General features: G+C 55.0%; 112 protein-coding genes (2 of these 112 cut by a window edge). 74 read left to right on the forward strand and 38 right to left on the reverse strand.

What is annotated here, in order from left to right; genetic code table 11:
* Positions 1-138: the final stretch of a TcfC E-set like domain-containing protein gene (locus M2403_RS14435; RefSeq protein ID WP_259229704.1), read on the forward strand. 2601 nt of this gene lie to the left of the window's left edge; 138 of the gene's 2739 nt are visible here — the last part of the coding sequence; its start codon lies off the left edge, out of view; its stop codon occupies positions 136-138.
* Between the two features lie 9 nt (positions 139-147).
* Positions 148-1311: a CfaE/CblD family pilus tip adhesin gene (locus M2403_RS14440; RefSeq protein ID WP_259229705.1), complete on the forward strand. Its 1164-nt coding sequence runs from the start codon at positions 148-150 to the stop codon at positions 1309-1311.
* A 44-nt stretch (positions 1312-1355) separates the two neighbouring features.
* On the opposite strand, the gene M2403_RS14445 is transcribed toward M2403_RS14440, so the two are convergent.
* From M2403_RS14445 to M2403_RS14460, 4 genes are all read right to left on the reverse strand, one after another.
* Positions 1356-1946 carry a LuxR family transcriptional regulator gene (locus tag M2403_RS14445; protein WP_259229707.1) on the reverse strand — a complete coding sequence of 197 codons (591 nt, stop codon included), beginning with the start codon at positions 1944-1946 and terminating at the stop codon, positions 1356-1358.
* A gap of 226 nt (positions 1947-2172) precedes the next feature.
* Complete coding sequence (locus M2403_RS14450) at positions 2173-2439, reverse strand: pentapeptide MXKDX repeat protein (protein ID WP_165060128.1); 267 nt, start codon at positions 2437-2439, stop codon at positions 2173-2175.
* A 50-nt stretch (positions 2440-2489) separates the two neighbouring features.
* Entirely contained in the window at positions 2490-3293 is an 804-nt protein-coding gene (locus tag M2403_RS14455) for a molybdopterin-dependent oxidoreductase (protein WP_259229713.1), read from the reverse strand.
* Between the two features lie 9 nt (positions 3294-3302).
* Entirely contained in the window at positions 3303-3929 is a 627-nt protein-coding gene (locus M2403_RS14460; protein ID WP_165060132.1) for a cytochrome b/b6 domain-containing protein, read from the reverse strand.
* 154 nt (positions 3930-4083) lie between these two features.
* On the opposite strand from M2403_RS14460, the gene M2403_RS14465 reads away from it, so the two are divergent.
* The 7 genes from M2403_RS14465 to M2403_RS14495 all read left to right on the forward strand — a co-directional run bounded on the left by M2403_RS14465 (position 4084) and on the right by M2403_RS14495 (position 10749).
* Complete coding sequence (locus M2403_RS14465) at positions 4084-4806, forward strand: response regulator transcription factor (protein ID WP_259229715.1); 723 nt, start codon at positions 4084-4086, stop codon at positions 4804-4806.
* Positions 4807-4809: 3 nt separating this feature from the next.
* A complete protein-coding gene (locus tag M2403_RS14470; protein ID WP_152326591.1) occupies positions 4810-6276 on the forward strand; it encodes a HAMP domain-containing sensor histidine kinase in 1467 nt (488 codons plus the stop codon).
* 232 nt (positions 6277-6508) lie between these two features.
* Positions 6509-8005: a UbiD family decarboxylase gene (locus M2403_RS14475; RefSeq protein ID WP_218521538.1), complete on the forward strand. Its 1497-nt coding sequence runs from the start codon at positions 6509-6511 to the stop codon at positions 8003-8005.
* Positions 8006-8036: 31 nt separating this feature from the next.
* Positions 8037-8603, forward strand: coding sequence for a UbiX family flavin prenyltransferase (locus M2403_RS14480; protein WP_259229724.1), 567 nt, complete (start codon positions 8037-8039; stop codon positions 8601-8603).
* A 56-nt stretch (positions 8604-8659) separates the two neighbouring features.
* Positions 8660-9373 carry a DUF554 domain-containing protein gene (locus tag M2403_RS14485; protein WP_152326588.1) on the forward strand — a complete coding sequence of 238 codons (714 nt, stop codon included), beginning with the start codon at positions 8660-8662 and terminating at the stop codon, positions 9371-9373.
* A gap of 80 nt (positions 9374-9453) precedes the next feature.
* Positions 9454-10311 (forward strand): LysR family transcriptional regulator, encoded by an 858-nt coding sequence (locus M2403_RS14490; protein ID WP_235937403.1) that lies wholly within the window; start codon positions 9454-9456, stop codon positions 10309-10311.
* A 117-nt stretch (positions 10312-10428) separates the two neighbouring features.
* On the forward strand, positions 10429-10749 hold the full coding sequence (locus M2403_RS14495; protein WP_165060142.1) for a multidrug efflux SMR transporter: 321 nt from the start codon (positions 10429-10431) through the stop codon (positions 10747-10749).
* 78 nt (positions 10750-10827) lie between these two features.
* On the opposite strand, the gene M2403_RS14500 is transcribed toward M2403_RS14495, so the two are convergent.
* From M2403_RS14500 to hutW, 4 genes are all read right to left on the reverse strand, one after another.
* Complete coding sequence (locus tag M2403_RS14500; RefSeq protein ID WP_165060144.1) at positions 10828-11049, reverse strand: YdgH/BhsA/McbA-like domain containing protein; 222 nt, start codon at positions 11047-11049, stop codon at positions 10828-10830.
* Between the two features lie 533 nt (positions 11050-11582).
* On the reverse strand, positions 11583-12206 hold the full coding sequence (locus M2403_RS14505) for an NAD(P)-binding oxidoreductase (protein WP_165060147.1): 624 nt from the start codon (positions 12204-12206) through the stop codon (positions 11583-11585).
* Positions 12203-12724: a heme utilization cystosolic carrier protein HutX gene (gene hutX, locus M2403_RS14510; protein WP_371819704.1), complete on the reverse strand. Its 522-nt coding sequence runs from the start codon at positions 12722-12724 to the stop codon at positions 12203-12205. The genes M2403_RS14505 and hutX overlap by 4 nt, the downstream gene beginning before the upstream one ends.
* Positions 12702-14027 (reverse strand): heme anaerobic degradation radical SAM methyltransferase ChuW/HutW, encoded by a 1326-nt coding sequence (gene hutW / locus M2403_RS14515; RefSeq protein WP_259229731.1) that lies wholly within the window; start codon positions 14025-14027, stop codon positions 12702-12704. Before hutW ends, hutX begins: the two co-directional genes overlap by 23 nt.
* A 630-nt stretch (positions 14028-14657) precedes the next feature.
* On the opposite strand from hutW, the gene M2403_RS14520 reads away from it, so the two are divergent.
* Both M2403_RS14520 and M2403_RS14525 read left to right on the forward strand, forming a co-directional pair.
* Positions 14658-17324, forward strand: a complete 2667-nt coding sequence (locus M2403_RS14520; protein ID WP_259229733.1) for an autotransporter outer membrane beta-barrel domain-containing protein — start codon at positions 14658-14660, stop codon at positions 17322-17324.
* Between the two features lie 122 nt (positions 17325-17446).
* Complete coding sequence (locus M2403_RS14525; protein ID WP_165060156.1) at positions 17447-18067, forward strand: helix-turn-helix domain-containing protein; 621 nt, start codon at positions 17447-17449, stop codon at positions 18065-18067.
* Positions 18068-18198: 131 nt separating this feature from the next.
* Here the strand turns inward: M2403_RS14525 and M2403_RS14530 are convergent, their stop codons facing one another.
* Positions 18199-18903, reverse strand: coding sequence for an SDR family oxidoreductase (locus M2403_RS14530; protein WP_165060159.1), 705 nt, complete (start codon positions 18901-18903; stop codon positions 18199-18201).
* 173 nt (positions 18904-19076) lie between these two features.
* Between M2403_RS14530 and fecI the strand changes: the two genes are divergently transcribed.
* The 9 genes from fecI (at position 19077) to M2403_RS14575 (ending at position 29086) form a co-directional block, all read left to right on the forward strand.
* Positions 19077-19595 (forward strand): ferric citrate uptake sigma factor FecI, encoded by a 519-nt coding sequence (gene fecI, locus M2403_RS14535; RefSeq protein ID WP_259229735.1) that lies wholly within the window; start codon positions 19077-19079, stop codon positions 19593-19595.
* A 5-nt stretch (positions 19596-19600) separates the two neighbouring features.
* Positions 19601-20572 carry a ferric citrate uptake sigma factor regulator FecR gene (fecR, locus tag M2403_RS14540; RefSeq protein WP_259229736.1) on the forward strand — a complete coding sequence of 324 codons (972 nt, stop codon included), beginning with the start codon at positions 19601-19603 and terminating at the stop codon, positions 20570-20572.
* A gap of 146 nt (positions 20573-20718) precedes the next feature.
* A complete protein-coding gene (fecA, locus tag M2403_RS14545) occupies positions 20719-23079 on the forward strand; it encodes a TonB-dependent Fe(3+) dicitrate receptor FecA (RefSeq protein WP_259229737.1) in 2361 nt (786 codons plus the stop codon).
* A 67-nt stretch (positions 23080-23146) separates the two neighbouring features.
* A complete protein-coding gene (locus M2403_RS14550; RefSeq protein ID WP_259229738.1) occupies positions 23147-24052 on the forward strand; it encodes a Fe(3+) dicitrate ABC transporter substrate-binding protein FecB in 906 nt (301 codons plus the stop codon).
* The gene (gene fecC / locus M2403_RS14555) at positions 24049-25053 is read left to right on the forward strand and encodes an iron-dicitrate ABC transporter permease FecC (protein WP_259229739.1); all 1005 of its coding nucleotides are present in this window, start codon (positions 24049-24051) and stop codon (positions 25051-25053) included. The genes M2403_RS14550 and fecC overlap by 4 nt, the downstream gene beginning before the upstream one ends.
* Positions 25050-26012 (forward strand): Fe(3+) dicitrate ABC transporter permease subunit FecD, encoded by a 963-nt coding sequence (gene fecD, locus M2403_RS14560; protein ID WP_259229740.1) that lies wholly within the window; start codon positions 25050-25052, stop codon positions 26010-26012. The genes fecC and fecD overlap by 4 nt, the downstream gene beginning before the upstream one ends.
* 2 nt (positions 26013-26014) lie before the next feature.
* Complete coding sequence (fecE, locus tag M2403_RS14565) at positions 26015-26782, forward strand: Fe(3+) dicitrate ABC transporter ATP-binding protein FecE (protein WP_152326573.1); 768 nt, start codon at positions 26015-26017, stop codon at positions 26780-26782.
* Positions 26783-26892: 110 nt separating this feature from the next.
* The gene (lldD, locus tag M2403_RS14570; protein WP_152326572.1) at positions 26893-28041 is read left to right on the forward strand and encodes an FMN-dependent L-lactate dehydrogenase LldD; all 1149 of its coding nucleotides are present in this window, start codon (positions 26893-26895) and stop codon (positions 28039-28041) included.
* Between the two features lie 205 nt (positions 28042-28246).
* Entirely contained in the window at positions 28247-29086 is an 840-nt protein-coding gene (locus tag M2403_RS14575) for a MetQ/NlpA family ABC transporter substrate-binding protein (RefSeq protein ID WP_165060178.1), read from the forward strand.
* A gap of 158 nt (positions 29087-29244) precedes the next feature.
* On the opposite strand, the gene fhuE is transcribed toward M2403_RS14575, so the two are convergent.
* Positions 29245-31461, reverse strand: coding sequence for a ferric-rhodotorulic acid/ferric-coprogen receptor FhuE (gene fhuE, locus M2403_RS14580; RefSeq protein ID WP_259229744.1), 2217 nt, complete (start codon positions 31459-31461; stop codon positions 29245-29247).
* 330 nt (positions 31462-31791) lie between these two features.
* Here fhuE and M2403_RS14585 point away from each other — a divergent pair, with 330 nt between their 5' ends.
* The 6 genes from M2403_RS14585 to M2403_RS14610 all read left to right on the forward strand — a co-directional run bounded on the left by M2403_RS14585 (position 31792) and on the right by M2403_RS14610 (position 39752).
* Positions 31792-32694: a homocysteine S-methyltransferase family protein gene (locus tag M2403_RS14585; protein ID WP_259229745.1), complete on the forward strand. Its 903-nt coding sequence runs from the start codon at positions 31792-31794 to the stop codon at positions 32692-32694.
* Positions 32695-32768: 74 nt separating this feature from the next.
* The gene (locus tag M2403_RS14590; protein ID WP_259230165.1) at positions 32769-34310 is read left to right on the forward strand and encodes an ABC transporter substrate-binding protein; all 1542 of its coding nucleotides are present in this window, start codon (positions 32769-32771) and stop codon (positions 34308-34310) included.
* A gap of 106 nt (positions 34311-34416) precedes the next feature.
* Entirely contained in the window at positions 34417-35355 is a 939-nt protein-coding gene (locus M2403_RS14595) for an ABC transporter permease (protein ID WP_152323953.1), read from the forward strand.
* Positions 35356-35373: 18 nt separating this feature from the next.
* A complete protein-coding gene (locus M2403_RS14600; RefSeq protein ID WP_259229746.1) occupies positions 35374-36189 on the forward strand; it encodes an ABC transporter permease in 816 nt (271 codons plus the stop codon).
* Positions 36186-37778 (forward strand): ABC transporter ATP-binding protein, encoded by a 1593-nt coding sequence (locus M2403_RS14605; RefSeq protein WP_259229747.1) that lies wholly within the window; start codon positions 36186-36188, stop codon positions 37776-37778. Before M2403_RS14600 ends, M2403_RS14605 begins: the two co-directional genes overlap by 4 nt.
* A 309-nt stretch (positions 37779-38087) precedes the next feature.
* A complete protein-coding gene (locus tag M2403_RS14610) occupies positions 38088-39752 on the forward strand; it encodes a methyl-accepting chemotaxis protein (protein ID WP_259229748.1) in 1665 nt (554 codons plus the stop codon).
* Positions 39753-39912: 160 nt separating this feature from the next.
* Here M2403_RS14610 and M2403_RS14615 read toward each other — a convergent pair whose 3' ends face one another.
* The 3 genes from M2403_RS14615 to M2403_RS14625 all read right to left on the reverse strand — a co-directional run bounded on the left by M2403_RS14615 (position 39913) and on the right by M2403_RS14625 (position 42666).
* Positions 39913-41190 carry a type II toxin-antitoxin system HipA family toxin gene (locus tag M2403_RS14615; protein ID WP_259229750.1) on the reverse strand — a complete coding sequence of 426 codons (1278 nt, stop codon included), beginning with the start codon at positions 41188-41190 and terminating at the stop codon, positions 39913-39915.
* The gene (locus M2403_RS14620; RefSeq protein ID WP_259229752.1) at positions 41187-41483 is read right to left on the reverse strand and encodes a helix-turn-helix transcriptional regulator; all 297 of its coding nucleotides are present in this window, start codon (positions 41481-41483) and stop codon (positions 41187-41189) included. Before M2403_RS14620 ends, M2403_RS14615 begins: the two co-directional genes overlap by 4 nt.
* 193 nt (positions 41484-41676) lie before the next feature.
* On the reverse strand, positions 41677-42666 hold the full coding sequence (locus M2403_RS14625) for an aldo/keto reductase (protein ID WP_195824160.1): 990 nt from the start codon (positions 42664-42666) through the stop codon (positions 41677-41679).
* Between the two features lie 246 nt (positions 42667-42912).
* Between M2403_RS14625 and M2403_RS14630 the strand changes: the two genes are divergently transcribed.
* The 5 genes from M2403_RS14630 (at position 42913) to M2403_RS14650 (ending at position 47974) form a co-directional block, all read left to right on the forward strand.
* Positions 42913-43164 (forward strand): sensor histidine kinase, encoded by a 252-nt coding sequence (locus M2403_RS14630; RefSeq protein WP_405047835.1) that lies wholly within the window; start codon positions 42913-42915, stop codon positions 43162-43164.
* Positions 43165-43269: 105 nt separating this feature from the next.
* On the forward strand, positions 43270-43683 hold the full coding sequence (locus tag M2403_RS14635) for a hypothetical protein (protein ID WP_254303085.1): 414 nt from the start codon (positions 43270-43272) through the stop codon (positions 43681-43683).
* A gap of 566 nt (positions 43684-44249) precedes the next feature.
* Positions 44250-45635: a diaminobutyrate--2-oxoglutarate transaminase gene (locus tag M2403_RS14640; protein WP_152323797.1), complete on the forward strand. Its 1386-nt coding sequence runs from the start codon at positions 44250-44252 to the stop codon at positions 45633-45635.
* An 18-nt stretch (positions 45636-45653) separates the two neighbouring features.
* A complete protein-coding gene (locus M2403_RS14645) occupies positions 45654-47126 on the forward strand; it encodes an aspartate aminotransferase family protein (protein WP_165060193.1) in 1473 nt (490 codons plus the stop codon).
* Between the two features lie 167 nt (positions 47127-47293).
* A complete protein-coding gene (locus M2403_RS14650; RefSeq protein WP_259229758.1) occupies positions 47294-47974 on the forward strand; it encodes an epimerase in 681 nt (226 codons plus the stop codon).
* Here the strand turns inward: M2403_RS14650 and M2403_RS14655 are convergent.
* A complete protein-coding gene (locus M2403_RS14655; protein ID WP_259229759.1) occupies positions 47957-48232 on the reverse strand; it encodes a hypothetical protein in 276 nt (91 codons plus the stop codon). The genes M2403_RS14650 and M2403_RS14655 overlap by 18 nt on opposite strands.
* On the opposite strand from M2403_RS14655, the gene M2403_RS14660 reads away from it, so the two are divergent.
* The 5 genes from M2403_RS14660 (at position 48225) to pagP (ending at position 52923) form a co-directional block, all read left to right on the forward strand.
* The gene (locus M2403_RS14660; protein WP_259229760.1) at positions 48225-49478 is read left to right on the forward strand and encodes a PTS transporter subunit EIIC; all 1254 of its coding nucleotides are present in this window, start codon (positions 48225-48227) and stop codon (positions 49476-49478) included. The genes M2403_RS14655 and M2403_RS14660 overlap by 8 nt on opposite strands.
* Before the next feature lie 73 nt (positions 49479-49551).
* The gene (gene rpiB, locus M2403_RS14665; protein ID WP_152323802.1) at positions 49552-49998 is read left to right on the forward strand and encodes a ribose 5-phosphate isomerase B; all 447 of its coding nucleotides are present in this window, start codon (positions 49552-49554) and stop codon (positions 49996-49998) included.
* Positions 49995-50681 carry a ribulose-phosphate 3-epimerase gene (gene rpe / locus M2403_RS14670; RefSeq protein WP_152323803.1) on the forward strand — a complete coding sequence of 229 codons (687 nt, stop codon included), beginning with the start codon at positions 49995-49997 and terminating at the stop codon, positions 50679-50681. The genes rpiB and rpe overlap by 4 nt, the downstream gene beginning before the upstream one ends.
* Positions 50682-51113: 432 nt before the next feature.
* The gene (locus M2403_RS14675; RefSeq protein ID WP_152323804.1) at positions 51114-52226 is read left to right on the forward strand and encodes a mechanosensitive ion channel family protein; all 1113 of its coding nucleotides are present in this window, start codon (positions 51114-51116) and stop codon (positions 52224-52226) included.
* Between the two features lie 109 nt (positions 52227-52335).
* Positions 52336-52923, forward strand: a complete 588-nt coding sequence (gene pagP / locus M2403_RS14680) for a lipid IV(A) palmitoyltransferase PagP (RefSeq protein ID WP_217153449.1) — start codon at positions 52336-52338, stop codon at positions 52921-52923.
* A gap of 61 nt (positions 52924-52984) precedes the next feature.
* On the opposite strand, the gene M2403_RS14685 is transcribed toward pagP, so the two are convergent.
* A complete protein-coding gene (locus M2403_RS14685; protein WP_259229762.1) occupies positions 52985-53839 on the reverse strand; it encodes an aldo/keto reductase family oxidoreductase in 855 nt (284 codons plus the stop codon).
* A 95-nt stretch (positions 53840-53934) separates the two neighbouring features.
* On the opposite strand from M2403_RS14685, the gene M2403_RS14690 reads away from it, so the two are divergent.
* Positions 53935-54855: a LysR family transcriptional regulator gene (locus M2403_RS14690; protein ID WP_165060206.1), complete on the forward strand. Its 921-nt coding sequence runs from the start codon at positions 53935-53937 to the stop codon at positions 54853-54855.
* On the opposite strand, the gene M2403_RS14695 is transcribed toward M2403_RS14690, so the two are convergent.
* The 3 genes from M2403_RS14695 to M2403_RS14705 all read right to left on the reverse strand — a co-directional run bounded on the left by M2403_RS14695 (position 54852) and on the right by M2403_RS14705 (position 57769).
* The gene (locus M2403_RS14695; RefSeq protein ID WP_259230166.1) at positions 54852-55334 is read right to left on the reverse strand and encodes a nuclear transport factor 2 family protein; all 483 of its coding nucleotides are present in this window, start codon (positions 55332-55334) and stop codon (positions 54852-54854) included. The two genes, M2403_RS14690 and M2403_RS14695, sit on opposite strands and share 4 nt — an antisense overlap.
* A 225-nt stretch (positions 55335-55559) precedes the next feature.
* Positions 55560-56831, reverse strand: coding sequence for a DUF1479 domain-containing protein (locus M2403_RS14700; protein WP_165060212.1), 1272 nt, complete (start codon positions 56829-56831; stop codon positions 55560-55562).
* Between the two features lie 152 nt (positions 56832-56983).
* Positions 56984-57769, reverse strand: a complete 786-nt coding sequence (locus tag M2403_RS14705) for a MipA/OmpV family protein (protein ID WP_152323809.1) — start codon at positions 57767-57769, stop codon at positions 56984-56986.
* 125 nt (positions 57770-57894) lie between these two features.
* On the opposite strand from M2403_RS14705, the gene M2403_RS14710 reads away from it, so the two are divergent.
* The 10 genes from M2403_RS14710 (at position 57895) to M2403_RS14755 (ending at position 69599) form a co-directional block, all read left to right on the forward strand.
* The gene (locus M2403_RS14710) at positions 57895-58593 is read left to right on the forward strand and encodes a response regulator (RefSeq protein ID WP_259229766.1); all 699 of its coding nucleotides are present in this window, start codon (positions 57895-57897) and stop codon (positions 58591-58593) included.
* On the forward strand, positions 58590-59771 hold the full coding sequence (locus tag M2403_RS14715; protein ID WP_259229767.1) for a cell wall metabolism sensor histidine kinase WalK: 1182 nt from the start codon (positions 58590-58592) through the stop codon (positions 59769-59771). Before M2403_RS14710 ends, M2403_RS14715 begins: the two co-directional genes overlap by 4 nt.
* Before the next feature lie 93 nt (positions 59772-59864).
* Entirely contained in the window at positions 59865-61007 is a 1143-nt protein-coding gene (locus tag M2403_RS14720) for an efflux RND transporter periplasmic adaptor subunit (protein ID WP_259229768.1), read from the forward strand.
* Positions 61004-64084 (forward strand): efflux RND transporter permease subunit, encoded by a 3081-nt coding sequence (locus M2403_RS14725; protein ID WP_259229769.1) that lies wholly within the window; start codon positions 61004-61006, stop codon positions 64082-64084. The genes M2403_RS14720 and M2403_RS14725 overlap by 4 nt, the downstream gene beginning before the upstream one ends.
* A 155-nt stretch (positions 64085-64239) precedes the next feature.
* Complete coding sequence (gene umuD / locus M2403_RS14730; RefSeq protein WP_152323814.1) at positions 64240-64677, forward strand: translesion error-prone DNA polymerase V autoproteolytic subunit; 438 nt, start codon at positions 64240-64242, stop codon at positions 64675-64677.
* Positions 64661-65926, forward strand: coding sequence for a translesion error-prone DNA polymerase V subunit UmuC (gene umuC / locus M2403_RS14735; protein WP_259229776.1), 1266 nt, complete (start codon positions 64661-64663; stop codon positions 65924-65926). The genes umuD and umuC overlap by 17 nt, the downstream gene beginning before the upstream one ends.
* A 117-nt stretch (positions 65927-66043) precedes the next feature.
* Complete coding sequence (locus M2403_RS14740; RefSeq protein WP_259229778.1) at positions 66044-66409, forward strand: copper resistance protein; 366 nt, start codon at positions 66044-66046, stop codon at positions 66407-66409.
* Between the two features lie 67 nt (positions 66410-66476).
* Positions 66477-68522 carry a protein-disulfide reductase DsbD gene (locus tag M2403_RS14745; protein WP_259229779.1) on the forward strand — a complete coding sequence of 682 codons (2046 nt, stop codon included), beginning with the start codon at positions 66477-66479 and terminating at the stop codon, positions 68520-68522.
* Complete coding sequence (locus M2403_RS14750) at positions 68522-69106, forward strand: DsbA family protein (protein WP_208950762.1); 585 nt, start codon at positions 68522-68524, stop codon at positions 69104-69106. The genes M2403_RS14745 and M2403_RS14750 overlap by 1 nt, the downstream gene beginning before the upstream one ends.
* Positions 69093-69599: a protein disulfide oxidoreductase gene (locus M2403_RS14755; protein WP_152323819.1), complete on the forward strand. Its 507-nt coding sequence runs from the start codon at positions 69093-69095 to the stop codon at positions 69597-69599. Before M2403_RS14750 ends, M2403_RS14755 begins: the two co-directional genes overlap by 14 nt.
* Before the next feature lie 146 nt (positions 69600-69745).
* Here the strand turns inward: M2403_RS14755 and M2403_RS14760 are convergent, their stop codons facing one another.
* Positions 69746-70633: a MurR/RpiR family transcriptional regulator gene (locus M2403_RS14760; protein ID WP_152323820.1), complete on the reverse strand. Its 888-nt coding sequence runs from the start codon at positions 70631-70633 to the stop codon at positions 69746-69748.
* A 453-nt stretch (positions 70634-71086) separates the two neighbouring features.
* Here M2403_RS14760 and M2403_RS14765 point away from each other — a divergent pair, with 453 nt between their 5' ends.
* The 3 genes from M2403_RS14765 (at position 71087) to M2403_RS14775 (ending at position 75492) form a co-directional block, all read left to right on the forward strand.
* Complete coding sequence (locus M2403_RS14765) at positions 71087-73216, forward strand: TonB-dependent siderophore receptor (protein WP_165060248.1); 2130 nt, start codon at positions 71087-71089, stop codon at positions 73214-73216.
* Between the two features lie 82 nt (positions 73217-73298).
* Positions 73299-74363 carry an ABC transporter substrate-binding protein gene (locus tag M2403_RS14770; protein ID WP_217153448.1) on the forward strand — a complete coding sequence of 355 codons (1065 nt, stop codon included), beginning with the start codon at positions 73299-73301 and terminating at the stop codon, positions 74361-74363.
* Positions 74364-74577: 214 nt separating this feature from the next.
* Complete coding sequence (locus M2403_RS14775; protein ID WP_310503639.1) at positions 74578-75492, forward strand: LysR family transcriptional regulator; 915 nt, start codon at positions 74578-74580, stop codon at positions 75490-75492.
* Positions 75493-75498: 6 nt separating this feature from the next.
* On the opposite strand, the gene M2403_RS14780 is transcribed toward M2403_RS14775, so the two are convergent.
* Positions 75499-75984, reverse strand: coding sequence for a universal stress protein (locus M2403_RS14780; protein WP_259229786.1), 486 nt, complete (start codon positions 75982-75984; stop codon positions 75499-75501).
* 179 nt (positions 75985-76163) lie between these two features.
* On the opposite strand from M2403_RS14780, the gene M2403_RS14785 reads away from it, so the two are divergent.
* From M2403_RS14785 to M2403_RS14805, 5 genes are all read left to right on the forward strand, one after another.
* On the forward strand, positions 76164-77714 hold the full coding sequence (locus tag M2403_RS14785) for an MFS transporter (protein WP_259229788.1): 1551 nt from the start codon (positions 76164-76166) through the stop codon (positions 77712-77714).
* A 21-nt stretch (positions 77715-77735) separates the two neighbouring features.
* Entirely contained in the window at positions 77736-78776 is a 1041-nt protein-coding gene (locus M2403_RS14790; RefSeq protein WP_259229789.1) for an HlyD family secretion protein, read from the forward strand.
* Positions 78773-80200 carry an efflux transporter outer membrane subunit gene (locus tag M2403_RS14795; RefSeq protein WP_259229790.1) on the forward strand — a complete coding sequence of 476 codons (1428 nt, stop codon included), beginning with the start codon at positions 78773-78775 and terminating at the stop codon, positions 80198-80200. The genes M2403_RS14790 and M2403_RS14795 overlap by 4 nt, the downstream gene beginning before the upstream one ends.
* A 421-nt stretch (positions 80201-80621) precedes the next feature.
* Positions 80622-81008: a helix-turn-helix domain-containing protein gene (locus tag M2403_RS14800; protein ID WP_152323826.1), complete on the forward strand. Its 387-nt coding sequence runs from the start codon at positions 80622-80624 to the stop codon at positions 81006-81008.
* Complete coding sequence (locus tag M2403_RS14805; RefSeq protein ID WP_165060261.1) at positions 81008-81919, forward strand: LysR family transcriptional regulator; 912 nt, start codon at positions 81008-81010, stop codon at positions 81917-81919. Before M2403_RS14800 ends, M2403_RS14805 begins: the two co-directional genes overlap by 1 nt.
* Before the next feature lie 54 nt (positions 81920-81973).
* On the opposite strand, the gene M2403_RS14810 is transcribed toward M2403_RS14805, so the two are convergent.
* On the reverse strand, positions 81974-83179 hold the full coding sequence (locus M2403_RS14810; protein WP_165060263.1) for an MFS transporter: 1206 nt from the start codon (positions 83177-83179) through the stop codon (positions 81974-81976).
* Between the two features lie 327 nt (positions 83180-83506).
* On the opposite strand from M2403_RS14810, the gene M2403_RS14815 reads away from it, so the two are divergent.
* Positions 83507-84523, forward strand: coding sequence for a sensor domain-containing diguanylate cyclase (locus M2403_RS14815; protein ID WP_152323829.1), 1017 nt, complete (start codon positions 83507-83509; stop codon positions 84521-84523).
* A gap of 50 nt (positions 84524-84573) precedes the next feature.
* Here the strand turns inward: M2403_RS14815 and M2403_RS14820 are convergent, their stop codons facing one another.
* The 7 genes from M2403_RS14820 to nac all read right to left on the reverse strand — a co-directional run bounded on the left by M2403_RS14820 (position 84574) and on the right by nac (position 90007).
* Entirely contained in the window at positions 84574-85311 is a 738-nt protein-coding gene (locus tag M2403_RS14820) for an amino acid ABC transporter ATP-binding protein (RefSeq protein ID WP_152323830.1), read from the reverse strand.
* Positions 85312-85320: 9 nt separating this feature from the next.
* Positions 85321-86076: an amino acid ABC transporter permease gene (locus M2403_RS14825; protein WP_152323831.1), complete on the reverse strand. Its 756-nt coding sequence runs from the start codon at positions 86074-86076 to the stop codon at positions 85321-85323.
* Between the two features lie 4 nt (positions 86077-86080).
* On the reverse strand, positions 86081-86776 hold the full coding sequence (locus M2403_RS14830; protein WP_101077553.1) for an amino acid ABC transporter permease: 696 nt from the start codon (positions 86774-86776) through the stop codon (positions 86081-86083).
* Between the two features lie 65 nt (positions 86777-86841).
* Positions 86842-87591: an SDR family oxidoreductase gene (locus M2403_RS14835; protein WP_152323832.1), complete on the reverse strand. Its 750-nt coding sequence runs from the start codon at positions 87589-87591 to the stop codon at positions 86842-86844.
* A gap of 117 nt (positions 87592-87708) precedes the next feature.
* On the reverse strand, positions 87709-88506 hold the full coding sequence (locus tag M2403_RS14840; protein WP_152323833.1) for a LamB/YcsF family protein: 798 nt from the start codon (positions 88504-88506) through the stop codon (positions 87709-87711).
* The gene (locus M2403_RS14845) at positions 88503-88943 is read right to left on the reverse strand and encodes a biotin/lipoyl-containing protein (RefSeq protein ID WP_165060267.1); all 441 of its coding nucleotides are present in this window, start codon (positions 88941-88943) and stop codon (positions 88503-88505) included. Before M2403_RS14845 ends, M2403_RS14840 begins: the two co-directional genes overlap by 4 nt.
* Positions 88944-89083: 140 nt before the next feature.
* Positions 89084-90007: a nitrogen assimilation transcriptional regulator NAC gene (gene nac, locus M2403_RS14850; RefSeq protein WP_152323835.1), complete on the reverse strand. Its 924-nt coding sequence runs from the start codon at positions 90005-90007 to the stop codon at positions 89084-89086.
* A gap of 60 nt (positions 90008-90067) precedes the next feature.
* On the opposite strand from nac, the gene M2403_RS14855 reads away from it, so the two are divergent.
* Positions 90068-90190: a hypothetical protein gene (locus M2403_RS14855; protein WP_259229799.1), complete on the forward strand. Its 123-nt coding sequence runs from the start codon at positions 90068-90070 to the stop codon at positions 90188-90190.
* Between the two features lie 186 nt (positions 90191-90376).
* Positions 90377-91579 carry a pyridoxal phosphate-dependent aminotransferase gene (locus M2403_RS14860; protein ID WP_152323836.1) on the forward strand — a complete coding sequence of 401 codons (1203 nt, stop codon included), beginning with the start codon at positions 90377-90379 and terminating at the stop codon, positions 91577-91579.
* Positions 91580-91650: 71 nt separating this feature from the next.
* Here the strand turns inward: M2403_RS14860 and M2403_RS14865 are convergent, their stop codons facing one another.
* The 3 genes from M2403_RS14865 to M2403_RS14875 are packed head-to-tail and all read right to left on the reverse strand — an operon-like array spanning position 91651 to position 94202.
* The gene (locus M2403_RS14865; protein WP_259230168.1) at positions 91651-92637 is read right to left on the reverse strand and encodes a biotin-dependent carboxyltransferase family protein; all 987 of its coding nucleotides are present in this window, start codon (positions 92635-92637) and stop codon (positions 91651-91653) included.
* 11 nt (positions 92638-92648) lie between these two features.
* The gene (gene pxpB, locus M2403_RS14870; protein ID WP_259229801.1) at positions 92649-93359 is read right to left on the reverse strand and encodes a 5-oxoprolinase subunit PxpB; all 711 of its coding nucleotides are present in this window, start codon (positions 93357-93359) and stop codon (positions 92649-92651) included.
* A gap of 3 nt (positions 93360-93362) precedes the next feature.
* Positions 93363-94202: a transporter substrate-binding domain-containing protein gene (locus M2403_RS14875; protein WP_259230169.1), complete on the reverse strand. Its 840-nt coding sequence runs from the start codon at positions 94200-94202 to the stop codon at positions 93363-93365.
* A 240-nt stretch (positions 94203-94442) separates the two neighbouring features.
* Between M2403_RS14875 and M2403_RS14880 the strand changes: the two genes are divergently transcribed.
* From M2403_RS14880 to M2403_RS14900, 5 genes are all read left to right on the forward strand, one after another.
* Positions 94443-95369 (forward strand): DMT family transporter, encoded by a 927-nt coding sequence (locus M2403_RS14880; RefSeq protein WP_259229802.1) that lies wholly within the window; start codon positions 94443-94445, stop codon positions 95367-95369.
* Positions 95370-95607: 238 nt separating this feature from the next.
* Positions 95608-96615 carry a tryptophan--tRNA ligase gene (trpS, locus tag M2403_RS14885; RefSeq protein WP_259229803.1) on the forward strand — a complete coding sequence of 336 codons (1008 nt, stop codon included), beginning with the start codon at positions 95608-95610 and terminating at the stop codon, positions 96613-96615.
* A gap of 129 nt (positions 96616-96744) precedes the next feature.
* Positions 96745-96945 carry a hypothetical protein gene (locus M2403_RS14890; RefSeq protein WP_104925015.1) on the forward strand — a complete coding sequence of 67 codons (201 nt, stop codon included), beginning with the start codon at positions 96745-96747 and terminating at the stop codon, positions 96943-96945.
* Between the two features lie 53 nt (positions 96946-96998).
* Complete coding sequence (locus M2403_RS14895; protein ID WP_165060290.1) at positions 96999-97856, forward strand: MBL fold metallo-hydrolase; 858 nt, start codon at positions 96999-97001, stop codon at positions 97854-97856.
* A 387-nt stretch (positions 97857-98243) separates the two neighbouring features.
* Positions 98244-99152 (forward strand): SDR family oxidoreductase, encoded by a 909-nt coding sequence (locus tag M2403_RS14900; RefSeq protein WP_259229806.1) that lies wholly within the window; start codon positions 98244-98246, stop codon positions 99150-99152.
* A 90-nt stretch (positions 99153-99242) separates the two neighbouring features.
* On the opposite strand, the gene pptA is transcribed toward M2403_RS14900, so the two are convergent.
* From pptA to M2403_RS14915, 3 genes are all read right to left on the reverse strand, one after another.
* Positions 99243-99473 carry a tautomerase PptA gene (gene pptA / locus M2403_RS14905; RefSeq protein ID WP_152323843.1) on the reverse strand — a complete coding sequence of 77 codons (231 nt, stop codon included), beginning with the start codon at positions 99471-99473 and terminating at the stop codon, positions 99243-99245.
* 57 nt (positions 99474-99530) lie between these two features.
* A complete protein-coding gene (gene mntP, locus M2403_RS14910; protein WP_152323844.1) occupies positions 99531-100103 on the reverse strand; it encodes a manganese efflux pump MntP in 573 nt (190 codons plus the stop codon).
* Between the two features lie 345 nt (positions 100104-100448).
* Entirely contained in the window at positions 100449-101453 is a 1005-nt protein-coding gene (locus M2403_RS14915; RefSeq protein WP_152323845.1) for a nitrilase family protein, read from the reverse strand.
* Between the two features lie 115 nt (positions 101454-101568).
* On the opposite strand from M2403_RS14915, the gene M2403_RS14920 reads away from it, so the two are divergent.
* Both M2403_RS14920 and kup read left to right on the forward strand, forming a co-directional pair.
* On the forward strand, positions 101569-102429 hold the full coding sequence (locus M2403_RS14920; protein WP_165060296.1) for a LysR family transcriptional regulator: 861 nt from the start codon (positions 101569-101571) through the stop codon (positions 102427-102429).
* Between the two features lie 113 nt (positions 102430-102542).
* On the forward strand, positions 102543-104417 hold the full coding sequence (kup, locus tag M2403_RS14925; protein WP_152323847.1) for a low affinity potassium transporter Kup: 1875 nt from the start codon (positions 102543-102545) through the stop codon (positions 104415-104417).
* 62 nt (positions 104418-104479) lie between these two features.
* Here kup and M2403_RS14930 read toward each other — a convergent pair whose 3' ends face one another.
* Positions 104480-105259, reverse strand: a complete 780-nt coding sequence (locus M2403_RS14930) for a hypothetical protein (RefSeq protein ID WP_235937407.1) — start codon at positions 105257-105259, stop codon at positions 104480-104482.
* Positions 105260-105466: 207 nt separating this feature from the next.
* On the opposite strand from M2403_RS14930, the gene M2403_RS14935 reads away from it, so the two are divergent.
* The 6 genes from M2403_RS14935 to M2403_RS14960 all read left to right on the forward strand — a co-directional run bounded on the left by M2403_RS14935 (position 105467) and on the right by M2403_RS14960 (position 111101).
* On the forward strand, positions 105467-106234 hold the full coding sequence (locus M2403_RS14935) for a basic amino acid ABC transporter substrate-binding protein (protein WP_165060300.1): 768 nt from the start codon (positions 105467-105469) through the stop codon (positions 106232-106234).
* 60 nt (positions 106235-106294) lie between these two features.
* A complete protein-coding gene (locus M2403_RS14940) occupies positions 106295-107059 on the forward strand; it encodes an amino acid ABC transporter permease (protein WP_152323849.1) in 765 nt (254 codons plus the stop codon).
* Positions 107046-107768: an amino acid ABC transporter ATP-binding protein gene (locus tag M2403_RS14945; RefSeq protein ID WP_165060580.1), complete on the forward strand. Its 723-nt coding sequence runs from the start codon at positions 107046-107048 to the stop codon at positions 107766-107768. The genes M2403_RS14940 and M2403_RS14945 overlap by 14 nt, the downstream gene beginning before the upstream one ends.
* Before the next feature lie 135 nt (positions 107769-107903).
* The gene (locus M2403_RS14950) at positions 107904-108902 is read left to right on the forward strand and encodes an ROK family protein (RefSeq protein WP_259229808.1); all 999 of its coding nucleotides are present in this window, start codon (positions 107904-107906) and stop codon (positions 108900-108902) included.
* Between the two features lie 98 nt (positions 108903-109000).
* A complete protein-coding gene (locus M2403_RS14955) occupies positions 109001-110182 on the forward strand; it encodes an MFS transporter (RefSeq protein WP_371819786.1) in 1182 nt (393 codons plus the stop codon).
* 106 nt (positions 110183-110288) lie between these two features.
* Positions 110289-111101, forward strand: coding sequence for a Cof-type HAD-IIB family hydrolase (locus tag M2403_RS14960; protein ID WP_217153401.1), 813 nt, complete (start codon positions 110289-110291; stop codon positions 111099-111101).
* Between the two features lie 90 nt (positions 111102-111191).
* Here M2403_RS14960 and M2403_RS14965 read toward each other — a convergent pair whose 3' ends face one another.
* The 3 genes from M2403_RS14965 to mntR form a co-directional block, all read right to left on the reverse strand.
* Positions 111192-111731 (reverse strand): glycine zipper family protein, encoded by a 540-nt coding sequence (locus M2403_RS14965; RefSeq protein ID WP_259229809.1) that lies wholly within the window; start codon positions 111729-111731, stop codon positions 111192-111194.
* Between the two features lie 14 nt (positions 111732-111745).
* Entirely contained in the window at positions 111746-112096 is a 351-nt protein-coding gene (locus M2403_RS14970) for a hypothetical protein (protein WP_152323853.1), read from the reverse strand.
* Between the two features lie 206 nt (positions 112097-112302).
* The gene (mntR, locus tag M2403_RS14975; protein ID WP_152323961.1) at positions 112303-112758 is read right to left on the reverse strand and encodes a manganese-binding transcriptional regulator MntR; all 456 of its coding nucleotides are present in this window, start codon (positions 112756-112758) and stop codon (positions 112303-112305) included.
* A 188-nt stretch (positions 112759-112946) separates the two neighbouring features.
* On the opposite strand from mntR, the gene M2403_RS14980 reads away from it, so the two are divergent.
* The 3 genes in view from M2403_RS14980 to M2403_RS14990 are tightly spaced (each overlapping or abutting the next) and all read left to right on the forward strand, a layout consistent with a single transcriptional unit that may run on beyond the window.
* Positions 112947-113888, forward strand: coding sequence for a metal ABC transporter substrate-binding protein (locus M2403_RS14980; RefSeq protein WP_152323854.1), 942 nt, complete (start codon positions 112947-112949; stop codon positions 113886-113888).
* Positions 113885-114679, forward strand: a complete 795-nt coding sequence (locus M2403_RS14985; protein ID WP_152323855.1) for a metal ABC transporter ATP-binding protein — start codon at positions 113885-113887, stop codon at positions 114677-114679. Before M2403_RS14980 ends, M2403_RS14985 begins: the two co-directional genes overlap by 4 nt.
* A protein-coding gene (locus M2403_RS14990; RefSeq protein WP_152323856.1) for a metal ABC transporter permease crosses the window boundary here: on the forward strand, positions 114676-114926 show its beginning. 601 nt of this gene lie beyond the right edge of the window; 251 of the gene's 852 nt are visible here — the first part of the coding sequence; its start codon is at positions 114676-114678; its stop codon lies beyond the right edge, outside the window. The genes M2403_RS14985 and M2403_RS14990 overlap by 4 nt, the downstream gene beginning before the upstream one ends.

The following is a 114926-nucleotide window of genomic DNA, read 5'->3' on the forward strand; positions in this document are numbered from 1 at the left end:
GATACCGGTTGCGAAACGATCAGCCTTGCATCAGTGCCGCAGAACGTTCAGCAGCAGGCAAAAATGCTGATCGCCACGCGGCGTGCTGACGATGTCCCTCTGGCACGTGAGCAGTCTTTCCGGCAGGAACAACAATAAGGATTTTGTATGCAACTCAGATTTATCGCGGGGCTGGCGCTGGTCGGGTGGATGACAGGCGTTCAGGTGCAGGCGGCAACGCTTACGCCATCGGGACGTAACACCAGCGTGGCGGTCACGTTCGACCGGATGTCTGTGCCAGCGCAGTTGCCGATCTGGACGAACGAAAACGGGGGATATGACACGAATGACGCGCCGAAATGGGGACGAAATACGCTGGTTTGTCAGTCACGCACCAGCAATCAGTATGGTGCCTGCCCGACATTCCCCGTCTGGCTCGAAGCTACGCCTGCTCCCTATCCTGTGCCGGTCACTTTCACCGAAAGCACCACAAAACAGACGCTTGTGCTGAATATCTATCTCACCAAACGCAGATCGTTGAATAACGTGGTGGTGGCCTCCAACCTGGTGCCGCTGAATGCGTTCGGTGGGGCGGTGACGCCGCGTGGTGACGGGACGGACTATTCTGCTTATCTGCCGTCGGCTGAATTAAGTAAATTTCCGTCGGCCGGAACCTGGAGTGCGACCCTGAAAATGTCGCTGATGCAGTGGCCAGCAACCTGCACGGGTAACTCCCAGAATGTCAGCGTCGGTTGTACCAATGCGACAAAGTTAGCCGACTGGATTGCTACTCTGGCGTTTAACGTCACGGATTACGGCAACCAGCAGATCTACCTGCCTGAGTTTGGTAATGCGGCCGCCAATGTGGATTTGGGACTGAAAATATTTCCCGGCGGGCGCGGCACAACGAATGTAACGGGCAGCCGCTCACTGGATATGTGCCTGTATGATGGCAATAATTCGGACAGCAACCGGGTGAGTTTAATCTTTCAGGATGAAGGCTCCGCCGCGCCCTCCCGCGCCACCGGGTTGTTCTCGGTATATCGCAAGGGCGGGGATAAAAATCTGGCACAAGATCGTCTGGATTATTCCGTTGAAGTGGTTAACCCGCTGACCAAAGGGCGGCAGGTGGTACAAAACGGCAGTGAGATCGTCTGGAGCGGGACGAATAAAGGGATATTGCGACGCGTCGTCTTACCGGGCCAGAGAAATTCTGTGTTATGTGTTCCCGCTCCCATGGAATTAGTCACCCCGTCTTTCACCTTATCGTCGAAAACAGCGGGGCGCTATAGCGGAACGCTCAGAATTATTTATACCCCGACGACGCAATAATACATTTCAGACAAAATGAGCCACTCAGTAAAATGGGCGGCTTATCAGTTGAGAATAAAAGATTGATACAAATGAAGTGTGTTTTTTAAATTGAGCTTCTTCACCAAATTAGCCTGGTAGCTGTAGAGCGCTTTCGGTTTTTTACGGGTCACTCTTGCCACGCCGTCTATTGAACCTTTTGTAAATAAACAACGTAAGAAGATTATCTCATTTTCATTTAACTCATTTTGGGCATGAATGGCAAAAGGCCTGGGGGTCTTTGTTTCATTTTTAATGATTCTGTTTATTAAGCTCAGGATGATTGCGGGAGGCAGTTTCTTATCTACAAAAAAGTCTACATGCATACTGTTTTTGTTGAAATTAAAGGGTTTTTTGTTTTTGTCAGAAAAAAGGATTAACTTCACGCCGAACTTTCTCTTCAGCTCCGCCAGGCGTTCTGCGCAGGTGAGTGCGGTAAGAAAGTGCGCGGGAAAGTCGAAAATAACAAATAATGGAGGCTGGAAGAACATTTCGGTTTGGGAGAGAATGTTATCAATGTCCCGTATATCACTGCAACAATGAATGTTTAATTCGTTTATCAGTGATGCTAATCCCTGCTGATGAAAAGCAGACTGGTCTATATAAATAACATTCATCTTTTATAATTCCTTTTATGATTTCATGTTTCATAATATCTCCGGAACGGATGAAGTTGAATGTCCATTTTTGGTGTTATTACTGCATGCGCTTTTGTTTTTCGCGATTTATCTGAAGGTCATTGTATTTAAAATGACAATTCATATTTGAGTTGAAAGCAGAAGCCGCCCTCAGACGGCTTTTACAAAGAATGCATGACCCTTTGAATTTAAAAATGCATTCGGATTACTGGCTCATCGCATCTTTTTTCATGGCATCTTTCGACATGCTGTCTTTCTTCATTGCGTCTTTGGACATTTTGTCTTTCGACATACAGTCTTTGCCCATGCTGTCTTTCGCCATCGAGTCTTTGCTCATGCTGTCCTTTTTCATGCAGTCTTTGGACATATGGCTCATGCTGTCTTTTTTCATCATCGCGTCAGCGGCGTAGGTGGTGCTCACTGCGCCCATCATCAGACAGGCAGACATCATCATTACGGTTAACTTTTTCATGGGGTATTCCTTTTCTCTGTTGGGTTTTATTGAGATCGTCGTCGTGTGTTCTAACTTCCACCAAACCAGTTGTAGCCCTGATCTTCCCAGTAGCCACCGGTGAATTTATTTGTAATTTCAATCAATTCGATGTGTTTGGGGTTCTTGTAACCGAGCTTGGTCGGCATCCTGAGCTTCATCGGGAAACCGTATTTGCGCGGTAAAATCTGTCCGTCATAGGTCAGCGCCAGCAACGTCTGCGGATGCAGCGCTGTCGCCATATCAATGCTGGTGTAATACTCGTCGGCACATTTGAAACTGACGTATTCCGCGGTGAGGTCGGCACCAATCAGCCGTAAAAAATCACCAAACGGCACGCCGCCCCATTTGCCAATTGCGCTCCAGCCTTCCACGCAGATATGCCGCGTCACCTGGCTGACCTGCGCCATTTTGTAGAGGGTTGGCAACGACCATTCACGTTTATCCAGCGCCAGCCCGGCGATTTTCAGGCGATAGGTCAGGCCGTCAACTTCCGGGGCATCGTCTTCGGCGTAAAACGCATTAAACGGAAACGGGCGGGTGATCATGGATTCGGCATACACCGGCGCAAGGCGCGTTGAGCCAAACAGCCAGCCCTGAACGCGGTCGTTGAAGCCGGAAATTTTCCCCAGTGCGGTTTCCACGCTAGCGTTATCGCTGATGTCGCAGCCGGTCAGCATGGCAATGCCGCCGAGCGTCAGCCCACGTTGCAAAAACAGTCGGCGCGAGGGCGCGTCGAGTTCGCGGATAATCTGTTTTTTAGCTTCCTGCACAATCGCTTCACTGTCCGACGTGCTGAAAATCTGAACGATGCTTTTTTTGATGATGTTCTTCATATTCAGCCCTTAACGTCCGCGGATCATCGCGATCAGCGTTTTTGGCACCAGCGCCACCATGATTAAATGCAGCACGACAAACCCGACTAACGACGCCATCGCTAAAAAGTGGACGTAGCGCGCGGTGTCGTAACCGCCCATCAGTTCGCGCAGTAACGGAAACTGTACCGATTTCCACACCACCAGACCGGAAAGCACCAGCACGATGCCGTCGAACATCACGAACACATACGCCGCGCGCTGCACCATGTTGTAGTGGCGTAAATCGTTGTGTTGCAGCTTGCCGCGCAGGGCCGCACGCAAATCGTTGAAAATGCCGCGCGGGGTCAGCGGCCAGAATTTTCGTTTCATCCGGCCGGTCAGAATGTTCATCAGCAGATAGAACAGACCGTTAAAACCGAACAGCCACATCCCGGCGAAATGCCACTGGATTGCGCCGCCCAGCCAGCCGCCAAGGGTGACGGTGGAAGGGAAATCAAAATCAAACAGCGGCGACGCGTTGTAAATCTGCCAGCCGCTGGTCACCATAATCAGCACCGCCAGCGCATTCAGCCAGTGCGCAAGACGCAGCCATAAAGGATGAACGGTGGCCGGTTTTTGCCCCGCGACCTGAGGGATTTCTGTGTGAATTGTCATGATGCGTTTCCGCCATCTGCCCGGTTATGTAGCGAGTATTGAGCGGATTTGTTCCCCGAGACCTCACGCAAAGTTAAATAAAATGTGATAACTCAAGGGTCATTGCTTGTGTAGACTCAAACGATATGAGGACGCCACGCGGTGGGATAACAAAATGGATAAAACGAAAAAAATCCTGATCGTTGAAGACGACGGGGATATTGCGGAACTGCTGAGCCTGCATCTGCGTGACGAAGGTTATGAAATTACACATGCGGCGGACGGCAATCTCGGCGTCGCTCATCTGGAAAAAGGCGGCTGGGATGCGCTGATCCTGGATCTGATGTTGCCCGGTGTGGACGGTCTGGAAATCTGCCGCCGCGCGCGCAACATGACGCGCTACACGCCCATCATTATTATCAGCGCCCGTTCCAGCGAAGTGCATCGCGTGCTCGGGCTGGAACTGGGAGCCGATGATTATCTGGCAAAACCGTTCTCCATGCTGGAACTGGTGGCGCGGGTGAAAGCGCTGTTCCGCCGTCAGGAAGCGATGAGCCGCAACCTGAAAATGGATGCCGGAACGCTGAGTTTTGCCGGGCTGGTTATCGACCCGATTGCGCGCGAAGTGATGCTCAATCATCAGCCGGTAGAACTGACGCCGCGTGAGTTTGATTTGCTGTACTTTTTTGCCAAAAACCCCGGCAAAGTGTTCTCACGCCTGAGCCTGTTAAATCAGGTCTGGGGCTACGAGCACGAAGGGTATGAACATACGGTGAACACCCATATCAACCGGCTGCGCATCAAGATAGAAGCCAATCCGGCCGAGCCGAAACGCATTCTGACCGTCTGGGGAAAAGGCTATAAATTCGTGTCTTCGGCTGAAGATGCGCAAGGGTAAATCATGAAAAATCTCACGCTGGCGCAAAGACTGACTCTGGTGTTTACGGTGCTGCTGATCGCCTGCTGCGCGCTTTCCGGCTATATGCAGGTGCGCTCGGGCAATCAGTACAGCCAGTCGGTGATCCAGCGGCTGTCCGCGAATCTGGCGACGCAGATTGCGGCCAATAATCCGCTGCTCAGTCAGGGTGACTGGGATCCAAAAGCCGTGCATTCGCTGTTTGATCAGCTGATGGCGGTGAACCCGAGTGTGGAAGTGTATCTGCTGGATAAAGACGGCAAGATAGTGGGCAACGCGGCACCGGCAGGGCGTCTGAAAACCGATAAAGTCGATCTGACGCCGGTTAACGCGCTGCTTGAGGGCGCGAATATGCCGGTTTACGGCGACAATCCGCGTGATCCGCAAAACCGTCAGGTGTTTTCGGCGGCACCGCTCAAAGAACACGGTGTGACCAAAGGTTACGTGTATATCGTGCTGCTCGGCGATGAATACACCGCGCTGACCAGCGATGCGCAATACCAGTCTTCCATTGCACTGGCGCTGCGTTCCATGGGGCTGGTGGCGCTGTTTGGTTTACTGGCGGGTGCGCTGGCGTTTCGCTGGGTGACGCGTCCGGTGCGTAAACTGACGCAGCAGATTGCGCAGCTCGACAGCGGCGGAATGGACGCCATTCAGGCGCTGGCAAAAAGTCCGACGCCCGCCGGTGCGCCGCGCGATGAAGTCTCGCAGCTGCAACAGGCGTTTGTCGCGCTGGCAAAACGCATCGACCAGCAGTGGCAAAGCCTGATGGTGCAGGATCAGCAGCGCCGTGAATTTATCGCCAATATTTCCCACGATTTGCGCACGCCGCTGACCTCACTGCACGGTTATCTCGAAACGCTGTCGGTGAAATCCGATCATCTGAGCAACGAAGACCGGCAGCGGTATCTGAATATTGCGCTGACGCAAAGTAAAAAAGTCGGGCGGCTGGCGCAGGAATTATTTGAACTGGCGCGCCTGGAATATGGCGTGGTGAAACCGCAGAAAGAGCCGTTTTCCCTGAGCGAACTGGTGCAGGACGTCTTCCAGAAATTTGAGCTGGCGACCGAAACGCGCGGGCAGAAATTGCTGGCAGATATCACGCCGGGTATTCCGCTGGTGAATGCCGATCTGGGCATGATTGAACGCGTGCTGACGAACCTGCTGGATAATGCCATCCGCCACACGCCGGAAGGCGGCGTTATTGAGATTAAACTGTGGAAAAACGGCGAACAGGTTATGGTACAGCTCAAAGACACCGGGCCAGGCATTGCCCCGGAGCTGAAAGACAGCCTGTTTGTGAGGCCGTCAATTCTCAGCACCAATAAACACCGCGCGGGCGGGCTGGGGCTGATGATTGTGCGCCGTATTTTGCAGCTTCACGGCGGGGATATCCGGCTGGTTGAGCAACAAAAGCAGGGCGCGTGTTTTCAATTCTCCGTTCCGCTCTAAACTCCCTTCTTTTTAATTTGCGTTACGCTGTGACCGGCGTAACGCAAATATCCTGTTTTATTGTCACAAAGTTATTATTATGTATTCCTAAGTGTTAAATAATAATTTAATTTTATAACGTAAACCAAAAAGGTTTAGTCTGTATATTTAAACGGTACTTTTTGATTTATATTCAGGCCGATATATTAACCACGACGAATAAATACTTTCTCATTATTACGTGGAATATATTATGTCTAAGAAAGAAACCCACCCTCAAAATAATAAAGTGCACGATCTGCGCTCCGCTATTGAATTCCTTGAAAGCCTGCCAGGCGAAATGGTCAGCACCGATGTGGAAGTCGATCCGCATGCGGAATTGTCCGGCGTTTACCGTTATGTTGGTGCCGGTGGAACCTGCGAACGTCCGACCCGCAAAGGCCCCGCGATGATGTTTAACAACATCAAAGGTTTTCCGGGCGTCCGTGTCGTGACCGGCCTGATGTCGACCCGCGAACGCGTCGGCCATCTGCTGGACTGCGCGCCGGAAAAACTCGGTTTTCTGCTGAAAGACTCCGTGAAAAATGCCATCGCACCCGTTGTTATCGACCGCGGCACTGCGCAATGTCAGGAAGTCACGTATCTGGCCGATGACCCGAACTTTGACCTGCGTACCTTGCTGCCCGCGCCGACCAACACCGAAGAAGATGCCGGTCCGTATTTCACCATGGGCATGTGCTACGCGTCTGATCCGGAAACCAAAGAGTCCGATGTGACCATTCACCGCCTGTGCATCCAGAGCCGTGACGAACTGTCGATGTGGCTGACACCGGGCCGTCATATCGACGCATTCCGTGAAAAAGCGGAACGTGCGGGCAAACCGCTGCCAATTTCTATCAGCATCGGCGTGGATCCGGCCATTGAAATTGCGGCCTGTTTCGAGCCACCGACCACGCCGCTCGGCTTCAACGAACTGAGCATTGCCGGTGCCTTGCGCGGTAAAGCAGTTGAACTGACACACTGCGTCTCCATCGACGAAAAAGCCATTGCCCACGCTGAAATTGTGATCGAAGGTGAACTGCTGCCAAACGTGCGCGTCCGTGAAGATCAGAACACCAATACCGGCAAAGCGATGCCTGAATTCCCGGGTTATACCGGCGAAGCGAAAGCGGCGCTGCCGGTGATTAAAGTGAAAGCGGTCACTCACCGTAAAAACCCAATCCTGCAAACCACATTAGGCCCAAGCGGCGAACATGTCAGCATGGCCGGCATTCCGACCGAAGCCAGTATTCTGGACATGATTGACCGCGCCATGCCGGGCCGCGTGCTGAATGTGAATGCACACACCTCCGGCGGCGGTAAGTTGCTGGCGGTACTGCAATTTAAGAAAGCTTCTCCGGTTGACGAAGGCCGTCAGAGACAAGCCGCGCTGCTGGCGTTTGCCGCTTTCTCCGAGCTGAAACACGTCATTCTGGTCGATGAAGATGTGGATATTTTCGACACCGACGACGTTCTGTGGGCGATGCAAACCCGCTTCCAGGGCGACGTGGATATCGCCACCATTCCCGGCGTGCGCTGCCATCCGCTTGATCCGTCGCAGAACCCGGCATACAGCCCGAGCATTTTGCAGGAAGGGATGTCTTGCAAAACGATCTTCGACTGCACCGTTCCTTTCCACCTGAAAGCGCATTTCGAACGTTCTAAATTTAAAGAAGTCGATGTGAAGAAATTCTTACCCGATTTTAAATAATACGAACGTTAGCATTAATTAAGGATTTGACATGAGTAAACGGCGCATAATTGTGGGGATCAGCGGTGCTTCAGGATTTCAATATGGTATGAAAGCGCTGGAAATATTGCGTGATATGGATATTGATGTGCATCTTATTATCAGTAAAGGTGCCGAAATGACGCGGAGCATGGAAACGGATATTGAAAGAGAAGATGTCACCTGTCTGGCCGACGCAGTTCACTCCATTAATAATCTGGGGGCTTCTGTTTCCAGTGGTTCATATAAAACCATCGGAATGATTATTGCGCCGTGCTCAATGAATACTCTGGGATCTATCGCTCACGGTTTAACCAGTAATTTACTCACCCGCGCGGCGGATGTCGTGTTAAAAGAGCGGCGCAGGTTGGTGCTGATGGTGAGGGAAACACCGCTGAATCTTTCGCATCTGAAGAATATGCAATCGGTGACAGAAATGGGCGGAATTATCTTTCCGCCGGTTCCGGCTCTTTATCACAAACCTGAAAGCGTGGATGACATTATTCACCACAGCGTGGCGCGCGCCCTTGATTTATTTGATCTGGACGTCGCGAATATCAAACGCTGGGGCGAAAACTGAGTGATAAATTCTTTGTGACAACGATAAAAAACAGCCTCTAAATTTGCGGAGTAGAAATGTTAATTGGACCTATTGTTAACAGCGGCGCCATTATCCTCGGCGGCCTGTTAGGGGGCTTTCTTGGCGTAAAAATGCCAGAGCGGTTAAGAACCTCGCTGCCCCAGACCTTTGGTTTATGCTCGATGGCGCTCGGCGTCGTGCTGCTGGTGAAAATGCACAGTATGCCGGTGGTAATCCTGTCGGTGATCCTCGGCGCGGCCATCGGGGAACTGTTTTATCTGGAACGTTACATTGCGCGTCTGGGCAATATGGCGCGCGGGATCGCCTCGCGTTTTGCCCCTGATACCGGCATGGATCAGAGCGTGTTCACCGAAAAATTCGTCGCGATTATTGTCCTGTTCTGCGCCAGCGGCACCGGTATTATCGGCGCAATGACCGAAGGGATGACGCATGATCCGAATATCCTGTTCGTTAAAGCGATTATGGATCTGTTCACGGCGGCTATTTTCGCCACGGTGCTGGGTTATGCGGTGGCGCTGATTTTCATTCCGCAGTGGATTGTGCAATTTCTTATCGCGTCGGCGGCGGTGTTCATTCTTCCGCTGACCAATGCGCAAATGATGGGGGATTTCACGGCAGCAGGGGGCTTTATTATGCTCGCCGCCGGTTTCCGTATCAGCGGAATCAAATCCATCGCAGTAGGAAATTTATTACCGGCGTTAATTCTGGTGATGCCCATCTCACATTACTGGAGCCTCTTTATTCACTGATGAATATCAGCCAAAGCCACTTCATTGCGAAGTGGCTTTTTGTATACTGAGCGTGCCACCGCCGCAATGAAGAGAAGGGAATGATGGATCTGAAAAGAATGCGTTACTTCTGCACCATCGCTGAACAGGGTTCAATCAGCAAAGCTGCGAAAGTGCTGAATATCGCACAGCCTCCGCTTGGAAAACGTCTGCACGAACTCGAAGAAGAAATCGGTTCGCCCCTGTTTATCCGCACCACCAAACAGATGGTTCTCACCGAAGCCGGACGTTTTCTTTACCGCAAATCCAGTGAAATCCTCAGCCAGGTCAACAGCGTCACGCGGCAGGCGGTGGATATCGCGTCGCAAAAAAAACGCACCGTGCGTATCGGCGTTTCCTATCTTTATCTGCGCTATTTCAATACGGTATTTCTCGAGCTGTACCGCAAAAACCCGGACTGGGATCCGAACCTTCTGGTATCTGAATCCACCTATCTGGAAGAACTGGTGATGAACAAAGCGCTGGATATGGCGATGATTCAGACGCCCGCCGATATCCGTTCTTTCTATGTCCGTGAATTTGAGCCGATCAAACTGGTCGCGGTTGTCTCAACTGAACTGGCCGAAAACCTGCCCGACCGCACGCTGACTTTCGCTGATTTATCCGGCTTCCCGCTGATTATGCTGCACCGGATGGGCGGCGAGGGCACCTATGAAGTGCTGCTCAACCGTTTGTATGAAGAAGTGAAAGATGTGAACGTGATTATGAAAGTGTCCGAGCCGCGGCTGGTGATCGAAATGTTTCGCGACGGCCTTGCGGGTGCTGCGCTGATGCCGGAATCGGAAGTCGGCGAGAGCAAACATTTCCGCGCGTTTAAAATCGAACAAAAAGAGAAGCTTTTCCGCCCGGCGATCATCACGCTGCATACTGAAAAAGACTCGTTTTTGCCGGGAGAGTGATTTTTGTCATGAGCAGGCGAGGTGAACTATAATCAGCTTTCTCATGCTGACTGGACGACCAGAGACTCAGCTTAATTTTTCGGGGACGACCCTGACTGTTATTCCTGAGGATGTTTTATGGCCTGGCTTTATCTGTTTTTAGCCGGAATTTTCGAAGTTGTCTGGTCGACCGCAATGAAAGAATCCCACGGATTCACCCGCCTCATTCCCAGCCTGATCACGGCATTTTTCATGCTGCTCAGCGTAGTATTACTGGCGATCGCCATGAAAACCCTGCCGCTCGGCACGTCGTACACCGTCTGGGTCGGCATCGGGGCTATCGGCGCATTTATTCTGGGTGTCACGATGTTCGGCGAAAGCCTTAATCCGCTACGTGTGATCGCAGTTTTACTGATTTTCGCGGGGGTTATTCTGCTGAAGGTGGCAACGAAAGAGTGACGGGGTAAAACTCCAGATCCCGCAAAGCCGCTCTGTAACGGGAGCGGCTTTTGTTCTTAAAATGCAGACTTAATCAAATCATTTGTACAATACAGCGGTGCCATGAATGCGGTTCTGACCACCGGCTTCGATAATTTTATAAGAGGTTGCACCGGCGGCAGCGGCTTTAGCGGCGAAGGTGGATTCCAGACCATCCAGTGTGTTGTCGGAGGCAGTAATAGTGCCGATTTGTGAGGCGAAACTACCAAAAGAAACAGTGGCGAGTGTTGCTGCGATAACGAAAGTTTTGATGGTTTTCATGATGTCATTCCTTCTCAGTGTTTGTTGGGTGAAGGCGGCTGCCTCCGATGAGAAGAAGAATAGCGCCGCGGGATCCGGATGAATAGCGGACTTATTTGCTTGTAATGATCAAAATGTTTGAATAATTCAGCGGGTATGCAATTTTCTCTTTCCGGAGGAGTCTCTTTCAGTCCGTCCGCCATTTGCCGTTATCACATGTCGTGTTCTGGCAAACTTTTATAAAAACCACGGACGTATATAAATGAGCCGGGAAACGCAGTTCCCCAGGGGAGGTCATTCATGGCGACGGAATATTATCTGCGCAGGCGGCTCGAAGTGATGATGGCTGATCCCCGGAACTGGGATTACAGCTATTCATCAGGCGGTTGCGCCCTCAGTAAAACATCAGCGACTGTATTTCTCGCTGGCTACCCGGCTTAACCGGTGGGACAGATTGCAGTTTTTGCTGATGAATACGGATAACGCGGATGCGGCGTTACTGCGTCAGATGCTGGCGCAATAAATAACAGATGCCCCGTTTCCGGGGCATTTTTTTAAAACCTTTCGCCCTCCAGCGAGGCATCACACAGCGCGTACACCTCGCCCCAGCCTGCGCCGGTGGTCAGTAGCTGGCGGATGTGCAGGGCAACGTCGGCGCGGCGGACGCGGCCATGCGCTTCGGTTTCGATAAGGTGCGCTTTGCCGGTGGCTTCGCCGTTCATCAGGCCGCCCGGACGCAGAATACACCACGCCAGCGTGCTGGTTTGCAGCCAGCTTTCAGCCAGTGATTTCTCACGAACCGCCTGCCCGAATGCCTGTTTTGCGCGGTCGGATAAGGTCGGCCAGCTGTTGCCGCAGCCAATCGACGTCACCAGCAACATCTGGCGGATGCCGGTTTTTTCAGCGGTATCCACAATCAGCCGGTTAGCGGTGTAATCGGAGAGTTTTCCGCCCAGCGTGGACACGATCTGCGCCTCCGCCCCGGCCATCTGGCAGGCCTGCAAGACATCTTCCGGGTTCAGCGCGTCGCCGGTAATCACGGTGACGCCCGCCGCGCGCAACGTTTCTGCCTGTTGAGGGTTACGGATTAGCGCCACAACCGGGCGCTCCTGTGCGGAAAGGGCGACCAGTTCAGCCCCGACGCCGCTGCCAGCGCCAAAAATCAGCAAAGTATTCAAGGGTGTTTCTCTCTCTCGGCCAGAAGGGCAGGAAGGGCGCGAAATGCATTCAGCTGATCACTCAGAAGCTGGCGATGGCTGTCACGCCCGACGAAAACCTTGAGCATCGCATAACCGGAAGCGTTTAAAAACCAGACACTTGCTGTGCTCATTCCCATAAATGGCCGTTCGACCAGCGCGATGTGCTGGCAATTTGTTGCGCGGATATGCCCGCTCATTCCCTGTTTTCCGCGCAGGTTGAAATACCCGTGGCGATGCGTGCCGGTGGGCAACGCACCGTGGAATTCGAGGATCAGATCGTCATTGTTTACCAGCGTCGTGACGTCGCCCCATTCCGTGATGTTGTCCCACACTGTGTCGAACTGGCTGCCGGAAAACAGGTGGCTTTCGGGCAAATGTCGGATCACCGTCAGCGGCGTCACGCCATATTCACGGGCGATATCTTCAACAGTGCCGTCAGGCTGAGTGGAGAGAAAGTCGGTCAGTTTTTGCAGGTTATCCGTGTGCATGGCTGTCATTCCGTAAGGTCAGTTGAGGAACCAGAATTTGCAGGGCTTGCAGCATATTGCTGGCCCAGAAACGTCCGGCGGGAGTCAGGTTGAAACGCGGGCCGTCGCTGTGCATCAGGCCGCACTGTTGCCACTGTTGCAGCAACGGTTCAATCGGGAATGGATCTTCGACGATGCGGCTCAGATCATAACGTCCGGCTTCGATACCGCCCTGTAAATCCAACCGCCAGCGGTGCTCACCGGTGGTCGCGGCGGTCATCATCATGATCGGTTTTTGCCCGGCATCGAGCAGCTGATAATAAGCGTCCAGGCTGCGCATCGTCATATATGACTGGCCGCCAAGGTTGCCGCCCGCGCCGCTGCCGAAAGCCAGACAGTCTGCGCCTTTTTTGATCAGCAGATTATAGAGATTGCGTTCGCGGGTGGTGCGCGCCCAGTGGCTGTTGCTGATCTGATGCCAGCCGTCATGCGCCAGAAACGCTTCGCCTTCCAGATAGAAATCCCGACGCATGCTGACGTCGGGCAGGGTGACGCGATTGTTCCCGACCGCTTTGCCCAGTGGCGTGGACGGCAACAGATTCAGCGCGTAAAGATCGACACCGTCCAGCGGCAGGTCGCGGACAATCTGTAAATCTTCCAGCCACGACGCGCGGGTCTGTTCCGGCAGGCCAAACATCAGGTCACAAACCACCGCCGCGCGGTCACGTTCGCCCAGCTTGCGCAGAAAATTAATGGCTTCGTCGCGGCTGGCGCGGCGGCCCATACGCTGACGGATACGCGTGTCGAACGTCTGAATGCCGACGGAAAAACGGTTAGCGCCCGCGTCCAGACAGGCATCAATGCGTTCGTCATCGAAATTCAGGATGCGGCCTTCCACCGTGATTTCGCAATCCGGTGCCAGCGGCAAACTGCGGCGCAGGGTCACAATAATCCGGTGCAACTGCCGGGCGCTGAGCGCGGTCGGCGTGCCGCCACCAAAATAGACGGCGTGGATTGGCGCAGACTGATGCAGCGGTGAGCTGGCTTCCTGCTCGATTTCGCGGATCAGGTAATCGCAGTATTGTTCGGTGGCTTCCGCTTCCAGCTTGTTCTGGTAGAACCCGCAAAATTTGCAGTGCGTCGCGCAAAAAGGGATATGCAAATAGACCAGACGTTTATTCGCAGGCAGCGTTTTCTGACAAAGCGCCTGCCATTGTGCGGGAACCTCCTGCGGAGGAACGGGTTGCTGCGGCCGCCAGGGCATAACCGCCCAGCGATCCGGGAACGGCAGGCCCTGATCGGCTGCATAAAAGCGCGTGAGGTCTAAGCTCATAAGGGTCTTCTTCTCCTGAAGAAACAGTCATTATCGCCATTAAACGATAATGATTATCATTCGATCAAACCCAACCCGCGCCTTTGATGATCTGTATCAAGTTAAAATTTGTGAGGATTTTGCTAAGAAAATCAGGTGGCCACCTGGGATTGTCCCTGTCCTGCGGGTGACGCCAACGTTACCAGGCGAGTCTGAGCAGTATATTTTCCAGATAATTTAATAATGACCAGTTATGGGAATAGCTATTTTTACACTGTATTAATTATCCGGATGATCAGAGTTTTCAAAACGTGTTAAAAAATAATCCTAAATTAAACTCCCAGTGGTTTTTATTTCGCATGATGAAATATATGATGAGTGATTAATTTTGTGGGATTATTTTTTATGGCGAATAAAATAATCCTAAAATAGATGACTCATTATTTTTATTTTAATTTATCGTATTGTTTTTAAAGAATTTTATAATTTAAAATAAATAAAGTCCGTATCCGTATACTTTGCCAATCAAGATTGAACCTTTGTATTTTATTGTGAATAATTGATTTTGAAGTCGTGGTGGGGAATAAACCGTTAGCGCGTTTTTCATGTCGCTATGGTTTCTACTCAATTATTCAAATTAAAGGATTACAAATGAATCATCATAAAAAGGGTTTGTCTGTTTCAAAGTTAGCTGCCGCATGCTCATTGGCATTAATGGCTCAGGCATCCGCTTCGGATATTTCTAACACAAGCTATGAAACATTCTATTTTAATACGACCGATAACACGCCGTATTATCAGGGCTACGTTGGATTCAATAACGGGCAAGACCTCACGACGCAGGGCAATATCTCGCCGGGGATTAACAATGCTGTCGTTCGTGGTGTGATCTCGACCTATTATCTGAACGCCAATGCCAGCGAAAACGCACTGAACATCACCAACAGCACCGTCCGCGGCATGATCACTTCTCAGTGCATGACCACAAACTGCGCCGCAGATACCCTGACAAACGCGGGCGTACTGTCATTAACCGTTGATAATTCGACGATTGATGACACCTACGAGCATTACAATTATGTCAACAATGCCAACGTGGCGGGCAGCATTGATACTTACAATCTGGGCACTGCCATTACGCTGGACCAGCAAAGTAATATCGTTTTGCGTAATAACTCCCGTGTGGCGGGTATTACATTAACGCAGGGTTATGACTGGGCAGCAGATTCAGCAAATAACGGCACTTCGTTTAATAATAACGTGACAATCAGTGATTCCGCGCTGACGTCAGGTGCCTGGTCTGAGCTGGATAACTCAGGTTTCTACGGTCAGTCCGGCAAACCTTCTGATTACCATAATGGTACAGCGGGTTGGGATGATGTAGCGCTGGATGTCAGCGATTCTGCTGATGCCGTTCATTCGATGAAAACCAACGTGGTATTAGACCATTCCACCCTGACCGGCGATGTCGCATTTGCCAGTACCTTCAATGCGAATTTCTATCCGGCAGGGCATGACTCAAATGCGGATGGTACGCTGGATACCAATGGCGGCTACGCGCAGGATTCCCTGAATCAGGATGAATTAAACCTGACGCTGCAAAACGGCAGCAAATGGGTCGGCGCGGCCATGTCTTCGGTTGAATCGACGGCCACTTTATATGATGTGGCACCGAACAGTATTCTTCCTGAATCTGTTTACGACACCAGCGGCCACGTGGCAGGCAATCAGGTTTTCCAGAGCGGCCTGTTTAATGTCGCACTCGATACCGGTTCCCGGTGGGATACGCGCGGTAATTCCAATATCGACACGCTGACCGTGAATAACGGTTCGCTGGTGAATATTACCAACGTGTCTTCCTTGCTGGCGGATTCAGTTTCGCTCAACAATCTGTCCGGGCTGAACATCGCCAATGACGGTTTCGTGGCGACCGATACGCTGTCCCTCGACAACCAGAGCCAGGTTTCGCTGTTAAATGAAGGCGCAGAACTTTACGCAAACCAGATCACCGTTGACCGTCAGTCTCAGCTGAATTTAGGTCTGGGTCAGGTGGAAAGCCGCAATATGACGCTGGCAAACGGCGGCACATTCAACGTGGGAAGCCGTGCTTACATCCTGAATTCTGATCTGAATTCGACCGCAAGCCAGGTTCGTCAGGAGCAGGGTATCGTTGCCCTGAATTCTGATGGTCATCTGTCAGTGAATGGCGATGTGAACGGTAACTTCCGCGTCAATATCAACGACGCCACCGGCAAAGGCAGCGTTGCTGATTATAAAAACAAAGAAGTGATTCGTGTGTACGACAACAACACGGCCACTGCGGCAACGTTCACCGCCAACAATAAGGCCGATCTGGGTGCATACCGTTATGAAGCGAAACAGGCTGGCGACACCGTTGTTCTCAAACAACGTGGCCTGACCGATGCCGCCAATATCGCCCTGAGCATTCCGTCCGCGAACACCAACATCTGGAATCTTGAGCAGGATACGCTGGCAAACCGCTTGAGCGCTGGTCGTCATTCCGGTGATGCAGGCGGCGTGTGGGCGAGCTACACAGGCGGTAATTTCAATGCCGATGGCAGCACGGTTTCCTACGATCAGGACGTCAACGGCATCATGATCGGTGTCGATAAAATGATTGAGGGCGATGCTAAGTGGATGCTGGGTATGGCCGCAGGCTTCGCGAAGGGTGATGTTTCTCATAAGAGCGGCAGCCTGGATCAGGATACTCAATCTGCACGCGTGTACGCTTCTGCCCAATTCGACAACCATGTCTTCTTAGACAGCTCACTGAGCTACAGCCGCTTTAGCAACGACCTGACCAGCGGTATGAGCGACGGGCAGCATGTTACGGCTGACAACGCTACCGACGGCTGGGGCTTTGGTCTGAAACTGGGCTACGACTGGGCGTTCAACGAAAGCGGTTATGTCACGCCGTATGCCGCCATCAGCGGTCTGTTCCAGAACAACGACAGCTATAAAGTGAGCAACGGGATGAACGTGGGTAGCCAGTCTTACAACAGCCTGCGCTACGAAGCCGGTGTTGATGCGGGTTACACCTTCAATTACGGCAGCGAACAGTCTCTGACGCCGTTCGTGAAACTGGCATATGTCTACGATGACGCGGGCGATAACGATGCACGTATTAACGGTGACCGTATCGACAACAGCATGAACGGTTCTGCGGTTCGCGCAGGGGTTGGCGGTCAGTTCAACTTCAGCAAAAACTTCGCAACCTATGCCGATACTGCTCTGCTGAAAGGCGGGGATGTTGACCAGGACTGGTCTGCAAACGTCGGTGTGAAATACCGCTGGTAATATCGGGTAAACGTCAGAAACGTTTAACCTGATTGCCTGAAATACGACTCCGGGCATACTTCACAAGGCTGTGAGTATGCCTGTTCGCCAATAACCTTACTCAATCTTGTCGGTTTTATACTATGTCAGAAAAACCACTGGAAATACTTCAGCAACTTCATGACTGTTTAATGGCAGAAGGTGTCTCTTTTACTTTTAATAAAGGAGAAAAGATTCAAATTGAGCAGGAAGAAAAGGAAAATATTGTCTATTTCCTCGAGTCGGGCTGTGTGTTTATTTATAATGAAGAGAAAGAATGGCTTCTGGATGTCGTCGATTCCGCTATGTTACTGGGCGCATCGGGCATCGTTTTCAAAGAATACGAAGGTTCCTGTGCCGTTGCTGTTAACGTCTGCCAGGGGTTCTGGCTGACCGCCAGCCGGGCAAAAGCGCTGCTCAATCAGAGCAATCTCTGGTACGAACTGAGCATCTGGCTGAGCTATCTGGCCTTCTACCTGAAACACCGGGAATGTGATCTGTTAGGCTCAAACAACTATTGTATTGTCCGCGCGATGTTAATCCGTATGCAAAGGATCAGGCCTGAGGTTCGCCAAAAATTAGGCGTTCTGGAGTTTATCCAGCAGCGCTCCAAAATATCGCGCACCGTGATTGCAGAAATACTCTGTGAATTACGCAAGGGTAATTATATCGAGATGGACAAGGGGAAATTAATACAGATAAACCGTCTCCCGGCGAATTACTAATTTCTGACTGAATGTTATTGGCGTCAACACCGGTGAATTAAAATCAATCACAGAACGGGTAACCAAACCCGATAATAAAAAGCCTTTTTGCCCCGGAGTTTTTGCGCATTCCGGGGCATTTTTTTACGGGTCTACCGCTTCGCTTTATCCCGGCGCGGCCTCACCGCGATATCCGTAATCTGCGTATCGTCGCTGGCGCTGACCACCAGACGCACCGCCGCCGCGACCGATTCCGGCGTGCTGTATTCGCGCGGATCAATGGCGTCAAAATTGCCCTGACTTTCGCGGGTTTTGCGGTTCATCGGCGTATCCGTTGGCCCCGGCGCAACGGTGGAAACGCGCAAGCCGTGCTCCGTTTCTTCCTGACGCAACGCATGGGCTAGGGCGCTCAGTGCGAACTTAGAGGCACAATAGACCGTATTCCCGCCATCTGCTTTTGTCCCCGATCCCGAACCGATAAATACCACCTGACCTTCCTGTTTTCTCAGCGCCGGTAATGCCAGACGGGTGAACTCCGCTGGTGCGAAAACGTTGATAGAAAACTGCTTTTGCCACTCCTCCGGCGTCGCCTGTTCAAGGCGCAGTGGTTTGGAAATCGCCGCCGAATGTACCAGCACATCAATCACCGGTAACTCACGAACAAACTGCTCAACGGCACTGAAATCCAGCAGATCGATTTCAACCGCCTCCACGTTTTCGACCAGCCGCAGCGCAATCAGGCTGTCTTTATTACGCCCGAGCGCATAAACCTGATGATCGCGTGCCAGATTATGAACAATGGCCAGCCCGATACCGCTGGTTCCGCCGGTAACAACGGCGACAGGGAGTGAACTCATGATGTTTTCCTTGTGGTTTTTATTCAGGCTAACACCTGGCAGAGGTGCGATCGACGCACTTAATTGGCTTAGCATTTATGGCAGATGGGAAAGCGAATGATTCTCGATTGTAATGATAACTATTATCAATTATCATCCAATTGTGAATTTCTCGTCTGGTTATGTAACTTCCTATGTCCACCAACGTTGCCGTTTCCCCGGTTCGTGCTTTTGAAGCACTTTACAGCTCGCATCACCGCTGGCTGAAAAACTGGCTCCAGTTCAAACTGGGGTCCGCCAGTGACGCAGACGATCTGGCGCAGGACACCTTTATGCGCGTTCTCACCGGCAATACCGCACAGGAAATTCGCGAACCCAAATCCTTTTTATGTACCGTTGCCCGCCGCGTGATGGTGGATTTTTTCCGCCGCAACGCGCTGGAACGTGCGTATCTCGACATGCTGGCGCTGATGCCGGAAGAACAGATGCCGTCGCCCGAACAGCGGCAATGTCTGCTCGAAACCCTGCAACAAATCGATACGATGCTCGACGGGCTGGGCGAGAAAGTGCGTCAGGCATTTTTACTCTCACAGCTTGAAGGGCTGACGTATCCGGTGATCGCCGAACGTCTGAACGTGTCGGTCAGTTCGGTCAAAAAATACATGGCGAAAGCCACCGAACACTGCCTGCTGTTCAGCATAGAACACGGCTGATTCCGATGAATACGTCCCTGACCGATAACCAGCGCCTGTCGCTGAAAATAGCCGCGCAGTGGTTCGCCACCTTGTGCTCGGGCGAGGTCACGCCGCAGCAAAACCAGAAATGGCAGCAGTGGCTGGCGCAGGACGAAGATCATCGCTGGGCGTGGCAGCGCGTGGAATCGTTGCAGGGGCAACTGCACAATATGCCCGGTAAATTCAGTTATCAGACGCTTAACCATGCGCGCCAGCAGTCGGATGTCACCCGCCGCCGTGTTCTGAAAAGCCTGGTGGTGTTGCTCGGTCTGGGGGGGACATGGGAAGCCTGGCAGTCGTCCGCCGGGCAGGGTTTGCTGGCCGATGCGCGCACGTCTACCGGCGAAATCAAAACCCTGCGCCTGCCGGATAACTCACAGCTTTCGCTCAATACTGCCAGCGCCGCCGATATCCGTTTTACCGACACACTGCGTCTTATCCGCCTGCATCAGGGCGAAATCAGCATTATCACCGCGCGCGATAATCAGCCGGTTCCGCGGCCATTTCTGGTCGAAACGCAACAAGGTATGTTACGCGCGCTGGGCACGGAATTTATCGTGCGCCAGCAGGATGACGCCACGACGCTGAAGGTGCTCAAACACGCCGTGGAAATCACGTTGCGCGACCGGCCTGCGGGCGGTTTGCAAATCAGCGAAGGCCACGCGGTGCGCTTTACCGGCAGTGCTTTCGGTGATGTTACCGCGGTAACCGGCGGTGCAGGGAGCTGGACCCACGGCGTGCTGAGCGTCAGCGACTGGCGTCTGGCGGATGTGATTGCCGAGCTGGCCCGTTACCGCCACGGTCATCTGAGCTGCGACCCGTCAGTGGCTGATTTACGCATCAGCGGCACGTTCCCGCTGAAAGATACCGACAGCGTGCTGGAAATTCTTTCACGAACACTTCCCGTGAAAATTCAGACGGCTACGCGTTACTGGGTGAAAGTGGTGCCTGTGTAATGTCCCGGTAAAATTCTTCCCGCAAATAAAAATGATAAATAATCGCATTCGCGGTTGTCCCTTTTCTATTCTCATCCGACTCCTGAGTAACACCTAAAAAACTGCCTGAAAAATCACACAGTAAAAAACATAAAATCGGAGACGGTATGTCCATTTCACGCTCACGCGTTATTCGTTCTTTTCGCAAAACAACACCACTGGCGATTGCCATTCACTGTGCCATTCTTCCTGCCGCACTGCTGACGTCGCTGCCGGTAGCCGCCGCGGTGCAGTCTGCGTCTTATCAAATTGCGGCCGGGGATCTGGATACCGCGCTGAACCAGTTCGCGGCCAAAGCCGGGATTACGCTTTCTGTGGATGCCTCGCTGACGCGTGGAAAACACAGCAGCGGCTTGCAGGGGAGTTACACTGTCACTGATGGTCTGACGACGTTACTGGCAAACAGCGGGCTGGAAGCCAGACCGCTGGGCAATAATGCGTTCACTCTGGCGGTTATGCCTGCGCCGGTGCAGGTACCGGAATCCCTGACGGTGGTCGGAGACTGGCTGGCGGACGCGCGTGAAAACGATGTTTTTGAGCACGGCGGGGCGCGTGATGTGATCCGCCGTGAAGATTTTGTGAAGACCGGCGCGACAACCGTTCGTGAAGTGATGAACCGCATTCCGGGCGTCAATGCGCCGGAAAACAACGGTACCGGCAGCCATGACATGGCGATGAATTTCGGCATCCGTGGCCTGAACCCACGTCTCGCCAGCCGTTCAACCGTGCTGATGGACGGTATTCCGGTGCCGTTCGCGCCTTACGGCCAGCCGCAACTTTCCCTCGCGCCGGTTTCACTTGGCAACATGGATGCGGTGGACGTGGTGCGTGGCGGCGGTGCGGTGCGTTACGGACCGCAAAGCGTCGGCGGCGTGGTGAACTTTGTCACCCGCGCCATCCCGAAAGATTTCGGTATCGAAGCCGGCATGGAAGGGCTGCTCAGCCCGACGTCCAGCCAGAATGACCCGAAAGGCACCGGCAATCTGATGGTAGGCGGCACGGCGGATAACGGTCTCGGCGGCGCGCTGCTTTACTCCGGGACGCGCGGCAGCGACTGGCGCGAACACAGCGCCACCAAAATTGACGATGTGATGCTCAAAACCCGTTACGCGCCGAACGACGTCCACACGTTCAACAGCCTGCTGCAATATTACGAAGGCCGCGCGGAAATGCCGGGCGGTTTATCCCGTGCCGCGTATAACGCCGACCGTTTTCAGTCCACGCGCCCTTATGACGAATTCTGGGGCCGCCGCCAGCTGGCGAGTTTTGGCTATCAGTATCAGCCCGACCAGCAGCATAAATTCAATGTGCAAACGTTCTACACCTACACGCTGCGCAGCGGTTATCTCGATCAGGGTAAAAACCTGACGCTTTCCCCGCGCCAGTATTGGGTTCGCGGCGTTGAACCGCGCTACAGCCAGAGCTTCAACCTCGGCCAGACCGCGCATGAAGTGGGCGTCGGTTACCGTTATGTCAGCGAATCCACCCACGAATTGCGCTATTACAGCCCGGCCAAATCCGGCGTTCTGCCGACCGGCGACAGCCCGTATGACCGCGATACGCAATCCGGCACGCAGGCGAATGCGTTTTATGTTGATGACCGCATTGACGTCGGCGACTGGACCATCACGCCGGGCATGCGTTACGAGCACATTCACTCGTATCAGAACAACTACATCAAAGGCACCAGACAGGAAATCAGCTACAACGCGCCGCTGCCTGCTCTGAACGTCGTTTATCACATGAACGAGGCGTGGAATATTTATGCCAATACCGAAGGTTCTTTCGGCACGGTGCAGTACAGCCAGATTGGCAAAGCGGTGGACAGCGGCAGTATCGAGCCGGAAAAAGCCCGCACCTGGGAGCTGGGAACGCGCTTTGATAACAGCGTTGTGAAAGCGGAAGTCGGGCTGTTCCTGATCAACTTCAACAATCAGTACGACTCCAACCAGACCACGGACAGCGTCACCGCGCGCGGAAAAACCCGTCATACCGGTCTGGAAAGCCAGATTCGTTACGACCTCGCTGATTTGTCGCCAAAACTCGAAAACTTCTCCGCTTACGCCAGCTATGCGTATGTGAATGCCGTCATTCGTGAATCCGGCGATACGCAGGGCAACCAGGTACCGTTTTCCCCGAAAAACAAAGGCACGCTGGGGCTGGATTACACACCGGGCAACTGGTTCTTCAACGTCAACAGCGAATACCAGTCCGGCCAGTTTGCGGATAACGCCAACACCGTCGAAGAAAGTGCCGACGGCAGCACCGGTCGCATCCCCGGCTTCATGCTGTGGGGCGCCCGCGCCGGTTATCAGTTTGGCCCGGACATGGCGAACCTGAATCTGGCCTTCGGCGTGAAGAATATCTTCGACCACGAATACTTCACGCGTGCGTATGACGATAACAACAAAGGGATTTATGCCGGACAGCCACGCACGTTGTATATGCAGGGTTCCCTGAAATTCTGATGGTTTAAAACGCCGGGCTTAGCGTGACGACGCCCGGTTTTTCCCTTTTCACCCGCACAGAGGTCCTATGTCTTTCTTCTCCCGCTTTGCGCTTTTTATCGGTTTATGTTTTTCACTGGGCACCGCGCAGGCCGTGACGGTGACTGACCAGCAGGGCACTTTTACGCTCGATACGGCGCCTGAACGCGTCGTCGTTCTGGAGCTGTCTTTTGTGGATGCGCTGGCCGTGGTGGATGTCAGCCCGGTGGGCGTGGCCGATGATAACGACGCGGAACGTATTTTGCCGGAAGTGCGCCAGCGTATCAGCGCGTGGAAATCCGTCGGTACGCGATCGCAGCCGAGCCTCGAGGCGATTGCCGCGCTGAAACCGGATCTGATTATTGCCGACAGCAGCCGTCATGGCGGCATTTATGCCGCGCTGAAAGGGATTGCGCCGACGCTGATGCTGAAATCCCGCAACGAAACCTACACTGAGAACCTGGAATCGGCGGCGATCATCGGCAAAGTGCTGGGGAAAGACGCGCTGATGCAGCAGCGTCTGGCGGAACATCATCAGCGGATGCAGGCGTGTTCCAGTCAGTTACCGAAAGGCACGCAGGTGGTGTTCGGCACCTCGCGCGAACAGCAATTTAACCTGCATACGCGCGATTCCTACACCGGCAGCGTGCTGACCTCGCTCGGGCTGATTGTGCCGGAACCGGTGAATCAGCAGGCGCTGGCCAACATCAGTTTCGAGCAGTTGCTGGCGATCAACCCGGACTGGCTGATTGTCGCGCACTACCGTCAGGAAAGTATTGTGCGTGCATGGCAGGAGGATCCGCTCTGGCAAATGATGAAAGCCGTGCAAAAAAATCAGATTGCAGCGGTCGATGCTAACGTCTGGGCGAGAATGCGCGGGGTGTTTGCCGCTGAGCATATCGGCCATGACGTGGTGCAGATTCTGCATCATCAGGCGCCTGCCACCGCACCATGAAAGCGGTGAAAACGATCGTAACGGGGTGGCGCTGGACGCTGCCTCTGCTCATATTGAGCGTCATCTTCTGGCTGACGCTTTTTTGCCGTTCTGCGGTGCCGATTGGCGCGGTGGAATCTCTGCGCGCGCTGATGCCCGGCCCGCCTGCAACACTGGCGCAGGCGCTGGTGCTCAACCTGCGGTTACCGCGCAGCCTGGTGGCGATGTTGCTCGGTGCCAGCCTGGCGCTGGCGGGCAGCCTGCTGCAAACCCTGTCCCGCAATCCGCTGGCGTCTCCCTCGCTGTTTGGCATTAACGCCGGTGCATCGCTGGCGATGGTGGTGGTCAGCGCACTCAGCCCGCAGTTGTTTTCGGGGTTCAGCATTGCGCTGGTGGCAGCCGCTGGCGGCGGTATCAGCTGGAGCATGGTGATGCTGACTGGCGGCGGATGGCAACAGGCGGGTGACCGCAGCCGGTTGATCCTCGCCGGAGTGGCCGTGTCGGCGCTGTGCGCTGCGCTGGCAAAAGCGACGCTGATCCTCTCAGAAGATCACGCATACGGCATTCTCAACTGGCTGGCCGGAGGCGTCGCGCACGCCCGCTGGCCGGAGTTCTGGCATCTGTTCCCTTTCACCCTCATTATCGCGCCCTGGGTTTTGCTGCTTGCCGGCCGCCTCAACCTGTTACAGGTGAGTGATGAAAGCGCGCAGACGCTCGGCGTAAACCTGCCGCGCTTGCGGCTGATTATCAATCTTATGGTGTTATTGCTGGTCGGTGCCTGCGTCAGCGTCGCCGGGCCTCTGGCGTTTATCGGGCTGCTGGTCCCGCACATTTCCCGCTACTGGATTGGTTATGATTTACGCCGCATGTTGCCGGTGAGCATGATTTTTGGCGCAACGCTGATGCTGCTGGCGGATTTGCTGGCGCGTTTTCTGGCGTGGCCGGGTGAATTACCGGCAGGCGTAGTGCTGGCGCTGATTGGCGCGCCATTCTTTGTCTGGCTGGTGAGGACGCGCACATGACCCGGCAGTTCACGGTATTCACCGTTCTGACCAGCCTGTTGCTGCTGACCTTCGTGATTTCGCTGCGTTACGGCACGCACACGCTGACGTTTGAACAAATGCGTCTGGCGTTCGCACCCGCCGATGACAACCATTTTCCGCTGATCGAATATCGCCTGCCGCGCGCGCTGCTGGCGGTGCTGGTCGGTGCGGCGCTGGCGCTTTCCGGCGTACTGGTGCAGGGCATTATCCGCAATCCGCTGGCGTCGCCGGACATACTGGGCGTTAACCACGCCGCCGGACTGATGTCGGTCAGCGCGCTGATGCTGTTCCCCGCGCTTTCCGTGCTGTGGCTGCCGCCGCTGGCCTTTCTGGGTGGGATAGCCGCGTTTGTGTTGCTGCGCCTGATGTCCGGCCGTTCCGCGCCTTTGAAGCTGGCGTTGACCGGCATCGCGCTGACCGCATTTTACGCCAGCCTGACCGATTACCTGATGCTCTCGCGCCCGATGGAAATCAACAGCGCACTGCTGTGGCTGACCGGAAGTCTGTGGGGACGCGGCTGGAATTTCGTCGAAATCGTCGCGCCGTGGTTGCTGATATTACTGCCGCTCAGCCTTTGGTTCTGCCGCGATCTGGACGTTATGGCGCTCGGTGACGAAAGTGCCTCGACGCTGGGGATCCGCGTTTCCCGCGTACAGCGTCTGGTGTTATTGCTGGCCGTCGCACTGGCCGCCATCAGCGTTGCCGCCTGCGGCCCGGTCGGGTTTATCGGGCTGGTCGCACCGCATCTGACCCGTAAACTGGTCGGCGGAAGGCACCGCGTTTTGATCCCCGCGTCAATGCTTGTCGGGGCGCTGATTTTACTGCTGGCCGACGTGCTGGCGCGCACCCTGCATCCGCCGCTGGAGCTGCCTGCGGGCGTTTTAACGGCGGTGATAGGCGCACCGTATTTCTTCTGGCTTCTGATGAGAACCCACTGACTATGCAACTGAGTGCAGAAAATCTGTACGCCGGATACGGCAATAAATCCATTCTGAACGGACTGTCGGTGACCCTTCCGGCCGGAAAAATCACCGCGCTGATCGGCCCGAACGGCTGCGGAAAATCGACGCTGCTGAAATGTTTTTCCCGCCTGCTGACGCCGGAGTCCGGCACGTTGCGGCTGCAAGGAGACGATATTTCCCGGCTACATGGCCGCGCGCTTGCCCGTAAACTGGCGCTGTTGCCGCAACAACACGTCGCGCCGGAAGGGATCCGCGTGCGGGAACTGGTCGGCTATGGCCGGAGCCCGTGGCTGAATTTATGGGGCAGGCTGGGGGAGCAGGATCACGCGAGGGTCTCGCGCGCGATGCAAGAAACGAATATTGGTGATCTGGCCGAAAAATTAGTCAGCGAGCTCTCCGGCGGACAGCGTCAGCGCGTATTTCTGGCGATGGTACTGGCGCAGGATACGCCGCTTGTTTTGCTCGACGAGCCGACAACGTATCTCGATATCAGCCATCAGGTTGAGCTGATGAATTTACTGCGCCGCCAGAATCAGCAGGGCAAAACGGTGGTCGCTGTGCTGCATGACCTCAATCAGGCCAGCCGTTATTGCGATTATCTGGTCATGATGGCGGCCGGAAAAATAGTTGCACAAGGCTCGCCGGAAGCCGTAATGACGCCTGCGCTGCTGGCACAGGTCTTTGATATTGATGCGCAAATCCATCCCGAGCCGGTTTCCGGTATGCCGATGTGCATTGTGAAATAGTTTTTCATTTTTCGTTGTCATTGTTTTCTATCGACTTGTCTGTTTTGAACTACACTTTTTGCACCCCTACGCGCCAGAGAGCGCAAGACAAAGATAACGAGAAAAACACGATGATTATTTCTGCATCAACGGACTACCGCGCGGCGGCAAAAAGTAAATTGCCGCCATTTCTGTTTCACTACATCGACGGCGGCGCGTACAACGAACACACCCTGCGCCGCAACACTTCGGATCTGGCCGATATCGCCCTGCGCCAGCGCATCCTGAAAAACATGTCCGATCTCAGCCTTGAGACGCAACTGTTTGGCGAAAAACTGGCAATGCCAGTGGTGCTGGCACCGGTCGGCCTGACCGGCATGTACGCACGTCGTGGTGAAGTTCAGGCGGCGCGCGCGGCAGCCAAAAAAGGCATTCCGTTCACGCTTTCCACCGTTTCCGTTTGTCCGATTGAAGAAGTCGCACCGGCCATCGACCGCCCGATGTGGTTCCAGCTTTACGTCTTAAAAGATCGCGGATTTATGCGCAATGCGCTGGAACGCGCGCAGGCGGCAGGCGTGAAAACGCTGGTCTTTACCGTCGATATGCCGGTGCCCGGCGCACGTTATCGGGACGCTCATTCTGGTATGAGCGGCCCGAACGCCGCCGCGCGCCGCATGTTGCAGGCCGTTTTGCATCCGCAATGGGCGTGGGACGTCGGCGTAAACGGCAAACCGCATGACCTCGGCAACGTTTCAGCCTATCTCGGCAAACCGACCGGGCTGGAAGATTACATCGGCTGGCTGGGCACCAACTTTGACCCGTCGATATCGTGGAAAGATCTGGAGTGGATCCGGGAGTTCTGGAAAGGCCCGATGATCATCAAAGGCATTCTTGACCCGGAAGACGCCAGGGACGCCGTGCGGTTTGGCGCAGACGGCATCGTGGTATCGAACCACGGCGGCCGCCAGCTCGACGGCGTGCTTTCCACTGCGCACGCGCTGCCTGCCATCGCTGACGCCGTAAAAGGCGACATCACCATTCTCGCCGATTCCGGCATCCGCACCGGCCTGGACGTGGTCCGCATGATCGCGCTCGGCGCCGACAGCGTGCTGCTCGGGCGCGCCTTTGTCTACGCACTGGCCGCGGCAGGTGAGGCGGGCGTCATCAACCTGCTGACTCTGATTGAAAAAGAAATGCGCGTCGCCATGACGCTGACTGGCGCGAAATCTATTTCAGAAATCAGCGCCGAATCGCTGGTCTACGGGCGAAGCGTGCGGTGATTTGATGCCGGAAAGGCAGCGATAATGTTTGTGAGGTGTCGCTGTCTTTATTATTTATCTGCTTTTTGAATATCTCAATTTTCCAGATATCCATGGGAGAAATGCGTATAAGTAACGGCCTGTAAATGTGTCAGCATAGATTTGTCCGGGTTAATCCTCAGGGCGCCATCACCTCAATTAAAAAAGTTAATTTTAGGGAATGTCTATGCTGAAAAATATCGCTCTGCCGGTTTCTAAATCGCTTTCTTTTGCAGGTCGTCTCACGGCTGTTGCAGCATTGCTTTCCTCCTTGTCCGCCTGGGCGGCAGAGCCGTTGCGCGTGCAGGCCGATCCGGTCCCTCATGCGGAAATTCTGGCGTATGTGCAGAAAATCGACCCAAGTCTGAATCTCAAAGTGATCGAAATTCCGAGCGGGGTGAATCCGAATGAATTGCTGGCGCACGGCGATGTGGATGCCAACTATTTCCAGCACGTGCCGTATTTGCTGTCGCAGGAAAAGGCGCTGAAAGAGAAGTTTGAAGTCGCCGCGACGGTGCATATCGAGCCGCTCGGCGTATATTCCAGCCGTCACAAAAGCTATGCGGAAGTGCCGCAAAATGGCACCGTTGCCGTCCCGAATAACGAAACCAATCTCAGCCGCGCGTTGTATTTACTGCAAAGTCAGGGGCTGATTACGCTGAAACCGGGCTTCACCGATCCGGCGAAAAATCAGGCCACGCCGCGTGATATCGCCACCAACCCGAAAAACCTGAAGATTCTGGAAGTCGAATCCCCGCAAATCCCGCGTTCATTACCGGATGTCGATCTGGCGGTCATTAACGGCAACTTCGCGCTGGAAGCCGGGCTGAGCCCGGCAAAAGACGCGCTGGGGCTGGAGAAAGCGAAGGGAAATCCTTACGCGAATATTCTGGTGACGACCGAAAAACTTAAAAATGATCCACGGATTAAGCAACTGGCGAAAGATCTCGAATCGCCGCAGGTCGCAGAGTTTATTAAAGAGAAGTTTAAAGGATCGGTGTTACCGGTGGCGGCTGCGAAAAGTTGATTTTTGGGCTCGCCGCCCAGGCTGGCTTTTAGGTCAAAACCGTGGGCGCCGGCCCACACCGGGTTAAGGAGCGTAAACGCGCTCCTTAATTTTTTAACTGCGCGCTGCCGCTCACCGTCCCGGTTATACCCGATACGGCGAGCATCTGCGAGCCAAAATCAGAAGCTATAACTCGCTGTCACCGACACATTTCTCGGCTCGCCGTACACCACGTACTGGCTGACACTCGTGTCATATTCTTTGTCGAACAGGTTGTTCACGTTGGCCTGAACGGCGAGTTGTTTCGTGACCTGATAACGGCTGAAGAGATTAACCACGGTGTAGCTGCCTTGCTCGGCGTAACGGGTGCCGTTGCCGCTTGGGCCCGGCACATCCTGCCAGACGTGAGTCTGCCAGTTCGCGCCGCCGCCGACGGTCAGATCCTGCAACATCGGCAGACGATAGCTGGTGAACAGTTTCAGCTGCGTGCGCGGCAGTTGCGGGTTAACCGCGTCGCTGTTCTCGTCTTCGGCAATGTAACGGGTGCCGCCGAACGTCATCTGCCAGTTGTCGGTCAGCGTGCCATTCAGTTCGAATTCAATCCCGCGGCTCACCGTGCCGTTTTTGCCTTCGTACGCCGTATCGGTCGAGCCTTCGATGGTGCGGCCGGTACTTTGCGCGACGTTATCGAGTTCCGCACGGAACACCGCAACGGATGCGGTCAGGCGGCTGTTGAACCAGTCGGATTTCACGCCCGCTTCGTAGTTTTTGCCGATTACCGGCGACAGATACGCGCCGTTGATATCGCGGTAAGTCTGCGGCTGGAATACCGACGTGTAACTGGCGTAGGTTGACCAGGTATCATTGATGTCGAACACCAGACCGGCGTACGGCGTGATGTTGTTCTTCTCAATCTGAGCCGTCAGGGTGTCAGAATTCCAGTTGGTGTAACGCGCGCCGACAATCAGATGCAGCGGATCGGCCAGCGAAAGACGCGTGGCGACGTACGCGGATTTCTGGCGGATAACATCCCGCTCAGCCAGAGAACGCGGACCCCAGTCAGTTTCCGGGAACTGGCTGTTGTAGTCGTTAAAGTTACCCAGCTCTTCGGTCGAAATATTGGCGAATGCGCTGTAATAGGTATTTTGTTGTTTGGAATAACTCACGCCGGTCATCAGTTCATGCTGACGGCCAAACAGTTCGTACGGGCCGCTGGCAAAGGCGTCCACGCCATCGACTTTACGTTTACCGGTGTTGTAGCCGGTCCCCGCGACGACCGGATAACCGGCATAAGCGGATTCGCCCACGCCGGTGGTTTTATCGAATGTCCCGTCGATGTACATCATTTTGCTGTCGATAAGGGATTCAGTATGCGTGCCGTTCAGCGTGGCCTGCCAGCCGTTATCGAAGGACTGTTTCAGGGTGGTGAAAAGTTTGGTGGTCTCTTTATTGCTGTAAGCCCAGTCCGGCGCGGAGTTGAAACCACGGCGGTAATCGGTTTTGCTGCCGTCGAGATACCAGCGCGGCATGCCGCCCCAGGTCGGGCTGTCGGTATTCGTTTGCTGGAATTCGTAGCCCGCGGAAAGCAGGGTGGAATCGGTCAGGTCGGCATCAACCGTGGCGTAGACGAATTTTTTGGTCGCGCCGTAACGCTCAACGTAGCTGTTCTGATCCTGATATCCGGTGATCAGGCGGCCACGCACACTGCCGGAGGCATTCAGCGGAGTAGACAAATCAGCCACGTAACGCTGTTTGTTCCAGCTGCCGTAAGTCGCGGAAACATTGCCGGTGAATTCTTTGCTGTCGGCGTGTTTACGCACCTGGTTGACAGAAGCGGACGGGTTGCCCGGGCCGGTCATCAGGCCGGTTGCGCCGCGCACCACTTCGATGCGTTCGAACAGTGCGGTGTCGGACTGGGAATCGCCCAGATCCCAGCGCGGGTCGAAGGTGGTCGGAATGCCATCGACCATGTAGTTATCGATTAAAAAGCCACGTGCGTAATAGGTGCGACGGTCAAGATCCGAGACGCTTTCCTGAATGCCGGTGGTGTTTTTCAGTACATCACCCAGCGTTTGCAGTTGCTGATCCTGCATACGTTGTTTGCTGATGATGCTCACGGACTGCGGAATGTCGCGCGTGGTCAGCGCCATTTTGGTGCCCGCGGTGGTGACCGGTACGCTGTAATCGGTAGCGGCAGTGTCGGTAACCGCCGCGTTATTTTGGCCGGTCACGACGACCGTATCGTCGGTTTTATTCGCCGTAGTTTCGGCGGCAAAAGCAGAATGTAAAGAAGACGAAATAAAAACAGCCATAACAGAAAGTGAAAGTTTCTGTCCTAAATTATTATTCCTGCCACGGATTGATTTAACTGAATTTTTCCCTGAAACGGATACCATTTATTAATCTCCGAAAGATTATTTTATATTTTATTAGCCACAACTTTTAGATATTTATAACGCTTTAAAAGGGTGAACAAGACCCGCCGGGATCCCCCGAAAAAGAGGGCCGGAATGGTGGAGTGCAAACTTAGTTAATAAAGCGAATGAGAATAATACGCATTGGGTTTAGCGGTGTAAATAAATATTACCATTCTGTAATAGTGAGTTTTCTTTTCTCATTTTTAGCCATTAAGAAATCTAGACATCTAAACGTTCGTTTTGTAGAGTGTCATTCACCTGATGAATTACTGTTTGATTCAGTTAAGAAAATTTCGAGGCGGTGACACAATGATCAGTAACATTAAAATTCTCGATGGCGGAATGGGCCGTGAACTGGCCCGGATGGGCGCGCCGTTCCGTCAGCCGGAATGGTCGGCGCTGGCGCTGATCCAGGCACCGGAATTTGTGCGTAAAGCGCATGACGCTTTTATTGCAGCCGGTTCCGACGTGATCACCACCAACAGCTACGCCGTTGTCCCTTTCCATGTGGGTGAAACCGTCTTTGCGGAGCAGGGCGCAGCGCTGATTGCGCTGTCCGGAAAACTGGCGCGCGAAGCCGCTGATGCGGCAAAAACGCCGGTGAAAGTGGCGGGTTCCCTGCCGCCGGTTCTGGGTTCTTATCGCCCGGATCTCTTCGAGCCCGTTGCGGCGAAAGCACTGCTGACCGTGCTGGTGGAGAATCTCAAAGACACCGTGGATTACTGGCTGGCCGAAACGCAAAGTTCAGTCGCCGAAGTTGAAGCAGTGCGCGAAGTGCTGACAGATGTGCTGGGCGATGACCGGCGTCCTCTGTGGTTCTCGTTCACCTTGCAGGATCAGCTTACCGGTGACGGCCACGCGCTGCTGCGCTCCGGCGAATCCATCGAGCAGGCGGTTGACGCCGCGCAGCGTTTATCCGCCAGCGCGATTTTGTTCAACTGTAGCCGCCCGGAAGTGATGGCCGCCGCCGTTCGTGCGGCACGCGCCGCAAACACCTCTTTTGATATCGGCGTTTATGCCAACGCTTTCGAGCCCGCGGATAACAAACGCGGTGCGAATGAAGGGTTAAGCAAAATGCGTCAGGACACCGATCCTGCCGGATATCTGCAATTTGCCGAAGACTGGGTAGCGCAGGGCGCAACGATGGTTGGCGGCTGCTGCGGTATCGGGCCGGAACACATCGCGGCATTGAAAAACGCATTCAGCCAATAAAATCAAAAACATTTCAGCCGCACGCCGGACTGAATTTTGGGGCGTGATCGCCTCAGTGACAGGGGAAAAACATGATTGATCGTCGTTCGTTTATTAAAAGTGCGGGGGCACTTTCCATCGCAGCCGCCACGCATTCATTGTGGCTGGGCAACGCATTTGCCGCCGACGCTGAGAAGCCGAAAAAAGGCGGGCACCTGGTGGTGGGCGTGGATAACGCGTCCAGCACCGACCGTCTGGATCCGGCATTCTGGTTCGAAACGTACATGTATTTTGTCGGCTCACAGGTTTTCAACAACCTGGTGGAAATCGACGAAAGCGCCGGGCTTGCCCCCTCGCTGGCGGAATCCTGGTCATCTGCCGATGGCAGCAAAACCTGGGTGCTGAAAATCCGTCAGGGCGTGCAGTTCCACGATGGCCGCTCGCTGGGCGCGAAAGACGTGGTCTATTCCCTTAATCACCACCGCGGCGAGAAATCCACATCGCCGGTAAAAGGTTATCTGGACACCGTCAGTTCCATTGAAGCGACCGGCGAACACGAAGTGACGATCAAACTGACCGCCGCCGATGTGGAATTTGTCTGGCTGCTGAGCGCGGTGCATTTTGCGATCACCGCCGAAAATGAAAACTTCGACAAAGGCATCGGCACAGGCGCGTTCATTCTGGAGAAATTCCAGCCGGGGGTAACCACGCTGACCAAACGCAATCCGAATTACTGGAACAGCGAACGCGGGCATGTTGATTCCGTCGAAACGCTGGCGATGAACGATTCCACGGCGCGCGTGGCGGCGCTGGTCAGCGGCTCTGCGCACCTGATTAACCGCGTGAATCCGCGCATTGTCAGCCGTATCGAGCGCATGCCGAACCTGAAACTGGTGCGTGCGAAAGACAGCATGATTTACACCTTCCCGGGGCTGTCGAATCTGGCGCCGTTTGATAACGTCGATGGCCGTCTGGCGCTGAAATATGCCATTAACCGTCAGCAGATTATCGACACGGTATTGGGCGGATACGGCACTGTTGCCAACGATAATCCTATTTTCCCGTCGAACCGCTACTTTGCGAAAGACATCCCGCAGCGTCCGTATGATCCTGAAAAAGCCCAGTTCCACTGGAAGAAATCCGGGTTCAGCGGCCCGCTGACGCTTAACGTGGCCGACGCCGGTTTCCCGGGCGCGGTTGATGCCGGTCAGCTTTATCAGCAATCTGCGGCGAAAGCCGGGATCAACCTCAACGTGGTTCGCGTGCCGGATGACGCGTTCTGGAATGATATCTGGCAGAAAAAAGCGTTTGTGTCGTCTAACTGGGCGAACCGTCCGACCGCCGATGCGCTGCTTTCTCTGGTGTTTACCAGCCAGTCTTCGTGGAATGAATCGGCCTGGCACGTTCCGGCCTTCGATGCGATGGTGAAAGCCGCGCGCGGGGAGCCGGATGAAGCGCGCCGTAAGCAGATTTACCACGATATTCAGGTGATGCTGGTCGATCAGGGTAGCGAAGTCATTCCGCTGTACGCCGACGCGCTTGACGGCTGCTCATCCAAAATCAAAGGATTCACCTCTGTGCCGGGAATGCCGCTGAGCGGTAACCGCGCGGCAGAGAAAATCTGGATCGAAAGCTGAGCCGGGTAAAAGAATAATGTCAGAACTTCCTTCTGTAAAAATACCTCAACGGCCCGCGGGCCGTTTTTCGCTGAACCCTGTTTCACCAGACGGCTCGCTTTTGCGCATGGTGCTGGTGCGTTTGTTTTATGGCGTGCTGGTGGTGCTGGCGGTTTCCGTGCTGATTTTTGCCGGTGTGCAGTTGCTGCCGGGCAACGCGGCCACCGCCATTCTCGGCCAGAGCGCGACGCCGGATGCCATCCGCGAACTGAACTTGCAACTCGGGCTGGATAAGCCGGCGGCGAGCCGCTATCTGAGCTGGCTGTCCGGCGTACTGCACGGCGATTTCGGTACCAGTTTCTCCACACGCGAGGCCATCAGCGGCCCGCTGTTTACGCGGCTTGGTAATACGCTGTTTCTGGCGGGATGCACCGCCGCCATCGCGGTTCCGCTGGCGCTAATCATCGGGTTTATTTCCGTGCGTTATCACGGCAGCGTTATCGATACTTTCCTTAATGCCATCACCCGCGCCACCGTTGCGCTGCCGGAATTTTTCTCCGGTTATCTGCTGATCCTGATTTTCGCCATCACGCTGGCGTGGGCACCGAGCAACAGCAGTATCTCGCCGGACATGCCGCTGGCCGCCAAACTTTCTGCAATCTCACTGCCGTGCGCTACCCTGGTGCTGGCGATCCTCGGGCACATGAGCAACATGACCCGCGCCGCGCTGATTGCCGCGCAAAGCTCCGCGTATGTGGATACCGCGCTGCTGAAAGGGCTGTCGCCGTCGCGCATTTTGTGGCGTCACGTTCTGCCCAACGCCATCGGCCCGATTATCAACGTCGTGGCGATCAATCTGGCGTATCTGATGGTCGGCGTGGTGATTGTCGAGAACGTCTTTGTGTATCCGGGGCTGGGGCAATACATGGTCGACAGCATCAGCAAACGCGACATTCCGGTGATGCAGGATTGCGCGCTGTTGCTGGCCGGGATTTATATCCTGCTGAATTTGCTGGCCGACGTGATGGCGCTGGTCGCCAATCCGCGTTTACGCCATAACCGCTAAATTTTAGGAATTGCTGCAATGCCTGCCTTAAAACCTGCCTCGATCCTTGGCCTGCTGGTGCTGATTCTCTTTGTTCTTATCGCGATTTTTGCGCCGTGGCTGGCGCCGCACGCACCGGATCAGACACTGGGCATGTCGTGGGATCTGCCGGGACCCAATGCGCTGCTCGGCACCGACAATCTCGGGCGTGATCTGCTTTCACGCCTTATCTGGGGCACCCGTGTTTCGCTGGGCGTTACCGCGCTGGCGGCGCTGGTGGCCTTTTCGGTCGGCTGCACGTTGGGCTTTATCGCCGGATTGCGCGGCGGCTGGCTGGATCAGGTGATTTCCCGCTGCAACGACATCGTGATGGCGATCCCGACACTGATTCTGGCGCTGATCGTGCTGGCCGTCTTGCCGAAAACCTTGCTGACCCTGACGCTGGTTCTCGGGCTGCTGGAATCCACCCGCGTGCTGCGCGTGGCACGTTCGCTGGCGACGGATATCGGCGTGATGGAGTTTGTCGATGTGGCGCGCCTGCGCGGAGAAAGCCTCGGCTGGATCCTCCGGCGGGTGATTTTGCCTAACGCCTTACAGACGCTGATTGCCGAATTTGGCCTGCGCTTTATTTTCATTTTGCTGTTCCTCTCGGCGCTGTCGTTCCTTGGTCTTGGCGTTCAGCCGCCGACCGCCGACTGGGGCGGGCTGGCGCGGGATAATAAAGACGGCATTCTGTTTGGCGTTTGGGCGGCGCTGATCCCCGGCGGGGCGATTGCGGTGCTGGCGCTGGCGGTAAATGCCGTCGCCGACTGGCTGATGAGCGGTTCGACCCGCATCTGGGGGAAAAAAGCATGAGCGATGTTTTACTCAAAACAGAAAATTTGCGCGTGGTGTCCGCCGGTAAAAATCCGCGGACGCTGGTGGATGACGTGTCTTTTACCGTGAAACGCGGCGAAGTGCTGGGGCTGATTGGTGAATCCGGCGCGGGGAAATCCACTATCGGGCTGGCAATTCTCGGCCATTGTCGTCAGGGAATGCGTATTCATTCCGGCAGCATTGTCTTTAACGGGCAGGATCTCACGGCGTTGTCTGACCGGCGTTTACGGCAGATCCGTGGTCGCCATATTGCGTATGTGGCGCAGTCCGCCGGTGCGGCGTTTAACCCGGCGATTACCCTGGGTGAACAGGTGATTGAAGCGGCACTGAAACACAAAATCTATGACCGCCAGCAGGCACAGGCGCGCGCCATTGAACTGTTTGAACAGCTCGGTTTGCCGCAGCCGCAGGCGTTTTATCAGCGTTATCCGCATCAGGTTTCCGGCGGTCAGTTGCAGCGGGCGATGATTGCGATGGCGCTGTGCGCCAGTCCCGAACTGCTGATCTTCGATGAGCCGACGACGGCGCTGGATGTCACCACGCAGCTTGGCGTGCTGAAAGCCATTGCCGATGTGATCCGCATTTCCGGCGTGGCGGCTATTTACATCAGCCACGATCTGGCCGTTGTCGCGCAAATCAGCGACAAGATTATGGTGTTGCAGCACGGCAAAACGGTGGAACAGGCACCGGCCGCGCAACTGCTGGCGCGGCCGCAACAGGAATACACCCGGCGTCTGCTGAATGCGCAGGGCGAAACCAAAACGCCGCAAACCGGCGAGGCACCGGTGGCGCTAAGTCTGCGCAATATCAGCGCGCGTTATCAGGCGCAGCCGGTCTTACAGGATATTTCCCTGAATTTGCCGCGTGGCCGGACGCTGGCGGTGATCGGCGAATCCGGTTCGGGGAAATCAACGCTCGGCAAAGTGATTTGCGGGTTACTCAGCCCGGAAACGGGGAAAGTGACGCTGGAACAGCAAACGCTGCCTGCCGGTCTGCGTCAGCGCAGCCGCCCGCAGTTGCGCGATGTGCAGCTGATTCATCAGATCCCCGATACCGCGCTGAACCCGAAAGAGCGCATTGGCGGGCAGATTTCCCGCGTGCTGGAATGTTTTACTTCGCTGAACCGCCCGGAACGGCAGGCCAAAGTCAGCGAACTGCTGGCACAGGTCGGGCTGCATGCGGAGCTGGCGGAGCGTTATCCTGCGGCACTTTCCGGCGGCCAGAAGCAGCGCGTGTGTATCGCGCGTGCGCTGGCGGCGGAGCCGAAACTGATTGTGTGCGACGAACCGACGTCCGCGTTAGACCCGCTGGTGGCGCGCGAGGTGCTGGCACTGCTGCGTAAAATCCAGCACGACACCGGCATTGCGTACCTCTTTATCACGCATGATTTGCAGGTGGTGCGCGAGATTGCTGATGAAGTGGCGGTACTGAAGCAAGGCGTGATTGTGCGTCAGGGGCCGGTAGCATCCGCACTGAGCGAACCGCTGGACGATTACACCCGCGAGTTGCTGCATTCCGTACCGGAAATGCGCACCGGCTGGCTGGCGGAAATGTTCGTCAGCGCGTAAAGCGGCCTCCCCTGAAAAGGGGAGGCGTAAATCGCAATTCCATTTTTGTACAGTTACAAACCTTTCTGATTCATTTCTCTTTACACTTCCCTAATAATTCATTCACTAAAGATCTCTTTATTTGTACCGATAACCTTCCTGAACATTAAATATTTCTAAGAGTTTTATTCCCGCGTCAAAAAATTAATTTGAGATAAGGGTTTACGGATTATTTAAAAAAATAAACAGTGATTTCGCTATGCAATTATCAGCGGTTTGAATTGTTTCGCGTTGTATTCATTTTATTGGCCAGGAAATAAGGGAGTGAGAATGTTTAAGATGATCAACAATATGCGGGTGGGTGCCCGTTTGGGGGCCGCATTCAGCCTGGTAATTCTGTTATTAATCATCGTCAGCGTGACAGCAGTAACAAAAATAAGCGCTATCAACGCCAGCATTGACCAAATAGTCAACGATCGTTATGTGAAAGTTCGTCTGGCATTTGATGTCCGCGACGGTGTGAATAACCAGATTAAATTCTTGCGCGGAATTGTCATCGATACCAAGAATCCTGAACAAAACCAAAAACGTTATTTACAGCTGGATGACACCATTAAACAAACCAATCTGGCGATGAGCAAAATTGCGGCCATCCAGACAACGGTGACCGGTAAGCAAAAAATTAAAGCCTTGCAGGATGCCAGCGATGCGTTTGAAAGCGGCAAAGAAGCGCTGATTGCACTGGCCCGCGCTGGTGATATGGACGGCGCAACCGAATATGTCCTGCGTAAACTGACCACGTCGCAGAACGCGTATCTGGATCTGGCCATCGCTTTTGCCAATTCTCAGGATCAGCAGTTGCAGGCTGAAGGCAAAAAAGCGGTGGCAGACGGGCATACCGCCATTGAACTGACGCTGATTTTCTCCGCGCTGGCGATCCTGCTGGCCGCGGCAATGGGCTATTTCCTGACCCGTTCAATCACCCGTCCGCTGCTTAATGCCGTGAAAGTGGCGGAAAACGTGGCGGCAGGCGACCTGACCACGCAGATTCAGGTGAACTCCCACGACGAAACGGGCCAGCTGATGCAGGGCCTGAAAAACATGAACGAAAATCTGCTCAAGATCGTGACAGAAGTTCGTGCCGGAACCCATGCGATTAACAGCGCGTCCGGCGAAATTGCCGCCGGGAACCTGGATTTGTCTTCCCGTACTGAACAGCAGGCCAGCTCACTGGAAGAAACCGCCTCGGCCATGGAACAGATGACCGCGACGGTGAAACAGAATGCTGATAACGCGCGTCAGGCTAATCAGCTCGCGGCGCAGGCTTCCCGCGTGGCAGTGCAGGGCGGCGAAGTGGTGGGCGAAGTCGTTAATACGATGGAAGGCATCAATGCTTCTTCCCGCAAAATCGTCGATATTATCGCGGTGATCGACGGCATTGCGTTCCAGACCAACATTCTGGCGCTGAACGCCGCCGTGGAAGCCGCGCGTGCCGGTGAACAGGGGCGCGGATTTGCCGTGGTGGCATCAGAAGTGCGTAATCTGGCGCAGCGTTCTGCTTCGGCGGCGAAAGAGATTAAATCGCTGATCGACGATTCTGTTCTGAGAGTCGATAACGGGACGCAGCTGGTCGCCAAAGCGGGCGCGACGATGGCCGAAGTGGTGTCCAGCGTGAAGAACGTGACCGACATCGTGGGCGAAATTGCGATTGCCAGCAATGAACAAAGCACCGGCATCGAAGAGATCAACAAAGCCATCAACCAGATGGACGAAGTCACGCAGCAGAACGCCGCGCTGGTCCAGGAAGCCTCTTCGGCAGCATATTCCCTGAATGAGCAGGCGGAGCGTCTGTCGCAGGCCATCAGCATCTTTAAAGTCAGCGCGGCGACGGCAACCTCCGCCGTACGTAAAGCGACGCAGGTTAACTCTCCGGCATTATTGCCAAACCGTCGCGCGGTGCCTGCCGCCGATGAAGGCTCGTGGGAAACCTTCTGATTTTCTGATTATTTTCTGCGTTAATTATCCCAACCCGGTACTGAGTATCGGGTTTTTTACTTTTCTGCCGCGAAGATCGTGACGCAGGGGGACTGACGGGCTGACGATGAGGCGGAAGGCGACTTGCGCTTATTTGAACCTTCCGTGGTGCGGTTACCCGCTATCCTTTCAGAAAATCTGCACGCAGTTTATTCAGAACGTTGAAGACCGGTTTTCCTGCGGATTCGGCAATCTTTGTGTCAGCGAAAACTTGCTGCCAGTTAGCCAGTGCGGCCAGCGTCTGATCAATGTAATCATCCGGTTTGAGGAATTTATAGTCTTTGCACAACTGGTGCATAAGTTTTCGCGTCGGTTTTCCTTTTCCAGCAAATGACGTTGTGTGTTCCCCCATGCCTTCAGAAAATGTCAGGTCATAAGCGGGGGACAACGTCCACCGTTCTTCCGCATCAGAATGGATAAATGCAAAGTTTTTTGCATGATCATCGTAGTTATGGGAGAGCGCATTAAAGACCATCAGACGCGCCATTTTCTCGACTTCAGCAGCATTTTGGGTCAACGCGTAAGTGAGTTTAAGCATTTCACTGTAATCGAGCGACTGGGTTCTGAAATCGGCATAAATCAGCGCCGATGCGGTCATCACGTGGCGGCGGCTGTCGCCCTCACGGTCAAAACGACGTGATGCAAAGAAACGCTCGGTTTGATTCTTATCAGAGAGTTGCACGTCTAACAGCGTTGAGTCCGCCATTATGACGCCCGCATTTCTTGCCATGATGGCGTATGCCTGCTCGATAGCGCCAGTTTCCAGCGGTTCATCCAACGCCCTGAACTTTACAATCCAGTGGGTATATCCTTCACGCAGCGGCTCAAAGGCTGAAGTAGCCTGGGTTGTATCTGCTGAGAGGGCTACGATGGCCTTTGGCCGGGCACCACCCGGCGAGCCGCCCGCAATACGCAGTGTTTTAAGAACCTGGTGAGTCTCCCCGGCCTGCACTTCGACAGAGGCCTCAAAAAGGTCTGCGAGGCTAAGCGAAGAGGGAATATCCACTTTCTCAGATTTAGGGTGATATTCAAAAGCCCCCATGCCGCGATCGCCGAGGTACGCCAGACGGTCAAGTTGAGTGAGCGTCCGGGATGTCCCCGCACCAAAATGGCCATCGAAGAACCGGTCCATTAATTCCAGACCCCAGTCATCCGGCAGGGAATCTGAAAATGCGCCATGTAACCCGCGAAATAACATATCTTTCGCGAGCTGAGGTTTATCATCGAACGTCATAGTAAACGGTGAAAGGCTGAACCCTGAAGCCAGCCACGCTTTACTGTATGTGAAGTAAATGCCTTTTCCTTCAGCCTGATACAACTCACCGACCTTTTGTCCGTTGACGGAAACGGTTAGCTCTTCTATATGCGTCAGTGTGTCGTTTCTGAATGATTTATTCATCGTGCCCCCCGCTGGCGGCTGGCATTTTTTAGTTCCTCATAGGAACCGGGTTGTGAAGGTTTGAACAGCGTGGTGAATGGCGTGAGTTCATCCAGCGCGGTCGCCAGCAAGATCATCGATTCCAGCGTAGCAGAACCCGTGAGTTCAAAGCGTTTTATGGATGATTCAGAAACCCCTGAACGTTCAGCCAGTGTTTTACGTGAAAGATTTTTCGACAGACGTAATGCCCGTGCGTTTTTTCCGATATCGCGGGCAATTTCAGCAGGAGAATAAAGAAAGTGCATCAGGGACATTAAACGTCACTCCAGTGGCACTTAATGGTCCATATAAGACCTGTTATGTGCATTAATCGATGATAATAGGTCATTTTAGACCCGTTATTAAAAAAAATGCAAAACCCCGCACAAAAGGTCATATATGACCTCTTATGCGGGGTTTATAGTGTTTACAGGTCATATTTGACCCATAAAAGTATGGCCTGTTTTGTTAACGCCCGACGCGTGCCTGCAACGCGGCCGGATAGCGGTCTCCGTGAACTTCGACGGCGGCCAGCGCGCTGGCGAGATTGCGTAATTCGCTGTCGCTCAGCGTGACGTCCGTTGCGCCTAAGTTTTCTTCCAGACGGTGCAGTTTGGTGGTGCCCGGAATCGGTACAATCCACGGTTTTTGTGCCAGCAGCCAGGCCAGCGCAATCTGTGCCGGTGTCACGCGTTTTTCCTGCGCGATGTTATGAATCACCGCCAGCAGGCTCTGGTTTGCCGCCAGCGCTTCCGGTGAGAAACGCGGCACTTTGCTGCGGAAATCGTCGCTTCCAAAGGTGGCATTCGCATCAAATGCGCCGGTCAGGAAGCCTTTCCCCAGCGGGCTGAAGGGCACAAAACCAATACCCAGCTCTTCCAGCGTCGGAATGATTTCCTGCTCCGGCTCGCGCCACCACATTGAATATTCGCTTTGCAGCGCGGTAACCGGCTGCACGGCGTGCGCGCGGCGGATAGTTTGTGCGCCCGCTTCGGACAACCCGAAGTGCTTCACTTTACCCTCGGCAATCAGATCTTTTACTGCACCCGCAACGTCTTCAATCGGTACTTCCGGGTCTACACGGTGCTGATAAAGCAAGTCGATGACGTCGGTCTTCAGGCGTTTCAGCGAGCCTTCCACCGCAACGCGAATGTGTTCCGGGCGGCTGTTGAGGTTTTGCTGTTTGTTATCGTCGCCAAAGGTAAAACCAAATTTTGTGGCGATCACCACTTTATCGCGCACCGGTGCCAGCGCTTCGCCGACCACTTCTTCGTTAAGGTACGGGCCGTAAACTTCGGCGGTGTCAAAGAAGGTCACGCCGCGTTCGACCGCGGCGCGGATAAGTTCAATGGCCTGACGGGTTTCCGTTGCGGCGCCGTAACCAAAACTCAGCCCCATGCAGCCTAAACCGAGAGACGAAACTTCGAGGCCAGATTTGCCCAGTAAACGTTTTTGCATGTGATTTTTCCTCAGTATTGACGTGATACGTTCAGTGTCCGTGGGATCTGCGATCCGTTATGTGGAGATTTATCCTGTAATCCCAAAATCCTGTGATTTCAGGATGAGTGACAACGAAAGCGTAACGTGGACTGAATCATAGTCGCTGAAGGTTCATCGGATTAGAGGGGGCAATCCGCATATCTTTATGAACTGAGTTCATAAATCGGAGAGAGCCTGCGGGAACATTACAAAGTTGTCATTTTTCTGGCGGCTTTCTGTAGGGGCGCGCAGTTTGTCTGGCTGAGTATCGAAGATACGGGCGAGGGAATCTCTGCGGAACATCTGCCGCTGATTTTTGACCGTTTCTACCGGATCGATGCCTCGCGCAGCCTGACTGAAAACACCGGCCTCGGGCTGGCGATTGTGAAGACCATTGCGGAATTGCACGGTGGCCGAATTGTCGTCGAAAGCGAACCGGGAAAAGGCAGCCGTTTTACGCTGGTTCTGCCAAAATAATCATCCTGCGCTGAACTCCCGATAAATAAAATTCAGCGTTCCCGATGAGACAGGCTATCTTTCTTAAGGTTTTTAGATGATTAGCCAGAAAAATAAAGGGAGCACATGACCAAAATTTTATCGCCCCCGGCGCAGGCGCTGATGATGTCGTTGCTGACGGGGCAGGCGGTTCACTGGCAAAGTGCGTGGACGCCGCCTCCTTATACCGTGCAGGCCTGGCGGGGGATCAGTTCCGTGATGTTCTCAAAAATACTCGAACCGGTCTGGTGGTGCTGTCGTTGTCCGGATCCGGTGGTGACGGTCAGGCGTAACAGCGTCTACTGGCTGGCGCATCTGGTACAGGAACCCGGCCCGGCGGCGGAGAAACTGTGGATTGATGCGGTAAAAGCGCGCTATCAGATGCAGCCCAACAGTACGCTCGGCCATGAAGCCGACGCCTTTCTGGTACAGGTTTTTCAGGATTACGTCGCGCTGTATGACCTTTATCGCAAAGGGAAAGATAAGGCGAAAAATAGCTAGCAATAATGCGGATCCGTTTAGGAAATCGCGTTTCCGTTATTCGCCGATATAATAAAAGTCCGAATTACTTCATTAATAACCCGCCGTTATATCGTTGTAATATATTTCAAAATTTATATTCGGCTAATATTCAGCCATTTACTGCCCGCAAGGTTATTATCTGCGGCCGCCTTACATCCGGCAGGCTATAATAACAATGTTCTTTTTGGGATCTGCTATCCGGCCTCTGCGCCGGTGCGAAGTCACGGCCAGCGCGGGGCGATGCGATGTCACTTAAGGGCAATTTTGTTCCCGTGGTATCACGCGTTTACCCGTTGTTTACCTGACAGGAAGTGCTTTTTAGTGCTTTATTAATGACCGTGTAACAGAGTTAAGTCAGCACGATCGTTCACTAAATCAGCAACATATTGATTCTGTTAAAAAAGAATAAACAATTCTATACAAAATAAATTATTGAGGTACAGAGTAAAAAGCCATATATTGGCCGCGTTTTTCTCATGGTACTTACCTTTTAAATACATTTATTCAATTGCAGCGTTTCCATAACCTGCGGTTGTAGGAGAGATATGATGACGGATAAAGTCCGTATTGACAGTTTAGGTGCGAATTCATTAAACGGAAACAATGAAACCTATTTGGCGAGACAAGCTGAATTTGAATCGAATGTCAGGAGCTACCCGCGCAAGTTGCCGTTAGCAATTGCGAAGGCCAATGGCGTGTGGATCACCGATGTTGAGAATAATCAATATCTTGATTGCCTTGCCGGTGCCGGTACGCTGGCTCTTGGACATAATCATCCGGACGTGCTGCAAAGCATCCAAAATGTCATTACCAGCGGCTTGCCGTTACATACACTGGATCTGACAACCCCGTTGAAAGATCAGTTCTCAGAATATCTGCTTTCTTTACTGCCGCAACAGGGCAAAGAGTATTGCCTGCAATTCACCGGCCCGTCCGGTGCGGATGCGGTAGAAGCGGCCATGAAACTGGCTAAAAAAGTCACCGGTCGCTCTGGCATCATCAGCTTCTCCGGCGGTTATCACGGTATGACACACGCCACGCTGGCGGTGACCGGTAATCTGTCTCCGAAAGAAGCGGTAAACGGCATGATGCCGGAAGTGCAGTTCATGCCTTACCCGCACCAGTACCGCTGCCCGCTGGGCATTGGCGGTGAAGCTGGCGTTAAAGCATTAACTTATTACTTCGAAAACCTGATCAACGACGTGGAAAGCGGCGTTCGCAAACCTGCGGCCGTTATTCTGGAAGCCGTTCAGGGCGAAGGCGGCGTGAACCCGGCTCCGGCTGAGTGGTTGCAGCGCATCCGTAAAGTGACTCAGGAACACGGCATTCTGCTGATCCTCGACGAAGTTCAGGCTGGTTTCTGCCGTACCGGCAAACAGTTCGCCTTCGAACACGCGGGTATCGAGCCGGACATCATTGTGATGTCTAAAGCGGTCGGCGGCGGTCTGCCACTGGCGGTTCTGGGTATCAAGAAACAGTTCGACGCCTGGGCTCCGGGTCACCACACCGGTACATTCCGTGGTAACCAGCTGGCAATGGCTACCGGTCTGACGACGCTGAAAATCTTGAAAGAAGAAAAGATTGCAGAAAAAGTCGCCGCGCAGGGTGAATGGCTGAAAGGCAAACTGGCTGACCTGCAAAAACGTTATCCGGTGATCGGTAATGTGCGTGGTCTGGGCCTGATGATTGGTATCGAGATCGTTAAACCGAACGAAGCGCAGGATCACATGGGTTGCTACCCGGCTGATGGCGATTTGTCTGCGCTGTTGCAGAAAAAATGCTTCGGTGCTGGCCTGATCCTGGAACGTGGTGGCCGTAATGGCTGCGTGCTGCGCCTGTTGCCTTCCCTGCTGATCACGAACGATGAGCTGGGTATTTTCCTCGATAAGTTTGAGCAGGCGCTGCTGGCGGCTGGCATCAAACCTGTCTGAGCGGAGTAAGAGATTCTGATGTCCGAGTTAAACCCGATTCTGGCAGGCTCAGCGCAAAGCACTGAAGCCTACCAGCAGGCCATTGCACAGAGCAGTGAAGCTGTTGTGCAGTGGCTGCAACAACCTGAGATGTATCAGGGGAAAACCGTTGCACAACTGCGTGAGCGTATTACGCTGGATTTCAATCCTCAGGGCCTGGGCAACCAGGCTGCGATTGAACGTGCGATTGAATATTTCCTGAAAGACAGCCTGTCGGTGCATCACCCGCAGTGCGTGGCGCATCTGCATTGCCCGAGTCTGGTGATCAGCCAGGCCGCGGAAGTGCTGATTAACGCCACTAACCAGAGCATGGACTCCTGGGACCAAAGCCCGTCAGCGACCATCATCGAGATGAAGCTGATTGAATGGCTGCGGACTCAGGTCGGTTACCAGGCTGGCGATGCGGGCGTGTTCACCAGCGGCGGCACCCAGAGCAATCTGATGGGGCTGATGCTGGCGCGTGACGCGTTCTTCGCCCGTCAGGGACACTCCATCCAGCAGGATGGTCTGACCGGTAATCTGCGTAAAATTAAAGTGTTATGTTCTGAAAACGCGCACTTCTCCGTGCAGAAAAACATGGCATTGCTGGGCCTCGGCTATCAGTCTGTAACACTCGTCAAAACCGATGAATTCGCCCGTATGGATTTCAACGATTTACGCGAGAAAGTGGCACAGGCTCAGGCCAACGGCGAGCAGATTCTGGCGATCGTCGCAACAGCCGGTACCACCGACGCCGGTGCTATCGACCCGCTGCGTAAAATTGCTGAACTGGCCGCGGAGCACCAGATTTGGGTGCACGTTGACGCGGCGTGGGGCGGTGCCTTGTTGCTGTCTGAAAAGTATCGTCATTATCTGGACGGTATTGAACGGGTGGATTCCATTACGCTGGACTTCCACAAACAGTTCTTCCAGACCATCAGCTGCGGCGCGTTCCTGCTTAAAGAAGAGCGTCACTACGAGCTGATGCGCTATCAGGCGGCTTACCTGAACTCTGAGTTCGACGAAGCGGCTGGCGTACCAAATCTGGTGTCTAAATCGCTGCAAACCACCCGCCGTTTCGATGCGCTGAAACTGTGGATGGGTCTGGAAGCGTTGGGTCAGAAACAGTACGCCGAAATCATCGATCACGGTGTCACACTGGCACAAGACGTGGCGCAGTTCGTGATGTCCGAAGCGTCGCTCGAACTGGTGATGAAGCCACAGCTGGCCAGCGTTCTGTTCCGTTATCGTCCACAGCAGCTGGCGACCGCCAGCGACGCGGCTATCGCGCTGCTGAACCAGAAAATCGGTGATGCGCTGCTGGAATCCGGTCGTGCCAACGTGGGCGTGACCGAGCATAACGGCGTGACCTGCCTGAAACTGACGTTGCTGAACCCGACCGTAACGCTGGAGGATGTCAAAGTCCTGCTGGCGCTGGTTGAGAAAACGGCACAGCAACTGCTGAACGCGTAAGTCTGGTTCGTTAGAGAACGCAGTAAAAAGCCGGTAACACTTTCAGGTGTTACCGGCTTTTTTATGCCTGACACACAATTTTCCAGGACACGAAAAACCACCTGAAAGCCCGGCGTTCCCCTCTATAATCCATTCACTGAACGAATTTTAAAACGATGAGGCATTCGATGGATATCTTGATTTATGGCGCGACAGGCATGGTCGGTCAGGGCGTTTTGCTTGAATGTCTCAGGGCGGATGACGTGAAGTCGGTGACGGTGATTGTGCGTTCGCCGCTGGCGGAAAGTCACCCGAAGCTCATGCAGATTGTTACCGCCGATCTTCTCAGCCCTTTCACAACGAATGAAATGAGCCAGTATGCGGCATGCTTTTTTTGTCTCGGCGTCAGTTCGGCGGGCATGACCGAAGCACAGTACAGCAAAATTACGTATGATCTGACGCTGGACGTGGCCTCAAAGCTGTATCAGGTAAACCCGGCGATGGCGTTCATCTATGTTTCCGGTGCAGGAACGGACAGCTCGGAGCAGGGCAAAAGTATGTGGGCGCGGGTGAAAGGGAAAACCGAAAATGCTCTTCTGGCAAAAGGCTTTGCCTCTGCGTGGATGTTCCGGCCTGGCATGATCCAGCCGCTGAACGGCGCGCGCTCCAAAACAACCCGTTACCGGATTCTTTATCAGATTTTATCGCCGGTATTACCGCTGCTGAAACGTCTGTTTCCCCGCGCCATTCTGACGACGGAAGACATCGGGAAAGCAATGTTAAATCTGGTCCGTTATGGCAATCAAAAAGCCATTCTGGAAACGGAAGATATCGGCAGAATGGCGCATTCTTCACTTCGCCGCATGTAACGGGCTGACCACGTCGATTCCGCGCGACAGTTTTTCTTTATTTCCCTGATAATCTTCCAGAAGAATGGCGATAAAGAGGCTGTCCAGCAGGTTCAGTTGTACGATCCTCGCCACCGCATTTTGCCCCAGTAGCGGGCCACTCATTGCCGGGCTGAAAATAGATAAATCAGAACATTGAGAAAGCGGGGAGCCGTTGTCATTGGTGATACAGATGAGTTTTGCTTTGTTCGCGATGGCGGTATGAGCTGCGTTGAGCATCTCACGCGTTTCGCCGGACGGCGCTCTCGGCATGACGCTGGGGATTAATTCGCTGCAAATGGGCGTTTTCGGCGGTGTGATCACCGGCCTTGGGGTTGCCGCGTTGCATAACCGTTTTTACCGGATAGAACTGCCCGCAACGTTTTCATTTTTCGGCGGTACGCGGTTCATTCCTATCATTTCGGCCATCACTTATCTGTTTGTCGGGATCCTGATGTTTTACATCTGGCCGACCCTCCAGAACGGGATTTTGCACCTCGGCGGACTGGTTAACAGCGCGGGCTATGCGGGAACGTTTATCTACGGCGTAATTGAACGGGCGCTGATCCCTTTCGGTTTGCACCATGTTTTCTATATGCCGTTCTGGCAAACCGGTCTCGGTGGCACGGAAGTGATCGACGGCGTGACGGTTTCCGGTGCGCAGAATATCTTCTTTGCTGAACTGGCCAGCCCAAATACCAAAGAGTTCTCGGTCGAAGCGACGCGGTTTATGGCGGGTAAATTCCCGTTCTATCTGTTCGGTATTCCCGGCGCGGCGCTGGCGATTTATCACACCGCGCGTCCGGAAAAACGCCGGTTGGTATTAGGTTTACTGTTATCCGCGACCCTGACCGCCGTTCTGACGGGTATCACGGAGCCGATTGAATTCTCGTTCCTGTTCGCCGCGCCATTGTTATACGTGCTGCACTGCCTTCTGGCCGGATTGTCATTCATGCTTTGCCACATCTTTAATGTCGGCGTCGGCCAGACGTTTTCCGGCAGCTTAATTGATTTTATTCTCTTTGGTGTTTTGCAGGGGAATACGAAGAGTCACTGGATAAACGCTATTCTCATCGGGATCCCGCTGTTCCCCATTTATTATTTCAGTTTCCGCTTCATGATTACGCGATTTAATTTCAAAACGCCGGGACGCGAAGACGATAACGAAGAAACTAAACTTTATACCCGGCAGGATCTCGCCGCGCGCGATCAGAAAAATAATACCGGTGGGCTGAACGGGGACGGGCTCAATATTTCGCAAACCATTATCGCCGGGCTGGGTGGAGCGGCCAATATCTCGGATGTCGACTGCTGCGCCACGCGTCTGCGTATCACGGTTCTGGATGAAAATCAGGTGGATGACGCGCTGCTAAAAAGCTCCGGCGCAAAAGGCGTGATCCGAAAAGGCAAAGGTGTTCAGGTGATTTACGGCCCGCACGTCACGCTCATTAAATCGAATTTGCAGGATTGTCTCGAAAGCGTATAGCGAAGGTGAGGGGGAATTATTCCCCCTGTCCACCGCTTCATTTTATTTATTGTTAATGGTTGAAGGGAGAAATATGAATATTGCAATTGGCTGTGATCACGTCGGGTTTATTCTCAAAGCGGACATCATCGGGCATTTAATTAGCCGGGGCATGACGGTGACAGATAAAGGCGCTGATGAGAATACGCGCACGGATTATCCGATATACGGCAAAGCGGTGGCAGACGCGGTGGTTTCAGGCGAAGCCGACTTAGGGATTGTATTTTGTGGTTCCGGGATCGGCATTTCCATTGCGGCGAATAAAGTTCACGGCATTCGCGCGGTGGTGTGCAGCGAGCCGTATTCGGCGAAATTGTCCCGCGAACATAACAACACCAATATTCTTTCCTTTGGGTCACGCGTTGTCGGTTCTGAGCTTGCAAAGATGATTATCGACGCGTGGCTGGATGCTGAATTTGAAGGCGGACGCCACCAGAAACGGGTGGAGATGATCACCGCCATCGAGGAGGCGCAGCAATGACCACGCAATTTTGCCCGTCGCTGATGTGCGTGGATTTTTCCCGTCTGGGTGAGGAACTGTCCAGCCTTGAAGCGGCCGGTGCGGCGATGTTCCATATCGACGTCATGGACGGACATTTTGTCCCGAACTTTGCGCTCGGCCCGGAAGATATCAAAGCCGTTTCGAAGCTGGCGACGATACCTTATGACGTCCACCTGATGGTCACGAACCCGGACCCTTACATCGCGCGTTTTGCCGATCTGGGTTGCAGCATTATTTATGTCCACGCCGAAGCGCCAATCCATTTGCACCGCACGCTGGGCAATATCCGCAGCCGCGGCATCAAAGCAGGCGTGGCGATTAACCCCGGCACGTCGCTGAATATTCTGGAGGAAATCCTCGACGTGGTAGACGTGGTCATGGTGATGTCAGTGAATCCGGGTTTTGCGGGGCAGCCTTTTATAGAAAGCTCGTTCAGCAAAGTCCGCCGGCTCAGGACCATGCTGAATGAAAATAAGAGCGATGCGCTCATCGCCATCGACGGTGCTATTTCTCCCGAGGTGGTAAAAAAGCTCGGCACGGAAATTGACCTGTTTGTTCTCGGCACCGCAGGGTTATTCCGCAAAGATATGTCATACAAAGAGGCGATGACTGTTCTGCGTAAGCAGGTCGTTATGGCGAAGGGCGCGGGAGAAGTGGCATAACCCGTGCGCGGGGATGAAGGCAATAAAAAAGCCATTCTGCAAAATAACGTCATTCGCAGGATGGCTTATGTTTTTTACGGCGGACGCTGTCAGCGTCCTGCTGGCCCTGATAAAAAAAACCGCACTTAGTTGCGGGCACCAATGATCAGCGCTGCGACCAATGCAATTGAAACGAACGACATGTAACCCACCACTAAAGCTCTTTTCATAATTAAGCACCTCAGTTGAACGTTTTTCAGAACATCGGACTCACGACTGGACGCAGAGTAAACCGGGCAAATCGCAGCTTACCTATTGATGATAGATCACGCCGACGCGGCAATGTTTCTTCTTTTAAAGTTTTTCCTTCTGTTTACCGAACTTTCCGATTCTGTCAGCCCGCGCGTCTGCGTTCCCTATACTGGTAGTTTGCGGTTAATTCCGGGAGGGAAAATGAATTTTCTATCACATTTCGATTTCATCACGCTGGTGATGACGCCGGAGTTCTGGACAGGCGTCGCGACGATGGTGATTGTGACGTTTGCTACTTACTGGCTGCTGAGCTGGGTGCTCTCATTTTTGCGCAAAGGCGTAAAAAGCTGGGGAGAGGTGAATCAGGCCAGCCACAGAATACGGTTTGTGCTCGGCGAAATTCTCAACCGGACAAGCAACTTACTGATTTTTATCGCAGCCTTTTTGTTCAGCCTGCGGTTCGTTAATCTTCCCGATCATCTTTACAGCACGATAACCCACGCGTGGTTCCTGGTTCTGGCTTTCCAGATGGCGCTGTGGCTGGATCAGGCGGTCGTTTCGTGGTTACGCGATCTTATGCGTCAGCCCCGCATGCACAGAAACCCGGTTACGCTGGTGATCACCGGTCTGATATTCCGCGCGGTGGTGTGGACGGTGATGCTGCTGTCGATTCTGGCGAATGTGGGCGTCAATATTACCGCGCTGGTCGCCAGCCTGGGCGTCGGCGGTATCGCCATCGCGCTCGCCATTCAAACCATCCTCAGCGACGTCTTCGCGTCACTCTCCATCGGTTTTGATAAACCTTTCGAAATTGGTGATTTTGTTGTGTTTAATGATGTCGCCGGAACGGTCGAACATATTGGCCTGAAAACCACGCGAATACGCAGCCTGAGCGGTGAGCAGATCGTCTGCGGTAATGCCATTTTGCTCCAGCAAACGTTGCATAATTACAAGCGAATGCAGACGCGCCGTATCGTATTCAATTTTGGTGTCGCGATTAATACGCCGCCGGAGAAGTTGCGTAATATCGGCGATATGGTCAAAGACATTATTATTGATGTGGGTGAAACTAAATTCGACCGTGCGCACCTTCTTGGGTTTGGCACAGACCGCCTGAATATCGAAGTGGTTCATATCGTCAATACAGCCGACTACAACAAATACATGGATATTCAGCAGGAAATCAATATCCGTATTATCGAGAAGCTTATCGAGCAGGATATTGAAATGGCGCTGCCTAATATGATTGTTCAAACGCCGGATAAAAGCGAACCGGGGAAATGGGAGGCCACCCGCGCAAGGCAGCAGGCGTAAAAATGCACTTCTGATTTTATTGAGGTTTATTGATTAACAATAAAAGTCCCTGCCGGAGGATGAGCTATCATTGACTGAAATAGTGCTCTCAGCAAACTCTGGTGGACGGATGATAATAAAGAAAAAACTCAATTCAATCATGATGGTGTTAGGCATTGCCTGCACGATACCCGCAGTGGCTGCTAACCCCACGGGCGGCAACAGAAGCGGAGTATCGGGCCTCTGGGAAGACTTCAAAGACGATGTTTCCCTGACCTGGAATGAACCGCAATATACCGATGTCTATCTTCCTTTTCTAAGCTGGCATAACCGGCTGACGTACGATAAGCATAAAACAGATCATTATAATGAAATGCCGTGGGGTGGCGGGATTGGCGTTTCCCGCTATACAGAAGAGGGCAACTGGAGTGGACTCTTTGCGATGGTATTTCAGGATTCCCACCGCGAGTGGCAACCGGCCGCCGGTTACGGGTGGGAAAAGGGAGGGTATTTCACGCAAAGTAAGGATGTCCGTCTTGGGCTGGGATTAGCGGGCGGAATTACCGCCCGTCAGGATTTCGCTAATTACGTACCGCTGCCATTCTTATTCCCACTTTTTTCTGCGGGATATAAAAACGTCAATTTGCAGTTCACCTACATCCCCGGAACTTACAATAACGGCAACGTGCTTTTTGCGTGGCTGAGATATGGTTTTTAGATATTACCCACGGTCAGACGCTATTTCAGCCACTGATGAAAGGCTTGCCTTACGGCTGGCCTTATATTCCGTTTAGCTTATCCATCACGTCTTCGGACAATTGCAGCGTCGTGCTCGCCAGATTTTCCTGTAAATGTTCCGGCGACGACGTGCCGGGGATCAGCAAAATATTCGGTGAACGTTTGAGCAGCCACGCCAGCGCGACCTGCATCGGTGTGGCCTGCAATGTGGCAGCCACCTCATCAAGCAACGTGGACTGCAACGGTGAAAAACCGCCCAGCGGGAAGAAAGGCACATACGCAATGCCCTGTTCCGCAAGGGTATCGACCAGCGCATCATCGCGCCGGTTCGCCAGGTTATACATGTTCTGAACGCAGGCAATTGCCGTCAGTTTCTGCGCGTCAGCGACCTGAGTTGCCGTGACATTGCTCAGGCCGATATGGTGAATCAAACCACGTTCTTTCAGTCTGATCAGCGCTTCCAGTTGCGGTTCGAGTGAACCGTCCTTCGGCTGATGAATGTCGAGCATGCTGCGCAGATTCACCACGTCTATTGTTTCCAGCCCCAGATTACGCAGGTTATCTTCCACGGCCTGCGTCAGTTCCTGCGGGCTGAAAGCCGGTAACCAGCCGCCTTTTTCATCACGGCGCGCGCCGACTTTGGTCACAATACACAGATTGTCAGGGTACGGATGCAGCGCTTTTTTGATCAGCCGGTTGGTTTCATGCGGGCCGTAAAAATCGCTGGTATCGATATGATTCACACCGCTGGCGATGGCGTCACGCAATACCTGAATGCCCCGCGCTTCATCTTTCACCGGGCCAAAAACGCCCGGTCCCGCCAGTTGCATGGCGCCGTAACCTAAGCGTCCTACTTCGCGATCGCCCAGGCGATAAGTCATGGAAGGCTTTGACATGGAATTCTCCTCTGTGAATGTTCACTGATTGTAGCGGGGCGCTGGTTGTGCAACTATCCGGTAAAATCAGGACAAACTGTACGAGGTTACGCACAATGTCGATGGATATCGCCCTGTTGCACGCAGTGGTTGAAGTGGCGAAAGCCGGTGGATTTCGTGAGGCGGCGCGCGTCACCGGCAGCAATGCGTCCCGGCTCAGTGATGCGGTGCGTCGCGCAGAACAGCAGCTCGGCATCCGGCTGTTTCACCGGACGACCCGCACAGTGGTGCTGACCGAAGCCGGCAGGGCGCTGATCGAACGTTTGCAGCCCGCCATGAATGAGGTGAATGCCGCGCTGGATGCGCTTAACCGTTATCGCAATACCCCCGGCGGCACGCTGCGGCTGAACGTTCCTGTCAGCGCCACGCGGCTGGTTTTGCCTGCGCTGGTGCCGGAATTCCTCCGGCGCTATCCGGATATCCAGCTGGAAATTATTGCGGAAAGTAATGTGCAGGATGTGTTTCGCGACGGCTGCGATGCCGGTATTCGTTACGACGAACGTCTTGAGCAGGATATGGTGGCGCTTCCCATCGGGCCGCGCCGTCAGCGTTATGCGGCGGCGGCGTCTCCCGCGTATCTCGACGCGCAGGGCAGGCCGGAACATCCGCGGGATCTGATTGAGCATCGCTGTCTGCGTGGCCGTTATGCCAGCGGTAATATGCCGGACTGGGAATTTGAGCGCGATGGCGAAAACCTCAGCGTGCAGGTGAGCGGCCCGCTGGTGGTGAGCGTCGGCGGTGCGGTGGATCTGGCCGTGGAAGCCGCTATCGCGGGCGCGGGTATCATCTACCTGTTCGAAGAGTGGCTGGCGCCCGCCATTGTCAGCGGTAAGCTGGAGCCCATCTTGCAGCCATGGTGGCTGTCGTTTTCAGGCCCTTATCTTTATTACAACGATCGCCGCCTGATCCCCGCGCCTTTGCAGGCGTTTATCGATTTTGTCCGCGAAGACAATCTGAACCGAGCGGCGGCCGGTTAAAACCCGAATTCGCTCAGGCCGGGATGATCGTCAGGTCTGCGGCCCAGCGGCCAGTGGAATTTGCGGTCGGCTTCAGCGATGGGTAAATCGTTGATGCACGCGTGACGTTCGAACATCAGCCCCTGCGCGTTAAACGCCCAGTTTTCGTTGCCAAAACTGCGGAACCAGTTGCCGGAATCGTCGTGCCATTCGTAAGCAAACCGCACGGCAATCCGCTCACCGTCGAACGCCCACAGCTCTTTAATCAGGCGGTAATCCAGCTCTTTGGCCCATTTACGTTGCAGGAATTCCACCACACCGGCCTGACCCGTGACGAATTCGCTGCGGTTGCGCCAGCGCGTATCGGCAGAATACACCTGGCTGACGCGCTGCGGATCGCGGCTGTTCCACGCATCTTCGGCAAGCCGGACTTTTTCGATGGCGCTTTCACGCGTAAACGGCGGCAGGGGTTTTTTCACAATTAAGCGGCTGTCAATCATCATGGCCTCATGTTAAGGGAGAATGTGCGTTGGTGTTTCATGTATATAAGCGTTCGGCCACGTATAAGAAAGCAATGTTGCGTTGCTAATCGTAAATCAGCACGTTTTTTCCCTGAACCTACCCGTTGGCTTTGCGCTTATGGGGTTTGCGGGCATCAGATTGTCGTTGTTTCCGGGGGACAATGCAGACCTTAAACGCAAGGTCTGCATTGAATGGGAATGGGATTACTTCGCGGCGTCCTGCCCTAAGCCCTGAAGGCCGTTCTTATTCAGATCGGTATCCCGGAACCGGTCTTTCCAGTTCATTTCATAATGTTCTGGCGGGAAATCCGCAGGGGAAGTTCCCTGTTTCAGGGCGTCGTGTACGGAGTGCGCATACGCCAGATTTTTATCGCACATCGGCGCTGCCGGAATGTACATCACGTTTCCCCATCCTTGCTGGTTTTCAACCGGCGCAACCGAATGAATCACATCGCAATGCCACCAGACAGAGTCTCCGGCCTGTAATTGCGGAATGCTGCAAAGGCCGTTAATGAGGTGAGGGTGCCATTTCTCTGAGACAGGCAAAACCCGGCCCGGCGCGACGCCGCACAATTCATCTTCGGGTACGTCATCTAACAACGGGCGAAGCAACATGTAGGCCATCGCCTCAGGGACCGGCACAACGTGCAAAACGCCCTGGCCGCTCTGTATATCAGACAACGCCGTCCAGCCCTGGAAGGTGCGGAATACGGAGCATTTTGTGGTATCAGCGACGTCATATTCATTCACATCTGGCCGGAACGCCGCATCCCACGGGTCATATTCGTCAAAGCGATTGTTGAAAATATTCCGAAAGACGTTCTGATAAGCAGGCAATAACCAGCGTTCCAGCGCGCCGGAGTCAGTGTGCGCGCCGAGGCCTTTGGAGGTCGTTCCCGGCAGTCTGCGGCGGAGCCGGTCAGGGTAAATGACGCTGATATCGGGGTTAAACCAGACTTTTCCTTCGCTGTTGAATTTCCACAACCGGTTGAGGAATGACTGAACCGCGCCGATCTCCTGACTTTGCCTTGCCTCCATCTGCGCTTTTGACCAGTAGATGGGATAAATTTCGGGACGCGAAGCCTCCAGACTGCCAAAGAAATTATCGCCCGGCCCGCGGTAAACGTCGTCGAAATGGTTATTGTCCAGATAACTGAGCATGGACTCGTCCATCGCCAGCGCCGCATCGCGCCCGAACGTTCCGCGCACAACCAGACAACCACGACGCTTAACCTGCGCAATCAGCGCCCCGGATCCTTTTCCGGCGGCGAGATCTGACCATTCGATCTCTGGCCACGCCGAACCCTGAGCACGTTCCTCTTCACGGGCGGCAGCAATCTCTGATTCAATTTTGCTGCACACCTGATCAAAAAGCCCCTGCACATCACCAATCTGAGACCGTAGTTTTTGTTTTACGTCAATGATTTGCTGTTTGTAATCTTCCGGCAGTTTTGTCGCGATGGGGGTTTTATGCATGATGATTCTCCCGTGTCGTTTATGATTTTTATTACATACGAAGTATATATTACTTTCATTCGTAAGTTCATGGACGACAGTAACAAAACTCAGTGCAGGTGTTTTTGCAGCGGATCACGGTTTTGAAATTCGGGTTTGCGCGGCGGGAATGCTTAAAAAGTATAAAGCACGCCAAGATTCAGCGTGGTCCCGCCGCGCTGGTCAACGATCGGGCTTTTACCGGCGTGATCGCTCAGCCAGGCGTAATCTACACTGACGACGCTGCCCCAGTGTGGCGTGAACTGGTGACTCCACGTCAGACTGCTGTCCACGCCATAAAAACCCCCGGCCGCCTGATAAGGCGCGAAATCCGTGCGTTCGCTTTGTTTCTGGCTCACGCCATAGAAGGTATTCATGTAACGCCGGTCGCCAAAAAGTGCCGCGGACTGGAGTGCAACGGTGTCAGCGTTATTTTGCACGGGCAGGAGCGTGACGGATGTCTGATAGTGTACGCCTTGCCCGTCGCTCAGCGGCAGGGTGGCTTTGCCTTCAAATGAAAGCCACGGCGTGGCAGACCAGCCCACCGCGATGGCGGTATTGACGGCTGCATCGATATTTCCCATGCCTTTGAGTTTATTTGAACCATCACGCCAGGTGGAATTTCTGTCCGCCCGGCCCAGGCTGAACCCCAGCGTATGTTCAAGATACAGGCCGTTATCTGCCTGTAAGTCATACCCCACGCCTTTCAGGGAGTCGAAGAAAAACGCGTTGTCCCGCGCCTGAATGACCGGCCCCGCCAGCCAGTGACGCTGATCTGATCCGCTGTAACGCGGGGCGCTTTGTGCGCCCATCCCGACCGTAAACGTTTCCGCTGACGCATCGTCACCGGCCTGTGCCTGCCACGCTGTTGCGGACAGCGTGAAACAGGTAATGTGCAGCATAAGTTTTCTGGATATCATTGTGACTCCTCATCACCCAACCGTATGGTTCGTAGCGGATTGCAGCCGCGCCGAAAACCGGAGTATGCAGAGGCAGTGTCAATAAACTGTCTGGGATTTATGAAGAAACAGTCAAGGCGGCAGACATGCAAACAAAACGGATCCTGATCATTGAAGACGACGTCGATGCGGCGGATGTTCTTGATGCGTATTTGAAACGTGAAGGTTATGAGGTGCAGATTGCGGGAGACGGGCTATCCGGGCTGGAAAATGCGCAGCGGTGGAAGCCTGATCTTATTCTGCTGGATGTGATGTTGCCGGGAATAAGAGGGACGGACGTTCTGGCGTCAATCCGCCGCGAAAGCCGCGTTCCGGTGATCATGGTGACGGCAATGGGCGATATGCCTGACAAAATTGGTGCGCTGCGGTTCGGGGCTGATGATTATGTTGTCAAACCCTACAACCCTGGCGAAGTGGTGGCGCGGGTGCAGGCTGTACTCCGGCGGGTGATTTCCGGCTCAGAGGCCGTGTCTTCCGTGTTGTGCTGGCAGGGGCTTGATGTTGATACCGATGCCCTCACCGCCGCTGTCCGGTCAGCCTCGGGTGAACCGCGCTATCTGGATTTAACACCAACAGAGTTCGGTGTACTGAGCACATTAATGCGCGCTCCGACGCGTCCGTTCTCACGGCAATATCTGCTTGAACATTGCCTGCCGGAAAGCGAGGCGCTGGAAAGGGTCGTTGATACGCACGTTTATAACCTGCGTAAAAAGCTGGAATCTTCGGGGATCGTCAACGTGCTGGTCAACGTGCGTGGCGTCGGTTACCGGTTCAGACAACCATGAGTGGCCCACATTATCAGTCCCTCTGGCGCTGGATTTGTGTCCGTATCCTGACGCTGGCAATCGGCAGCGTGATCCTGATTGCGCTGTGCATGTGGCTGCGCTTTGCCATCGAAAATCTTTGGGTGTTGCACCACATGTCCCCGGCAATGCGGGCTGAATTTGAGGTGCTGCGCAGTAACCCTGAGCTTAATCTGGCGCGGTTTCATGAGATTGTGGATCAGGGCTGGGGCGTGCGCTATTCGGATCCTTCGATTGCTTCTGCCGACTGGATGATGGTCGGCATTCTGGTGGTCGTGGTGATCCCTTTTATCGCGCTTTTGGGTTTAAAAGCCGCGCGCCCGCTTTCGTCGCAGTTCAGCCGTCTGGCGCAGGTGGCCCGTTCGGTCACGAAAGGGGATTTCAATGCACGGGCTGAAGCGGTGAAAAATGCCCCGTCTGAACTTATCCAGTTTACCGATGATTTCAACGCCATGATGCTGCAACTTTCCCGCTATGAGCGGGAACTGCGGGCGTCGCATGTCGCGATGGCGCACGAGCTGCGTTCGCCGCTGACGGCGGCGGTAGGGCGGTTGCAGGGGATGCTTGATGGCGTATTTCAGCCGGAGCCGCGTCAGTTACAGATGGTCATGAAACAGCTTTTGCATCTGAACCGGCTGATTGACGAACTGCATTTGCTTTCGCTGGCGGACGCCGGTCAGCTGAATCTTCATAAAACATCTCTGGATCTGGCTGAACTGCTGCGCGAGCGCGTGGCCTGGCTCAGGCCGCAGCTAGCGGAAGCCGGTTTTGACATCACCGTGACGCCCGATATCCCCTGTCCTTATGTCGGGGATCCGTTCCGTCTCGGGCAGGTCTTCACTATTCTGATGGAAAATGCGCTGCGTTATGCGCAGGAAGGCCACCGGCTGGATATTGCAATTTCGCACAGTGAAGGCGGCGTGGAGATTGCGTTTCGGGATCACGGGCCGGGTGTCGATGCGGGTTTTCTGCCGGTAATGTTTGAACGCTTCAGCCGGGCAGAATCTTCCCGCGCCCGGCACTCCGGGGGCAGCGGGCTGGGGCTATCCATTGCCCGTGCGATATGTGAAGCCCATGGCGGCGGCATCCGGGCTTTGCTGAAAGAACAGGGCGGGCTGGTTATCACGGTCAGTTTGCCTCAGCCGGAAGCGGGAAAATAAATAAGCGGTTCTTGACGGTTCCTTGATGAAATATCGCGGGAATCTGGACAGTGAGCGGATTGAATAGCGGTATCTCAATTCAGGAAGTCTGTCATGACCGCTACTTTTACGGATTATGCCCGCCACGGCGTGCGCCATTTATGTGCTGCTGGACGTCTGCTGCCCTTTCTTCCCGCCGCCTGTCTGCTGATAGTTGTCGTCGTGCTGGTGGGGTGTGGCGATAAATCCCGTCAGCCCGTAGTACCCGCAAGGCCGGTGCGCGTGGTGATTGCGCCGCTTCCTTCAGCCTCCGGCACGGTTATCCAGACAGGTGAAATCCGCGCCCGCGAAGAGGTGGCGCTGGGTTTCCGGCTGGACGGCAGGATCCTCACCCGTCAGGTCGATGTCGGTGATCGTGTGGCGGCCGGGCAGATTGTCGCGACGCAGGAAAGTGCCACCCGCCGCAACCAGCTCAACAGCGCGCAGGCCGATCTGGACAGCGCCCGCGCCGCGGAACAGCTGGCTGCGCTGAATCTCCGTCGCATGAAGCTGCTGATGCCGGGCGGTGCTATCGCCCGCACGCAGCTGGATAGCGCACAATCCGACTGGCAGGCGGCCCGCGCGCGGCGTCAGAGCAGTGAAGATGCGCTGAAAAACGCACGTGAAAATCTCTCCTGGGCACAACTGACCGCACCGGCGGACGGCGTCGTGACGCAGGTCAGCGCCTCGGTCGGGCAGGTGGTCAGCGCCGGACAACAGATTGTGACGCTGGCCTCGGGCGGCGGGCGTGATGCGGTGTTTGATGTCGCCGATCCGCAGGCGATTCCGGCACAGGCGGGCGCTGTTTTTAGCGTTTCGTTACTGTCCGGCTCTTCAGTGATCGCGCCGGGGCATTTACGGGATATCAGCCCGCTGGCCGATCCGCAAACCCGGACATGGCGTGTTCGTATCACGCTCGATAACCCGCCGCCCGCCATGGCGCTGGGGGCCAGCATTCAGCTCATTCTCCCTGCTTCAGGCCAGACGGCGATCGCACTGCCTGCGTCGGCGCTGACCCGCGCCGGTGGTCAGCCCGCCATTTTTATCGTGAATACCAAAACGCTGACGTTGCACCTGCAACCGGTGGTTTTAGCGCGTTACAGCACCAAAGAAATCTTTATTTCGGCTGGCCTGAGTCCCGGCGAAACGGTCGCGATTGCCGGTGTGAGTAAACTGCGCAATGGCGAAAAAGTGACGCTGGGGGAAGGCAGCGAATGAAGCCGTCCACTCCCGTACACCGGTTCAATCTCTCCGCCTGGGCACTGGCACATCAGCCGCTGATCGCCTTTTTTATGCTTCTGCTCATGGCCGCCGGTGTCTTCAGTTATGAGCAACTGCCGCGCAACGAAGATCCGGCGTTTACCATTAAAACGGCGGTAGTCTCTGCAAGCTGGCCGGGTGCCAGCGTGGCGGATACGGTCAATCTGATCACGGATACGCTGGAGAAAAAACTTCAGGAAATCCAGTATCTTGATTTCGTTGAGAGCGAGACCCGCGCCGGGCAATCGGTGATTTTCGTTAACTTGCGTGATGATACGCCGCCCGCACAGGTTGCAGGCATCTGGTATCAGGTGCGTAAAAAAATGCAGGATATCGCCCCGTCGCTGCCCGCAGGCGTGCAGGGGCCGTCGGTCAACGATGAGTTCGATGATACGTTTGGCACGATTTATGGGTTTACCGCTGAGGGTTACTCGCCGCGTGAACTGCGCGACCGCGTGGAAGACATCAGCCGCAGCCTGATGTCGCTGGCGGACATCGGCAAAACCCGCCTGCTGGGCATTCAGGAAGAAAACATTGTGATTGCGTTTTCGCCCGCGCAGCTCGCCGGGATGGGCATTGATTTGCAGCAGGTCACCGACGCCCTGAAAGCGCAAAATGCGGTCGAACCTGCGGGTGTTTTGCGCAGCGATCGTGAAAATATCGCCCTGCGCGTAAGCGGCTCCCTGACGTCTGAGCAAAGTTTGCAGGCGGTGACGCTGCACATCGCCGGGCGCTACATTCCGCTGACGGATATCGCGACGATAAGCCGTCAGGATGCCGAGCCGCCTGCACCCGAATTTCGTGTTAACGGGCAACCCGCTATCGGGCTGGCGATTTCTATGGCTTCCGCCGGGAATATGCTGTCCTTTGGCAAAGCGCTCAATGACCGGATGGCGGACATCCGCACGCGCCTCCCGCACGGCATTGAAATGGTCAAAGTGGCCGATCAGTCAGCGGTGGTTTCACAGGCCGTCAGCAGCTTTATCCGGGTGCTGATTGAATCCGTTTTCATTGTATTAGCCGTCTCTTTTGTTTCACTCGGCACCCGCGCCGGGCTGGTTGTGGCGGCGGCCATTCCGGTGGTTCTGGCCATGACGTTCATCGGCATGATGCTGGCGGGAATCGGGTTACAGCGCATTTCTCTGGGCGCGCTGATCATTGCGCTCGGGTTACTGGTGGATGACGCGATGATCACCGTTGAAGCGATGGTGTCGCGTATCGAGGCGGGAGATCCGGCCTGGCGCGCCGCCACTTACGCTTTTGAAACGACGGCATTCCCGATGCTTACCGGCACACTGGTGATGATTGCCGGTTTTATTCCGGTGGGCTTCGCGGCCTCAAGCGCCGGTGAATATTGTTACTCCCTGTTCGCCGTGGTGCTTATCGCGTTGCTGTGTTCCTGGGTGGTCGCCATTCTTTTTTCGCCGCTGATCGGGACGTGGATTTTACCCGCAAAGCTTGCATCGCACGGTGAAAAGCGTGGCCGGTTAATGCGTTTCTACCTGCGTCTGCTGAATTATGTGCTGCTTCACCGGTGGGGCACGCTGAGTATTGCCTGTCTGTTGCTGGCGATGGCGATGTATGCGACGACGTTTATGCAGGGGGAATTTTTCCCCGCCTCCGACCGGCCGGAATTACTGGTGAGTCTCACGCTTCCCGCGAATGCTTCCTGGACCGAAACCGCGCGGCAAACTGAACGCCTGGAACGTGCGCTGCAAGGTAACCGGAATGTCGATCACTATTCGGATTATGTCGGGTCGGGGGCTGCGCGCTTTTATCTGCCGATGGATGTGTTACTGGATAACGAGAATACGGCGCAGCTGGTCATTGTCGCCAAAAATCTGGAAGACCGTGACAAGCTTCGCGCACAGCTTGAGGCCATTTTAGCCCGTGATTTCAGCGACATCACCACGCGCGTTTCCCCGCTGGAACTCGGCCCGCCGGTCGGGTGGCCGGTAAAATATCGCGTCAGCGGCCCGGACTATGCGCAGGTCAGACAGATCGCCCAACATCTCGCTGCCACGCTGGGTGAGGTTCCGGTTACGCGCGAAGTGAATCTGACCGCCGGAGAGCCCGAGCGGGTAATAACGCTGCGGGTGAATCAGACGGCAGCGCGTGCGGCAGGCGTTTCTTCGGAAAGTCTTGCGGCTTTGCTTAACACCGTCTGGTCAGGCAGCGTCGTCACCACCGTCCGGGATAAAAACCGGCTGATTGATGTTGTTCTGCGGGCGAACAACCGCGAGCGTCAGGATATCACCACGCTGTCGGGCCTGATGATCACCACCGCAACGGGGCAAAAAATCCCGATAAGTCAGGTCGCGACACCGGTCTGGGGGATTGACGATCCGGTTGTGTGGCGTCGCCAGCGGCTGCCGTTCATTACCGTTCAGACGGATTTAGCACCGGGGCTGCATGCTGAAACCGTATCGCAGCAACTCGCGCCGCGGGTTTCGCGTATCCGTGCGGCGATGCCTTCCGGATATAAAATCGAGGAGGGCGGCGTAGTGGCGGAGTCAGATAAAGGCAACGGTTCGGTGTATGCCGTGCTGCCGGTCACGTTGTGCGTGATGCTGATCCTGCTGATGATCCAGTTGCAGCGTTTTTCGCGCATGCTACTGGCCTTATTCATGGCTCCGTTCGGCCTTATCGGCATTGTGCTGGCGATGTTGCCCACCGGCACGCCGATGGGTTTTGTCGCCCTGCTGGGGATTATCGCGCTGGCGGGAATGATTATCCGCAACGCGGTGATCCTGATCAGCGAAGTGGATAATAACGTTATCGCCGGGATGGGCCGTGATGACGCCATCAAGGCCGCCGCCGGGCACCGTTCAAGACCTATATTGCTGACGGCCTGCGCGGCAATACTTGGGATGCTGCCGATCGCCGAACAGGTATTTTGGGGGCCGATGGCTTACGCGATTATCGGCGGGTTAATTGTCGCCACTTTCGTCACGCTTACGCTGCTTCCGGCTGCGCTGAGCCTGATTATGCAGCGGGAGAAGGTGAGGGCGGCCGCTTGCGGAAATTCAATCTGACGCATTTAAAATCGCCAAAATTTCTTCTCTGCGAGATCAACACGATAGTCGCGCAGGCGGCGCGGGGCCTGCTGATCTGTGCTGGCAGCCATTGATCTGAGCACCTGATTAACTATACTGTATATAAATACAGTATGTTTGCAGGAACTCCACTCATGATGCTTTACAAAATCGCCGCACGGCAGCAAAAAACGGATATCCCGTTGTATTTAAACCCTATTGCAGCGGGTTTCCCCAGCCCGGCGGCGGACTATGTGGAGAAGGGTATCGATCTGGTGGCGCACCTGATTGCGCATCCTTCTTCTACCTATGTGCTTAAAGTCTCCGGCGATTCCATGCGGGACGCGGCGATCATCGATGGCTCAATGTTGCTGGTCGATTTCAGCCTGAAACCGGCTCACAACGATATCGTTGTCGCCAGTCTGGACGGAGAATTTACGGTGAAACGACTGATGCTCCATCCGTATCCTCATCTGCGGGCTGAAAACCCGTCCTACGCGCCTATTCCGCTGAATGAAGACCGGCAAGTCGAGATTGTCGGCGTTGTCACCACCGTTATCAGCACGATGCATCGCAATGTACGCACTCGCTGATGTGAACTCGTTCTACGCCAGTTGTGAAGTCGCCTGGCGCCCTGACCTGCAAGGCAAACCGGTCGTGGTGTTGTCCAATAACGATGGCTGCGTGATTGCGCTTTCGGCGGAAGCGAAGAAGCTCAAAATCAAAATGGGCGCGCCGTACTTCAAACAAAGGGCACTTTTTCAGCAACATAACGTGGTGGTTTTCAGCAGCAATTACGAACTTTACGGCGATATGAGCCACAGGGTGATGGAGACGCTGGGCGCGTTATGTCCGAAAATCGAAATCTATAGCATCGATGAGGCCTTTCTCGATCTCAGCCGGTTGCCGGGGGATCTCGATTTAGAAAGTTTCGGCAAGGAAATCAGGGACACGGTGAAACAACATACGCGGCTGACCATTGGCGTCGGCATTGCGCCGACGAAAACGCTGGCAAAACTCGCCAATTTCGCGGCAAAAAAATGGACAAAAAGTCAGGGCGTTATCGATCTCTCTGATCCGGTTCGTCAGAAAAAGCTGATGTCGTATGTACCGGTCGAAGAGGTCTGGGGCGTGGGGCGGCGGATATCGAAAAAACTGAATGACGCCGGGATTAAAACGGCGCTCCAGCTTGCCGAATGCGATCTGTGGTTTATCCGGAAGAATTTTAATGTAGTGATGGAACGCACCGTGCGCGAGCTGCGCGGCGAACCTTGTTTAGGCTTTGACGAATTTGCGCCCGCCAAACAGGAAATTGTTTGCTCGCGGTCTTTCGGCACGCGGGTGACGGCGTATCAGGAAATGCGTGAAGCCATCTGTTATTACGCCACGCGGGCTTCTGAAAAGCTGCGCGCAGAGCATCAGTTTTGCCGGCAGATTTCCGTCTTTGTCAAAACCAGCCCGTTCGCGGAAGGGGAGATTTACTATGGAAATCTGGCGAGTACCCGGCTGATTACGCCCACTCAGGACACCCGCGACATTATCTTCGCTGCAACAAAGTGTCTGGATGATGTCTGGAAAGAAGGGCACCGGTATCAGAAAGCGGGCGTAATGCTGGGGGATTTTTTCAGTCAGGGCGTGTCCCAGTTGCACTTATTTGATGAGCGCGCGCCGCGTGCCAACAGCGATGCGCTGATGACGCTTTTCGATGAAATCAATGATAAAGGAAAAGGGACGCTGTGGTTCGCTGGGCAGGGGATCTCGCGGGACTGGCAGATGAAGCGCGAGATGTTATCCCCTGCATGGACCACGCGTCTGAGCGATGTCCCGGTGGCACGTGCCTGACGGCTAAACGAGTCACGCAGCGCAGATTATTGAGCGTAAATTCTTGTAATTCATGATTCATACATCTTGTGAATGTTTGAGTGGCCGTTAGAATGGCGGCCTGCTTGCGAGGGAAATGTGAATAAACAACGGCGTTCAGCACTGCTCTATTTTTGCCTGGCCTGTCTGGTCATACTGACGTGTATGACGCAGCGCATCGCCGGGCTGAATGCGTTGTCCGCAATCGTGCATCAGGAAACGGCGACGGCGCAGGCGTCATCCACGACCTCTGAAATCGCTAAAATTCCCGCTCCCTGCGAGCTCAGCAGCAAATCGCTGCTTTCTGTTCCTCCTCTCCTCTTAGAATTTGCGTTTCTGGCGCTGAGCCTGCTGCTGGCCTTTTTGACACGTGGCAATCTGGCGGCGATCCGCCTGCTTGTGCCGGAAGCCGTCCCCGTGCCGCGCCTGCGGGTGCATTTGCGGCTCTGTGTATTTCGGGAATAAAAACTCCGGGAATAAAACACGCCTGTTTTTCATCAGGATGTGACTTTTTTATTTTTGGAGAAAATCGATGCGAAATTTATTCAGGGTGGCCGCTGGCTGCTTACTGATGCTCTGGCTGCATACCGGATATGCTGCCGACACCGGCTGGCTGCAAAGCCCGCAAAATACCCACGCGAAAGTGCGCTTACAGGCGCAGTCTGCCGATTCTTCTGAAGAAGAAACCCGGTTGCTGATTTCTGTCAGCCTCGAAAAAGGCTGGAAAACCTACTGGCGTTCGCCGGGGGAAGGCGGTATTGCGCCGTCAGTCGAATGGCAAAAACCGGTCACGGCGCAACAGGCTACAGGGTACTGGCCGACGCCCGCACGTTTTGATGTCGCGGGCATCACCACCCAGGGCTATCACGATGAAGTCACGCTGCCCGTCATCCTCAGCGGTGAAGTGCCGGGCACAATTGCCGGAACGCTGACACTGCCGGTGTGCAGCAACGTGTGCATTCTCACCGACTATCCTTTCAGTCTGGATCTCAGTTCCAGTACGGACAGCGCAGAATTCGCACGCGAGTTTGCCGCGGCAATGGGTAAAGTGCCGATAGCTGAAGGGCTGACAGACAGCGTGACGGCGGGATATCGCCCCGGCGTATTGCAGATCACCGCTCACCGCGGGCAGGGCTGGCAAAATCCGCAAGTGTTTACCGACACGCTGGAAGGCAGTTCGCTGGGCAAGCCGGTGGTGAAAGTGGAGGGGCAACTGGCGCGGTTCACGCTGCCCGTGACCGACGAATGGGGCGATAAGGCGGCGGATATCACGGGCAAAACGCTGAGTATCGTGTTGTCGGACAATGGTCTGGCGCAGCAAAATTACCTGAAAGTGAGCCCGCTTTCTGCCGGCGCGCCGGGCGCGGTCGCACTCTGGCAGGTGGCGCTGATGGCACTGGCCGGTGGTTTCATTCTCAATCTTATGCCCTGCGTTCTGCCGGTGCTGGGGATGAAACTCGGCAGTATTTTGCAGGTGGAACAGCGCAACCGGAAAAGCATTCGCGTGCAGTTTCTGGCGTCATCGGGCGGGATTATCACCTCGTTTCTGGCGCTGGCGTTACTGATGACGCTGCTCCGTTACACCCATCAGACGCTGGGCTGGGGCATTCAGTTTCAGAGCCCGTGGTTTATCGGGCTGATGGTGCTGGTCACGGCCGTATTTACCGCCAATCTGCTGGGGTTGTTTGAAATTAATCTGCCCTCAAAGATGACCACCCGTCTGGCGACGCATCAGCGTTCCGGTCTCAGCGGACACTTCGCTGAAGGCGCTTTTGCCACGCTGCTGGCGACGCCCTGTTCCGCGCCGTTTCTCGGCACGGCGGTGGCGTTCGCGCTGGCCGCACCGCTGCCGGTTCTGTGGGGGCTGTTCCTGATGCTGGGCATCGGCATGAGTCTGCCGTGGCTGATGATTGCCCTGTGGCCGGGGCTGGCGATGTGTCTGCCGCGGCCGGGGCGCTGGATGCTGCGGCTGCGGCTTTTCCTCGGCGCGCTGATGCTGTCGGCCTGTCTCTGGTTGCTCAGCCTGATGCAAAACCATTTCTCTGCGCTGACGGTGGCCGTGCTGGCGGGTGTCTTGCTGGTGATGCTGTTCGCCTTCTCCCTGCGCCGCTATGGCTTGCGTAATTCGGCGTTAACTGCGGGGGCGGGCGCGCTTCTGGCCAGTGCCGTGATCGTCATGGCCTCGCACTTTTCAGGCACAGGCGGGAAGCCACTGCGCGATGATATTGCCTGGCAACCCTTGTCCGAAGAGGCGATTCAGACCGCGCTGGCGGCAAATAAAGTGGTCTTTGTGGATGTCACCGCCGACTGGTGTGTGACCTGTAAAGCCAACAAATACAACGTACTGATGCGCGACGATGTGCAGAAAGCCCTGACGGAAAACGACGTTGTGGCCCTGCGCGGTGACTGGACGTTGCCGTCAAAACCGATCAATGACTTCCTGCAAAAACGCGGCAGCGTCGCCGTGCCGTTTAATCAAATTTATGGTCCGCACAATCCTGCCGGTGAAATCTTATCGCCGTTGCTTACCCGTGACGCCGTATTACAGAGGCTGGAAGATGCCCGTGGAGCCCGATAATGAAAACGTTAATGCTGATTATGATGATGGTGATTTCTCCGGTGGTTCTGGCGATGACGCCGGAAGATACGCTGTTTAACAACCCGGCCTCGCCGTGGTTTGGCGCGAAAAATCCCCGGCTGACCATTGTGTCCTTCACCGATTACAACTGTCCTTACTGCAAGCAGTTTGATCCGATGCTGGAAAAAGTCGCGAAGGAAAATCCAGATATCAAAGTGGTGATTAAACTGCTGCCTTTTCGCGGCGCGAGCTCCATTATTGCCGGTCGTGCGGCGATGACGGTCTGGGAGCAGCATCCGGAAAAGTTTCTGGTGGTACACCAGCGGCTGATGTCTAAAAAAGGGCAGCATGATGAAGCCAGTGCGCTCGAGGCGGTGAAATATGCCGGACTGGAACCCATCCGCGTGACGCCCGCCAGTTATCTTGAACTGAAAACCAATGTGGAAATCGCCGAGGTATTGGGCATTCAGGGAACGCCTGCGACGATCATTGGCGATCAGCTGATTGCGGGTGCCATCTCCTGGGAGGATTTGCAGAAAGTCGTGAAGGAACAACTGGCGAAGGCAAAACATGATCAGGCTTAAACGCTGGGTGCGCGAAGGGGCGATTTTCGTCGTGCTGATTTTGGTCGTGATGCTGGGAATGGATTTTCTGCGCGCGCCGCAGGCACCGGCCAGTTTTGGCAGCCAGCCGTTGCAGACCCTCAGCAATCAGTCCGTGACGCTCAGCCAACAAAGTCAGAAGCGCCCGCTGCTGGTTTATTTCTGGGCAACGTGGTGCGGCGTGTGCAAAATGACCACACCTTCAGTTTCCCGGCTGGCAGAAGAAGGGGAGAACGTCCTGACCGTGGCATTGCGTTCAGGGGATAACGCCACGCTGGAGCGTTATCTGCACGGAAAGGGCATTCACATGCCGGTGATTAACGATGCCCGCGGCGATTTGTCGGCACAGTGGGATATTGGCGTCACCCCGACGTTCGTTGTCATTGATAAAGGGCAGGTGATTGCCACAACGACCGGCTGGACTTCTTACTGGGGAATGAAAGCGCGGCTGTGGTGGGCGCAAATCCGTACCTGATTTGCCGTTGCTGCTATCGTCCGAAACACAAGGCCTTCACCGTGGTGAAGGCCTTTCTACTCGTTAAGCCAGGCGGCGGTGACCAGCGCGCTGCAAATAGTGTCACTGTCCGGGTTGAGATGGCCAAAAACGCAGATCATAACGCCTCACTTCTTGTTTGACGGTTTCAGTGTCCGGTATAAATCCTGAATGCGGGTCATGGTTTTGACCGTGCGGGAGGATGTGGCGGATGCGACCGATAATATCAGCATTTCCAGACAAACCAGCACGGTGCCATGCAGCGGCATCCGGCCATTTTCGCCGCCGCGTGGCACGTTGATCACGAGGGTCGCTTCTTTGGCGAAGAAAGATTCCGTGGCGTGCGTCAGCAAAATGATCGGGATCCCCAGACGTTTTGCCTCGCGAACCGTGGTCGTTCCTTCTTTGTGCGCGTTTTTTTGCGCCATCATAATCAGCACATCGCCACGTTGCAGGCTGATCAGCTGCTCCGCCAGCGCGACGCCGGAACGGTTAAGCGAAACGGCCGGAATGCCAATGCGGTTGAAAAGCCGCGCGCTGTAATCCGCCAGAATTCCCGAGGCATTAATGCCAAAAAGCCCCACCTGACGCGCGCCAATCAGCAACGCGACGGCTTCAGACATCGCCTGCCGGTTGCCGGGTTCCGAAAGCGTATCGCACGCACGTTTATGGCCATCGAGAACGAAATCGATACCGGAATTAATATCGCAGGCCAGCTCGCTGACCGTCGTGATCATCTTTTCTTCTGAATTAATCGCCGTGCCGAGCCACGCTTCCAGCGTTTTTTTCATATCACGCAAACCGGCAAACCCTAATGCCTGAATTGCGCGGATCACGGTGGCATCCGAGGTTTCCGTTGCGGCAGCAATTTCTAATGCCGTGGATTCCAGAACAGTCTCACGATTGTCATAGATATATCTCACCACGGCCTGTAAGCGTGGTGAAAGTGCGGGTGCCCGCGCACGATAACGTTCACCAAATACATCAATACGTTTTTTTAACGGAGTGGCGGCCATGGAATGAACCCGATCCCTTTGCTTTAAAAGTGTATGGGTAAGCGTCAGTGCTTCTGAGAGGAATTTTATCTTATCAAATGTAGTGATTTTTCCGCTATGAAAACGGTTCAATTCACAAGATTCAGGGCGAAAGGATTCAGGTTGTGGAAGGTGTTTTTGAAGTTTAATTATTTTAAATCAGTTAATTATATTTTATTTTCAACCCGGTAACTGTGTGAGTTTTTTTAACGATTAATGTAGTAGAGACATGAAATTGTTCATTTACTACTACGTTTTCACATGTTGGAATGATTATCAATTGCATTACAGCGGTTTTTTTTGACCCGGTGAACGTGCTGGAAATAACCCATGGGGACGTTGCGGGAATAGTTCCCTGCGAAATCGGGTGGTTTCTTAAAATATCCGGAATGAATTTACGGAAATAATAAAATAATAAACATCAGGCGTAATGAAATGAATAATAACAGGACGATTTCTTTTAAACGGAATTGCCATCCGGCAATTATGGCCGCTATTTATGGTGTCGCGTTGCTGACACCGGGGATCAGTTATTCTGCGTGGGACAGCAATACGCTCACGGTGTCCGGACAGGAAACAGACGGGCAGGGTTACAGCGCCAGCGAGACTTCCGTGGCCAGCAAAACGCCGACTTCGCGGCTCAATGAAGCGCAGTCGGTCAGCGTAGTGACGCAGCAACAATTGGAGGATTATCAGGCTTCCAGTTTGTCGGACGCGATGCGTTTTGTCAGCGGCGTCACCGAAGGCAATACGCTGGCGGGCACTGAGGACGGGTTTGTCCGCCGCGGATTTGGTTCGAACTCCGACGGTTCGATTTACCGCGACGGCGTGCGCAGCAGTCAGGGGCTGAATTTTGATGCCACCACCGAGCGCGTCGAAGTGCTGAAAGGCTCGGCATCGCTGCTGTACGGTATTCAGAATCCGGGCGGCGTGATCAACGTCGTCAGCAAAAAGCCGCAATACGACTGGCACACCAAAATCAGCGGGCGTTCCTCCAGCGAAGGTGGCGGCGCGGGCACGATTGACGTCACCGGCCCGCTCGGCAACGGTTTTGCATTCCGCCTGATTGCGGAAAAACAAAATCAGGATTACTGGCGCAATTTTGGCAGCGATAAACACACGCTGGTTGCGCCGTCGTTGCAATGGTATGGCGAAAAATCCAGCTTCCTGATCAGCTATTCCGATTACCGCTACGACATTCCTTACGATCGCGGCACGGCATTTATCAACGGCAAACCGATTGATATCAACTATAAAGACCGTCTGGACGACAAAGCAAACCGCGCCTGGGGCCATAATAAAACGCTGAACGCCCATTATGACTGGCAGTTCAGCGATGACTGGAGCACCCGCCTGACGCTCGGCTGGAACCAGCGCCGCTACAACAATGATGAAGTCAGGGTGACGGCGGTCAACACGACCACCGGCGCAGTGACGCGGCGCGCCGACGCCAACCGCGGCTTTAACCACAAAACCAAATACGTTTCGTGGGACTTGCTGGGCTCTCAGGATATTCTGGGGATGAATCACGATATCGTGCTGGGCACGGATTATGAGATGAATCAGACCTATCGCGCACACCAGTATCAGGGCAAGGCGAACAGCAGCTTCAATTACTTTGATCCGCAATACGACATCCTCTCGCCGGTCACTGACAGCACCACGGAAAACACCGCCAACGGCAATAACCTGAACCGTATTCACAGCCGTTCGGTCTATGCCAAAGACAGCATTTCGCTGACGTCGGACTGGATTGCCGTGGTCGGCGGGCGTTATCAGCATTACGAACAGCGCGCGTCGAAAGGCTTTGATCCGGTGGTTCAGACGCTCGACAGTGAAGGCAACAAATTCCTGCCGCAGGCCGGGCTTATCTACAAACTGACGCCAGATGTTTCGCTTTACAGCAGTGTCAGCAAATCCTTTACGCCATCAACCGACGTGGATGATGACGGCAATGTCGGTAAACCGGAGCAGGGCACCAACTGGGAAGTGGGCAGTAAATGGCAGATTTCCCCGCGCCTGTTTGCCAGCGTGGCACTGTACCGGATTGACGAACGCGACATGTCGCTCAGCATTAACGGGACAACGCGGGCGATTGATAAAGCGCGTTCCACCGGCGCTGAATTTGAACTGAATGGCGAAGTGCTGCCGGACTGGGATGTGAGCGCCAATTACAGTTATGACAATGCCGAAATTGTGAATGACGGCGTGAACTCCGCCAATAACGGCAACCGCCTGCAAAATGCGCCACGCCATTCCGGCGCGTTGTATCTGAGCCATAATCTGACGTTCAGCGGCATTCCGGGGGATTTCCGCGTGGGCGGCGGGGCGCGTTATGTCGGCACGCGGGCAGGCGATCCGGAGAACAGTTTCACGATGCCGGACTATGTGGTGGCCGACAGTTTTATCGCGTGGAACAACCCGCTGTTCGGCGAGAAAACGCAGTTGAAACTTAACCTCAACAACCTGTTTAACAAACACTATTACACCTCCAGCGGCGGCAATCTGCGCGTGCGTGAAGGCGAAACCCGTAATCTGATGGTACAGGCCAGTGTTGAATTCTGATCGTGATAGTCAAAAGGGCGCGCTGCGCGTGCCCGTATTTTTCAGACCGGCGCTTATCGCGCTGGTGCTGCTGAGTGCGGTGATGAGCGTGGCGGTGCAGGCGCGAACGGTAACGGATATCGACGGGAATCAGGTTGAAATCCCCGATAATCCGCAGCGTATTGTGCTGGGCGAAAGCCGGATGTTGTATACGCTGGCAATGCTCGAAACCGGCGATCCGGTGAAACGCATTGTCGGCTGGCCGCTGGATTTAAAGCGGTATGACAGCCAGACCTGGACGATATTTACGCAAAAATTCCCGCAGATGCTGAAAATTCCGGTGCTGGGCGGCGGCGGGCCTGATGAAATGAACCCCGAGAAAGTGCTGGCGCTGAAACCTGACGTGGTGATTTTGCCGAGCCTGGCGCGCTACGACGATGCGGATTTACGGCTGCTCCGGATGCTGAAAGCGGCGCACATTCCGGTGGTGAGAATCGATCTGCGTGTCCATCTGCTGAAAAATACCGCCCGCAGCGTGGAGATTCTCGGTGAAGTGTTTAACCAGACTGAACGCGCGAAGGCGTTCACGCAGTTTTATCGCTCGCATATGCAGGTGATACACGACCGGCTGGCAGCCTACCAGGGCCCCAAACCCACGGTGTTGCTCCAGCTGCATCTGGGGCGCCGCAATGAATGCTGTGTGACAGCGGTGAAAGGCAGTCTCGGCGAATTGCTGACGTTTGCCGGTGGCGACAACATTGCCAGTAAAACCGTCGGCGGAGTATTTGGTCGTCTGAATGAAGAATACGTGATCATGGCGCAGCCGGAATTTTACATCGCGACCGGTGCGGGCGACGTTAACGACAAAGACGATCTGAAACTCGGTCCGGCCATTTCCCCCGAAATGGTTCAGCAAAGTCTGGCGCAATTAACCGCGCAGCAGAACGGATTGCGCACGCTGAAAGCCCTGCATAACGGCCACACGGCGGTGATATGGCAGAACTTTTACCTCAGCCCGTGGCACGTTGCGGCCACTGAGTTTATGGCGAAAACGCTGTACCCGGATCTTTTCGCCGATATCGAACCTGAGCAAACCCTCCGACAACTCTTTCACGATTACCTGCCCGTTCCGTACAGCGGAACGTATTTCGGCAAGGGCAAAGACTAAAAGTAAGATCCGGGGCTTCCGGCTAACGCTGCCTGACGGCACCCGGAGATTTTCATCTCCTCCTGAGGTTAATGGCGATTGCGTGCCACGCACGGCTCGGGTGATTGAAAGTCAGTTATCAGGCCGCACGGCGTCTTTATAATGCTTTTACGTTTTTCACTTTGCGGCCAGCGCCTTTCTGGCTATGTTATGGAACGGCTTGTTTCCAATATGAATGATGATGAAAACCCCTGATTTAAATCTGATTATTGCTCTTGATGCCCTGCTGGACGAAGGCTCGGTGATTGGTGCGGCGCGCAGAATGAATTTAAGCGCGCCCGCGATGAGCCGGACACTGACCCGTATCCGTCATCAGCTTGGCGATCCGATCCTGGTCAAGGCCGGGCGAAAAATGGTGCCAACCCCGCGGGCGCTGGCCCTCAGGGAAGAAGTACATCAGATAATGGGCGAGGCCGTCCGGCTGTTGCAGCCGCAGTCGGTTGTGGATTTATCGCAGCTGGAACGCACGTTTACGCTGCACGCCAACGACGTTTTTATCAGCGCGTTCGGCGGGATCCTGCTCAGCCGTTTACGGCAGGAGGCGCATAACGTCGGTTTACGCTTTACCCCGGAAAATGGCAGCGACGAAGACAGTCTGCGCGACGGCAAGGTCGATCTTTACATCAGCGCGATGCGTCCGCTGGGAGATGATATTCACGTACAATCACTGTTTTCCACGCATTTTATGGGGCTGGCGCGTGAAGACCATCCGATTTTCGACCATGAAATCACCCCGGAATCATTCACCCGTTATGAGCAGATCAGCGTATCCCGGCGTGGACGCGCGCGCGGACCTATCGATAAGCGGCTCGCAGAACTGGGCCTCGTGCGCCACATTTCGCTGGTGGTGCCGACATTCCATTCCGGCGTGTTTTCGCTGGGGAATTCCGATCTGATTTTATCGTTGCCGGAACATGTCGTGCAGGCGGTGAAAACGATGGGGATCAGAACGCGCGCCTTCCCGCTGCCGGTGGAACTGGATGCCATTCCTATCGTTCAGGCCTGGCATCCGCGGTTCCAGAATGATCCCGCCCATCAGTGGCTGCGGCGCACCATTCATGATTTATGTCTCCATTCCGCTAGCGCGTGATCCGCGTCAGCACGACGGCTCCGTTTCCTGATTTTCCACCAGCACCGGACAGGCTGCGAGGTCGATCACTTCTTTCACGATGGAGTGTTCGACCCAGCGTTGCAGCGAGGATAAATGCCGGTGGCCCATCACGATTAAGTCCACCTTGAGTCTGGCCGCTTCCCGGATAATCACCTCCGTTGGTTCCCCGCCGACAATCAGCCCGCTGACGTGGCGGTTGTCTGCCGTGAGTTCCGTCACGGCGTGGCTCACGATGCGCCGCGCCTCGTGATATTCGTGATTCGCCGGGGGGTAAACCAGCCCGTCGCTGGCTTCGTTATTTGTGGGGTTTTCCGCTAAGAAATGATGTACGCCGGGCAGCAAATACGCCCCGTCAACCACGCATAAAATATGCAGATTGGCCGGTTTTCCGGCACTGATTTTCCGGCCCAGTTCAATGACCGCCAGCGATTGCGGCGACCCGTCGAGCGCCACGAGAATATTGGTGAACATCGCGTATCCTTTCTGTGAATGATAAAGACCCTATCTTGGGTAACCCGCCCTGGTAAATAAATGCCTCTGTATGCACCTGTCACGTGCGCCAGACGCACGCCTCGGCTGCAAACATCGCAATTCCTCCCGCTGCGCCAACTTTCTAGACTGAGCCCCTGATCATCTGGAAGGGATAAGTAATGCAAACACTTGCGCAACCTAAAGCTATGCCGCCAGCGGCGACGTTTGACCTGCGCATCATGACGGGGCTGACGGGCATTTTGCTGGCCTCGCTGGTGGCCGGATTAAACGAACACGTCACCGATATTGCGATGACCGACGTGCGCGGCGTGCTGTCTATCAGCCATGACGAAGGGAGCTGGCTCACCACGTTGTATGAAGCGGCGCAGGTGGCGGCCATGGCGTTTGCGCCCTGGTTTTCGGCCACGCTGTCATTGCGGCGTTTCACCCTCGGCGTCACCGCCGCTTTCATGGTGGCGGGCGTGCTTTGCCCGTTTGCGCCCAATCTGCCCGTGCTTTATGTCCTGCGGACGGTGCAGGGGCTGTTTGGCGGCTGCCTGCCGCCGATGCTGATGAGCGCCGCGCTGCGGTTTTTACCGCCGGGGATCAAGCTTTATGGTCTGGGCGCGTATGCGCTGACAGCCACGTTCGGGCCGAATCTCGGCATCCCGCTGGCGGCGTTATGGACGGAATACACCGGCTGGCAAATGGTGTTCTGGCAAATCATTCCACTTTGTCTGCTGGCGATTGCCGCCGTGCACTGGGGCATTCCGCAAGACCCGCTGCGGCTTGAACGTTTTGCGCAGTTCAACGGCGTGGGGCTGCTGCTCGGTTTACCGGCTATCACCTCGCTGGTGGTGGTGCTGGAACAAGGCACGCGGCTGGGCTGGCTGGATTCGCCGTTCATCTGCCGGATGTTGTTGCTGGGGCTGACGACCCTGACGCTGTTTATGGTCAACGAGTGGTTTCATCCGCTGCCATTTTTCAAAGTGCAGCAACTCGCGCGGCGCAATCTCACCTTCTCGCTGATTACGCTGGGCGGCGTGCTGGTGATCCTGGTGGCAGTACCGGGGGTTCCGGCCGGATATCTGGCGGAAATCCGCGGTTACCGGCCTGTGCAGACGGCTCCGCTGGCACTTTATGTCGCGCTCGGGCAACTGGCGGCGCTGCCGCTGGTCTCGGCGCTGTGCAATATCCGCCGGGTCGATTGTCGCTGGGTGCTGGCCTGCGGGCTGGGGCTGATCGCGGTGACCTGTTACCTCGGCAGTGCGATGACGTCGGACTGGATCCGCAATAATTTTTACGGCCTGCAAATGCTGCAAATCCTCGGGCAGCCGATGGCGGTGATCCCGCTGCTTCTGCTGGCCACCAACGGTTTACCGCCCGCCGAAGGGCCATTTGCCTCGGCCTGGTTTAACACCGTGAAAGGTATGGCGGCGGTGGCCGGAACCGGCGTGCTCGAAGGGCTGGGTACCGCGCGCGAGCATTTTCACTCCAACACACTGGTGAATCAGTGGGGAAACAGCGGGCAGGGGCTGTCGTTTTCTCACTCCGGCAGCGAAAGCCTTTCAGCGCTGGCGGAGCAAATCCACGTGCAGGCCGTGGTGCTGGCGTCTGCTGATGTTTATCAGGTCATGGTCGTGCTGACCGTCATTCTGATCCTCTTTATTCCGTTAATGGCAACGCGCGTTTATCCACCGCGTCCGCTTGCCAGCCCTTCAATTTCTTAAGGTTTGAACATGAATTTGATCATGCGATTTAAAAAAAATGCCGTGGCGGTTTCCGGCGTGGTCATCCTGCTGGTGGCGGGGATGATTTACTTCTGGCTGCTGGCGGATAAGGCCGTTCAGCGCACCAATGATGCGTTTATCCGGGCAGATTACACCGTGGTGACGCCGCGTATTACCGGCCAGATTGAGAAGGTGGCGGTGAAAGACAATGAGTATGTGGAGCAGGGGCAAACGCTGGTGGAAATCGATGACCGGGATCTGCGTGCGGAACTGAATGCGGCGGTGGCCAGTGTGAACGTGCAGCAGGCGGCGGTCGATAATGCCAAAGCCAGCCTGATGCAGCAGCAGTCGATGATCGCGCAGGCCGCCGCCACACTGGCGGCCAGCCAGGCCAGTTACGTTTTTGCCAAAGCGGATTTGGCGCGTTATCGCGATCTGGCCGCGCAAGGGGCTGGCAGTAAACAAAACGCGCAGCTGGCTCGTTCGCGCATCGATACCGCACAGGCGAATGTGGCGCGGGATAACGCCACGCTGAACGCCGCCAGAGCCAAAACCGTGGTGTTGCAGACGGAATGTCAGCGCGCAAAAGGAGAACTGGAACGGGCGCAGGCCGTGCAGGAGACGGCGAAGCTGAATTTATCCTATACGCACATTGTTGCTCCGGTTGCGGGCTGGGTCGGGCAGCGCGTGGCGCGGGAAGGTGCGTATGTCACGCCGGGCACGCCGCTGCTGGCTGTAGTGCCGCTCAATAACGCCTACGTGGTGGGGAATTTTCAGGAAACGCAGCTTGAACATGTCAGGCCGGGACAGCGGGTGGATATCAGCGTGGACAGTCTGGGCGGAACCCTGCTGCACGGCGTGGTCAACAGCTTTGCACCGGCGACCGGCGTGACGTTTTCGGCGATTACGCCCGATAACGCCACCGGTAATTTTACTAAAGTGGTCCAGCGTATCCCGGTAAAAATTGAAATCGAAGCCGGGCAAAAACAGGCCGCACGGCTGCTGGTGGGCATGGCGGTAGAAGCGACCATTCACACCGGCACGACAGGAGCGGATCAATGAAAAACGCAGGGTTAACATTGAGCGTTTTACTGCTGAGCGGCTGCATGGTGGGGCCTGATTTTAACGCGCCGGTTGTGAAAAGTCCGCCGACGTGGCCGCAGGGAAAGGCGGTAAGTCACGTCGTAGAACAGGGGCTTGATCCACACTGGTGGAATATTTTCCACGACGATACGCTGACCGCGTTAATCGCAGAATCTGCGCAGGGAAATCTGGATATTCAGGCGGCGGGCGCGCGGCTGTTGCAGGCGCAGGCGGAAAACAGCGTGGTGACGGGGGAAAGTTTGCCGTCCGTCACCGGATCGGCGTCGTATCAGCGCGCCCGAAATAGTCAGAACGGTTTGCAGGATATTTCAGGGCTGGGAGGCAAGGAAGCCTACAGCGTCTGGCAACCTGGCATCGGGGTTTCGTGGGAGGTCGATATGTGGGGGCGGCTGCGTCGCGCGCGGGAATCCGCCGGTGCGCGCGTTGAAGTCAGTGAGGATTTACGCCGCGCGGTGCTGACCGGCATTCAGGCTGAAACAGCCAGCGATTATTTCCGGCTGCGCAGCGTGCAGTTACAGCGTGAAAACGCCTTGCAGGATCTGGATATCGCCCGTCACAGCCTGAAACTGACAGGCATCAGAATGGCAGACGGCGTGGCGACGCAGCTGGAAGTGGCGCAGGCGCAGGCGCAGGTGGCGGCTGTCGGGTCCACCCTGCCGGTACTGGAACAGCAGGAAGCACATCTTATCAACGCGCTGAGTTATCTGCTGGGTAAGGAACCGGGAGCATTAACGCAGCGGCTTCGCGGCGCCAGACCGTTGCCGCTGACGCCGCCGGAAGTGCCGGTCGGGTTGCCGTCTGAGCTGGCGCAGCGGCGGCCTGATATCCGCGCCGCTGAGGCACAGCTGCATGCCGCAACGGCAGACATTGGCGTCGCCACGGCTGATTTTTATCCGCGCATCACCCTGACCGGCAATATCGGGATACAGGCGATGCAGTTCAGCCAGCTGGGAAACTGGGGATCTCAGCTTTACAGTTTCGGCCCCGGCCTGACGTTGCCAATATTTGAAGGCGGGCGTCTGCGCGGTCAGTTAGCGTTGAAAAAAGCGCAGCAACAGGAAGCCAGCCTGCATTTTCAGAGCACGGTATTAAAGGCCTGGCACGAAGTGGATGACGCGATGGTGGATTACGACACCGGGCAGCGGCAGCGCAGCCAGCTGAAAATTCGCGTGGATAATGACAGTGCGGCGCTGGACGCTGCATCAAAACAATATGTTGCAGGCGCGACGGACTTTCTCAATGTGCTGGTGATGCAAAAGGAACTGATCGCGGCGCGGCAGACGCTGGTGGTCAGCGATGCCAGCGTGTCGCTCGCGCTGGTCCGGTTGTATAAGGCGCTGGGGGGCGGATGGGGCGGGGAGTCGTCACAGACGATAAATTAAGCGTTATGAGTAAATAAGCATTCAGCACACAAAAAAGCCCCGGCTGTTGAGAGGGCCGGGGCTTTGCGGAACGCGAGCATGATTTTTAAGTTTTGCTAATTAAAACTTATACTCACCGCCCAGTTACGCATGAACTTCATTGCTCGCGTCACTGGCGACGAGTGTATTCACTTTAGCCGTGGCGCTCCAGTTTTTGCTCAGGGTTGCGTTCAGACCGACAGCAAATCTGCCGCCGGGAAATAGGGTTTGGTTATTTTGTCATGGCATTAAAGGGATTCCGTGACGGCGAGCGTAGCCATGGTTTCATTCTGGTCGCCGGACGGCATAAATGACGCCTCTTAAAAAAGGCTTTATAGTATGTAATGGATACTTAGTATCATTCAGGCACCTTTTATTCATCTGGTCTATATGAGGAAACCCTATGTCGGGTAATGCCGTGCCAAAGGCAGTTACGCAAGTGAATTGTCGCAGTGCTTCAAACCGTTTACTGCTGGATCAGATCACCGATAAATGGGCTGTTCTGATCCTCACCGTGCTCTGTGCCAAGCCGCTGCGTTTCAATGAAATCAGACGTTGTCTGGACGGAATCACTCAAAAATCGTTAACGCAAAGCCTGCGCCGTCTTGAACGTAATGGCATTGTTGCCCGCCGCGTTATCCCTTCCTCACAAATAGCTGTCGAATACAGCATTACGCCGCTGGGGCGCACTCTGGAAGCGCCTTTTCAGGCATTGTATGCCTGGATGCTGAATCATTCCGCCGATGTCATTCAGGCTCAGGCTGCTTTTGATGAGCGGGAAGTCGAGTAATGCGCAAAACAGATCATCTGGGGGGTATCACGGCGTTTGTCACCACGGCGCAGTGCGGGAGTTTTACCGCGGCGGCGGAACGGCTGGGGCTGACGAAATCGGCGGTGGCGAAAAGCGTCGGGCGTCTCGAGGCACGGCTCGGGCTGCAACTTTTTCAGCGCTCGACGCGGCGGCTCAGCCTGACGCCGGACGGTGAGCGTTATCTGCAAAGCAGCCAGAACGCGATTGAAATTCTCGAACAGGCGGAAGCGGAACTGATGTCGCATACCGCGAAACCTTCCGGCCGGTTGCGGGTGGATTTACCGGCGGCGTTCGGGCGGCAGCGGATCATGCCGCACCTGCTGGCCGTTATCCGGCAATACCCTGAGCTGGAAATGACAATTACGTTCAGCGAACGGTTTATCGATCCCATTGAAGAAGGCATCGATCTGGTGGTGCGTATCGGCGAACTGACCGACAGCAGCGGACTGATAGCACGCCGTCTGACTACGCAAAAACTGGTGATCTGCGCCGCGCCGGAGTATCTCGCGCAGTACGGTGAACTGCATGAACCCGAAGAACTCAGTCAGCACCGCTGTGTAGTGGGCGTGCGGCGCAACCAGCCAAAATTCTGGATCCTGCGCAACGCGCGCGGCGAAGTGAGCCGCTATACGCCGCCCGCGACGTACGAATTTGCCGACGGCGACGCGATGCTGGCAGGTGTGCTGGCCGGTTGCGGGTTGTCGCAGTTGCCGCTGTGGCTGGTGGGAAAATATCTGGCAAGCGGGGAACTGAAAGAGGTGCTGACAGGCCATTCCGGGGGCGAAATGCCTGTCAGCGCCTTGTGGCCTAAAAGCCGTCAGCTGTTACCGAAAATCCGCTTTGTGGTGGATACGCTGATCAAAGCCGCGGAGGATGGCCAGCTCGACTGACAAGGCTTACGCTTTTTCTTCATAGAACGGGTCGTTGGTGCCATCACCACGCGGTTAGATCATGTGATTTCCCCCAGCGTGTTCAGTTCTGTGTGTCCGGCAGGCGCGGTCACCGGCATCCACGCGCTGTTTGATGTAAATACTGAGCCACGCGGCGGCGGCGAAAATGATGCTGCTCAGCACCACTGAACGCGTACCGAATTCGGCGATAAACCATCCGCCCGCCAGTGAACCGACGGTGATGCCCAGATTTGAAAATGACATGTACAGGCTGTTGGCGAATTCCGGCGCCTGGCTGGCTTCGCGCATCAGCCACGTCTGGCTGACCACCAGCCCTGAAGAGTGGAATGCGCCCCAGAAAATCATCAGTGCGCACATGGCAAGCAGGGAATCACCGGCCAGCCAGACCAGGATGAAGATCAGGGCGTACACCACCGGATAAAGATGCGTGGTTTTGTTGGCGTTTTTTTGCAGGAAGCTGCTGAACACAAAGTTCCCGGCGAATCCGCAGACGCCAAAGACGATAAGCATCGCCGTAATCATGTTGCTGTTAAGGTGCGTGACGCGTGACAGGTAATCCGCCACGTAGCTGAAACTAGAGAACATCGCCGCGAAAATCATCGTGACCGTGACGATGGTCAGCCACAGTTTGCCGTTACGCAGCACGCTCACCTGACTGGCAAAGGACACTTTGGCCGTGGCAGGCATCGAAGGGACGAAGAAGAGGATCCCGACGAACGCGAGGGCACAGGAAATCGCCGCAAAGTAGAACGCATCGGCCAGCGATAAATGTTCCGCGATCAGCGAGCTTAACGGCACGCCGAGCACCAGCCCGATTGCCACACCGGCAAACACTTTCGCCGCCGCGCCGGCACTTTTTTCTTTCGGCACGGCCTGCGTGGCGACCACCAGTGCGACCGCAAAGAACACCGCATGTGTGAGTGCCGGAAGAATGCGGAAGACCAGCATCATATTGAAGACCTCTGTGGTGGCGTAAATCAGGTTGGAAACCACGAAGACGAAGAGAATCGAAAGCAGCACGGTTTTTTTGTTAAAACCCGACAGCAGCAGGGTAATAAACGGGCCGGTGACGGCGACAATTACGGCGTAAATGCTGACCAGAAAACCGACCTGCGTGGCGGTGACGTGGAGTTGTTCGATGAGTTTCGGCAACAATCCGATGATGCCAATTTCCGTGGTGATGACGCTGAAGACGGCGACGGAAAGTGTCAGCAGCAGGAGTGAATTTTTATTTTGCATTGAAAGCCTTGTAGAACCGAATGTGCAGATGAAAAGTTGAACCTGATCATCCGGCAGTTCGGATTATTCGGAAAGGCCTCTCCGGGCGCATCTTAGTAGACATAACTTCGCCAATGGAATGCGGGGGCGTGCCGTATCGTTTTTGTCCGATTTTTACAATGCGACTTAACCTAAACTTTGTGAATTTATAATTAATTCAATAGGTTGTTATATAATTTTTTCAACACACATCCTGCCGGCAGGGGATTACTTCGCCGGAAACTATGATAAAATGCGCGGCCCAGGGTTTCCCCGCACGACCATTAAAAGAAAGGTTTATCCCGAGTAATGTCTGACAATCTTATTGAGCGCATTTCGAGTGCGTTAGAATCTGAATACACGCTTGAAGGACTCGTTCGACAGCTTCTTGAAATGCTTGAGCTGGTGACCAACATGGAATCGACGTATCTCACCCGCATTGAGCCGGACGGCGATTACCAGCACATTCTGTTCTCCCGCAACTCACAAGATATGCAAATTCCTGAAGGGATTTCGGTGCCGTGGGGCGATACGCTGTGCAAGCGTGCGCTCGACGAAGGCCGCCGTTATACCTGCGATGTCGCCAGTATCTGGGGCGATTCCGAAGCGGCAAAAGCGCTGGGGATCATGACTTACGTGAGCACGCCGGTGACGCTGGTGGACGGTTCGCTTTACGGCACGCTGTGCGCCGCCAGTTCCGAAAACCGCGAACTTTCGGAACGCAGCGAACAGGTGTTGCAGCTTTTCGCGCAACTGATCGCCCAGCAGATTCAGAACGAACAGCTGCTGAAAAAGCTGCAAGAGGCGAATGCCGCGCTGACCGCCGTCAGCCTGACCGATGAACTCACCGAATTGCCCAACCGCCGCGCGGTGTTTGAAACGTTGCCCGACCTGTTCGACAGGGCCGCTGACAAGGCGAATTATGTTCTGGTGGCGTTTACCGATCTGGATAATTTCAAGCAGATCAATGATGTCTACGGCCACGAAACGGGCGATGATTTCCTGTATGCCGTCGGGCAAAGGCTGAAAGCGGGCGCGGCGGAAGGTGAGATCCTCGGGCGTGTCGGCGGTGACGAATTTATCGTCGCGGGAGAAGGGCCGTCAGGATTTGATGACGCGCTGCGCGCGGCGGATGCGTTCAAAAACCGTCTGCGCAGTTTACTCATCGGCGAATACAAACTGCATTCCTGCACGCTTGATTACGCCGGCCCGAGCATCGGCGCTATCGCGATTAATCCTGCTGCTGTTAATCCGGATCAGGCGCTGCATGAAGCCGATCAGGCGATGTATCTGGATAAAAACCAGAGAAGAACCAAAGCACTGTAAAGCCGGATCCTGCGCCTTTGCGTTTTACCCAAAGGCGCGGTATTCAAAAATCAGTTGTGATGCAAATCGCTCAAAAACTTCTGAGCCCGGGCGTGCTGCGGGCGCGTGAAGAAGTTTTCGGGCGTGGATTTCTCCAGAATTTTCCCCTGATCCATAAACCAGATCGTGTCCGCCACTTCGCGGGCAAAATTCATTTCGTGCGTTACGCACATCATGGTCATGCCTTCCCGCGCCAGACCGCGCATCACGTTCAGCACTTCACCGACCATTTCCGGATCCAGCGCTGACGTCGGTTCATCAAACAACATCACCGGCGGTTTCATGGCTAACGCGCGCGCAATGGCGACGCGCTGTTGCTGTCCGCCGGAAAGCTGCGCCGGATAGGCATTGGCTTTATGCGATAAACCAACGCGTTCCAGCAGTTCACCCGCGTGCTGACGCGCTTCCTGACGCTTCACGCCGAGCACTTTCACCGGCGACATCATGATATTTTCCAGCACCGAAACGTGCGGGAAAAGGTTGAAGTTCTGAAACACAAACCCGATGCGCGTGCGCAGCTGATTCAGGCGCGTGCTGGTGCCGTGAATGTCGATGCCATCAAATAAAATCTGGCCTTCTTCAATCGGCTCCAGCCGGTTGACGGTGCGGATCAGCGTCGATTTACCCGAGCCTGACGGCCCGCATACCACCACCACTTCACCGCTTTTAATTTCTGCACTCAGATCGGTCAGCGCCTGGTATTCGCCATACCATTTATTGACCTGATTAAATAAGATCACCGGTCGCATCGTCGCTCCTTATTGTGATTGAGTCTTGGTCAGCAGCATCGCCTGCGCCACGTTGTCCGCTTCCGGCACGCGGTTCTGCCGTTTGCGCGTAATGCGCGCTTCCAGCTTATTGGCGAGCCACGTCAGGCTGAAACAGATGAGGTAATAGCCAATCGCGACAATCGCGAAAACCTGAAACGGCTTGGTCAGCAGCTGGTTGTTTACCTGATTGGCGGCAAAGGTCAGCTCCGGTACGTTAATCACGTAACCTAGCGTGCTGTCTTTAATGATGGAAACCAGCTGGCTGACCAGGCTTGGCAGCGTGTTGTACAACGCCTGCGGCAGAATAATCAGGCGCAGCGTTTTGAAATAACTCATGCCCAATGCGCGCGCCGCCTCGTACTGGCCGCCCGGCAGCGCCTGAATGCCGCCGCGCACTATCTCGGCGATATACGCACTTTCATAAATCACCAGCGTACACAGCATGGTGCTGAATCCGCTGATGTTGTGGCCGATTAACAGCGGGACGCAAAAGTACGTCCAGAACACCACCATCAGCAGCGGAATACCGCGTAAACCGTAAACCCAGCAGGCGGCGGGCCAGCTCAGCCAACGGAACGGCGATAAACGCGCCAGCCCGAGTAAAACCCCTACCGGCAGCGCAAACAGAACGGCCAGCACGGAAATCAGCAGCGTACAGAGGATCCCGCCGAGCGGCCCCTGCGGGTATTGTCCCATCAGGAACAGCATCCCGTTGTCGTGCAAAATCGTGAACATTTCGAGCATCGGATTACCTCGCGTAGACCCGCTGGAACCGGCGGGCCAGCAATGCACCGGCACCCATCAGCAGCAGAGAGAAGAACAGATAACCGGCAGAGGCCACCAGATACGATTCGAAAGTGCGGAACGTCTGGTTTTCAATATCACGGGTCACGTAAGTCAGTTCAGCCACGCCAATGACCATCGCCAGGCTGGTGTTTTTGAACAGCAAAACGGTGTGGTTGAGCAGCGACGGCAGCGCGTTACGGATGCCCTGCGGCAGGATCACCGAGCGCAAAGAACGGGTGTAACTCATGCCCAGTGCACGTGATGCCTCGGTTTGTCCTTCAGGAATAGCGCGTAAACCGCTGCGGATGTCTTCGGAGAAATACGCCGCCTGACACAATCCGAGCGCAAACATCGAGAACAGAAATTCGGCGTTAAAATCGTTAATCCACATCTGCACGGATTCGGGCAGCAGCGTAGGAATGGCGAAATACCACATCATCAGCTGGATAAGCGTCGGCACATTGCGGTGGTACGACACATACGCACGGACAAAATATTCGGCGGCGCGTTTGTGCGTCAGCCGGATGACGACCAGCAGCAGGGCAATAAACATCGCCAGCAGCCAGGATCCCAGCGCCAGCTTGAGGGTGACAACCATACCATCGACGATCATCTGCCCGAACTGACCGGTCAGGACTTTGCTGAAATCGAGCGTCATCGTATTTTCACCCTCCTGAATGGTTGAACTGTCGGTTTATAAGGAAAACGGGTTTAGCGGGAAAATCACAGACCTTCGCCGGGGCGCATGGTGGAAAGGCCACCGGGAACCTGCAACGTCGGGGTGATCTCGATGTTGCCGATGTTCACGGCAACCGGCGCAGACAGGGCAAACGCCACGCAGTCGGCGATGTCTTTGGCTTCAGGCAGTTCAAAACCGTCAATGAAGCGGCGGCGGGCTTCTTCGTGATCGCCGGAAACGTTGCCGAAAATGTCCGTTGCCACGCGGCCGGGGCAGATTTCGGTAATGCGTACCCGCTTGCCGTAGCAGTCAACGCGCAGCTGGCGCGAGAGGGCGTGAACGCCGGCTTTGGTGGCGTGATAAATCGAGTTGCCACCGAAGTTATAAATCGCGGCAATTGAGGTGATGTTAATAACGTGGCCGCGATCGCGTTCCATCATGCCCGGCACCAGCAGGCGGCAGAGATGCAAAACCGCGCGCAGATTCACGTCCACCTGCGTATCCACGGATTCTTCATCGGCGTTCAGGATAGAGCCGGGGCGCGAAACACCGGCGTTGTTCACCAGAATATCCACGCTGATTTCGCTGCACAGGCGCGTGACGGCGTCGAGGTCGCTGACGTCGAGTGCGTGCGCAATACAACCGGTGCGGGCAGCGAGGGCGGCCAGCTGATCGGCGCGGCGGGCGACGGCGTGAACCGTAATGCCTTCCTGACAAAGGCGTTCGACAATGGCTTCACCCATTCCGGCCGATGCGCCGGTCACCAGCGCGGTTTTGTAATCTGAAAATGGCATTGCGACTCTCCTGTTAAACCCCGGCTCCGTCATGTTCTGCCGGTGGGTGTTTTCTGACTGTATCCAGTAATTGTCAGGCGGTATAAGACATAAACTGTGTGAGGCGATAAGCGGGACTTATAACAGCGCGTTTTCCCTCGCCAGCTCCCGGCGTTGCCGGGCTGGCGGCATCAGCGCGATATCCATTTCGGCAATAATTTCCCGCAGCGTATGCACCATTTCGATGGATTCCGGCGTATCGCCGTGAACCAGAATCGACGTTGCAGTCACCGGCAGCGTCACGCCGTCGATGCTTTGTACCGTGCCTTCGCGCAGCAGCTGGCGGATACGCGCGCGCACCTGCTCTTTGTCATGAATGACCGCGCCCGGTTTCGCCCGGCTGACCAGCAGCCCGTTGCTTTCATACGCGCGGTCGGCGAGAAACGTGCAAATCACCGGCAACTCCAGCGCCCGCGCCATACGTTCAACGGCGTTGCCGGACATTGTGCTGATGATCATCTGTGCATCGAAATCCTTCACCGCCTGCAATAACACCCGCGCCAGCTGAGCGTCTTCGGAGACCATATTCCCCAGCGCGCCGTGAAAACTCATGTGTGTCAGCGGGTAATCCGCCGCTCTGGCAAACGCCGAAAGCGCGCCCAGCTGGTAAGTGACGTAATGCGCCATGACCTGCGGTTCGATGTGCATCCGGCGGCGGCCAAACCCGGACAAATCGGGGAACCCGACGTGCGCGCCGAGATCCACCTGATACTTTTTCGCCAGCGCGACGGTTTTCGCCATAATCACCGCGTCCCCGGCGTGAAACCCGCAGGCCACGTTGGCGGAGGTGATCAGCGGCATCAGCGCGGCGTCGTCGGCAAGGGTGTAATCGCCAAATCCTTCGCCGATATCGGCGTTTAAATCGATATATTTCATGCGGCCAGCTCCTCGCGGCGTAACGTGAAAATCTCCTCGCCGTATTCCACGCAGTCACCGTCTTTTACGGAAAGGGGTTCCACCACACCCTGCACCGGGCTGCGCAGCGGCAGGTAAATCACGCCGACTTTCAGCAGGCCGAGCAGCGCGTCTTTCCCGACTTTTTCACCGGGCTGAGTAAACGGAATTTTGCTGAGCGGATGCTGTAGCAACACGATACCGGGGAAGGGCGCACGCACCGTGTCGGGGGCGGCCAGCGCGGGAAGCGCAGGCGTTTCGTCCGGCACGCGGCACGGCAAAAGAGCAAGGGAAACGGGCGCGTATTTTATGCTGACCCGGAAGCCGTTTCCGCGCAGTTCAATCTGGCTGAGGCCGGACTTGCGCATCTTCTGTGCGACAGAGCGCAACTCGCTGAGTGCTGGTGCTTTTTTTTCCATATCCATCCCGTCAAAGAGAGAGTGTCCCCGCGCAATAACGACGACAAAACGACCCGCTGAGCGGGCGGTAAACGCACTCTATCGTGTCACTGCGGACGTCAGGAAAGAGGATTTCGCTTTGCGGTAATAAGGTGCGCTTATTACCCCACCAGCGTCAGTGGCCGGTTATCTACCGTGCGGCTGGCCATCAGCGACAGCAAAATCGCTTTGACCGCTTCGGCGGGTTGGGAAAGCGGCAGATGGTCGGACATACAAAATGACAGCGCCGCCTGAATATTCGGTTTGTCGATTTTCGCCATCCACGAACCGGAGGCTTTGAGCATCGCACGGGCGGCGGATTCCGGCATGATCGTGCAGCCTAATCCTGCGGCCAGCGCGGCATTGAGGGTGGTTTGCGATTCGATTTCGCACTTCACGCGGTACGTCACTTCTTCGTGGATAAACGCGTCGTCGATGACTTTACGCATGATGTTATAAATACGCGGCAGGAACAGATCGTACTTTGCCACCTGCGCCAGACTGACGGTTTTCAGTGGTTTGCTGAGTGCGTGCGGGCACACGAAATACAACTCTTCTTTCATCAGCGGCATAAAGCGTAGCCCGTGAATTTCGCGGTTGCCGTAAATCACCGCCATATCCATCCGGCCATTCATGATGAGTTCGCTCAGCGTGGTGCCGAAGTTTTCATTAAAATACAACACAATACCCGGATATTGCCGGTGGACTTCTTCCATCAGCGGCAACGCCAGCTGTTGTGCGGCGGTGCCCGGCGCAAGCCCGACGGAAACGCTGCCCGAAAGCGCCAGCGCCGAGCCGTCAATCGCGCTCTGCGCCTGATCGCACTGGCGCAAAATAGCCTGTGCGTGGATATATAAAATTTTGCCCGCTTCGGTCGGCGTCACGCCGCGTTTGGTGCGGATCAGCAGTTGCTGATTCACTTCGCCTTCCAGCGTGGCGAGTTGCTGGCTGAGCGCAGGCTGCGCAATATGCAGGATATCTGCGGCCTGAGTGAGGCTGCCCACATCGACAATCTTGATAAAATATTTAAGGCGGCGGAGATTCACGATGGCATCCTCATCACGTAAACGAGTGGTGTTATAAGTAATGTGTATGAAGCAAGATGAGTGCCAACACGCACTGATGCGCTGATTTATGCCTGTGCGCCGGGTTTCCTTCTGATTTCACCGCCGGTTTGGTCATTGCGTAGCCGGATATTTTCGGCGTTTGCGCCGCCTGCCGGAAAATGACTTCCTCCGCCTGCACTGCACCGGTGCAAATTGCCTGATTTGCGCGTTCAGCCATTGCTTTGTGTTATGTCATCACAACAAAGCGCTATTGGTCGGCGCGGTCCGTTCCTCATTACTCTTCCCCCTGTAGTGCCTCATCGCTGTCCGTCTTTTTACGTTCGATAAAAACAATGGAACCCCAGGACCATGCCTGATATCGCCGACCGCTTAAAAAATGTCTCTGTTTCTGCCTCCGTCGCCATGACGCAAAAGGCCCGTGATCTCGCCGCCGCCGGCGTGAACGTCATCGCGCTTTCTACCGGCGAACCGGATTTTCCGACGCCACGACACGCCACGGAAGCGGCCTACGCCGCCGCGCTCGGCGGTGATACCCGCTATCCGCCAACCGACGGAACCCCGGCTTTGCGGGCGGCTATCGCGCGTAAATTCCAGCGCGATAACCACCTCGATTACGATGTGAGCCAGATCCTCACCGCAGGCGGCGCGAAGCAAATTATCTTTAACGCGATGCTGGCGACGATTAATCCGGGCGATGAAGTGGTGATCCCGACGCCGTCGTGGATCAGCTATGCGGATATCGTCAAATTTGCGGGCGGTATTCCGGTGCCGGTGGCCTGCCCGGAAGAGAACAATTACAAGCCGTATCCGCAGGACATTGAAGCGGCGATCACGCCGAAAACCAAATGGCTGCTGCTGAATTATCCGGGCAATCCGACCGGTTCCGTGGCAACGCGTCCGGAATTGCAGGCGATTGGCGAAGTGATGCTGCGCCATCCGGGCGTGTGGATCCTGACCGATGATATCTACGAACACCTGATTTACGACGACGTGACGTTTTACACGCTGGCCGAAGTGGAGCCGCGATTGCTCGATCGCGTGCTGACGGTTAACGGCGTGTCGAAAGCCTATTCCATGACCGGCTGGCGTTTAGGTTTTTGCGGCGGTCCGAAAGATCTGATTAAAGCCATGAGCAACGTGAACACGCAAAACAGCGGGGGCGTCACCACGCTTACGCAGGCGGCAGCGGTTGCTGTGCTTAACGGCCCGCAGGGTTTACTGAAAGAGCGCGCCGAAATCTACCGTCAGCGCCGCGATTACGTGCTGGAGCGTTTAACGTCCGTGCATGAACTGCGTTGCCATAGACCGCAGGGCGCGTTTTATCTGTTCGTGAATATCGAAGGCTGTATCGGGAAAACCACCGCAGGCGGGCGTCACATCGATAATGATGCCGATTTTGTGATGGCGCTGATCGAAGAAAAGCACGTCGTCACCGTGCAGGGCGCAGCGTATGGCATGAGCCCGTACTTCCGTATTTCCTACGCCACCAGTATGGAAATTTTGCAGGACGGCTGCGACCGGATCGCGGAGTTTTGTGCAGGTCTGAAATAAAACCTCTGAATTCCAACCGTAAAAAAACGGGCCTTTTTCGGGCCCGTTTTCTGTTTCATCATGAGGGAAATTTAAAACCCCATCACCGTCTTCACCGGCATTACGTTATCGCGCAGGCGGGAGAACCACTGGTTGATCTGACGTGCCACGCCAATGGCTTCGCGTGCATCGCTTTTGACAAGCCGGATGCTCTGACCGGGCTGAACCTGCGCCAGACGCCACAAATCTTCTTCAATAATGCCGGCAATTTTCGGATAGCCTCCGGCAGTATTAGCGTCGGCCAGCTGAATGATGGGCTCGCCCGCAGGCGGAACCTGCACGATGCCGGGGATTAACCCGTAGGAACGCATTTCAATGACTTTCGACGGCGTGACCGGTTCGCCGGACAGCCGGTAACCGGTGCGGTTGCTGTGCAGGGAAACCTTCCAGGGCTGCGACCAGAAGCGGGGAAGATCGGCTTCAAACAGCGCATATTCACCGGCGGGAATGGCGCGCAGTTGCACCAGTCCCTCAGTGCTGGTCGGGAACACGTTGGCCAGCGCAATCTGCGGCGGCTCGATACCCATGCCTTGTGCAGGCAAAGGTGAGATGAAAGAATCGCCTGCCGCAAGACGATCGTTTTTCGCCAGCGGTCGCCCGTCTGTTCCGCCGAAACCGCCGCGCAGGGCGGTACTGCGCGAACCCATGATGACCGGCACGTCAATGCCTCCGGCGACGCACAAATAGCTGCGCGCGCCGGAACGCGGAAACTGCATTTCCAGCTCCTGTCCGGCGCGGACGGAACAGGCCCACCAGGGCGGAAGCTCTTCGCCGTCGAGCTTCGTGCGGCAATCCGCGCCGGTAACGGCAATGCTGGTATCGGCAAGAAACCTGACTTTAAACGGGAACATCTGCACTTCAATGCAGGCGGCGTTTTCGTCGTTGCCCAGCAGGATGTTGCCCGCGCGAAACGCCAGCGGATCCATCACGCCGCTGACGGACACGCCGATATCCCGAAATCCGCTGCGGCCCGCGTCCTGAACGGTATTCAGCGGGCCGGTTTTCACAATTTCAATCACAGCTTTTGGGGTCACAGTTCTATCCTTTCTGGCAGGAACCGCACGCTGTCACCCGGTGCCATCAGCGCGGGATTCTCAGCGCACGGGTCAAACAGCGTCAGTTCGGCGAATCCGATGGCGTTCCAGCCGTTGGGCCCGGTGAGCGCGGAAACGCCGGTCTGCGCACCGCCGATGGTCACGGTGCCTTTGAGCATATTCAGCGAGGGGACTTTTTTACGCGGCGTAGCGAGAGACGGATCCAGCCCGTGGAGATAGCCAAAACCCGGCGCGCTGCCCAGTGAAAATACCGTGTAGCTGCCCTGAGAATGGCGGCGGATGACGTCGCGGGGCGAAAGCCCGGTATGCTGACAAACCGCATCCAGATCCGTGGCATGTTCGCCGCCGTAAATCACTGGAATTTCAATCAGTTTGCCTTGCGGATGAACGGCCTGCGCCTGTTCCCACGCGCCGGCCAGCAGGGCGAAAGTCGCGTCATAATCTTCCGGCGTCTGGCGAAACAGCACCAGCAAATTGGTGACGCCGGGGATCAGCGATTCGACGTCATCGCGCATGCGCAGTGTGGCCGCCAGCGACCAGATGCGGCGCTGGGCGGGCAGGTCGAAATCACCCGGTGCTTCAATCAGCCACGCACGGCTGCCGATGGTGGAGATTTTGATGTTGTCGCCCTGACTGGCAAGAATATAAGAGACGCGGGAAGGCACCTCGTGCGACACAATGGTCATCGGCTATTCCAGAGGTTCGAATTTAAGGCTGGAGAGCGGCTGAACTTTGTCTTCGCGCACCATTTTGTATTCGGTATTTGGTCCGATCCAGTTTGCCCAGATTTTATCGATGGTGCCGTCGTCATCCATCGCTTTCAGGCTGCCGTTCACTTTTGCCAGCAACGCCGGTTCGTCCTTTTTCATACCGACGCCAATCGGTTCCAGCGCCATCGGTTCTTTGATCATCCCCAGTTCGATGCCGTCTTTTCCGGCCTGAGAAATCATCTTGATAGCGGTCATGGTGTTGGTGACAAAGCCCACGGCTTTATTCTGTTCGAGTGCCAGAAACGCCGAGGCGGCATCCTGGAAGGTCACGGCTTTCGCGCCCGCCAGATAAATGGATTGCTCTGACGTCGTGCCTTTGGTGGCGCTGATGCGTTTGCCTTTAAAATCCGCACGGGTTTTATCGACGTTCGGCTTTTTCACCACCAGCACTTCTTTCGCCACGTAATACGGGTCGCTGAACTGAATCTGCTGGCCGCGCGTTTTAGTGTACGCCAGATTGGCAATCAGCACGTCGGCGCGGCCGGTTGCGATCACCGCGATGCGCGCTTCAATAGAGGTCGGCATCAGATTGAGTTTTACGCCCATCTGTTTGGCTAACGCCGTGCATAAATCGACGTCCATTCCGGCCAGCTGGCGTGTTTTCGGATCCGGCGAAGAGAAAGGCGGCACATCGGAATACACGGCACAGTTAAGTGCGCCGCGCGCCTGAATATCAGAGAGAACATCGGCTTTCGCAGAGGAAAAGGCCGCCATCAGTGGCAATGTCAGCAAAGAGCAAGACAGTAACTTCAGTTTCATCATTCATTCTCCGGGTCTTTTAATTAGCGGTGTGTGACGACAACTTCCCCTGGCTCACTGTGAGCAAAACTGGCTGCGGTTTCTTATGAGGTCAACCCGACTATATAAGCTCAATCTGGCGTTGTATAAGAAGTAAACCCTGTATGGCGATACGCTTTTTGTATGACCGCAAAAAAGGGGGCTCTGCCAGAATAGTGGTCAGTTTCAGACCGTTAATCTCAAAGAGTAAAAGGGTAAAACATGAACGCCAGAATGGGTGTTTCGCTGAAAATATTATCCGCCCTGTGCGCCACGCTCATGCTGGCCTGCGTAAAAGGGTTGGGGGGAAATATTCCTACCGGAGAAGTGATATTCTTTCGCTCTTTCGTCGCCTTATTCCCGCTGCTGATCTGGCTAAAATTGCAGGGGCCGGTTATTGCGCAAATTAAAACGAAGAATATATTCGGCCATTTAATTCGCGGATTTTCCGGCACCGGCGGCATGTATTTTAACTATCTGGCGCTGGTGTATATCTCGCTGGCAGATGCCACAGCAATCAGCTACGCCGCGCCGCTGTTTACGGTGATCATGGCCGCTATTTTGTTGCGAGAAAACGTGCATGCCGCCCGCTGGATGGCGGTGGTGGTCGGTTTCACCGGCATTCTGGTGATGCTGTGGGCGCATCTGCGTGACAGCGGTTCGCTGCTTTCGGGCGGGTTTACGCAAGTTTCAGCCGGACTTGGCGTGATTCTGGCGCTGCTGGCGGCAATGTGTACGGCGGTGTCGTCGGTGCAGATCCGTTTTCTGAACGGTATCGAAAGGCCGGGTGCGATTGTCTTCTACTTCTCGCTGATGACCATGCTGATCGGGCTGGCGACGATTTTCTTCGGCTGGAAAATCCCCGATACCCGACAGCTTTTGCTGCTGACGGGCTGCGGATTTTTCGGCGGAATGGCGCAGATCCTCATTACGCTGAGCCTGCGCTACGCCGATGCCTCGCTGCTGGCACCGTTCGATTACACCACGATGGTCTGGTCGATGATGATTGGTTTCCTGTTCCTCGACAGCCTGCCGACCGTTTCGACGCTGGTTGGCGCATCGGTAATTGCCGCCGCCGGAATACTGGCCGTATTGAGCGAAAGACGCCGGGGAAAAGCGTTGCTCATCAAACCGGTAAAAGCCGAATAGCCGCGCAACGCCCGCAGTGAGCGGCTTGCAAAGAAATTCGTGATTTACCTTTCGTGCTAAGTAATGATAAATTACCGCCATGAAAACTCAGATACATACCATGACCACATCACGTTGTTCCTGGTGGCTGCCACTCTAAAGGCGGCTGAATTCCTGTATCTGTTCACAAAGCCGCCGGAAGGCGGCTTTGTTGTTTATCAGACTCCTTTCCGGCGTAAAAAACCAAAAAGGAACTCTCATGAATAACGCAAAAACCATTCTTACCGGCGACCGTCCTACCGGTCAGCTGCATTTAGGCCACTTTGCTGGCTCCCTGCGCCAGCGGGTGGCGCTGCAACACGATAATCAGCAATACATTTTGATCGCCGATCTTCAGGGGCTGACCGACAACGGCAATTCCCCGCAAAAAGTCGCCGGTAATATTCCTGAAGTGATGGCGGATTATCTGGCGGTGGGCATCGACCCCACTAAAACGGTGGTCTGCCTGCAATCTGCATTGCCCGCGCTGGCCGAACTCACCCTGCTGTATATGAACATCGTGACCGTGGCGCGCGTCGAGCGTAACCCGACCGTGAAAAGTGAAATTACTCAGAAAGGTTTCTCCCGTTCGCTGCCGGTCGGTTTTATGACCTACCCGATCAGCCAGGCGGCGGATATCACGGCGTTTCAGGCGGATTTAATTCCCGTCGGCGATGACCAGTTACCGATGATTGAGCTGACCAATGAAATCGTCCACAAGATGAACAGCCTGACGGGTCAGCCGTTGCTGCGCCATTGTCAGGCGCTGCTGAGCAAAACGGGGCGTCTGCCGGGCATCGACGGCAAGGCCAAAATGTCGAAATCCCTTGGCAATACGCTGACGCTTTCCGCCAGCGAAGAAGACATACATCAGGCGGTCTGTGCGATGTATACCGATCCGAATCACCTGCGGGTTAACGATCCCGGTCAGGTCGATGGCAACGTGGTGTTCAGCTATCTGGACGCATTCCACCCGGACGCAGAAAAAGTCAGCGCGATGAAAGCGCATTATTTGCGCGGAGGATTAGGCGACCGGGCTTGTAAGGACGAACTGGAAGGCTGTCTGCAAGCCCTGCTCGCGCCGATCCGCAGCCGCAGGAATGCGTTTATTCAGGACAAAGGTCAGTTGCTGGCGTTGCTGCGCCACGGCAGCGAACAGGCGCAAAACGTCACGCAGCAAACGCTGGTGCAGGTAAAACGCGGGCTCGGGTTGCCGGTGATGTTCTGATTTAGCCTTGCCCGCCGTCCGCGAACTCAGAAAATTTGAGTAAAGGTTCGGTAAAAAAAACAAACTTTTATCAAATTATGCCGTTAACCTAAAAACAGTATTTTATTTTCAGGCGTGATGGAGTTTGCTATGCGAGAGTCCGGTCAGATTTTTGAAGAGGCCTGCAGGATGGTGGGTGAATGTTGTTTGATGCTTGCTCAGAACTGTGAGGAAGTCAGCCGCAGGCGCATTGTTTTTTGTCTCGAACGTGCGCAGGAAGAGGCGTTAGATTTCCACGGTGAGCCGAACTCGGCGCTCCAGCTGGCGATCAAACACATCAAAGGCTTATGAGTTGCTAAACCACAATGTTGCAGCCTCATGCACGTAATTAACCTGAGGTGATTATGAACAATCCGTCTTTTGCGTCCCGCCAGATTGGGGATTTTACTGTAACGGCCCTGAGCGACGGAAACATGGCGGCAAGCCTGGATCTGTTGTCCGGCATTGAGACGGCAGATGCCGCGAAAATACAACGTGACGCCGGGCTGGCAGAGCCCGGCAATATTCATATCAATTGTTACCTGATCCGCGGGCCGGGGCGCACCCTTCTGGTCGATTCCGGCACCGGCGGGCTGAATAATTCCGGCGGAAAGCTCGGTGAAAATCTGCGGTCTGCGGGCGTGGCTCCCGAAGATATCGATACGGTTCTGCTGACGCACGCGCACCCGGACCACATCGGCGGGCTGCTGGACGCGCAGGGGCAACCGGTTTATCCCAATGCAGAAATTCATATTCACCCGCTCGAAGCCCAATACTGGCGCGATGACAGCAAAATGATGCAGGTCGCGGAGCACCGGCAGCGTAATTTCTTGCTGGCGCGCCGGATGCTGACGGCTTACGCGGCGAAGCTGAAGTTTCTTGATGGCGCGGAGATTGTGAAAGGCATTCGTTCCGTCTGGCTGCCCGGTCATACGCCGGGGCACAGCGGATACCGCATTGATTCGGGCAATCAAAGCCTGCTGATTTGGGGCGACATCGTGCATTTCCCGCACATTCAGTCCGCGCAACCCGGCGTTTCCATCGCCTTTGACTGCGATCCCGTTCAGGCGGAAAACACCCGTAAAACCATCATGGCGCAGGTCGCCCGCGAAAAACTGCTGGTGGCAGGTATGCATTTCGGCGAACCGGGTTTTGCGCATATCGTGCCGGTGACTCCGCCGGACAACACCGACGGCTATCATGTGGCTTATCCGGAAAGCTGAGAGAGGTTAACCGCTGACGCTGAAGCACCCAAAAGCCTGATCCCCACTCAGTGAAAGGTCGGGTACCGTGAATCTTCGAATTTTGCGAAATGGACGTCGCTCTCCAGAAGGGGCGTGATTTGAAAGCAAAAAAGCACTATCAGGCTGGATGAGGATATCTGCGTTCATATTTTTAGGGCGCAAGCGGCGATGATTGGCGTCTGAATTACGGTTGCCGGAATTTTTCAGATCATCACGACGTTACGAAAAGAAGGGACGCGGGGCGATGACATTCACCTGATTTCCTCTCAATGCTTGCCGGCCTCAACTCGGAACTGTCCGTAACACACCTCGGGCAGGCTGAGGTGTTCTACCCTTAATACTACGTTTTTAGTTTAAGGAGCCATCATGAGCAGTCAGAAACCCCTTCCTCCGTCCCTCAATCAGCCACATGTGGATGCGTATCCAAAGCCCCCTTTTGAAAGGCAGAAACAGCCGTTCCCGGGTCTGGCGAGCAAAATGGTCCCGGTTCCGGATCACGGTGAAACCTCTTATCAGGGGAGTTCCAGGCTTGAAGGCCGCAAGGCACTGGTGACCGGCGGTGATTCGGGTATTGGCCGCGCTGTCGCGATTGCATTTGCCCGTGAAGGCGCTGATGTCGCGATTAACTATTTGCCGGAAGAAGAACCGGATGCCCGGGAAGTCGTCGATTTACTGCGCAGTGAAGGGCGCAAGATTATTGCGATCCCGGGTGATCTCCGTGATGAGCAGTTTTGTCAGAGGCTGGTAAAAGAAGCCGCGGAACAGCTCGGCGGGCTGGATCTTCTGGTGAATAACGCCGGGCGTCAGCAGTTCTGCAATTCGATTAAAGATCTCACGACCGAGGCGTTTGACGCGACGTTTAAAACCAACGTTTACGCGATGTTCTGGATAACCAAAGCGGCGCTGGATTATCTTCCGCGCGGCAGCTCGGTGATCAACACAACCTCGGTTCAGGCATTTTTGCCGAGTGAGAATCTCCTCGACTATTCGCAAACCAAGGCTTCAATCGTGGCGTTTACGAAATCGCTCGCCAAGCAGCTTGCGCCTGACGGAATTCGTGTGAATGCTGTCGCGCCCGGCCCGTACTGGACGGTTCTGCAAACCTCGGGGGGGCAGCCGCAGGAGAAAGTTGAAAAATTTGGCGAGCAGGCACCGCTGGGGCGCCCCGGCCAGCCTGCGGAAATCGCGGCGCTGTATGTCTCGTTTGCATCGCCGGAAAGCAGCTATTCTTCCGGACAGGTCTGGTGTTCTGACGGCGGGACGGGAACGCTGTAATTAGCTCTAAAAGTAATGAGTACTAAAAAGTGACCCCGTCACGTTAGCCGTGACGGGGTCTTCAAATGGGGGATGACGCAGTGAGGGAGATTACAGGGTATAACCGGGTTTTTTCGCCATCTGATCTAATGCCGGTCTGATGACCGGATCATACACATCGCTCTTCCACGCCTCTGGCTGAACTTCCGTCAACATCACGGAGATGGCTTTGTCCGTCGTCCCCAGATGATTAATCAGCACGGCGGAAAGGTCATCGACCAGTTTTTGCGTCGCTTCTTCTGAAAGCCCGCGCGGATAAAATTTCAAATCAATATGTGGCATTACGGTGCTCCTGTCGGATGGGCTGAACCATTTCCCGTAAAGCTACCGTAATTCACGTCAGCTCAGCAAACCTAAATGCTCGACCAGAATCGACGTACCGATGCCAATCAGCACGATACCGCCCAGCACTTCGGCCCATTTCCCGATGGCCGCGCCGAGAAAACGGCCCAGCAGCATGCCGGAGGTTGCCATAATGGTGGTCGCCGCGCCAATCGTCAGCGCCATCACCAGAATATTCACTTGCAGGAATGCCAGCCCGACACCGACGGCCATCGCATCCAGACTGGTGGCAATTGCGGTGGTCACCAGCAGCCAGAAACCGTGACGGCGCGGCGCTTCAACTTCTTCGGCCTTATCTTTTTTGAAGGCTTCGGAAATCATACGGATCCCCAGAACCAGCAGCAGGGTGAACGCCACCCAGTGATCCCAGCTCATAATAAACTGGCTGGCCGCCAGCCCGATAGCCCAGCCGATCACCGGCGTTATGGCTTCAATCACGCCAAAAATTAATCCGGTACGCAGTGCCTCTTTCAGCGGGGGACGGTGCAACGCGGCACCTTTGCCGATAGCCGCCGCGAAGGCATCCATAGACATACCAAAAGCCAGAATGAGGATAGTATAAAGTTGCATAAAAACGGACCGGTCATGCCTTTGGTGACAAAAAGGCGGGTTATCATCAGAAGCGCGCAGTCTGCCACAAAAAACAAAATAAAAAAACCATAATATTCAACTAGTTATAGTGTTGGTTAAGAATGTTAGCCTTGGCTATATTTGTATGAAAAGGCTTCATTTGGCCTGAAATTCATCCGCAGAGGGGCAAAAAAGCCTGTAATCCTAATCCGTTAGGTTCTGAGGGGGGATTCACTAATTCTCAGCGGGTGAGGCGAGTCTGCAGGAGGCTGAATAAACACGGTGAAAGAATGAATGCCGGGACTTGCACATCACCGGCTTCCACAATCATTACGCTATGACACGTTAAACTTTACGCGATGCCGGCCCCGTCGCTTCCTCGGAAAAACGTGCGGTGATGGCGTCGCGCTCGTAGCCCTGACGCTCGGTGAGAATGGAATACAATTCCGGGCGTCGGCCGTAGATCCAGCGGCGGCCCGAACTCAGGGGGATCAGCGTTAAATCCAGTTCGGCGCTGACCATGGCGTCAGCGGCAACCCAGGTTTCGCTGATGATCCGGCCATAGGGGTCGAGGATCATCGCGTTGCCGGTGCGGACTTCATCCGCATCGGCGCCCACGCCGTTGCTGAATAAAATGAACAGTCCGTTATCATGCGCACGCGATGGCAACCAGCGCAGGATCCATCCGCGGCCACTTTCCCCTTTAAACGCGGCGGTGATTTCTTCCTTTCGTTGCGCACGTTGTTCCCACAATTCCAGCGGAATGGGTTTCATGCCGTGCGGGCTGCGCGAATGGGTGCCGCCGGTCTGATGCGGTGCCAGCAGGATATCCGCGCCAAGCAGCGTGGTCGCGCGTACGTTTTCCACCAGATTATTGTCCCAGCAAATTAGGATCCCCACCTTCACGCCCCACGGTGTATCAAAAACGGTAAAACCGTCACCGCAGCTAAACGCAGGATGTTCAAACGCGTGAAGTTTGCGGTGCGCGTGATAAGAACCGTCCGGCATGCAGGCCACGTAGGTGTTATAAATCCGGCCATCTGTCGCGCGTTCGATAAGGCCCGCGCCAATCAGCATCTGATTTTTCGCCGCCAGCGCCTTGATCAGTGCCAGCGACGGGCTGGTTTCAACCGCTTCAGCCAGCGCATTCACTTCTTCCGCCGAAAGACCCGGCACGTGCCAGTAACCGGTGATGCACATTTCCGGGAAGGCCAGGATCTTCACACCCTGCGCGGCGGCCTGTTCAATGTATTTCTCCATAATCAACAGGTTATAAGCCTTATTGCTGGCCTGATGCTGAAACTGAACCACTGCCGTTTTTATCGATTTTACTGCCGTGACTTCGCTCATCGCCGTTCTCCGTAAAGGGTCACAAAGGGTGACTTTCACTGGCATTACAGCAATCCGGCTGATAACTTTATAATGAATTGTTTTTCATTTTTGATAACCAAACGGAATGCAAAATATGAATACGCGACTGCTCAAGGCGTTCGTGGTGCTGGCAGAAAAAGGAAATTACGCCCTGGCAGCAGAGGCGCTGGCGATATCGCAACCTGCGCTCACCAAACAGATCAATCTGCTGGAATCCCGGGTAAACCTGGCGCTGTTTACGCGTGGCCGCCACGGCACCGCGCTGACGGCGGGCGGGCAGCGGCTGTTGCCGGAAGCGAAAAAAGTCGTCGCGCAGGCGGAGCTGTTTTTGCATCACGCAGAACAGGTGGCGAAAGGGCGCGAAGGTTTTCTGGCGGCAGGTTTCGGGCTGTCCAGTTTTTATTTTGCGCCGGAATGTATTGCGCAGTTCCGGGCGCAGTATCCCGGCGTTGACATCACGCTCGAAGATCTGCCCTCGGCGCAGCAATACGACATGCTGCAAAGCGGGGCGTTGCAGGTCGGGTTTGTCCGTGTGCCACCGGCGAAACCGCTCAGTTATCACAGCCTGTTTGACGATAATCTGGTGCTGGTCACGCCGGAGAATAATGGCCTGAGCATCGAAGACTGGCTGCAAAAATTCCCGTTGCTGCGTTTGTACCCGGCGCGCGGCGGCGGTCTGGATACGCAGACGACGCTGTTCCTGCACGAGCAGCACATATTTCCGGGCGCCACGCAGCAGGTGGAAGATATTCAGACGATTGTCGCGCTGATTATTGCCGGTACCGGCGTGGCCCTGTTGCCGCAAAGCGTGGTGCATATCGCGCCACCGGGGTTGAATATTGTGCCGCTTTCGGGGGGAGCAACCCGCTGGCAGGTGGGCATCGCCTGGGACCCGCGCTATGACGATTCTGTCCGCGATAATTTTATTGCGATTGCAAAAGGCTTTGTGCGTTAAATGTTTCTTTTATGTAAAGAAAATGAGGGTTGTTGAGGCAGCGAACAGGTGGCAGCAGCTATACTCTGAAAATGGGACAACAAAGGTTGTCCTGAGACATCGCGAAGCCACTTATGACACATATAAAAAAGAAATCATCACTGCTTACTGTGACTGTGGCCTGTATTGGTGTCGTGTATGGCGACATCGGTACCAGCCCGTTATATACCCTGCGGGAATGCCTGACCGGCCAGGCGGGCATCACCCTGACACAGAGCTCTCTGTTCGGCTTTCTGTCGCTGATCTTCTGGCTGCTGATGCTGGTCGTTTCGGTCAAATACATCAGTTTTGTGATGCGCGCCGACAACGACGGCGAAGGGGGAATTCTCACCCTGATGTCGCTGGCCGTGCGCAATCTGAGCCCGCGATGGGTGCCACTTATCATGTTTCTCGGGCTGGTGGGCGGCAGTTTCTTCTACGGCGACGGCGTCATTACCCCGGCGATTTCGGTGCTTTCCGCCATTGAAGGGCTGGAAATCATCGAGCCTTCCCTCGATCGTTTTATCATTCCGTTTTCCATTGCCGTTCTGACGCTGCTGTTTTTCATTCAGAAAAATGGCACCGGCAGCGTCGGGAAAATCTTTGCGCCGGTAATGGTGCTGTGGTTTGTCACGATTGGCGTGCTGGGCCTCAGCGGGATCTTGCGTAATCCGCAGGTCTTGCACGCACTGAACCCGTACTGGGCGGTGCACTTCTTTGCGGAATACAAAACCGTTTCGTTTTTCGCGCTCGGCATGGTGGTGCTGTCCGTGACCGGCGGGGAGGCGCTGTACGCTGACATGGGGCATTTCGGTAAAAAGCCGATCCGCATTGCGTGGTTTATTCTGGTCGGGCCATCGCTGGTGATGAACTATTTCGGGCAGGGTGCGCTGTTACTCAGCAAACCTGACGCCATCCAGAATCCGTTTTTCCTGCTGGCACCCGGCTGGGCGCTGATCCCGCTGCTGATACTGGCGACGCTGGCGACGGTGATTGCCTCGCAGGCGGTGATTTCGGGCGTATTCTCCCTGACGCGTCAGGCCGTGCGGATGGGGTATCTGCCGCCGATGCGCATCATCTACACCTCTGATGAAGAGTCGGGGCAGATCTATATTCCGGTCGTCAACTGGCTGCTCTATTTCGCGGTGCTGATTGCCATCCTCAGCTTCAAACACTCCAGCAATCTGGCGTCTGCTTACGGCATTGTGGTGACGGGTACGATGGTCATTACTTCACTGCTGATAGGCATTGTGATGGTGAAAAACTGGGGCTGGAAAAGCGGGGTGGGCGGCCTGATGATGGCGGTCATGCTACTGATTGATGTGCCGTTATTTGCCGCGAATCTGGTCAAACTGTTCTCCGGCGGCTGGCTGCCGGTGGTGATCGGCCTGACGATTCTGCTGATTATGCTCACCTGGAAAACTGAACGTAATCGCCTGCTGAGGCGTTTACGTCAGGATCCGGAAGCGCTCGAAGCGCTGATTGTGTCACTGGAAAAATCGCCGCCGAAACGTGTACCCGGTACCGCCGTGGTGATGTCGCGCGGGCAATATGAAGTGCCGCTGGTGCTGCTGCATAATCTTAAACATAACAAGATATTGCATGAGCGCGTGGTGTTACTGACGGTCGCCACGGAAGATGTGCCGTACGTGCACAACGTCCGGCGTGTGACGATTGAGCAGCTTTCGCCGTCATTCTGGCGTGTTATCGCCAGTTATGGCTGGCGGGAAAAACCTAATGTCACTGATATTTTGTACCGCTGCGGGCTGGAAGGGCTGAAGTGTACGATGAATGAAACGTCGTTCTTTATGTCGCGGGATACCTTTGTGCTGGGCGATCCGCGTCCTTGGTATCTCAAAGCGCGGGGGAAACTGTTCCAGGTGTTACAACGTAACTCCCTGCGTGCGCCGGAACATTATCATATTCCGCCAAACCGGGTGATTGAGCTGGGTGCGGTGGTGAAATTCTAAAAGCAAACGGCCCGTTTCCGGGGATGAAATCCGGAAACGGGCCGTGCGGAAAGCAGAACAGTTTAGCTCTGCGGATCCTGAAGTTCAGTGATGTTAGCTGCCTGAGGCGATGACGTCGTGGTATCCGTCTGCGACTGCAACGTGGTGACAGGCACAGACTGCGTAGTGGTCTGGGTTGCCGGTGTAGTCGTGGTTTCAGTCTGCGTGGTGGTAGACGGAGTCGTGGTTGCCGCAGCCGGCGTTGTAGTGGTTTCGGTTTTGGTTGTCGTCGCCGGCGTTGTAGTGGCTGGCGTTGCTGTTGCGGTTGCTGCTACAGGTGCTGTAGTTTCTGCTGGCGTCGTTGCTGATGCCGCCGCAGGCGTTGTGGTTTGCGCCTGAACGTCCGTTGCCGGTGCCTCAATTTGCGTTGGCAGGGCCGGGATCGGTTCTAACGGCACCGACTCTGACTTAGGTTTCGGGATCGGGGTTGTCGCGCGAACCAGGAATGTCGGCTTGAGATTCGCAACGGAATAGGTCACATGGCTGATGTCGTTGCGTGACGTTGTCACATCGACAGGCGCAATAGTCACGCGTCCGATCAGTGAACGGGCGTAACCGCCGACCTGATGTTTCCCTTCCGGAAGCTGCACTTCCACGCTTTCGCCAAGTCCCAGCGCACCGGCATCTTTGCCATCAATGGTGACGTAAATCTGGGTGCCATCGTCAGTTTTGGTCGGAACGTGTGTGACGGTCAGACGCGTGGAACCGAGATCGAACGCCGGTTTTTCAGCGGTTTTGGTGTTTGCGCATCCTGTGAGTGCGAAAACGGCCGCAACGGCAGCCAGGGTGAAACGATAACTCATAGTGCGACGTCTTCCTTTAAGGGATTTTTGTGATCTGCGTACCAATATACCCGATCTCAGGATTGAGATGAATGTCGCCGCGGGGAACTCGGAGGATTCTTCTTATCTGTCTGTCACCCTCACCAAATTTTCGGTTGAAGCGCTTCGTCAATTTGTGTATTTTTATGCAAATTATCTGCATAAAATAACAAACACACAGGAGTGTCCATGTTCAAGTCTTTAGTTCTCACCGGGTGCCTGCTTTCTTCCTTAATCACTTCCGCCTACGCCGCGCAGACCACATATGTGGTCGGTTCCGGCGGCACGTATCGCCCTTTCGAATATGAAAACAGCCAGAAACAGCTGGAAGGTTTTGATATCGACATCATCAAAGCTATCGCTAAAGCGGAAGATTTTGACATCAAACTGGTCAATACGCCGTGGGAAGGGATTTTCGCCACCCTGAATTCCGGTGATCGTGACATCATTATTTCCGGCATCACCATTACCGACAAACGTAAAGCGATGGTCGATTTCTCTGCGCCGTATTTCCCGGCAGAACAATCCATCGTGGTGCCTGCGGATTCCAAAGTGGATTCCGTTGCTGCGCTGAAAGGCCTGAAAGTCGGCGTAGTGAACTCCAGCACCGGCGACATCGTGGTATCTGACGCACTGGGCAAAAACAGCACGGACATCAAACGTTTTGATAACACGCCACTGATGTTGCAGGAACTGGCGGAAGACGGCATTGGCGCAGCGGTTGGCGACGTCGGCGTGGTGAAGTACTACATCAAATCCCATCCTGAAAAAGCCCTGAAACTGGTGCCGGACAGCAAGTTCGAACGTCAGTATTTCGGCATTGCGGTCGCCAAAGACAACACGGAATTGTTGGGTAAAATCAACGCCGGTCTGAAGAAAATCGTTGCTGACGGCACCTACGCAAAAATCTACGAAACCTGGTTTGATAAGAACGTGCCAACGCTGCCAGCGCAATAAATCCCCCCAGAAAAATATTGATATGCAGGGGCGTGAAAGCGCCCCTGAACAAGGACAGGTATGACCGGATTTCGCTGGGAGATAATCTCAGAATATGCGCCGCTGTTTGTACAGGGCGCGCTGATGACCATCAAATGCACCCTCATTTGCGTCATTTTAGGCACCACCTGGGGCCTGCTGCTCGGCCTCGGACGCATGGCCCGCGCCGACGACGGCCCGTGGAAATATGTTCTGCGCTTCGCCGTGCAATGGCCGGTGCGCATTTACGTCAGCGCATTTCGCGGGACACCGCTGTTTGTGCAGATTATGGTGGTTCACTTCGCGCTGGTTCCGCTGTTCATCAATCCGCGTGACGGGATTTTAGTGACCAACGGCCTGATGTCTTCGGATTTCGCCCGTGCGTTACGCTCCGATTACGGCGCGTTTTTATCCTGTGTCGTCGCGATTACGCTGAACGCGGGCGCTTACGTTTCCGAAATTTTCCGCGCCGGGATCCAGTCGATTGATAACGGCCAGATGGAAGCGTCACGTGCATTAGGGATGGGCTGGGGCAAAACGATGCGCAAAGTGATTTTGCCGCAGGCGTTTCGTCGTATTCTGCCGCCGCTGGGCAATAACGCGATTGCGATTGTGAAAGATTCTTCGCTGGCGTCCGCCATCGGCCTGGCCGATCTGGCTTACGCGGCGCGAACTGTTTCAGGCGCTTACGCCACCTACTGGGAACCCTACCTGACGATTTCGCTGGTGTACTGGGTTCTGACTTTCCTGCTCTCGTTACTCGTTCAACACATGGAAAAGAGGTTTGGCAAAAGTGATTCACGTTAAGGATTTACAGAAACAGTTCGGTGAAACCCACGTTTTGCGCGGCATCTCGTGTGATATCGCAGAGAAAGAAGTGGTGTGCATCATCGGCCCGTCCGGTTCGGGGAAAAGTACCTTCCTGCGTTGCCTGAACGCGCTGGAAAAACCGAACGGCGGCGAAGTAGTGGTGAACGGTTTCGCGGTTCATGACCCGAAAACCAATCTGAATACGCTGCGTTCCGGCGTCGGAATGGTGTTCCAGCGCTTTAATCTGTTTCCGCACATGACGGTGCTGGAAAACCTGATTATGGCGCCGATGTCGCTGAAAGGGTTGTCGAAAGCCGAAGCGGTTTCACGTGCTGAGAAGCTGCTGCAAAAAGTCGGGCTGATCGACAAAATCGACGCCTGGCCTTCCAGCCTTTCCGGCGGTCAGCAGCAGCGTGTGGCGATCGCCCGGGCGCTGGCGATGGAACCTTCGATCATTTTGTTCGACGAACCGACATCTGCGCTCGACCCCGAGCTGGTCGGCGAAGTGCTGGCCGTCATGAAACAGCTGGCGCTCGAAGGCATGACGATGGTGATCGTGACCCACGAAATGGGCTTTGCCCGTGAAGTGGCCGATCGCGTGGTGTTTATTGATCAGGGTGTGATCCAGGAAGAAGGGCCGCCAGCGCAGCTTTTCACCGCACCAACCAATCCGCGTACCCGCGAGTTCTTGAGTAAGGTGCTGTAATCCGTCATCCGGAGGTAACTTGCCTCCGGATACTTCCTCCCTCTAAACACTTCACCCTCTGAGTTTTATCGGCCAAAAGTCCGCGCCCTGATTTTGTGCTAAATTACCCTCAAATTCCCCGCATCCCGAGGCACCATGATTACCCCGCAAAACCGTACAACCCGCGAAATGAAGATCAATAACGTGGTGCTGGTCACTCAGGCGTTGAAATCACTGGGCTCGGCGACCAAAGCGGAAGTGGCGGCGCAAACGGGGCTGAGTATTGCGACCTGCGGCGCGGTGCTTAATGAATTACGTCTGACGCGTGAAGTGCTGGCGCTTGAGCTGGAAGAATCCCGCGGCGGGCGGCCTGCGCAGCGTTACGCGTATAACCCCGATTATTTCTCCGTGCTGAGTCTCTATGCGCAGGGCAGCGATGCGGCGGCGCAGATTATCTGGTCGGTGAATTCGGCCACGGGCGCGAGCCTGGCGCAGGGCGAAGTGCGCTTTCTGCCGCTCAGCCTGGAAACGTTTTATCAGCAGATTGCCGGGTTGCTGGCGGATTACCCGAACATTAAAGCTCTCGGTATCGGCCTGCCGGGCGTGGTGGTGAAAGGGCGCGTGGCGACCTGCGATATCAGCGCGTTCGCCGGTGTGGATATCGAACAAGAGCTGCGCGAAAAATTCGGTATCTACGTGCAGGCTGACAACGACATGAACTACACCGCCTATGGTTTTTACCGCAGCAGCTGCGCGGGAGAAACCGCGCCGGTAGCCTACATTTTCAAGCCTGACGTGCCTTGCCTCGGCTGCGGAATGGTCATCAACGGGCAGGTGTTGCAGGGCGCCAGTCAGTTTGCGGGCGAGGTGTCGAACCTGCCGTATAAAGATCTCGATAAGCTGCCTGTGGCGGAAGAAATGGCCAAGGTCATTGTCTCGCTCAGTGCCATTATCAACCCGGCGACAATTGCGCTCTCCGGCCCGAAAATCAGCGATGCGCTGATCCCCGAACTTACCCAACGCTGTCAGGAGCATATTCCCGCGCAGCATATGCCCGCGCTGATTTATCGCCCGTCGATGCGGCAGGACTATCTGCAAGGCATCACTGAACTCACGCTGAATAACTACAACCTGCATATCGCTTTCGGAAACTAATCGCGCCTCAGGCGTTGACTTTGCGTTGTCCTGATCAATATACTGCGCACTTATTAAAAGTCTTTTAATAACTATCCAGTACGGCACAGGAGCGCACTTTGTCACTGTCACCTGAATTAGAAAAACCCGCTGAGTGGGTCGGCGCACCGGGCCGCCGTGTGGCTACGCGGATGATATTTTTTGTCACCGGCATGGCGATGGGATTGTGGGGCGCGCTGGTGCCCTACGCGCAGCTGCGAACGCATTCCGAAGCCGGTGCGCTCGGTATGCTGCTGTTGTGTCTCGGCGCAGGATCGTTGTTGTCGATGTTAGGCTCCGGCCGGATCATCGGCCGATTCGGTTGCCGCGCGGTGATCCTCGCCGCCGTGGTGATGTATTGTCTGATGATGCCGCTGCTGGCGACATTCAGCGATATCCGGCTGATGGCGCTGAGTCTGTTCATTTTCGGCATGGGCATCGGGCTGGCGGATGTGGCGGTCAATGTGCAGGGCACGATGGTTGAACAGGCCGCGGATAAACCGCTGATGTCGGGATTTCACTGTCTGTGGAGCGTCGGCGGGATTGCGGGCGCGGGTGGCGGTGCGTTGTTGCTCAGCGCCGGTATCACGCCGGTGGGCAGCACATTTTTCGCCATCGTGCTGGTGATTTTGGGGACGGCGTTTTCGTGGCGCAGCCTGCTGCCGTTCGGGGCGCACGAGGAAAGCTCGCACGAAGGTAAAGCTAAAGCACGGCCTAATTTCCGTCTGATCCTGATGGCGGTTATGGCGATGATTTGCTTTATGGCGGAAGGCGCAGTGCTCGACTGGGGCGGCGTTTTCCTGACCCGCGAGCGCGGGCTGGCGCTTGAACATGCGGGATGGGGATTTGCGGTGTTTGCCATTGCGATGTCCGTGATGCGCCTGACCGGCGACGCGATTGTCAGCGCGCTGGGCCGTAAACGCGTTCTGGTGATGGGCGGAATTCTCGGGATTGCCGGTTATCTGATGGTGATCCTGCTGCCGGGCTGGTTCCTGCCGGTTTGCGGTTTTGCGCTGGTCGGGATTGGTGCGGCAAACATTGCGCCGGTGCTTATCACGCTGGCCGGTCAGGAAAAAGTGATGCCGGTGAACATGTCAGTGGCGTTTGTCGCAACGCTCGGGTATCTCGGAATTTTGGGTGGTCCGGCGCTGATTGGTTTTGTCGCGCACCTGTCGAGTTTGTACGTGGCGTTTTCCGCCGTCGCTGCCGCATTCCTGATCGTGACGTTCGGCGCGTACAAATTAAAATATCAGGCTGATTAATAAAAGTTTATAACTGAGTGGCATCTTGCCAGCTGGTGTGCAGAACCCCGCCAGCCTTTTTTTGTTTATGATGATTGTTTCAAATCCGACCCTGTAAGGAGCTGTAATGGCCGTAAAACTTATTGCCGTCGACATGGATGGCACTTTCCTGGATCAGAATGGTGAATATAACAAAGCCCGTTTTCGCGGGCAGTATGCGCAAATGCTGGAGCGCGGTATCAAGTTTGTCGTCGCGAGCGGTAACCAGTATTACCAGCTGAAATCCTTCTTTGATGACATCGATGAAGAGATCGCTTACGTGGCGGAAGGCGGCGGTTACGTCGTCGATAAAAAGCAGGAAATCTACTGCGGCAAGCTTGAACCTGAACAGGTCACGCTGGTGCTGGACTGGATCAGCCGCACGCCGGGGATCAACACGATTGTCTGCGGCAGGCTGGGCGCGTATGTGCTGGAAGGCACGCCCGAAGCATTTATCAGCCGGATGCGTCGCTACTATCATCGTCTGACCAAAGTGCAAAGTTATGCAGAAATCAGCGATACGATTTTCAAATTCGCGCTGAGCTACGTGGAAGACGACGTTTACCCGCTGATGGGGGAAATCACAGAACAGCTCGGCGGGATTGTCGCGCCGGTGACCAGCGGACATGGATCCGTTGACCTGATTATCGCCGGGAATCATAAAGCCAGCGGGCTGCGCAAAATCCAGCAGATTTACGGTATCCGTGATGATGAAGTGCTGGCGTTCGGTGACAGCGGTAATGACCTGGAAATGCTGAGTTACGCGGGCTACGGTTTTGCGATGGAGAATGCGTCCGCCCCGGCAAAAGCCGCAGCGAAATATCGCGCGCCTTCCCATGAAAACGAGGGGGTACTTGAGGTGATTGACGATGTATTCAATGCGCGTCCGCCGTTCGCATGACTGACGCAAACCGGCGCTAAATCCGGTTAAAACGAAAAGGCTGCCGCAGATACGGCAGCCTTTTTTATTATTGGTGTTATTGCTTAGTGTTTACTGAACGTAATCAGGCGGAACGCCGTTGTCGCCCGGCTGAGACGGATAGTAATCCGGCGGTACCGGGCTTTGCGGCGCAGAGTCCTGACGGTCGCTGTAGCTGGCGTCCACCGGCACTTTGTTGCCTTTGGCGTACATGCACTGGGTGTAAACCGTATCGTACTGATCCTGCAAATCGCCGCTGCTGGCACCGGCACTGTTGTTGCCCATCGCGCTGCCGATTAGCAGCCCGCTGCCTGCGCCAATCAGCGCGCCAGCACCCGCCTGATGTGACGCCGCGCCCAGCAAAGCACCGGCTGCGGCACCGACCGCCGTGCCTGCCGCCGCAGTATTCACCGCAGTATTATTGGCCGTTTGCGCACCGCCGTTCACACTGTCGTAGGCCGCATTCCGGCAGGACATTTCATCCCTCTGAAACTGCTGATAATCCTTTCCCGTACCCGGTAAAACCATTACGTCCGGGCGGGTCGGGGGAGATACGCAGCCGGAAAGCGCTGCGGCCAGGGCAATAACCGCCAGCGGAGTAAACCTGTTCATGACATTATCGCCTGTTAACGTGGAGCGGAATCACCCACAACGACCTTCATCCAGCCGCGCGCACAGCGTGGAACTTGCGGGTAATATCCCGCCGGATTCTGGCAGTAGTAAGCATAATTTGGGGTTTTCTCGACGTAAGTCTGCGGTTGCGCAGGCGCAACATAGACAACCGGCGGTGGCCCGTAATACACCGGCGGCGGCGGGCCCCAGGGAATACCGACAACAACACGCGGTCCGCCATACCAGCCGCGGCCGTAATAGCCATGACCATAATAGCCATGACCGTAATACCCATAGGCGAAAGACGCAGAGCTGGCTGACATCAGCGCGCCAGCGGTAAGCATCAACAACAACAGCCTTTTCATAACCACCTCGAAGCACATTGACCGGATGCACGGAGCGGCAAAAATGACACCACTCCTGAGGCTAAAGATACGCTTCAGGGGTGTAAAAGGTTGGCAGGAGAACTGGGGGAATGTGACAAGAGTTTGGGTGTAATTGTGTATAAAAAATTCAGGGAGATACGTTTGTTGACGAACTGCCCGCTGCCTTTCGCAGACGGGCCAAAAAGTCACTTTTTCGCGCTGATTTCCTGGCTTGCGGTAAAGCGCCGGAAAGCGGCCAGCGTTTCGTCGCTGACATGATGTTCCACCCCTTCCGCATCAAGGCGCGCCGTTTCTGCGCTGATGCCCAACGCGATGAAAAAGGCTTCAACGACGTTATGACGTTCGCGGTTTTCCGCCGCCAGTTTCTCACCTTCCGGCGTGAGGAAAGTGCCGCGATACGGCAGCTGATGAACCAGCCCGGCGTTAGCCAGACGTTTCAGCGTTTTCGCCACAGTCGGCTGCGAAACGCCCAGACGTGCGGCCAGATCGACCTGTCTTGCTTCACCAAATTCATGAATTAAGTCTGAAATCAGCTCAACGTAATCGTCCATTAATTCGCGGCGATGCGCCTCGCGCACCTGTAAAAAACCCTGAGCGTGTTCTTCCACATCCAGTAATGGATTTATTTTTTTATCTTTCACTACGCCTGCCTCTTTCTTGCTCAACGGTTTTCCACCGCAGCCGCGCTCACCGCAGCAATCCGTGCATTGTAAACCAAGTGCACACATCTACCAATTTCTGAAAACTTTGCCTTGGCTATGGAGTATAGCCTGTGCTATACCTGAATAATAAACCGCCGATTGTTGTGGTGTTTCACAGGAGAACGTTGATGGGAAATGGACAGAGCCTCTTAAAATTATTCAGTTATTCACCGTTTCGTTTGCGTCTGATGCTGATCGGTATGATTGTTGCGCTGATCACCGGAAATGCGACGGCGGCAGAGAAAGACAAAAAAAAGTTCAAAGTGGTGACGACCTTCACGGTGATCCAGGACATCGCGCAGAACGTCGCCGGTGATGCGGCGACCGTAGAGTCGATCACCAAGCCGGGCGCGGAGATCCACGATTATCAGCCGACGCCGCGCGATATCGTCAAAACGCAGTCTGCGGATCTGATTCTGTGGAACGGTTTTAACCTCGAACGCTGGTTCGGGCGCTTTTTTGCCAATATCAAAGATGTGCCATCGGCGACGGTCACGGACGGCATTACGCCAATGCCAATTCAGGAAGGGCCGTATCTCGGTAACCCGAATCCGCACGCCTGGATGTCCGCGAAAAACGCACTGGTCTACGTCGAGAATATCCGCGCCGCGCTGGTGAAATATGATCCGGAAAACGCCGCGACCTACGACCGCAATGCCAAAGATTATTCGCAGAAAATCATGCAGCTTGATGCGCCGCTGCGCGAACGTCTGGCGAAAATCCCGGCCGGTCAGCGCTGGCTGGTGACCAGCGAGGGCGCATTCAGTTATCTGGCGAAAGATTACGATCTTAAAGAAGCGTATCTGTGGCCGATCAACGCCGAAGAGCAGGGCACGCCGCAGCAGGTGAAAAAGTTGATTGATTTGGTGCGTCAGCAAAATATCCCGGTAGTTTTCAGCGAAAGTACGATTTCGGATAAACCGGCGAAACAGGTCAGCAAGGAAACCGGCGCGAAATACGGCGGCGTGTTGTATGTCGATTCGCTGTCCGCCGCGGACGGCCCGGTGCCCACGTATATTGATTTGCTGAAAGTGACGGTCGGCACGATTGCGCAAGGGTTCGGGCAATGAATGACTCGCGGCTTCACCTCAGGGTTGATGATGTCACCGTGACCTACAACAACGGTCACACCGCCATTGAAGACGCGAGTTTTACGCTGCACGGCGGCTCGATTTGCGCGCTGCTGGGCGTTAACGGCAGCGGAAAATCCACGTTATTCAAAACCATTATGGGCATTATCCGGCCGACGCACGGCAGCGTGACGCTGGATGGCCTGAACGTCGCTAAAGCGCTGAAGCAGAATCTTATCGCTTACGTGCCGCAGTCCGAAGAAGTGGACTGGAATTTTCCGGTACTGGTGCGTGACGTGGTGATGATGGGGCGTTACGGCAAAATGTCGTTTCTGCGTATTCCCTCGCAGGAAGATAAAGATCAGGTCGCGTCGGCGCTGGCGCGTGTCGGGCTGACCGATCTGGCGCATCGTCAGATTGGTGAGCTGTCCGGCGGCCAGAAAAAACGTGTTTTTCTCGCGCGCGCGCTGGCTCAGCAGGGGCGCGTTCTGCTGCTTGATGAGCCTTTTACCGGCGTGGATATCAAAACGGAAAATGCCATTATCGAACTTCTGCGCCAGTTGCGTGAGGAAGGGCATCTGATTCTGGTGTCCACGCACAATATCGCCAGCGTGCCGGATTTCTGCGATCGCGTGGTGCTTATCAACCGGACGGTGATGGCCGCCGGTGAGCTGGAAGCCACGTTTACGCATCAGAATCTGGAAAACACCTTTGGCGGCGCACTGCGCAATATCGGCTATTTAGTGCAAAAAGAGAGCCTGCCGGAGACAGCGGTAAGGCGGGTGGTATGACCGAACTGCTGCTTGAGCCGTTTCAGTATAATTACATGGTCAAAGCCATCTGGGTCAGCGCGGGCGTGGGTGCGGTGTGCGCATTTTTGTCGGCGTATCTGATGCTCAAAGGCTGGTCGCTGATGGGGGATGCCTTATCCCATTCGGTCGTTCCGGGCGTGGCGGGCGCGTATGCGCTTGGATTCCCTTATGCCGTCGGTGCTTTCGGCACCGGCATTCTGGCCGCGCTTTCCATGACGCTGCTGCG

The organism is Rahnella sp. BIGb0603, assembly GCF_024808755.1.
Taxonomy (GTDB): Bacteria; Pseudomonadota; Gammaproteobacteria; order Enterobacterales; family Enterobacteriaceae; genus Rahnella; species Rahnella contaminans.

Bases quoted from the DNA above. Each gene is read 5' to 3' on its own strand.
- M2403_RS14440 (WP_259229705.1), top strand. From the start codon at position 148: ATGCAACTCAGATTTATCGCGGGGCTGGCGCTGGTCGGGTGGATGACA.
- M2403_RS14445 (WP_259229707.1), bottom strand. From the start codon at position 1,946: ATGAATGTTATTTATATAGACCAGTCTGCTTTTCATCAGCAGGGATTA.
- M2403_RS14450 (WP_165060128.1), bottom strand. From the start codon at position 2,439: ATGAAAAAGTTAACCGTAATGATGATGTCTGCCTGTCTGATGATGGGC.
- M2403_RS14455 (WP_259229713.1), bottom strand. From the start codon at position 3,293: ATGAAGAACATCATCAAAAAAAGCATCGTTCAGATTTTCAGCACGTCG.
- M2403_RS14460 (WP_165060132.1), bottom strand. From the start codon at position 3,929: ATGACAATTCACACAGAAATCCCTCAGGTCGCGGGGCAAAAACCGGCC.
- M2403_RS14465 (WP_259229715.1), top strand. From the start codon at position 4,084: ATGGATAAAACGAAAAAAATCCTGATCGTTGAAGACGACGGGGATATT.
- M2403_RS14470 (WP_152326591.1), top strand. From the start codon at position 4,810: ATGAAAAATCTCACGCTGGCGCAAAGACTGACTCTGGTGTTTACGGTG.
- M2403_RS14475 (WP_218521538.1), top strand. From the start codon at position 6,509: ATGTCTAAGAAAGAAACCCACCCTCAAAATAATAAAGTGCACGATCTG.
- M2403_RS14480 (WP_259229724.1), top strand. From the start codon at position 8,037: ATGAGTAAACGGCGCATAATTGTGGGGATCAGCGGTGCTTCAGGATTT.
- M2403_RS14485 (WP_152326588.1), top strand. From the start codon at position 8,660: ATGTTAATTGGACCTATTGTTAACAGCGGCGCCATTATCCTCGGCGGC.
- M2403_RS14490 (WP_235937403.1), top strand. From the start codon at position 9,454: ATGATGGATCTGAAAAGAATGCGTTACTTCTGCACCATCGCTGAACAG.
- M2403_RS14495 (WP_165060142.1), top strand. From the start codon at position 10,429: ATGGCCTGGCTTTATCTGTTTTTAGCCGGAATTTTCGAAGTTGTCTGG.
- M2403_RS14500 (WP_165060144.1), bottom strand. From the start codon at position 11,049: ATGAAAACCATCAAAACTTTCGTTATCGCAGCAACACTCGCCACTGTT.
- hutX (WP_371819704.1), bottom strand. From the start codon at position 12,724: ATGACAGCCATGCACACGGATAACCTGCAAAAACTGACCGACTTTCTC.
- hutW (WP_259229731.1), bottom strand. From the start codon at position 14,027: ATGAGCTTAGACCTCACGCGCTTTTATGCAGCCGATCAGGGCCTGCCG.
- M2403_RS14520 (WP_259229733.1), top strand. From the start codon at position 14,658: ATGAATCATCATAAAAAGGGTTTGTCTGTTTCAAAGTTAGCTGCCGCA.
- M2403_RS14525 (WP_165060156.1), top strand. From the start codon at position 17,447: ATGTCAGAAAAACCACTGGAAATACTTCAGCAACTTCATGACTGTTTA.
- M2403_RS14530 (WP_165060159.1), bottom strand. From the start codon at position 18,903: ATGAGTTCACTCCCTGTCGCCGTTGTTACCGGCGGAACCAGCGGTATC.
- fecI (WP_259229735.1), top strand. From the start codon at position 19,077: ATGTCCACCAACGTTGCCGTTTCCCCGGTTCGTGCTTTTGAAGCACTT.
- fecR (WP_259229736.1), top strand. From the start codon at position 19,601: ATGAATACGTCCCTGACCGATAACCAGCGCCTGTCGCTGAAAATAGCC.
- fecA (WP_259229737.1), top strand. From the start codon at position 20,719: ATGTCCATTTCACGCTCACGCGTTATTCGTTCTTTTCGCAAAACAACA.
- M2403_RS14550 (WP_259229738.1), top strand. From the start codon at position 23,147: ATGTCTTTCTTCTCCCGCTTTGCGCTTTTTATCGGTTTATGTTTTTCA.
- fecC (WP_259229739.1), top strand. From the start codon at position 24,049: ATGAAAGCGGTGAAAACGATCGTAACGGGGTGGCGCTGGACGCTGCCT.
- fecD (WP_259229740.1), top strand. From the start codon at position 25,050: ATGACCCGGCAGTTCACGGTATTCACCGTTCTGACCAGCCTGTTGCTG.
- fecE (WP_152326573.1), top strand. From the start codon at position 26,015: ATGCAACTGAGTGCAGAAAATCTGTACGCCGGATACGGCAATAAATCC.
- lldD (WP_152326572.1), top strand. From the start codon at position 26,893: ATGATTATTTCTGCATCAACGGACTACCGCGCGGCGGCAAAAAGTAAA.
- M2403_RS14575 (WP_165060178.1), top strand. From the start codon at position 28,247: ATGCTGAAAAATATCGCTCTGCCGGTTTCTAAATCGCTTTCTTTTGCA.
- fhuE (WP_259229744.1), bottom strand. From the start codon at position 31,461: ATGGTATCCGTTTCAGGGAAAAATTCAGTTAAATCAATCCGTGGCAGG.
- M2403_RS14585 (WP_259229745.1), top strand. From the start codon at position 31,792: ATGATCAGTAACATTAAAATTCTCGATGGCGGAATGGGCCGTGAACTG.
- M2403_RS14595 (WP_152323953.1), top strand. From the start codon at position 34,417: ATGGTGCTGGTGCGTTTGTTTTATGGCGTGCTGGTGGTGCTGGCGGTT.
- M2403_RS14600 (WP_259229746.1), top strand. From the start codon at position 35,374: ATGCCTGCCTTAAAACCTGCCTCGATCCTTGGCCTGCTGGTGCTGATT.
- M2403_RS14605 (WP_259229747.1), top strand. From the start codon at position 36,186: ATGAGCGATGTTTTACTCAAAACAGAAAATTTGCGCGTGGTGTCCGCC.
- M2403_RS14610 (WP_259229748.1), top strand. From the start codon at position 38,088: ATGTTTAAGATGATCAACAATATGCGGGTGGGTGCCCGTTTGGGGGCC.
- M2403_RS14615 (WP_259229750.1), bottom strand. From the start codon at position 41,190: ATGAATAAATCATTCAGAAACGACACACTGACGCATATAGAAGAGCTA.
- M2403_RS14620 (WP_259229752.1), bottom strand. From the start codon at position 41,483: ATGTCCCTGATGCACTTTCTTTATTCTCCTGCTGAAATTGCCCGCGAT.
- M2403_RS14625 (WP_195824160.1), bottom strand. From the start codon at position 42,666: ATGCAAAAACGTTTACTGGGCAAATCTGGCCTCGAAGTTTCGTCTCTC.
- M2403_RS14635 (WP_254303085.1), top strand. From the start codon at position 43,270: ATGACCAAAATTTTATCGCCCCCGGCGCAGGCGCTGATGATGTCGTTG.
- M2403_RS14640 (WP_152323797.1), top strand. From the start codon at position 44,250: ATGATGACGGATAAAGTCCGTATTGACAGTTTAGGTGCGAATTCATTA.
- M2403_RS14645 (WP_165060193.1), top strand. From the start codon at position 45,654: ATGTCCGAGTTAAACCCGATTCTGGCAGGCTCAGCGCAAAGCACTGAA.
- M2403_RS14650 (WP_259229758.1), top strand. From the start codon at position 47,294: ATGGATATCTTGATTTATGGCGCGACAGGCATGGTCGGTCAGGGCGTT.
- M2403_RS14655 (WP_259229759.1), bottom strand. From the start codon at position 48,232: ATGCTCAACGCAGCTCATACCGCCATCGCGAACAAAGCAAAACTCATC.
- rpiB (WP_152323802.1), top strand. From the start codon at position 49,552: ATGAATATTGCAATTGGCTGTGATCACGTCGGGTTTATTCTCAAAGCG.
- rpe (WP_152323803.1), top strand. From the start codon at position 49,995: ATGACCACGCAATTTTGCCCGTCGCTGATGTGCGTGGATTTTTCCCGT.
- M2403_RS14675 (WP_152323804.1), top strand. From the start codon at position 51,114: ATGAATTTTCTATCACATTTCGATTTCATCACGCTGGTGATGACGCCG.
- pagP (WP_217153449.1), top strand. From the start codon at position 52,336: ATGATAATAAAGAAAAAACTCAATTCAATCATGATGGTGTTAGGCATT.
- M2403_RS14685 (WP_259229762.1), bottom strand. From the start codon at position 53,839: ATGTCAAAGCCTTCCATGACTTATCGCCTGGGCGATCGCGAAGTAGGA.
- M2403_RS14690 (WP_165060206.1), top strand. From the start codon at position 53,935: ATGTCGATGGATATCGCCCTGTTGCACGCAGTGGTTGAAGTGGCGAAA.
- M2403_RS14695 (WP_259230166.1), bottom strand. From the start codon at position 55,334: ATGATTGACAGCCGCTTAATTGTGAAAAAACCCCTGCCGCCGTTTACG.
- M2403_RS14700 (WP_165060212.1), bottom strand. From the start codon at position 56,831: ATGCATAAAACCCCCATCGCGACAAAACTGCCGGAAGATTACAAACAG.
- M2403_RS14705 (WP_152323809.1), bottom strand. From the start codon at position 57,769: ATGATATCCAGAAAACTTATGCTGCACATTACCTGTTTCACGCTGTCC.
- M2403_RS14710 (WP_259229766.1), top strand. From the start codon at position 57,895: ATGCAAACAAAACGGATCCTGATCATTGAAGACGACGTCGATGCGGCG.
- M2403_RS14715 (WP_259229767.1), top strand. From the start codon at position 58,590: ATGAGTGGCCCACATTATCAGTCCCTCTGGCGCTGGATTTGTGTCCGT.
- M2403_RS14720 (WP_259229768.1), top strand. From the start codon at position 59,865: ATGACCGCTACTTTTACGGATTATGCCCGCCACGGCGTGCGCCATTTA.
- M2403_RS14725 (WP_259229769.1), top strand. From the start codon at position 61,004: ATGAAGCCGTCCACTCCCGTACACCGGTTCAATCTCTCCGCCTGGGCA.
- umuD (WP_152323814.1), top strand. From the start codon at position 64,240: ATGATGCTTTACAAAATCGCCGCACGGCAGCAAAAAACGGATATCCCG.
- umuC (WP_259229776.1), top strand. From the start codon at position 64,661: ATGTACGCACTCGCTGATGTGAACTCGTTCTACGCCAGTTGTGAAGTC.
- M2403_RS14745 (WP_259229779.1), top strand. From the start codon at position 66,477: ATGCGAAATTTATTCAGGGTGGCCGCTGGCTGCTTACTGATGCTCTGG.
- M2403_RS14750 (WP_208950762.1), top strand. From the start codon at position 68,522: ATGAAAACGTTAATGCTGATTATGATGATGGTGATTTCTCCGGTGGTT.
- M2403_RS14755 (WP_152323819.1), top strand. From the start codon at position 69,093: ATGATCAGGCTTAAACGCTGGGTGCGCGAAGGGGCGATTTTCGTCGTG.
- M2403_RS14760 (WP_152323820.1), bottom strand. From the start codon at position 70,633: ATGGCCGCCACTCCGTTAAAAAAACGTATTGATGTATTTGGTGAACGT.
- M2403_RS14765 (WP_165060248.1), top strand. From the start codon at position 71,087: ATGAATAATAACAGGACGATTTCTTTTAAACGGAATTGCCATCCGGCA.
- M2403_RS14770 (WP_217153448.1), top strand. From the start codon at position 73,299: ATGAGCGTGGCGGTGCAGGCGCGAACGGTAACGGATATCGACGGGAAT.
- M2403_RS14775 (WP_310503639.1), top strand. From the start codon at position 74,578: ATGATGATGAAAACCCCTGATTTAAATCTGATTATTGCTCTTGATGCC.
- M2403_RS14780 (WP_259229786.1), bottom strand. From the start codon at position 75,984: ATGTTCACCAATATTCTCGTGGCGCTCGACGGGTCGCCGCAATCGCTG.
- M2403_RS14785 (WP_259229788.1), top strand. From the start codon at position 76,164: ATGCAAACACTTGCGCAACCTAAAGCTATGCCGCCAGCGGCGACGTTT.
- M2403_RS14790 (WP_259229789.1), top strand. From the start codon at position 77,736: ATGCGATTTAAAAAAAATGCCGTGGCGGTTTCCGGCGTGGTCATCCTG.
- M2403_RS14795 (WP_259229790.1), top strand. From the start codon at position 78,773: ATGAAAAACGCAGGGTTAACATTGAGCGTTTTACTGCTGAGCGGCTGC.
- M2403_RS14800 (WP_152323826.1), top strand. From the start codon at position 80,622: ATGTCGGGTAATGCCGTGCCAAAGGCAGTTACGCAAGTGAATTGTCGC.
- M2403_RS14805 (WP_165060261.1), top strand. From the start codon at position 81,008: ATGCGCAAAACAGATCATCTGGGGGGTATCACGGCGTTTGTCACCACG.
- M2403_RS14810 (WP_165060263.1), bottom strand. From the start codon at position 83,179: ATGCAAAATAAAAATTCACTCCTGCTGCTGACACTTTCCGTCGCCGTC.
- M2403_RS14815 (WP_152323829.1), top strand. From the start codon at position 83,507: ATGTCTGACAATCTTATTGAGCGCATTTCGAGTGCGTTAGAATCTGAA.
- M2403_RS14820 (WP_152323830.1), bottom strand. From the start codon at position 85,311: ATGCGACCGGTGATCTTATTTAATCAGGTCAATAAATGGTATGGCGAA.
- M2403_RS14825 (WP_152323831.1), bottom strand. From the start codon at position 86,076: ATGCTCGAAATGTTCACGATTTTGCACGACAACGGGATGCTGTTCCTG.
- M2403_RS14830 (WP_101077553.1), bottom strand. From the start codon at position 86,776: ATGACGCTCGATTTCAGCAAAGTCCTGACCGGTCAGTTCGGGCAGATG.
- M2403_RS14835 (WP_152323832.1), bottom strand. From the start codon at position 87,591: ATGCCATTTTCAGATTACAAAACCGCGCTGGTGACCGGCGCATCGGCC.
- M2403_RS14840 (WP_152323833.1), bottom strand. From the start codon at position 88,506: ATGAAATATATCGATTTAAACGCCGATATCGGCGAAGGATTTGGCGAT.
- M2403_RS14845 (WP_165060267.1), bottom strand. From the start codon at position 88,943: ATGGAAAAAAAAGCACCAGCACTCAGCGAGTTGCGCTCTGTCGCACAG.
- M2403_RS14860 (WP_152323836.1), top strand. From the start codon at position 90,377: ATGCCTGATATCGCCGACCGCTTAAAAAATGTCTCTGTTTCTGCCTCC.
- pxpB (WP_259229801.1), bottom strand. From the start codon at position 93,359: ATGACCATTGTGTCGCACGAGGTGCCTTCCCGCGTCTCTTATATTCTT.
- M2403_RS14875 (WP_259230169.1), bottom strand. From the start codon at position 94,202: ATGAAACTGAAGTTACTGTCTTGCTCTTTGCTGACATTGCCACTGATG.
- M2403_RS14880 (WP_259229802.1), top strand. From the start codon at position 94,443: ATGAACGCCAGAATGGGTGTTTCGCTGAAAATATTATCCGCCCTGTGC.
- trpS (WP_259229803.1), top strand. From the start codon at position 95,608: ATGAATAACGCAAAAACCATTCTTACCGGCGACCGTCCTACCGGTCAG.
- M2403_RS14890 (WP_104925015.1), top strand. From the start codon at position 96,745: ATGCGAGAGTCCGGTCAGATTTTTGAAGAGGCCTGCAGGATGGTGGGT.
- M2403_RS14895 (WP_165060290.1), top strand. From the start codon at position 96,999: ATGAACAATCCGTCTTTTGCGTCCCGCCAGATTGGGGATTTTACTGTA.
- M2403_RS14900 (WP_259229806.1), top strand. From the start codon at position 98,244: ATGAGCAGTCAGAAACCCCTTCCTCCGTCCCTCAATCAGCCACATGTG.
- pptA (WP_152323843.1), bottom strand. From the start codon at position 99,473: ATGCCACATATTGATTTGAAATTTTATCCGCGCGGGCTTTCAGAAGAA.
- mntP (WP_152323844.1), bottom strand. From the start codon at position 100,103: ATGCAACTTTATACTATCCTCATTCTGGCTTTTGGTATGTCTATGGAT.
- M2403_RS14915 (WP_152323845.1), bottom strand. From the start codon at position 101,453: ATGAGCGAAGTCACGGCAGTAAAATCGATAAAAACGGCAGTGGTTCAG.
- M2403_RS14920 (WP_165060296.1), top strand. From the start codon at position 101,569: ATGAATACGCGACTGCTCAAGGCGTTCGTGGTGCTGGCAGAAAAAGGA.
- kup (WP_152323847.1), top strand. From the start codon at position 102,543: ATGACACATATAAAAAAGAAATCATCACTGCTTACTGTGACTGTGGCC.
- M2403_RS14930 (WP_235937407.1), bottom strand. From the start codon at position 105,259: ATGAGTTATCGTTTCACCCTGGCTGCCGTTGCGGCCGTTTTCGCACTC.
- M2403_RS14935 (WP_165060300.1), top strand. From the start codon at position 105,467: ATGTTCAAGTCTTTAGTTCTCACCGGGTGCCTGCTTTCTTCCTTAATC.
- M2403_RS14940 (WP_152323849.1), top strand. From the start codon at position 106,295: ATGACCGGATTTCGCTGGGAGATAATCTCAGAATATGCGCCGCTGTTT.
- M2403_RS14950 (WP_259229808.1), top strand. From the start codon at position 107,904: ATGATTACCCCGCAAAACCGTACAACCCGCGAAATGAAGATCAATAAC.
- M2403_RS14960 (WP_217153401.1), top strand. From the start codon at position 110,289: ATGGCCGTAAAACTTATTGCCGTCGACATGGATGGCACTTTCCTGGAT.
- M2403_RS14965 (WP_259229809.1), bottom strand. From the start codon at position 111,731: ATGAACAGGTTTACTCCGCTGGCGGTTATTGCCCTGGCCGCAGCGCTT.
- M2403_RS14970 (WP_152323853.1), bottom strand. From the start codon at position 112,096: ATGAAAAGGCTGTTGTTGTTGATGCTTACCGCTGGCGCGCTGATGTCA.
- M2403_RS14980 (WP_152323854.1), top strand. From the start codon at position 112,947: ATGGGAAATGGACAGAGCCTCTTAAAATTATTCAGTTATTCACCGTTT.
- M2403_RS14985 (WP_152323855.1), top strand. From the start codon at position 113,885: ATGAATGACTCGCGGCTTCACCTCAGGGTTGATGATGTCACCGTGACC.